Raw genomic sequence first — 81845 nt, 5'->3', positions numbered from 1 at the left:
GACCACGACGGCGGGCGCCGGACCCTACGGGACCGCCCTGCTGCGAAAGCTTGCGGGTGCGTAAGGAGCGCGTACGGAGTGCGTACGAGCCCTACGAATCGCCGCCCGCGTGCGCGTTCCTGCGCCGTACGACGAAGACGGCACCGGCCGCCGCGATCGCCGCCGCCCCGCCGAGGCCGAGCACGATGCCGGCCGCACCGCTGCCCCCCTGCCCCTCCTCCGCTCCGGCCTTGACCGCACCGGACGGGGTGGCCCTGCCCGGGGTGGTCGGCTCGCCAGGGGCGTCCGACTTGCCCGGTACGGACGGGACGACGGGGGCCGCCGACCTGCCCGGCACGGACGGTACGGGCGGCACGACCGGCGTGGCCGTGCCCGGGGAGGCGGACGCAGAGGCGGACGCGTCGCCCGACGCGGACGCCGACGGGCTCTCGCTCGCGGCCGGGGGATCGCTCGCCGCCGGGGAATCGCTCGCCGCCGGCACCGCAGCCGCCGCGCCCAGCACCTTGCCGTCGGGCCCGACCAGGCCCCAGGCCTTGCCGTCGGCGCCCTTGACGCCGTTGCCCTTGGTGTCGCCGGGCTTGGCGTCGCCCTTGAAGTAGTAGAGCGGCTTCTCGTCGAGGACGACCTGCTTCTTGTCGCTGCCCGCGAGGTCGATCTGGTTGGTCTGGCCCGTGACGTCCGCCGACTTGGTCGGGTATCCGGTGGCGGCGGGCCAGTTCTTGGCGCACTCGCCGGTGCAGTTCGACGTGTCCTTCGCGTCTCCCGCCCAGGCGTAGAGCGCGTTGCCGTTCTTGTCGGCCAGCGCCTTGCCCTCCGAGGTGTCGATCACGGTGAGCTCACCGGGGTCGGTCGGGGTGTCGAGCGCGTGGGCGGCGCCGCCGCCCAGGGCGAGCAGCAGGGCGGTGGCCGCGGCGGCGGCGGATATGCGGGATACGGGGACGGATACGGAAACGGGTCCGGATGCGTGCATGGGGTCCTGCCTCTGGTCGGCGGTACCGCTGGTACGAGAACCAGCAGAACGCCGCCGCAGGGGTTCGGCCCGCCGGGAGCGCCGCGATACGGCCGTACGGGTGGGTGTCCGCGCTGCCCGAACCGACCCGAGACTTCCCTATGCCATTTAATCTTTTGCCTAAAGGTACTAGGCAGACTTACCGTCGATCCCATGAGGGAAGCCACCGAAAACGACATCAGGTCGTCGTTCATCAACTGCTCGAAGGGCGAGGCCAAGCGCCTGCCCATGCCCCGCGACCTGGCCGAGCGCCCGTGGTCCGACCTGGACTTCATGGGCTGGCGGGACCTGTCCGCGCCGGACCGCAGCTATCTGGTGACGGAGGACCCGGCGGACGGCCGCCTGTTCGGCGTGACCTTCCGGTTCCCGTCCCGCCAGCGCGGTTTCCTGCACCGCAGCATGTGCGCGATCTGCATGACGACGCACTCCGGCAGCGGGGTGTCCCTGATGACCGCCCCCAAGGCGGGCCCGGCGGGACGCCAGGGGAACTCCGTCGGCATCTACATCTGCACCGACATGGCCTGTTCGCTGTACGTGCGCGGGAAGAAGGCGGCGCAGCCGGGCGGCCGGTTCGAGGAGTCCCTGACCCTCGACGAGCAGATCGACCGCACCCGCACCAACCTCTTCGCCTTCCTGGCGAAGCTGACCGACTGACCGACCGGCCGAAGGCCAGGCCCCGCCTAGAGGACCGTCGCCCCCGGCGCCGGTGACACCGCCGGGCGGGCCGCCGCGCACGTCCCGGACGCCAGCAGCGCGTCCGCGACCCGCTGCGCCGCTTCCGCGTCCTTGACCAGGTAGGCCGTCGTCGGGCCCGAGCCGGAGACCAGCGCGGCCAGGGCGCCCGCGTCCGTGCCCGCCGCCAGGGTGGCCGCGAGCGAGGGGCGCAGGGAGAGGGCGGCGGCCTGGAGGTCGTTGGTCAGGGCTGCCGCGAGGGCGGTGGCGTCGCCGGTGCGGAGCGCGGCGAGGAGGGTCTCGGAGGCTTCGGGCTCCGGGACCTCCGCACCGGCCGTGAGCCGGTCGAACTCGCCGTACACGGCGGGCGTCGAAAGACCGCCGTCCGCGACCGCGAAGACCCAGTGGAACTCCCCGCCGACGGCGAGCGGCGTGAGCTGCTCGCCCCGCCCGACCCCGAGAGCCGCCCCGCCCACCAGACCGAAGGGCACATCGCTCCCCAACTCCGCGCAGATCGCGAGGAGTTGCTCCTTCGATGTCCCGGTCCCCCACAACGCGTCGCACGCCAGCAGTGCGCCTGCCGCGTCCGCGCTGCCGCCCGCCATCCCGCCCGCGACGGGGATGTCCTTGGCGATGTGCAGATGGACGTCCGGGGCCAGGCCGTGGAGTGCGGCGAGGGCGATCGCGGCGCGCGCCGCGAGGTTCGTACGGTCCAGGGGTACGAGGTCCGCGCCAGGTCCCGTGCAGGTGACGCGCAGCGAGGCGGCGGCGGTGGCCGTCACCTCGTCGTACAGGCCGACGGCGAGGAAGACGTTGGCGAGCGGGTGGAAGCCGTCGGGGCGGACCCCGCCCACCGCGAGCTGGACGTTGACCTTGGCGGGGACGCGGACGGTGACGGAGGGCGGGGCGGTCGTCATGATGCCTTGGCCTCCGCGATCCGTGCGAACTCCTCCACCGTCAGGGCCTCGCCACGCGCCTGCGGGGAGATCCCGGCGGCGACGAGCGCGGCCTCCGCGGCCGGTGCGGAGCCCGCCCACCCGGCGAGCGCGGCGCGCAGCGTCTTGCGGCGCTGGGCGAAGGCCGCGTCGACGACCGCGAAGACTTCCTTGCGGGTGGCGGTCGTGTCGACCGGCTGCTCGCGGCGCACGAGGGACACGAGCCCCGAGTCGACGTTCGGCGCGGGCCAGAAGACGTTGCGGCCGATGGAACCGGCCCGCTTCACGTCCGCGTACCAGTTGGCCTTCACCGAAGGCACTCCGTACACCTTGTTGCCCGGCTTCGCGGCGAGCCGGTCGGCGACCTCCGCCTGGACCATGACGAGGGTGCGCTCGATGGTCGGGAAGTGCTCCAGCATGTGCAGGAGCACGGGGACGGCGACGTTGTACGGAAGGTTGGCGACCAGGGCGGTCGGGGCCGCCGGGAGCTCCTCGACCAGCATGGCGTCCGAGTGGACGAGGTCGAAGCGGTCGGCCTTGAGCGGCATCCTGGCCCGGATGGTGGCCGGCAGGGCCCCCGCGAGCACGTCGTCGATCTCGACGGCGACGACCCGGTCCGCGGTGTCGAGCAGCGCGAGCGTCAGCGAACCGAGGCCGGGACCGACCTCCACCACGACGTCGTCCGGGCGCACCCCGGCCGTGCGCACGATGCGGCGGACGGTGTTGGCGTCGATGACGAAGTTCTGGCCGCGCTGCTTGGTGGGGCGTACGCCGAGGACGGCGGCCAGCTCCCGGATGTCGGCGGGGCCGAGGAGGGAGTCGGAGGTGGCGGAGGGTTCAGTGGTACTCACCGCCCCAGCGTAAGGGGCGGGGCCGGGCAGCGGTTCACGGCCGGTGGGGGCGGGCGTCCCGGGCTGCGCCCGGTGCACGGCTGCGCCGCGCGTCCTCACACGCCGGACGGGCTGAAGTCAGATCCACGTGTCCAGCCACATCCGGTGCCGCCACTCCGAGATCGGCATCGTCGTCCCCGTGTAGATCGGCCAGAAGTAGATGAAGTTCCAGACGATCAGCAGCACCAGCACTCCCGCCCCGATCGCCCCCACCGCCCGGCGCCTCTCGTCCGAGCCCGGTGGGCCGAGGATCGCCCCGATCATCATCGCCACCGCGAGACACAGGAACGGCACGAAGACGACCGCGTAGAAGAAGAAGATCGTCCGCTCCTGGTAGAGGAACCAGGGCAGCCAGCCCGCCACCACGCCCGCCAGGATCGCGCCCGCCCGCCAGTCGCGGCGGAGGAACCAGCGCCACAGGACGTACAGCAGCGCGAACACCGCCGCCCACCACAGCAGCGGCGTGCCCAGCGCCAGCACCTCGCTCGCGCACTTCTCCTTCTCGGTGACCGGGCAGCCGCCCTGCCCCGGCTTCGGGGACTCGTAGTAGTACGAGACGGGCCGGCCCAGCACGATCCACGACCACGGGTTCGACTGGTACGTGTGCCCGGAGGTCAGCCCGATGTGGAAGGAGTAGACCTCGCTCTCGTAGTGCCACAGGCTGCGCAGCCACTCCGGCACCCACGTCATGTCGAACCGGGGCAGCGAGATGCCCCCCACGTGGTCGGGCGAGAGCCCGGCCCGGCCCTTCGCCCAGTCGCGGAAGTACCCCTTGTCGGTGAGCAGCCAGCCGGTCCAGGAGACGACGTACGTGCCGATCGCGACCGGGACGGTGGACACGAAGGCGGGCAGCACGTCGCGCTTCAGCACCGCCAGGTACGGCCGCTTCGCCCCTGCCGTGCGCCTGGCCGCCACGTCCCAGAAGACGGTCAGCAGGCCGAAAACGACCAGCGTGTAGAGGCCGCTCCACTTGGTGGCGAAGGCCAGCCCGAGGCAGAGTCCGGCCGCCAGCCGCCAGGGCCGCCACCCCAGCCGCAGCCCTTCCGCGACCTTCGCGTCCGGGCGCAGCACCCCGTCCCCGTCCACCGGCAGGCCGTCGGCGAGTCTGCGCCGTGACCGGTCCCGGTCGACGACCAGACACCCGAAGGCCGCCAGCACGAAGAACATCAGCACCTGGTCGAGCAGCGCCGTCCTGCTCATCACGAAGTGCAGGCCGTCCACGGCGAGCAGCAGCCCGGCCAGGCAGCCGAGGAAGGTGGAGCGGAACATCCGCCGCCCGATGCGGCACAGCAGCAGGACCGAGAGCGTGCCGAGCACGGCCACCGTGAAGCGCCAGCCGAACGGCGAGAAGTCGAAGAGCTGCTCTCCCCAGCCGATGAGCCACTTCCCGGCCGGCGGGTGCACGACGTAGCCGGGGTCGGTGGGGATCGGGACGGCGCCCGGGTCCGCCAGGATGCGTTTGTCGATGTCCTTGGGCCAGCTGCCCTCGTAGCCCTGGTTGACCAGCGCCCACGCGTCCTTCGCGTAGTACGTCTCGTCGAATATCACCGCGTCGGGCTTGCCGAGGTTCCAGAACCGCATGAGTCCCGCGACGAGCGTGACGAGGAGCGGCCCGCCCCAGGGGGCGAGCCGCATCAGGCGGTCGGCACCGGCCGGGGAGATCCGGAGCAGGGACCACAGATGGGGGCCCGGCGGGCGTACGTACGGGGGCACGAGGCGTTCCCGCAGCCCCGCCGTCCGGCGGGGCGCGTAGCCGAATCTGCGCAGCCGTCGCTGCCAGGTGGGCGGTTCCTCTTCGGGGGCCCGTCCGTGCTGGGCGTGGGGCGCGGTACTCGTCACCGCGCCATCGTAGGTAACGCGGCTGTGCGCGTCACCGCGCCATCGCGGGCAACGCGGCTGTGCGCGTCGGCCGTCCACCCTGGGAGGATGGGGTGTGTGACTGGATCGACTGCACCCGCATCTGCCCCTGCCCCTGCCACCGGCGGTGTCCTCGTCCTCGCCGGGACGCCCATCGGGGACGTCTCCGACGCCCCGCCCCGGCTGGCGAAGGAGCTGGAGACGGCGGACGTGATCGCCGCCGAGGACACCCGCAGGCTGCGGCGGCTGACGCAGGCGCTCGGGGTGCACACCACGGGGCGTGTCGTGTCGTACTTCGAGGGCAACGAGACCGCGCGCACGCCCGAGCTGGTCGAGGCGCTGGAGGGCGGGGCGCGGGTGCTGCTGGTGACGGACGCCGGAATGCCGTCCGTCTCCGACCCCGGTTACCGGCTGGTCGCCGCCGCCGTCGAGAAGGACCTCAAGGTGACGGCCGTACCGGGCCCGTCCGCCGTGCTCACCGCGCTCGCGCTGTCCGGGCTGCCCGTGGACCGGTTCTGCTTCGAGGGCTTCCTGCCGCGCAAGGCGGGCGAGCGCCTGAGCAAGCTGCGCGAGTCGGCCGACGAACGCCGCACCCTCGTCTACTTCGAGGCCCCGCACCGCCTCGACGACACCCTGGCCGCGATGGCCGAGGTGTTCGGCGGGACGCGGCGGGCCGCCGTGTGCCGCGAGCTGACGAAGACGTACGAGGAGGTCAAGCGCGGTCCGCTGAAGGCACTCGCGGAGTGGGCCGCCGAGGGCGTTCGGGGCGAGATCACGGTCGTCGTCGAGGGCGCGCCACAGGCCGGGCCCGCCGAGCTGGACGCCGACGAGCTGGTGCGCAGGGTGCAGGTGCGCGAGGAGGCGGGCGAGCGCCGCAAGGAGGCCATCGCCGCCGTCGCGCTCGACGCGGGGCTGCCCAAGCGGGAGGTGTTCGATGCCGTCGTGGCGGCAAAGAACGCGGCTCGGACGGGGGCCGCAGGGGGCACCGAAGGTAAAGGAGTGTCTTGAAAAGCAAAGCGAATCCCGTGCATGAGCCAACTTTCCTGGGCGCTCGTCAAATGCTCCCCACGTTTTGACAGTTCTGTCGCATTTCGGCTGGATCAGGCGTCCACTGGAAGGTGAGTGGAAAGGAGCTGGCATGAGCGAGATCGCGCAGAGCGCAGCCGGCAGCATCACCGCACGGGGCACGGCACAGGCCACCGCACAGGCCACGGCGCAGGGCACGGCGACGGCACAGGAGGCGTACGCCTTCGCGTGCATGAAGTGCGGCCACGGCTGGGAGCAGGCGTACGAGATAGAGCACCACACCGACGGCTCCGGTCACCCCTTCGTCGTGTACCGCGCGAACGGTCAGCGCGTTCCCTCCCCGCTGTCGCGCCCCTCCTGCCTCAATTGCGGCGGCACCGTCGTCCGCATCATGCGTTCGGGTCAGGTGTCGTCCATCCAGGAGCTCCAGCAGCGCATCGCGGCGACGGCCCCGGTGGCCGGTCCCCCCGCCGCCGGGCCGGACGTCGACGTGCCGCAGCAGCGTGAGCCGCACCACTGGCACCTGTCCGACCTGCTGCACCCCTTCCACCGGAAGTAAGCCGGCACCGGGCTCGGCGTGCGGCTTTCGTAGGATCGGCCGCATGAGCCCGAGCCCCGACAAGAACGCCGCGCCGCCCGCACCCGAACCCCTCCGGGTGCCGGTGGCCGACTCGCACACCCACCTGGACATGCAGGACACCACCGTCGAGCAGGCCCTCGCCACGGCCGCCTCGGTCGGGGTCACGACCCTGGTGCAGGTGGGCTGCGACGTGAAGGGCTCCCGGTGGGCGGCCGAGACGGCCGCCTCGTACGAGAACGTCCACGCGGCCGTCGCCCTGCACCCCAACGAGGCCCCGCGGATCGTCCTCGGCGACCCTGACGGCTGGTCCCGTCAGGGCGAGCGCCCCGGCGGCGGGGACGGAGCCCTCGACGACGCCCTCGGCGAGATCGACCGGCTGGCGGCCCTCCCGCACGTCCACGGCGTCGGCGAGACCGGACTCGACTTCTTCCGTACGGGCCCCGACGGCATGGCCGCGCAGGAGCGGTCGTTCCGCGCGCACATCGAGATCGCCAAGCGGCACGGCAAGGCGCTGGTCATCCACGACCGCGACGCGCACGCCGACGTGCTGCGGGTGCTGAAGGAGGAGGGCGCGCCCGAGCGGACCGTCTTCCACTGCTACTCGGGCGACGCCGAGATGGCCCGGGTGTGCGCGGCCGAGGGCTACTTCATGTCCTTCGCCGGGACGGTCACCTTCAAGAACGCCCAGCCGCTGCGCGACGCGCTCGCGGTGGCCCCTCTCGAACTGGTGCTGGTCGAGACCGACGCCCCCTTCCTCACCCCCGCCCCGTACCGCGGACGGCCCAACGCCCCGTATCTGATTCCGCTCACGGTGCGGGCGATGGCGGCGGTGAAGGGCCTCGACGAGGACGCCATGGCGACGGCGATCTCGGCGAACACGGCCCGCGCCTTCGCCTACTAGGCGCGGCTACCGGTCACGGCCGCTGGGCACGGCTCGGCGCTCGCACGCAGGTTCGTCGCGCAACCCTGCGTAGCCGTGCCGCTTTGGAGAGTGACGATCGCTCCGCTATTGTCCCGGCCCGCAGTACGTGGCGGCCCGGGATCCGGTCCGCCTGTCGGGCCGACCGGGAGCGACGTGAGCAATACGCAGGGTGGTGCGCTGTCCTACGACGCGCAGTACGGGTCGTCGTACGACCCGCAGCAGCCGTACGGCGGTGCGGGGGCGTACGAGGAGACGGGTACCCCGTTCGGGGGCGGAGCGCCGTACGAGGTGCCGACACCGGCCCCTTCGTACGACACCTACCAGCCCGCCTACGGGGCGCAGGCCCCCTATGAGCCGTACGAGTCGTATTCGTACGGAAGTTACGGCCAGGACCCCTCGGCCCCGCACGGCCACGGGGCCGGGGTGTCGACCGCCTACCCCCTGCCGGACACGGAGGCGGACCCGGCGGCAGGCCGGGACCCGGCCGCCGGCCCCGCCCCCGGGCCGGACCTCTACGACCTCACGCCCCCTCCGGGCGACCCCTTCCTCCCCCGCCAGCACCCGGCCTCGGATCCGACGGCCGCCGGGGAGGGCGCGGGCCCCGACACCCGGCGCGCCGCCCGCCGCCGCAGGGGCGGCGCGGGCCCGGGGGCGCCGTCCGGCGGCGACCACAAGCCGGACACGTTCCGCAAGCTGGTGCCGCAGGCCCTCGTGGTCGCGTTCCTGGCGGGCGGCACCTCCGCGTTCATCGCCAACGACAAGTCGATCGAGCTGAGCGTCGACGGCGCCCCCCGCACCCTGCACACCTTCGCGGACGACGTCGGCGAACTCCTGGAGAAGGAGGGCGTCACCGTCGGCGAGCACGACCTGGTGGCGCCGGGCGGGGACCAGACGCTGGCCAGCGGCGACGAGGTCGTCGTCCGGTACGGCCGCCCGGTGGTGCTCACCCTCGACGGGCAGCGCCGCCAGGTGTGGACCACGGCGCAGACCGTCGAGGGCGCGCTGCGCCAGTTCGGGGTGCGGGCGGAGGGTGCGTACCTGTCGGCGTCCCGCTCCTCGGCGATCTCGCGCAAGGGCCTCTCCCTGGACGTACGCACGGAACGCACGCTGACCCTGATGGCCGACGGCCGCGAGCGCACCATCCGGACGAACGCGGCGACGGTGGAGGAGGCGGTCCAGGAGGCCGGCCTCTCCCTCGGCAACCAGGACACCACCTCCGTACCGCTGGACAGCTTCCCGCGCGACGGCCAGACGGTGACGATCATGCGGATCACGGGGTCGCGGGAGGTCAGGGAGGAGCCGATCCCCTTCAAGGTGATCCGCAAGGAGGACCCGTCGGTCTTCAAGGGCACGGAGGAGGTCGTCCAGGCCGGAGAACAGGGCTCGCGGAGGGTCACGTACGTCCTGCGGACCGTCAACGGCGTGAAGCAGAAACCGAAGAGGTTCTCGGAGGAGATCGCCCGGGAGCCGGTGGACCGGGTGGTCAAGGTCGGCACGAAGCCGATGCCGACGGCGGTGGCCGGGGCGGACGGCCTGAACTGGGACGGTCTGGCCCAGTGCGAGTCCGGCGGCCGGGCGAACGCGACGGACCCGTCCGGGACGTACGGCGGCCTGTATCAGTTCGACCGGCAGACCTGGCAGTCGCTGGGCGGCTCGGGCGCCGCCCACGAGGCTCCGGCGTCGGAACAGACCTTCCGGGCGAAGAAGTTGTACGTGCAGCGGGGGGCGAGCCCCTGGCCGCACTGCGGACGGAAGCTGTAGGGCTCCGCCTCTCGTACGTGCCCACTGCACGTACCAGTCGCATAACGCCGGTCGCTCCTGTCACCACCACCCCGTAGAGTCACTCCCCGATAACTCCCCGGCACCGATGCCGGGGAGCTCCTGGGGAGGGGACTGCGGCATGCGCAGTGGGGTCAAGTTCGCCATGGTGGGCGGCGCGTTCGTCATCGTCGCAGGTGGCGTGGGGGTCGGGGGCTACAACCTCTACACCGGTATGACCGGCGGCGGCAGCTCCGCCTCCGACGCATCGGGCAAGGGCGGGGCCGGCAGCGGGGACGGGACGAGGTCCGTGAAGACGGGGCCGCCCGCCGCGGACGAGGTCGCCACGACCTCGAAGGCGTTCTTCGCCGCCTGGTCCCAGGCCAACACCAATGATGCCGCCCAGCTCACCAACAACGCCGCCGTCGCCTCCGAAGTCTTCGCCACGTACTTCGAGGAGGCCCACATATCGGGCCTGAAGATCGTCCCGGGGGCGGCGCAGGGCACGAAGGTGCCGTTCACGCTCACCGGCAAGGTCGCGTCCGACGGACAGCAGAAGCCGATCAGTTACGCCTCGTCCCTCACGGTCGTACGGGGCAAGAACAGCGGCAACGCCCTCGTCGACTGGCAGCCGGCGGTCGTCCACCCGGACCTCAAGCGCGGCGAGAAGCTCAGGACGGGCACGGCGACCGCGCCGCCCATCAAGGCCGTCGACCGCAACGGCAAGGAGCTGACGAAGGAGAAGTACCCCTCGCTCGGCCCTGTCCTGAACCAGCTCCGCGAGAAGTACGGCGAGAAGGCGGACGGCAAGCCGGGCGTGGAGCTCTACATCGAGCCGGCCGAGGGCACGAAGGCCCCCGCCCGCACGCTCCTCACTCTCGCGAAGGGTGTCCCGGGGAAGCTGGAGACGACCATCGACGCGGGGGTGCAGGCGGCTGCCGAGAAGGCGGTGAAGCAGCGGGGCGGATCGGTCGTCGCGCTCAACCGCACCACCGGCGCGATCCGGGCCATCGCCAACGGCAGCGGCAATCAGGCCATCGGCGGCGTCACCGCCCCCGGCTCCACCCTCAAGATCGTCACGGCGGCGATGCTGATGGAGAAGGGCCTGGTCAGCCCCAACAAGCCGACCGAGTGCCCGAAGGAAGCCCTCTACCAGGGCCGCACCTTCCACAACCTGAAGAACTTCGAGCTGGGCATGGTGCCCTTCTCGCTCAGCTTCGCCCAGTCCTGCAACACCGCCTTCATCAAGCTGATCGACGACGTCGGCGACGACGCCGCACTGCCGAAGTTCGCCCGTGACGTCTTCGGCGTCGATCTGAACTGGAAGACGGGCATCGGCACCTTCGACGGCAAGATCCCCGAGGGCACCGGCGGCGAGGCAGCCGCCCAGTACATCGGTCAGGGCCAGGTCCAGATGAACCCGCTGAACATGGCGTCGATCATCGCCACCGCCACCACGGGCAGCTTCCGCCAGCCCTACCTGGTGGCCAAGAGCCTCGACGACCGCGAGTTCGCGACCACGGGCCGCTCGCTCTCCCCCGCGGTCGCCGCGAACATGCGGGCCCTGCTCTCCCGCACCGCCACCGACGGCACGGCAAGCAAGGCCATGTCGTCGGTCAGCGGCCCCAAGGGCGGCAAGACCGGTTCCGCCGAGATGGGCGGTCAGGCGAAATCCGACAGCTGGTTCACCGGATACGCGGGCGACCTCGCCGCAGCGGCGACCGTCCCGGCGGGCGGGCACGGGGGCGACTCCGCCGGACCGATCGTCGCGGAAGTCCTCAACGCGCGCTGAGGCACCGGCTTCCTGAGAACTCAGCCGTCGGAACACGCTCGCATGGCCCGTACAGCTACCAGTAGCGTGCGGGCCATGAGCACATCCGAACCCACTGCTGTCCACCCGCTGTTCGCCGGGGCCCTGCGCGAGATGGGGCTGACGGCCCTCGCAGCGGACGTACGCCGCTTCCCGGACGCCACCCGCACCGCCGCCGAGGCCGCCGCCGCGCTCGGCTGCGACGTCAGCGAGATCGTGAAGTCGCTGATCTTCGAGGCGGTCTACGAGAAGCAGTCCAACGCGCCGGTCCTGGTCCTCATGGACGGCTCCTCGCGCGTCGACGTCGAGCGGGTGCGCCAGGTGCTGGGCGCGCAGCAGGTCAGGCGGGCCGACGCGGATCTCGTACGGAAGACCACCGGTTACGCGATCGGCGGCGTGCCGCCCTTCGGCCACGTCACCAGGACCCGGGTGCTCGCCGACCGGGGCCTGCTCACCCACCCGGTCGTCTGGGCCGCCGCCGGCACCCCGCACACGGTCTTCCCGATGGCCCCGGACGCGCTCATCGGGCACGCGGGCGCCACGCTCGCCGATGTGCGCGAGGGCACCACGGGTGGTTCTGTGTGACCCCGCTCGTCATGGCCGCCGTCCTCGTCGCCGCCTTCACGCACGCGTCCTGGAACGCGATCGCCCACCACATCAAGGACCAGCTGGTCTCCTTCACCCTGATCTCGGGCGGCGGACTCCTCATCGGCCTGGTGGGCGCGCTCTTCGTACCGTTCCCGGCGGCGGAGGCGTGGCCGTACCTGGTCCTCTCGGCCGCCCTCCACGTCGCGTACATGATGCTGCTCATGCGGTCGTTCACGCTCGGCGACTTCGGCCAGATGTATCCGATCGCCCGTGGCTCCGCCCCGCTCGCCGTGACCGTGCTCGCGGCGCTCTTCGCCGACGAGATCCCGACGGGCTGGCAGTTGGCGGGTGTGGCGGTCGCCTGTACGGGCCTGGTCGGCGTGGCCCTGTGGGGCATCAGGGGCTCCGGGAAGAAGCCCCGGTGGGCGGCGATCGGGGCGGCACTCGCGACCGGTCTCGCCATCGCGCTCTACACGACCGTCGACGGTCTCGGCGTCCGCGCGTCCGGTACCCCACTCGGTTACATCGCGTGGCTGATGGTCCTGGAGGGCATCGCCATCCCGGCGTACGCGCTGTACCGGCGCAGGTCCCAACTCCTCGCACAGATACGACCGTTCGCGGTACGCGGCTCCATCGGCGCGGCCCTCTCCGTCGTCGCGTACGGCCTCGTCCTGTGGGCCCAGACCCGCGCGCCCCTCGCGCCCATCGCCGCCCTGCGCGAGTCGAGCATCATCGTGGGCGCGGCGATCGGCGCGATCTTCCTGAAGGAGCGCTTCGGGGGTCCGCGCATCGCCGCCGCGGGCCTGATGGTGGTGGGCATCGGCCTGATGCTGCACACGGGTTGAGCGGATCACGGGCCCGGTCGAGAGTCGAGAGGGGCAGAGGTCCGGGCGAGAGGCGCAGGGGTCCGGGCGCACCGCCGCACGCCCCGCCGCACGCCCCTCACGGCGTCACACGCCCACGCTCTTGCCGCCCCTCGCGCCGAGCATCCTGATCACCACGACCACCCCGCGGTACAGCGGTCGCACCACCCGGCCGGGCAGTCGGCGGTGCCGTTCTTCCTTCCAGACCCGGGCCCGCGAGTGCGCCGCGAGGGGCGACCACCGGTCGGTGACCGGGGGCGCGGAGGTGTGGAGCTCGATCCGGCAGAGATGCTTGATGTTGACGTACCCGTACTGCCAGGGGCTGACCAGCCTCACCGGAGCCCCGTGCGCCCCGGTGAGCGGCTCCCCGCCGAGCCGCTCGGCGATGAGCACGTCCTCGCCGAGCGCGTCCTCCAGCAGCACCATCGCCCGCACCCCGTCCGACCCCACGAACACGAGGTGGCTCACCGCCGCCCCCGGCCGCAGGACCGGCTCCACCAGGACGCGGTAGAAGTCCTTGAACGCGACGCCCTCCCACACGAGGCCGGTCGCCGACCACCCGGCCACACAGTGGAAGTCGGCCCGCACCTCCCGCCGAGGCAGCTTCGCCAGCTCCGCCACGGACAGCGTGACGTCCTCCGCGAGGGCGCCGCCCAGTTTGATCACCGGGTCGGCGGGAACGGGCGGCGGCGGGTTCTTCAGATCCTTGCCGAACCGCGGAAATCCGTCGACGGCACGTTGTCCTGGCGGAAGCGTCATGTCAGTCCTCCGGTCTGCGCCCAACTCGGCTGCTCACCAAGCTACTTCAGCTCGCACACCGCGCACCCCCCGGGGTGTCTCACCCCTGACGGGTGTCCCGGACGCACCGGCGGCACTCGCACAGCGGGAAGCGGCTGCCCGCTTCGAGCGGGGCGGACTTCCGGTCGGGTGCGTAGGTCGTACGGGGGCCCCAGGTGCGGCCGCTGTCACGCGAGACGCGGAGGGTGAGGAAGGTGCCGGTGGGCAGCGGTTCGGGGGCGGGCCCGGAATGGGGTCCGGGATCGGGTCCGGGATCGGGCTTCACCACGTACCCCCGTACTGGCGTCGGCGGGCGTCGAGCCACTCGGTGATCTCGGCACGCTCGTCCGCGTTTGCCGTCCGCAAATTGCGTGCGTCGACGCTCGCCACGAACCGGGTGAACCGGACCCGTCGCCAGGCACCTTCGATGCCGATCACCTTGCCGGGGCCGTACACGTCCGTCTCGGTGTGGGCCACGAACTCGCCCTCTTCGTACAGGACTTCCATTTCGCTTCCTCTCGCTGTGCGTGCCGAACACCTCACACAGTGGAGTCGCCCTCGCTACCCTCGGTAGGGGTTTGCGCGTGACAACGCAAATGACACGAGGGAGTTGAGCAGCGTGGCCATCGAGGACAACCCGATCTCCCGGAAGAAGTACGGCGAGGAGCTGAAACGCCGCCGCGAGGAACTGGGGCTCACCCAGGAGGAGTTGAGCGAGCTCACCATCATCTCGCGCACGCACATCGCCCACATGGAGGCCGGGCGCCGCAGGCCGAGCGTGGCGGACGCACGCAGACTGGATCAGGCGCTGGGCGGGGGCCACTTCTTCGAGGAGTTCCTGCCGACACTGGACGGCAGGACGGTGGCGGAGCACTTCAAGGAAGCGCTGGAGTTCGAGGAGCAGGCGACTGTCATCCGCGAGTACGCGCCGAAGCTGGTGCCGGGGCTGCTCCAGACGGAGGAGTACGCGCGCGAGGTGCTCAACTCGGGTGCGTCGCCGAAGAGGAACGAGGAGCGTGACAAACTCCTCGTCACACGGCTCAATCGTGCACGCATCTTCGACAACTTCGACTCACCGCTGTTCTGGGCGATGCTGGACGAGGCCGTACTGCGCCGCCCGATCGGTGGGCCCGCCGTCATGTGCCGCCAGCTCCGTCACATCGCGGACCTGGGCGACAGCCGCCGCATCCGCGTCCACGTAATCCCCTTCTCCGTGGGCTTCCACTCCCTGGTGGAAGGCGAGGTCAAGCTCATGTGGTTCGACGAACTCCCGCCCATCGCCTACACAGAAGGTCTCAAGTCGGGACGCGTATGGGAACTTCCGTCCGTGGTACAGGAAATCCAGCTGGCCTACGATCATGCTCTGGGCGACGCCCTGTCGCACCGGAAGTCCCTGGCCATGCTCAGGTCTGTCGCGGAGGATTACGAACATGAAGCGCTCCAAGCAGACCATCCCTGACGCCTCGCTCCTCACCGACTGGCGCAAGTCCTCCTACAGCGGCGGCAACAGCGGCGACTGCCTCGAAGTCAGCGACTCCTGGCGCAAGTCCTCGTACAGCGGCGGCTCAAGCGGCGACTGCCTCGAAGTGAACGACTCCGCCTGCCCCTCCCACCTCCCCGTCCGCGACAGCAAGAACCCCACCGGCCCCGCCATCCTCTTCCCGACCACCGCATGGACCTCCTTCATCGACTCCCTCAAGTAGACGCAAGGAACTCTCCCGGCGATGAGTTTCCGCGCCCGCCCCGGTCTTACTGGTGAACATCGAGGAGCGGAGGCACACAATGAGCAGGACCACGCGCATCACGCAGGTGGCCACGGTCGGGATTCACGTCGCCGACCAGCAGAAGGCGATCGAGTTCTACGTCGGCGAGCTCGGTTTCGAAGTACGCAGGGACGTCCCGTTCGGCGACGGGCGCTGGATCGAGGTGGCGCCGCCCGGGGCGGCGACGACCATCGCGCTCGTTCCCGAAGGGATCCCGGCCGGCATCCGTCTGACGACCCAGGACGCCGACGCCGATCACGCGGACCTGCTCGCGCGCGGCGTCGACGCGGATGCGGAGGTCCTGCGGATGGGGCCCGCGGCGCCGCCGATGTTCACCGTGCGTGACCCGGACGGCAACAGCCTCATTCTCGTCGGCGGCTCCTGAACAGGCGGGTGTCGCCCTCCGGTTGCCGCGCCCCGCCCCTCAGTGCGCGGCACTCCCCAGCACCCGGCCGACCGCGACGCGGATCGTCACCCGCACCTGCTCGACCGGCAGTTGGAGGTACTCCTCGCCCGCGCCCGGGCCTTCGTACTTCTCGGCCAGGGCGACGGCGACCCGGCGGCCCTCGTCCTCGGTGACCGTGGCCAGGCCGCGTACCTCGACGTAGCTGTCGGTGTCCGCCAGGTCGTACATGGTCAGGCTGACGCGCGGGTCACGGATCACGTTCGTCACCTTGCGGCGGCCGGCCTGTGAGGAGATGAGCAGGTCGTCGCCGTCGCGGGCCACCCAGACGGGGGAAGTCTGCGGGCTGCCGTCGGGGTTGAGCGTGGCGAGGATCGCGGGGCTGCGGCCGTCGAGGAGCTTGCGGGCGGTGTCGCTCAGTGAGGTGGGCATGATCGGGATCCTAGGTCCAGGCCCGCCGGCTCCACCCGAAGGGGCGACCTGCACGCCGATCCCGGCACAGGCGCCCCGTACCGCCGCTACTCTCCGGACCGTGAACCTCACCATGCCGCGCGGTCGCGGAAACGTCCCGCTGCTCGCCCTGCTCCTCGCCGCCGTCCTGCTGACCGGCGGCTGCACCTCGCGGGGCGAGCCGGCGGGGCCCGGAGCGCCGGGGCCCGAGCGGCACTCCGCGCCGCCGTACTACGCGGACACCACGACCATCGGCCCCGTACCGCTGAAGGCTGCCCAGCGCGCCGAGCGGTTCCGGAAGAACGGCGGCGACAAGGCCGTGCAGGGGGTGGACAGCGAGGCGGTCGCGGAGAAGCTGCCTCGGGTGATCGTGTGGTCGACGGGCACGAAGAGCGACGCGGCCCGCTTCGACGAGCTCCGGGCCTCGCTGCTGGGCCATCTGAAGAAGCACGAGGATTTCGAGGCCCCCCAGGGCTACTTCCTCGATGTGTACGGGTCGGACGGCAAGCTCCGGCACCGGTTCGACGCCCGCCCGTAAGTGGCCCCACAAGCGGCCCCGTAGGCGGCCGAGGTAGCGAATGGGTAAAGACTGTGTCCGCAGCGCATCCATTCCTCCTTCACAGGTGTCACATGAGCAGGCGGCCCCCTCATGTGGCCCCCTTTTCATGGCATTTGGAGCATCCACGTTGAAAACTGGACTTAAGGCGACCTGTCGCACCGCAGCGACTCTCGTCGCGGCCGGATCCCTGCTCGCCGCCGGAGCGGTCGTCGCGCCCGCCGTGCAGGCCGCGCCCGCCGCCAAGCCCAAGGTGCCGTCGATCGTCGCCAAGGGCGGCTTCCTGCTGGACGGGGCGTCGGGGCGTACGTACTACGGCAAGGCCGGTGACACCCGGCTCTCCACCGGTTCGACGACCAAGATCATGACGGCTCTGGTGGTGCTCCGCACCAAGGGGCTGAACCTGGACACCAAGGTCACGATCAACAAGGCGTACAGCGACTACATCGTGCGCAGGGGCGCTTCGTCGGCGCGGCTGATCGTCGGCGACAAGGTGCCGGTGCGGGCGCTGCTGTACGGGCTGATGCTGCCGTCCGGCTGCGACGCCGCATACGCACTGGCCGACAAGTTCGGTACGGGCAAGACGCGGGACGCGCGCGTGAAGTCGTTCGTCGGGAAGATGAACGCGACGGCGAAGACCCTCGGGATGAAGAACACGAGGTTCGACTCCTTCGACGGGATCGGCAACGGCGCCAACTACTCGACGCCGCGCGACCTTTCGAAGCTGGCCGCGCAGGCGATCAAGAACAACCACTTCCGCGCGGTCGTGAAGACGAAGTCGATCACACAGCGGGTCACCACCAAGAAGGGTGGCTACCGCGACATGAAGTGGACCAACACCAACAGGCTGCTCGGCAGCTACTCGGGTGCCATCGGCGTGAAGACGGGCTCGGGCCCGCAGGCCAAGTACTGCCTGGTGTTCGCCGCGACCCGCGGCAAGCGCACGGTGGTCGGCGCCGTCCTGGCCTCGTCGAACGAGGCCAACCGGACCTCCGACGCGAAGAAGATCATGGACTACGGCTTCAAGCTCTGATCTCCGGCCCCGCCGTACCCCCTCACGAATAATGTCTCACTTACAGGTGTAAGTGAGACATTATTTTTGCCCCCCTACGCCAAGGCCGCCCGTACGCCCGCGACGAGGGCGAGTGCGCGCGGGTCGGCGGTGACGCCCTTGCGCAGGCCGTTGGTCACGTACCCCAGCGCGACACCGGACTCCGGGTCGGCGAACCCGAGCGACCCGCCCCGCCCCGGGTGCCCGAAGGACCCCGGCCCGAGCAGCGGCGAAGCCGACCCGTGCAGCATGAAGCCCAGACCGAAACGGGTGTTGACGACCAGGACCCGGTCGGGCCCCGAGGACTCCTCGGTACGGGCCAGGGTGAGCGTGGCAGGCGCGAACAGCCGTGCCCCGTCGTCGACCTGGCCGATCATCGCGGCATAGCAGCGGGCGAGCGCCCGGGCGGTGGAGATGGCACCGGACGCGGGCAGCTCGGCGGCCCGGTAGGCGGGGTCGTTCTCGTCGGGCAGCGGATCGATGGCGCCGAAGGCACGGCGGGTGAGCGACGCCGGGTCCGCGTACGCCTCGCTCACGGCCCGCTTGGGCCTGAGCTTCAGCCCGCCCTCCGACGGGGGTTCGTCGATCGGTGCGATCCGCCCCACCCGGTGCGCCTCCTCCTTCGGCAGCCCGATCCAGAAGTCGAGGCCCAAGGGCCGCGCGATCTCCTCGGCGACCCACCGCCCGATGGTCCGCCCGGTCACCCGGCGCACCAGTTCCGCCGTGAGGAAGCTGTACGTCTGCGCGTGATAGCCGTGGTCCTTCCCCGGCTCCCACTCGGGCTCCTGGGCGGCGACGGCCCGCGCCCCCGACTCACCGTCACACGCCTCGACGGGCGTCAACGGCCGGTCGAGCGCCGGAACTCCGGCCCGGTGCGACAGCAGATGCCGCACCAGCACCCGCCCCTTGCCCGCCGCCTTGAACTCCGGCCAGTAGGTCCCCACCGGTGCGTCGAGGTCGATCTGCCCGCGCTGGTGCAGCAGCAGCGGCACGGCGGCGGCTATCCCCTTCCCGGCGGACCGCACGACCTGGGCGGTGTCGAGGGCCCACGGCACGGTGCCGTCGACGTCACGGGTGCCGCCCCAGAGATCGACGACCTTGTGCCCGTGCCGGTAGACGGCGACGGCGGCACCACGCTCGCCGCGCTGCCGGAAGTTCCGTACGAAGGCGTCCCTGACCGGCTCGAACCCGGCCGCCACCGTGCCTTGGACGTCCACGCGCACACCACTTCCACTCGATCGGCGTTCTCCCCACCCCATGGTGCCGGGACCACCTGAATGCCCCGGGAGCGGGGCAGGCTTTTAGGGGCGCGGGGAACTGCGCGACCAGCCACGACGCACCCGCACGGTGTGCAACGGCGAGGGCGTGCGGTCGCGCGGGGCCGGGCGCCTCAGCCCACCCGGACCGAGCCCGGATCGAAGCCGAACGGCAGCTCCAGCCGATGCGCCCGCATCAACCCCTCGTCCAACAGGATGTCCCGCGTCCGCCCGTCCCCCACCACACACCCCTCACTCAGCACCACCGCCCGCCCGCACAGCTCCAACGCGTAGGGCAGGTCGTGCGTGACCATCAGCACCGTCACGTCCAGCCCCCGCAGGATGTCCGCGAGTTCGCGCCGCGACGCCGGGTCGAGGTTCGACGACGGTTCGTCCAGCACCAGGATCTCCGGCCGCATCGCCAGCACCGTCGCCACCGCCACCCTCCTCCGCTGCCCGAAGGACAGATGGTGCGGTGCCCGGTCCGCGAACTCCCCCATCCCGACCTGCTCCAACGCCCCCCGTACGCACGCCTCCAGCTCCGCCCCCCGCATCCCGCCCGCCGCGGGACCGAAAGCGACGTCCTCCCGGACCGTCGGCATGAAGAGCTGGTCGTCCGGGTCCTGGAACACGATCCCGACCCGGCGCCGGATCTCCGCCAGGTTCCGCCTGGCGACCGGCAGCCCCGCCACCTCCACCGACCCGGCCCCCGCCGTGAGGATCCCGTTCAGGTGCAGGACGAGAGTCGTCTTCCCGGCCCCGTTCGGCCCGAGAAGCGCGACCCGCTCTCCCTTCCCGATCCTCAGGTCCACCCCGAACAGCGCCTGGTGCCCGTCCGGATAGGCATACGCGAGCCCCTTCACCTCAAGCGACGCAGCAGCACTCACAGCAACACCCATCCCGTCAGACACACCGTCAGCGCCGCCCCCGGCAACGCCCCCGCCACCACCCACTGCTCCCGCGACGCACGCACCTCGTCGATCACCGGCATCACTCCCGTGTACCCCCGGCTCATCATCGCCAGATGCACCCGCTCGCCCCTCTCGTACGAGCGGATGAAGAGAGCCCCCGCCGTTTTCGCCAGTACGCCCCAGTGCCGTACGCCCCGCGCCTCGAACCCGCGCGAGCGCCGCGCGATCGACATCCGGCGCAGCTCGCCGGCGATCACGTCCCCGTACCGGATCATGAACGTCGCGATCTGCACGAGCAACGGTGGCAGCCTCAACTTCGCCATCCCGTGCAGGAGTTCGCGCAACTCCGTCGTCGAGGCGAGCAGTACGGAGGCCGCGACGCCCAGCGTCCCCTTCGCCAGGACGTTGAACGCCCCCCACAGCCCGGACACGCTCAGCGAGAGCCCCGCGACCTCCACCCGCTCCCCCTCCGCCACGAACGGCATCAGGACGGCGAACGCCACGAACGGCACCTCGACGAGCATCCGGCCCAGCAGGTGCCGCGCCGGGACGCGCGCGGCGTACGCGACGCCCGCGAGCAGCCCCGCGTACGCGGCGAACGCCCACACCGCCTCCCGGGGCGTCGACACGACGACGACCACGAAGGCGAGGACGGCGGCGAGCTTGCAGTGCGGCGGCAGGGCGTGCACGGGGCTGTGGCCGTGCCGGTAGAGCGCGTGGGCGTGACCGGCGCCCATGTCAGACCACAGCCCTGTCCGAGGAGCCCGAGGAGTCCGACGCGCCCTCGTCGCGCCGCCTGCGGACCACCCAGAAGATGCCGCTGCCGACCGCGACGGTCACGCCGACGCCGATGACTCCGGCGAGGCCTCCGGAGAGGCGCGCGTTGCCGATGTCCTTGACGCCGTAGTCGGCGAGCGGGGAGTCCGCGGCGGCGTGCTCGCGCACGTTCTTGTCGATGCCCTGGTCGGCGGCGACCTTCTCCAGTCCGTCGGGGCTCGCCGACGCGTAGAACGACACGACACCGGCGAGGACGAGCGCGGACAGCAGCCCCACGCCCCAGACCTTCCGGGAGGAGCGTGCGGCGACCGGGACGGCCGCGCTGTCCCGCGGAGGGGCCGGCGCGTCCACCAGCTCCCCGCCCACCCGCAGCTTCAGCGGCGCCGCGAGCCCGCGCGCCCCGTGCACCAGGTCGGGCCGCACCGCGAGCACGGCACCGACCGTGAGCGCGGTGATCGCCGCCTCGCCGATGCCGATCAGCACGTGCACGCCGACCATCGCGGTCAGCACCTTGCCGACGGAGACGTCCGTGGTGCCGCCGATCGCATAGATCAGGGTGAAGAAGGCGGCGGCAGCGGGGACCGAGACGAGCGCCGCGACGAAGGCGGACACCGTCAACGAGCGGCGCCGCCCGCGCGGCAGCACCTTCACGAGGCCGCGGAAGATCCCGTACGAGACGAGGACGGTGACGACGCCCATCACCGTGATGTTCACGCCGAGCGCGGTCAGGCCGCCGTCGGCGAACAGGACGCCCTGCATGAGCAGGACGACGGATATGCAGAGCACCCCCGTGTACGGGCCGACGAGTATCGCGGCGAGCGCGCCGCCCAGGAGGTGTCCGCTGGTCCCGGCGCCGACCGGGAAGTTCAGCATCTGCACCGCGAAGACGAACGCGGCGACCAGGCCCGCGAGCGGCGCCGCCCGCTCGTCCGCCAGCTCGCGCCGGGCCCCGCGGAGGCTGACGCCGACGGCGGCGGCGGCCACCACTCCGGCCGCCAGGGACACGGGGGCGTTGATGAATCCGTCGGGCACATGCATGGCGGAGCTCCCTGCCACTCAGTTGCAAAAACTCACGCCGGACAACTACCCACGTCAGAGCCGCAGCAAAATATGGGACATTAGATGGCAAATGCTGCGAATGTGAGTGTTGCGTACGTCCGAGGTGAGGAGGCGGGCCGATGTCCCGCACCGTGGAGAGCCCGCAGAGCGCCGCCGACGCCGCTTCCGGGGGCCCGCCCGCCCTGGAGATGGAACTGCGCGCGGGCCTGATCACCGACGCACCGGCCCCGCTCTGCCTCCCGGTGACCCTGCGCCACGACCCCGCCCGCGACGCACGGGCGGTGAGCGTCGTGCTCCCCGCGCCGGGCCCGAGCCCGGACCGCCGGGTGTGGACCTTCCCCCGCGCCCTGCTGGAAGCGGGGCTGCGGGCACCCGCCGAACAGGGCGACGTACGCATCTGGCCGTGCGGGCGGGTGCAGGCGGTGCTGGAGCTGCACGCCGCACGCGGCGTGGTGCTGCTCCAGCTCGACTGCGCACCCCTGGTCCGCTTCCTGCGACGCACGTACGCATAAAGAGATCGGACCGTACGAGTTGCCGGGCCCCCCTGGCGCGGAAAGCATGAGGGCATGCGAGTGCCCACGAACAACGATGCCCCCGGCTACCTCCGCTTCCCGCACCTGCACGGCGACACCCTCGCCTTCGTCGCGGAGGACGATCTGTGGGTGGCGCCGATCGCCCCGGCCGGACAGGCCCCGGGGCGGGCCTGGCGGCTCACGGTGGACCGGACCCGGGTCGGACACCCGCGCTTCTCGCCGGACGGCAGCCACCTCGCGTACACGACGTGGCGCAGCCTCGACCCCGAGGTGCACCTCGCCCCGGTCGACGGCGGTCCTTCCCGGCGGCTGTCGCACTGGGGCGCGGTCGACGCCCGGGTCTGCGGCTGGACCCCGGAGGGGCACGTCCTCGCCGTGTCCTCCCACAACCAGCCCTTCTCGTACTTCTCGTGGGCGTACTCGCTGCCCACCGACGGCAGCCCGGGCGGCAGGCTGCCGTGGGGCCCGGTCTCCGACATCGCCGTCTCGGACTCGCTCCCCGGCTGCGAGGGCGAGCGCCGCACGCTCCTCCTGACCGGAAAGCCGCCGCACGAACCGGCCGCCTGGAAGCGCTACCGGGGCGGCGCGACGGGCCGCCTGTGGCTGCACGGCGAACGGCTGCTCCCCGACCTGAACGGGCACCTGGACTGCCCGATGTTCGTGGGCGACGACCGGATCGCCTTCCTCTCCGACCACGAGGGCATCGGCAACCTCTACTCCTGCGCGGTCGACGGCTCCGACCTGCGCCGCCACACCGACCACGACGCCTTCTACGCCCGGCACGCGTCCTCGGACGGGTCGCGGGTGGTGTACCAGTGCGCGGGCGACCTGTGGCTGGTCGACGACTTCTCGCCCACCGGGGTCCCGCGCAAGCTGGACGTGCGCCTCGGCGGCCCGCGCACCGGCCGGCGCGGCTACCAGGTCCCGGCGGCCAGCCAGGTCGGCGGACTCGCGGTCGACACGACGGGCCGCGCGAGCGCCGTCTCGGTGCGCGGCAGCCTCTACTGGCTGACCCACCGCGACGGCCCGGCCCGCACGATCGCCGACACTCCGGGGGTACGGGTACGACTGCCCGAGATGCTGGGCTCCAGCGGGCAGGTCGCCTTCGTGACGGACGCGGAGGGCGAGGACGCCGTCGAGATCGCCTACCTGCCGAGAGCGGCGGGCGCACGGGCACCCCGCCGGCTCGCCTCCGGCCAACTGGGCCGCGTACACGAACTGTTGTCGGACCCCGAGGGCGGCCGGGTCGCCGTCGCCTCCCACGACGGCCGCCTCCTCCTGCTCACCGTGACGGAGGGCGAGGAGAACCTGACCGAGCTCATCCGCTCCATCAACGGCCCCGTCCGCGACCTCGCCTTCTCCCCGGACGGGGCCTGGCTGACCTGGTCCCACCCCGGCATCGGCCGCTCCCTGCGCCAGATCAAGATGGCCCGCATCAACGACCCGGCCCACCCCCTCGTCATCGACGTCACCAACGGCCGCTTCGAGGACGAGAACCCGGCCTTCACGAGCGACGGCCGCTACCTCGCCTTCCTCTCCTGGCGCGGCTTCGACCCGGTGTACGACGTCCACACCGGAGACCTCTCCTTCCCCCTGGGCTGCCGCCCCTACCTCGTGCCGCTGTCCTCGGCCACGCCCTCCCCCTTCGCCCTCTCCCCCGACGGGCGCCCGGCGGCGGGCGGTCTCGACCCGGACGAGGCGGCGGAGGGCGACGGCACGGTGACGGTGGAGGTCGAGGGCCTGTCCAACCGGGTCACCCCGTTCCCCGTCGCAGCCTCCAAGTACTCGTCCCTCTCGGCGGTCAGCGGCGGCGGACTGGTCTGGCTGCGCTGGCCGATCTCCGGCGCGCTGGGCGAGACCTTCGCCAACCCCGCCGACACCTCGGGCCGCCCCACCCTCGAACACTTCGACCTGGCGAAGGCCCGCAAGACCGAACTCGCCGACGATCTGGAGTGGTTCGCGATCAGCGGCGACGGCAGCCGGCTCGTCGTCATGGAGGACGGCGAACTGCGCGCCGTACCGTCGGCGGAACGCGGCGACAACGACTCGACCGTCCACCTGGACCTGCGCCGCATCCTGCACGACGTGGACCCGGGCGCGGAGTGGCGGCAGGCGTACGCGGAGGCGGGCCGCATCATCAAGGCGTACTTCTGGGAACCGAACATGGGCGGCATCGACTGGCCGGCCGTGCTCGACCAGTACCGCCCCCTGGTCGAACGGGTCGCCTCCCCCGACGAGTTCGCCGACCTCCTGCGCGAGGTCCTGGGCGAGCTGGGCACCTCCCACGCCTACGTCGCCCCCGCCCGACGCAACGAAGGCCCCCCGCACTACCAGCGCGCGATGGGCCTCCTCGGCGCCAACTTCTACGTCAAGAACGGCAATTGGACCGTCTCCCGCATCCTCCCCGGCGACTCGTCCGACTCCAAGGCGAGGTCCCCTCTGGCGGGCACCGGAATCCGCGTCGGAGCGGTCCTGACCCATGTGGACGGCCGCCCGGTGGACCCGGTCGCGGGCCCCTTCCCCCTCCTCGCGGCGGCAGGAGGAACCACGGTCGAGCTGACCTTCCTCCCGGAGGCGCCGGAGGGTACGGAAACCCGCCCGCGCCGGGTGGCCGTCGTCCCCCTCGTCGACGAACGCCCGCTCCGCTACCAGGACTGGGTGGCCAAACGCCGCGAGGTCGTGCGCGACCTCAGCGGCGGCAAGTGCGGTTACCTCCACATCCCCGACATGGGCGGCTCGGGCTGGGCCCAGTTCAACCGCGACCTGCGCCTGGAGGTATCCCGCCCGGCCCTCATCGTCGACGTACGGGGCAACGCGGGCGGCAACATCAGCGAGCTCGTCATCGAGAAGCTGACCCGCCGCATCCTGGGCTGGGACCTGACGCGAGACGCCCAACCCATCTCCTACGCCTCGAACGCCCCACGCGGCCCGGTGGTCGCCCTGGCCGACGAGGCGACGTCCTCCGACGGCGACATGATCACCGCCGCCTTCCGGCTCCTCTCCCTCGGCCCGGTGGTCGGCCAGCGGACCTGGGGCGGCGTGGTCGGCATGACGGGCCGCCACCCACTGGGCGACGGCACCGTCATCACGGTGCCGATGAACGCGGCGTGGTTCGACGAGTACGGCTGGGCGGTCGAGAACCACGGCGTCAGCCCCGACATCGAAGCCCTCCGCACCCCACTGGACTGGGCGGAAGGCCGCTACGCGGTCCTGGACGACGCGGTCCAGGTGGCCCTGGACCTCCTCTCCCAAACCCCGGCAGCAACCCCCCCTGACCTCTCAGCAGTCCCGGACAAGCGCCGCCCGAACCTGCCACCGAGGTGACCCTCCAGGGGCGCGGGGAACTGCGCGACCAGCCACCACGCACCCGCACGAAGCCCACCGGCCGCACCCGCACCCGCCCCTCCCTCAGCTTCGCGCCGTCTCGTCCGCCGCACCCCCCGCCCCCACCAGCCCCCGGCTCACCCCGGCCAGCCTCGGTTCGAACCGCCTCATCTCCCGCTGCCCCACCGTCCCGATGACCCCCGGCAGATACCCCCGCACCGACTGCATCCCCCGCAGCCACCACTGCGCGTACACATGGTGCGAGCGCCGCTCGATCCCCGCGACGATCCGGTCCACGGCCGGACCCAGCGGATACGTCCGGTTCGAGGGCCACGGCAGCCGCTGCCGCAGCTCCCGCATCACGTCGTCCTGGTCCGCGCCCCGCACCATGTCGGTGTCGGTCCACGACAGATAGCCGACCCCGACCCGTACGCCCTTGTAGCCGACCTCCGCCCGCAGGCAGTGCGCGAACGCCTCGACGCCCGACTTCGACGCGCAGTAGGCGCTCATCATCGGCGCCGGCGTGATCGCCGCCAGCGACGCGATCTGCAGGAAGTACCCCCGGCTCTCCATCAGCACCGGCAGGAAGGCACGCGCGGTCACCGCACCCCCCACCAGATTCACCTCGATGACCCGCCGCCAGGCCTCCGGGTCGGAGTCCACGAACGGCCCCCCGGACGCCACCCCGGCGTTCGCGACGACGACATCGACCTTCCCGAACCGCTCCTTGACCTCCTGCGCGACGCGCGCCATCGCCTCGTGGTCGGTGACGTCCGCGTACCACCAGTCGCTCTCGGTGTGCAGCCGTCCCGTGACGTCCTTCAGCAGCTCGGGTTCGAGCCCGATGAGCGCCACGTTCGCACCCCGCGCCGACAGCTTCCGCGCCAGCAGCTCGCCGACGCCCCGCGCCGCTCCCGTGACGACCGCGACCTGACCCTCAAGGCTGTAGCTCACGCGACTTCCTCCCCGCATTCCGTTCCCACTCCCGCACCAGCGGCGACGTACGTACCCACGAGCTCACGGATCTTCCCGGTGACGAGCTCCGGCGCCTCCACCGGCGACATGTGCCCGACCCCGGTGAGCAGCGTCAGCCCCAGCGAGTGCGGCAGCGCGGCCTCGATCTCGCGGGCGTGCACGGGCGGCGTCAGCCGGTCGTCGGCGCCCGCGACCACGGCGGCCGGAACGGCCAACGCACTTACCCCTGCGGCCAGTTCGAGCCCGGCCAGCACGTGCGACCAGCCCACCCGCGCCCTCCTCGGGCACGCGTGCACGATCCGTGCGCACTCCGCGACCCGCTCCGGGGCCGTCCCGCGCCCCATCGTCGCGTACTTCAGGACCGCCTTCGAGACCGGCGTGACGGGACCCAGCGGCGCCTTCGCCCCCAGCACCGACTGCGTCAGCCTGGTCCGCAGGCCGCCCGCCCGCATCGGCAGCACCAGCGACTCGGCGACCAGCCGGGCGCTCCCGGTGCTGCACAGCAGCACCGCTGCCGCGTGCTCCGCGAAACCGGCCCGTCCGGCCGCCGCCATGAGGGTCATGCCGCCCATGGAGTGCCCGGCCAGCACGGCCTTCTCGCCGGGGGCGAGCGTCGCGGCGAGTACCGCTTCGAGGTCGTCGGCGAGCACGTCCGTCGAGTACGCGGCGGATTCGGGCGAGCGCCCGTGCCCCCGCTGGTCGTACGCGACGACCCTGAACTCCCGTGCCAGCTCCCGTATCTGGGCCGCCCAGAACGCGATCGAGCACGTCCAGCCGTGCGCCAGGACCACCGTCGGCGCGCCGTCCTGCCCGTACACCTCGACGTGCAGCCGCGCCCCGTCGGCGGAGGTGACGGTCAACTCCCGTACGTCAAGCCCGAGTCCACCCGCGACACGCCTCATGCGACAGCCTCCTCGGCCACTGCCCGTTCCTCCGACGCCGCCTGCGCACGCACCACTTCGTACTCCGCGAGGTTGACCTCCCGGGTCGCCCGCCGGAACTCCGACGTCGTGCCCGGCCAGACCGTCGTGTTGCGGCCGTTCGCGTCCAGGTACCAGCTGTCGCAGCCGCCCGTGTTCCAGACGGTGCGCTTCATGCGCTCCTGCACACGGCGGTTCCACGCCCCGACGGCGGACGGCCGCACGGAAAGGGCCACCCGCCCGCCCAGGACGTCCAACTGCCGCATGTAGTCGGCCAGATAGCTGAGCTGTGCCTCGATCATCAGGATCATCGACGAATTGCCGAGCCCCGTGTTCGGGCCGATGACCGTCATCCAGTTGGGGAAGCCGACCGCGCTCGCACCGCGCAGCGCCTCCATGCCGCCCTTCCACGCCTCGGCGAGGGTGATGCCGTCGGCGCCCACCACCCGGTCGGCGATCGGCATGTCCGTGACGTGGAAGCCCGTACCGAAGATGATCGCGTCGACCTCGGTCTCCGTACCGTCGGAGGCGACGACCGTCGAGCCGCGCACCTCGCTCAGTCCGGAGGCGACGACGTCGACGTTCTGCTGCGCGAGCGCCGGGTAGTACGTGCTCGACAGCAGGATCCGCTTGCAGCCGATGCGGTACGAGGGGGTCAGCTTGGCCCGCAGCGCCGGGTCCTTGATCGCCTTCGCCATGTTCGCCCTGGCGATGTTCTCGATGAAGCCCAGTTCGTTGGGCCGCTTGGTGAACGCCTGGACCTGAAGCTCCCTGATCCCCCACAGCATCCTGCGCCGCACGGCGCCGGTGACGGGCACCTGCCGGTGCAGCCAGCGCTCGGCCCCGCTGATCTGGCGGTCCATGCGCGGCATCACCCACGGCGGCGTCCGCTGGAAGAGCGTCAGCTTCTCGACGTCGGGCTGGATCGCGGGCACGATCTGGATGGCGGAGGCGCCGGTGCCGACCATCGCGACGCGCTTGCCGGTGAGGTCGTAGTCGTGGTCCCACTTCGCGGAGTGGAAGACCTTCCCGGGGAAGGTGCCGAGACCGGGGATGTCCGGCGTCTTGGGATCGGACAGCGGTCCTGTCGCCGACACGACGACATCGGCCACGAGCGTCTTCCCGTTCGCCGTCTCGATCCTCCACCACAGTTTCTCGGCGTCCCAGGTCATCATCGTCACCTCGTGGTGGAGGCGGATGTGCGGGCGCAGCCCGAAGGTGTCGGTGACGTGCTCCAGGTACGCCCGGATGTGCTCCTGGCCCGAGAAGGTGCGCGGCCACTCCGGGTTGGGCGCGAAGGAGAAGGAGTAGAGGTGCGACGGCACGTCGCACGCGCACCCCGGGTAACTGTTGTCCCGCCAGGTCCCGCCGACGGAACCGGCCCGCTCCAGGACGACGAAATCGGTGATCCCCTCGCGGCGCAGCCGGACGGCGGCCCCCAGGCCACCGAACCCGGACCCGATCACCGCCACTCGTACATGCTCGTGCTCGAACTCGGCCATGCCCGACGCCTCCCGCACTCGACGCTCCACAACTCTGCCAGCAATCACTGGCATGGTTGGGAGCGTAAGGCAGTGACGTACTGATCGGTAGGGGGCAGGCGTGGGAAAGTTACTGACGGTACGGAATAAGGTTCGCCGCGTGGAAGAAGCACCCGAGTCCCCCGAACAGGGCGACGAACGCAGGCAGGACGGTCGACGGGACAGCGGCCCCGGCGACGGCAGCGCGCCCGGCGCACCCCGCGAGTACCGCATGGAGGAGCTGGCCGACGCGGCCGGCATCCCCGTACGCACCCTGCGCTTCTACCGCGAGCGCAAGCTGATCCCGCCGCCGCGCCGCGAAGGCCGCATCGCCTGGTACAACGACCACCACCTGGCCCGCCTGCGCACCATCGGCGCCCTCTTGGAACGCGGCCACACCCTCACCGGCATCGCCGACCTCGCCTCCACCTTCGACAGTGGCCGCGACATGGGCGAACTCCTCGCCCTGGGCACCCCGGGCGAACCCACCGAGGAAACCCCGGTCCGCCTCACCCCCGAGCAGCTCGCCGACTACTTCGAGGGCGAGGTCACCCCCGAGAACCTCGCCTCCGCGATGGCGCTGGGCTACCTCGCCGTCGACGGCGACGAGGTCGTCCACATCAGCCGCCGCCTGCTCGACGTCTCGGCGGCCCTGGTCCGCGAGGGCGTCCCGCTCTCCGAAGTCATGGCCGCCGGCCTCCAGGTCCGCGAGCACGCGGACGTACTCGCCCAGATCTTCATCCGCCTGGTCACCACCCACCACGCCGACCCACAACGCCTGCGCCCGCTCGCCAAGAGCGTCGTGGAGGCCGAACTCTCCATGGCCCTGGACCGCCACCTGCCCAAGAACTGACCCGGCCCGAACCCTCACCCGGGTCGGACCCTCGCCCGGCCCGAACCACCCTCACCCGGGTCGGACCCTCGCCCGGGTCGGACCCTCGCCCGCCCGGACCCTCCCCCGGGTCGGAGGCCGTCTCACCGCGGGCCGGGACCGCACACCGCGTCCGACACCCGCACGGGCATGCCGTCGGGCAGCTCTTTCGCTGCGCAACACTCCGGCCACGCTCGACCCGGAGCATCCGGGGCCCAGCAGAGGCCCCCACCGGCCCACCGTGTGGCTCACACCCCGTACGCCACCGTGACCGGTGCATGGTCGCTCCACCGCTCCCCGTGGCTGGCCGCCCGCTCCACCCACGCCTTCGTCGCGCGCCCCGCGAGCCCGCCCGTCGTGATCTGGTAGTCGATCCTCCAGCCTGAATCGTTGTCGAAAGCCCGCCCCCGGTAGGACCACCACGAGTAGGGCCCCTCCACCTCCGGGTGCAGCTTCCGTACGACGTCCACGTACCCGGCCTCCTCGAAGACCCGCCCGAGCCACTCCCGCTCCTCCGGCAGGAACCCGGACGCCTTCCGGTTGGCCTTCCAGTTCTTCAGGTCGGCCTCCTGGTGCGCGATGTTCCAGTCCCCGCACACCACGACCTCCCGTCCGTCCGCCGCGGCCCGCGCCTTCAGGTCCACCAGGTAGAACATGAACTCGTCCATGAACCTGTACTTCTCGTCCTGCCGCTCGGTCCCGACCTCCCCCGACGGCAGATACAGACTGGCGACGGTCACCCCGGCGACGTCCGCCTCCAGATACCGGCCGCTGCCGTCGAACTCCGCGCTCCCGAACCCGACCTGTACCCGCTCCGGCTTCTCCCGCGTGTAGAGCGCGACCCCGGCCCGTCCCTTCGCCGCGGCCGGCGCGATCGTCACGTGCCACCCCTCGGGTGCCCGCACCTCCTCCGGCAGCTGATCCGCCTCGGCCCGTACCTCCTGAAGGCACACGACGTCGGCGGCGGTCTCCGCCAGCCACGGCACGAAGCCCTTCTTGGCGGCGGCACGGAGGCCATTCACATTCACGCTGGTCACAGTGAGCATCCGGAAACCCTACCGACCCACGCATCCCTCTCTCCGCGCCCACATCACGCTCGTACTCTCGTACGCATGGAAATAAGACCCGTGGCCTACGACCACCCCGACGCCGTCAAGCTCAACGACCAGGTGCAGCTCGAATACGCCGAGCGCTACGGCGACGGCGACCTGACCCCGCTCGACCCCGCCATGTTCGCCCCGCCCCACGGCCGTTACCTGATCGCGTACGACGACGAGGGCTTCCCCGTCGCCACCGGCGGCTGGCGCACCCGGGAGGCGGACGGGGAGAGCCGCGCGGACGGCGACGCCGAACTCAAGCGCATGTACGTGGTCCCGGCGGCCCGCGGCAAGGCCCTCGCCCGCCGCATCCTCAGCCTCCTGGAGGCCGACGCCCGTGCGGCGGGCCGCACCCGCATGGTTCTGGTGACCGGCACCGAACAGCCCGAGGCCATCGCCCTCTACCGGTCGAGCGGCTACCTCCCCACGGAACCGTTCGGCCTCTACCGCGACGCCGCCGAATGCCGCTGCTTCGCCAAACCCCTCGTCTGACCCTCGCGCCGGGGGCGCGTACGGGCTAGCGGAGATCCTCAGGATGCGGTCCCGTCGCGAACGGGTTCGTCTCGCCCTCCGCGAGCACCCCCACGAAGGGTTCGCCCTCACCGGCGAAGGTGTAGGCGCCGCCCTCGATCCGCCCGATCAGACTGCGCGTCCAGTCCGCGCCGCTGTCGGCCAGATGCACCCACATGTTCATGATCTCGCCGATGTGCCCGAGCTGTGCGGGGCCTTCCTCCGGCGTGTAGTACTCGGTGACCCCCTCGCGCCACTGCTCGAACCCCTTGACCCGCTCCTTGAGGAGCGTGACCGCCTCCTCGCGCGGCAGGTCGACGATGAGTCCGATGGCGGCCGAGAGCACGTCGATCTTCTGGTCGTGCGAGATCAGGGCCTCGCGCAGCAGCGTGAAGTACTCCTCGGTGCCCTTGTCGGTGACCTCGTACTCGACCCGGGGCGGACCGCCCGCGGTGCTCGGCGCGATCTCGTGCGCGACCAGGAGTCCCTGCTTGGCCATCTGTTTGAGTGCGTGGTAGATCGAGCCCGGCTTGGCGTTGGACCACTCGTGAGCGCCCCAGAACTCCAGGTCGTTGCGCACCTGGTAGCCGTGCGCCCGCCCGTGCTGGCGGACCGCTCCCAGGACCAGCAACCGGATCGCAGACATGAGCACCCTCTCTGATCAATATTGGCTAGACCGTATCAGTAATCAAGTTTGACTAATCGAGGAACTGGGGATACCTTCTCAGGGTAGTCAAGTTTGATCAATGGCTGAGGAGAGCGTTTTGACTGACCACGATCTGGCGATCGTCGTCGAAGGACTGCGGAAGAAGTACGGGGACAAGCAGGCTCTCGACGGCCTCGACCTCACTGTCCGAAGCGGCACCGTCCAGGCCGTTCTCGGCCCGAACGGCGCCGGCAAGACCACAGCCGTCCGCATCATGTCCACACTGCTGCGCCCCGAGGAGGGCCGCGTCGAAGTGGCAGGACTCGACGTGCGCACCCGAGCCGACGAGGTGCGCTCGCGGATCGGCCTGCTCGGCCAGAACGCCGCCGTCGACGAGGACCTCAGCGGCCGTCAGAACCTGGAGATGTTCGGGCGGCTCTACCACCTCGGCGCACGCCGCGCGGGCGCCAAGGCCGACGAGCTCCTCACCCGGTTCGGGCTCGCGGACACCGGCAAGAAGGCGGTCAAGCAGTACAGCGGCGGCATGCGGCGCAGGCTCGACCTCGCCGCCTCCCTCATCTCCGAACCGCAGGTGCTCTTCCTGGACGAGCCCACGACCGGCCTCGACCCGCGAGGCCGCACGGAGGTGTGGAACGCGGTCCGTTCACTGGTCGGCGGCGGCACGACCGTGCTGCTGACCACGCAGTACCTGGAAGAGGCCGACCAGCTCGCCGACCAGATCTCGGTGATCAACCACGGCAAGGTCATCGCGGAGGGCACGGCGGACGAGCTGAAGTCCAAGACGGGCGGCGACCGCATCGACGTGGTCCTGCACGACGTGGCCCAACTGTCGCTCGCGGCCTCGCTCCTGCCCGGTGACGCGGTCGTGGACGAGGACCGCCGGCTGATCAGCGCCTCGGTCAGTGACCGGATGTCGGCGCTGACCGAAACCGTCCGGTCGCTGAAGGCGGCCGGCATCGAGGCGGAGGACATCGCGGTACGGCGGCCGACGCTCGACGAAGTCTTCCTGCACCTCACGAAGGAGGACGCGGCATGAGTACGACACAGGGTGTGAGTTCGCCTCGCAGTGCGAGTACCCGCAGCACGGCGCACGGCTCGGGTTCGAAGCTGAGCTGGGCCGCCGCCGACTCCTGGACGATGACCAGGCGCGAGCTGGCGCACTGGGCACGGCAGCCCGTACAGGTGGTCGTCGGGTTGATCTTCCCGGTGATGATGCTGCTGATGTTCAGCTACCTGATCGGTGGCGGACGGGGCATCGAAGGGAACTTCAAGGACTACCTGGTCCCCGGCATGCTCACCATGACGATGGCCTTCGGCCTTGAGGCGACGATGCTCTCGGTCACCCAGGACCTGGGCAAGGGGGTCATCGACCGGTTCCGCTCGATGCCGATGACCTCCGGCGCGGTCCTGGTCGGGCGCAGCGTCGCCGACATGCTGCAGTCGGTGGTCGGCCTGGCCGTGATGATCGCGGTCGGATATGCCATCGGCTGGCGCTGGCACGGCGGTTTCGCCTCCTTCATGGGGGCGGTGGGACTGCTGCTGCTGCTGCGGTTCGCGATGCTGTGGATCGGCATCCATCTGGCGATGGTCGCGGGCAAGCCGGAGCTGGTGCAGGCGGTGCAGATCCTGGTGTGGCCGGTCGCCTTCCTCTCGAACGCCATCGCCTCGCCGGAGTCGATGCCGGCCTGGCTGGGCGCGGTGGTCGAGTGGAATCCGATGTCCGCGACGGCCACTGCGGTACGCGGCCTGTTCGGCAACCCGGGCGGGGCCGGCGACTCCTGGGCCGCGATGAACGCCGAACTGCTCGCGGTGGCCTGGCCGGTGGTCCTGGTGGCGGTGTTCTTCCCGCTGGCCGTAAAGCGGTTCAGGGACCTGAGCCGCTGACAGACCCGGCCGGCCCAGCGCCGGTCAACCCTCTTCGGGCTCGGCAGTCCCCCCGCTGCCGAGCCCGAGGGGCGCCGCTCCTGCGGACGCCAAAGAGCCCCTACCGGGTTTCCCCGGTAGGGGCTCTCAGCTGCGGTGGACCTGTGGGGATTTGAACCCCAGACCCCCTCGATGCGAACGAGGTGCGCTACCAGACTGCGCCACAGGCCCTTGCAACGAGTAGAACTCTAGCACCTCTTCCGGGGTGCTCGGTAATCCGTTCCGGCCGCCTGCCGAGGCCCCCCACCTGCGGCGGGGCTTGCGGCGGGCTCGCCCCGCCGGGTCACTCGTTGGCGGCGCGGGGCCGCTCGTCCTCGTCGTACTGGTCGAAGAGCGGGGTACGTCCGTGGTCGCGCGAGCGGCGCCCCTGCTGCGGGCGCTGACGGCGCAGAGCCGGGTCGTCGGCCGCGGAGGCCGCGGAGCCGGCCGAGGCCGCGGGGCCCACCGGGTCGGCGGTGCTGGAGCGGGCGGAGCTCCAGGTTCCGGGGGCGCCGAGGTCGAGGTCGCCGGTCGCGCGCGGGGCGACGGGAGCGGTGACGTACGTCGGGAGCGGGACCGGGACGGGCTCCCAGCTCTCGCCGCGAGCTCCGCCGCGCTCGCGCTCGCGCTGCTGGTCGACCCACTCGGCGTGGTCGGTCTGCTCGACCAGGGCGCGGCGGCCGGCCTCCTGCGGAGAGACGGCGGGAGCGGGCTCCGGCTCCGGCCGCTCGTCGGCATCGGCGCGCTGATGCGAGTGGTGCGGGTGCTGGCCCTGGCCCTGGTGCTGGCCCTGGTTCTGGTGCTGGTCGGGCGACTGGGACTGCGGTACGGGGCGGCGGACGTACTGGGTCCGCTGCTCACGCAGCCGCTGGGCGGCGAACTCGGCCCGCCGGCGGTCCATGGTGAAGGCGAACCGGCGCTTCTCCTGGCCGCGCAGATGCACGATGTACGCGCTCAGGAGGATGGCCGGGATGCCGGGTGCCCAGAGGTAACGGAGCCCGCTGACGGCGGCGACGATCGCACCGAGGGTGAAGGCGGCGAAGAGCAGCACGGTGGTACGGCGGCGCCGGGCCAGGACCTTGGAGCGGCGGGCCCGCTCGGCGGACCCCGGGGAGGGCTGCGCGGGCGCGGCGGCACGGGGGCGGCGGGACTGGTCGCGGGCAGGCTCGTCGCGTACGGGCTGCTCGCGGGGTGCCTGGTCGCGCGGCGTTTGGTCGCGCGGCGCCTGGTCACGGGGCTGCTCGCGGGACGCCTGGTCGCGGGCCGACTGCTCGCGCACCGGCTCCCGGGGCTGCTCCCGGACTTGTTCCCGCACCTGTTCCCGCGACTGCTCGCGCGCTGCCGGACGTTCGGTCCTGGACGGGGGTGCCGCGAAGGCGCGGACGTCGACCGAATCGGTCACCGGGTCCGCGCTGTCGGGGGCTTCGGGGCTGCCGTCCGCCGTGCCGTCCTGGCCGTCGGCCGGGCGCAGCTGGAGTTCCTTGGCGTACCGGCGCTCCATCGCCGCCCGTCCGGACAGGAGCCGGATGGCGGTGCTGAAGCGTTCCGTCGGACGGGCCTCGTTGAGTTCGTCCTGCCTGCGGAGCCACATCGGCACCAAGTAGGCGGCCCAGGCCCCGACAATGACTGCGTAGATCAGGCCGCTGCTGCTCACACCTCACACCGTAGAGGGGCCTGGAGGGAGCCATCGGCCAATTGGGCCGGTGTGTCGGGCGTATCTGTCTGATATTCCGAACTTTTTTGAGGCTCGGGATGGCGACCGCGATCAAATTCGAACATTTATTTCATTCTTTAGATGCCACTGTCGGGGTGTCACTGGCCGAGCGTTACTGCTGGGTGTCACTGCTGCGTGTCACTGCTGGGAGTCACTGCTGCGACGCCGAACGTCGGCGCCATCGTCCGAGTACGCCTTCCGGGACGACCTCCTCCGAGGTCAGGGCGAAGACGAGGTGGTCGCGCCAGGCGCCGTCGATGTGCAGATAGCGCGGGCGCAGACCCTCCTCGCGGAACCCGAGCTTTTCGACGACGCGGCGACTGGGGCCGTTCTCCGGGCGAATGCAGACCTCTATGCGGTGCAGTCCGACCGTGCGGAAACAGTGGTCGACGGCGAGTGCGACGGACGTCGGCATGACGCCGCGGCCGGCCACCTCGCGGTCCACCCAGTAGCCCACATGGCCCGAACACATCGAGCCCCAGGTGATTCCGGCGACCGTCAGCTGTCCGACCAGCCTGCCCCGGTACTCGATGACGAACGGCAGCATCCGGCCGGCGTTGGCCTCCGCGCGCAGGTGACGGACCATCTGGCGGTACGTCGGCCGGTGGGCGACCGGGCCGGTGGGCAGCGGGGGCGGAATGGTCGCTTCCCAGGGGCGCAGCCACTCGCGGTTGCGGCGGTTGACCTCGCGCCAGGCCCGCTGGTCGCGCAGTTTTATCGGGCGGAGCGTGACGTCGCCGTCCACCAGGTCCACGGGCCAGGCGGAGCCGTTCAGTTGATGCTCCCGGACAGACCGGTGGGATCGGCGGGACCGGTGGGATCGGCAGGGCCGGCGGGACCGGTGGGATCGGCAGGGCCGGTGGGATCGGCAGGGTCCGCGGCTCTCGGGTGGTCGCCGCCGCGCAGCTGGTCGACGGCGTGCAGCAGGATCCGGCCGAGGACGGCCAGACCGTCGCGGACGCCGCCGGTGGAACCGGGGAGGTTGACGATCAGTGTCGTACCCCCGGCGACTCCTGCCAGCCCGCGGGAGAGCGCGGCCGTCGGGACGTGCGGGCGGCCCTCGGCCCGGATGGCCTCCGGGATGCCGGGGATCTCGTAGTCGATGACGCGACGGGTGGCGTCGGGGGTGCGGTCGGTGGGCGAGACGCCGGTGCCGCCCGTCGTGACGATGACGTCGTACGCGAGGAGGACGCCGTCGCGCAGGGCCGCCTCCACGGGGTCGCCGTCGGGCACCACGCGGGGGCCGTCGACGATGAAGCCCATCCGGGTCAGGCCCTCGGCGACGAGCGGGCCGCCCTTGTCGGCGTAGACGCCCGCGGAGGCCCGGTTGGACGCGGTGACGACGAGCGCGCGGTACGGGCGGATGTCCGGCCCCGCGTGCATCGGCTGCCCCGGCCCCTGCGGTTGGTAGCCGGGCTCGGAGACCGGTCCCGACACGACGCCCGGGTGCAGGTGCGCCTCGGAGGTGCGGCCCTCCTCGGCGTCGGGAGCAAGGACGGTGACCGGGTCGGTGGAGCGGGCCACCGGGAGCGGACCGGCGGCCGGGGGCGAGGTGCCCGCCGGCCGGTCGACGGTCGGGGGCGAGGTGCCCGCGAGGGGGTTCGTGAGGGGGCCTGCGAGGGGGTTCGTCATGAGCGGTTCCAGTCGCCGGACTTGCCGCCGGTCTTCTCCTCGACGCGTACGTCCGTGATGACCGCGCCCTTGTCGACGGCCTTCACCATGTCGATGACGGTGAGGGCGGCGACGGCGACAGCGGTGAGGGCTTCCATCTCGACGCCCGTACGGTCCGTGGTCCTGACCGTGGCGAGGATCTCGACCGCGTCGTCCGCGACCGAGAGGTCGACCTTGACGCCGGAGACGGCCAGCGGGTGGCAGAGCGGGATCAGGTCGGGGGTGCGCTTGGCGCCCATGATGCCCGCGATGCGCGCAGTGGCGAGGGCGTCGCCCTTGGGGACTCCCTCGCCCCGGAGGAGCTCGATCACGCGCGGCGCGACGAGGACGCGTCCGCTCGCGCGGGCGGTGCGGGTGGTGACGTCCTTCTCGGAGACGTCGACCATCCGGGCCGCACCCGCCTCGTCGAGGTGCGTCAGCCCCGTGGGGCTCGGAGGGCTCGTCGGGCTGCCCTGGCTGCCTTGCGTACTCATTAACTCCGCCTCGCGTTCCGGCGCCGGTCGTTGCCTCGGCAGTCGTTGCCACGGCGCAGCGGCAGACACCGTACCGCCACCGGCCCGTTACCGGGTGAGCAGGACCACCTCGACTTCCGTGCCGGGGACGACCTCGGTGGTGTCCTCGGGGACGACCAGCAGCGAATCGGCGTGCGCGAGGGCGGCGATCAGGTGGGAGCCGGAGCCGCCCACCGGGGTGACCGTGCCCGAGGCGGCGTCGTACGTCCCGCGCAGGAACTGGCGCTTGCCTGCGGGCGAGCCGATCGGCTCGTCCGCGCTGAGGGTGGCCCGGACGGTCGTGCGGTGGACGTCCGCCAGGCCCATCAGAGCGCGGATCACCGGGCGGACGAACAGCTCGAAGGAGACGTAGCAGGAGACCGGGTTGCCCGGCAGGGCGAGCAGCGGGGTGTGGTCGGGGCCGATGGAGCCGAAGCCCTGCGGCTTGCCGGGCTGCATGGCCAGCTTGCGGAAGTCGACGCCGCTGCCCGGCTCGTCCTCGTCGGCGGCCGAGGAGAGCGCCTCTTTGACGACGTCGTACGCGCCGACGCTGACGCCGCCCGTGGTGACCAGGAGGTCGGCGCGGACGAGCTGGTCCTCGATGGTGGCGCGCAGCTCTTCGGCGTCGTCGGTGACGGCGCCCACCCGGTAGGCGATGGCTCCGGCGTCGCGGGCGGCGGCGGTCAGGGCGAAGCTGTTGGAGTCGTAGATCTGGCCCGCGGCCAACTTCTCGCCGGGCTGGACCAGTTCGGAGCCGGTCGACATGACGACCACCCGGGGCCGCGGGTGGACCAGCACCGTGGCCCGGCCGATCGCGGCCAGCAGGCCGATCTGGGGCGGGCCGAGCACCGTACCGGCTTCGAGGGCGGTGTCGCCGGCCTTGACGTCGCTGCCCACCGCGCGGACGTGTGCGCGGTCCTTCGCGGGGCGGTGCACCCGGACCTCGCCGGTGGAGTCCTCCGGGTTGGCTCCTGCGGACCGGAAGGTGGTGGCGGGGCCGCCGCCGCTGCCGCCGTCGGTCCACTCGACCGGAACGACGGCTTCCGCGCCGGGGGGCAGCGGGGCTCCGGTCATGATGCGGGCGGCCTCCCCCGGGCCGACCGTGAGGGTGTCGGCGCCACCGGAGCCCGCCGCCACGTCGCCGATGACGGTGAGCACGGCGGGGAACTCCGCGCTCGCGTCGGCGACGTCGGCCACCCGGACCGCGTATCCGTCCATCGAGCTGTTGTCGAAGGGCGGGAGGGCCACGGGGACGGTGACGTCCTCGACGAGTACGCAGCCCTGGGCGTCCGGGAGTTGGAGCTCGATGGGCTCCAACGGACGGACCGCGCCGAGGATGTCGTCGAGGTGCTCGTCCACCGACCAGACGCGGTCGGGGCCGTGGCCGTCGTCGTGGGTGGCGGCGGGCGGTGCTTCGGTGGTGCTCACCTTGGTTCCTTCCAAAAGGCCCCGCCCTCCGGAAAAGCCCTTCGGCCGGGGAGAAACGAATGGCATCCGGCGCCACGACGTCTCGGCTCACCGGTGACGAGACAGAGAAGGACCGAGCGTACAGAACCGCTCATCTCACGCCCCGATCTCGCCGTCGGACACGGAGCGCACCAGCGGCGTACGAAACGCAAGGCCGGTGCGGAGCGACTGTCTGCCCTGCCCTTGCGCAGCAGGGCAGGGATGCAAATGATGATATTTCACCTGATCGGGCGAACAGGGAACGGAAGCCCGTCCGCGTACAGAACTCCTGCCTACGCTCCGGTGTCATGCAGTTGCGGTATTCCTTCCGGCTTGAGCCGACGTCTTTCCAGCAGAGGATGCTGGCGCGGACGTTCGGCTGCGCGCGGGTGGTCTTCAACGACGCCCTCACGCTTCGCCGCGTTGCATACGCGGCGAAGGAGCCGTGGATCGGCACCGGGGAATTGTCCAAGGCCGTGCTCACCCAGGGCAAGAAGCGCGAGGAGCGCACCTGGCTGGGCGAGGTGTCCTCGGTGGTGCTCCAACAATCGTTGCGGGATCTGGAGTCCGCCTATCGTGCGTTCTTCGACTCCCGCTCCGGCAAGCGGAAGGGCCCGCCCGTTGGAGCACCCGTCTTCAAGTCCCGTAAGGACCGGCGGCAGTCGGTGCGGTTTACGGCGAATGCCCGCTGGAAGATCACCGAGACGGGACGTCTGACCCTGCCGAAGATCGGCGCGGTGAAGGTCCGATGGTCGCGCACTCTGCCCACCGTCCCGTCCTCGGTCACCGTCATCAAGGACACCGCCGGAAGGTACTTCGCGTCGTTCGTGATCGAAACCGACCCGGACACCGACACCACACGCTGGCCGGTAGAGGACGCGGCCGGGTACGAGGTCGGCCTCGATATGGGCCTCACCCACTTCGTCGTCCTGGACAGCGGGGAGAAGATCGCCTCCCCAAGGTTCCTGCGCCGCGCGGAGAAGAAACTCAAGTGCCTCCAACGCAGGCACGCCCGCAAGCAGAAAGGGTCGAAGAACAAGGAGAAGGCCCGTAAGGCTCTGGCCCGTCAGCACACCAAAGTCGCCGACGCCCGTCACCACTTCCACCACGAGTTGTCCACCCGGCTGATCCGCGACAACCAAGCGGTCTACGCCGAGACACTCAATGTGAAGGGCATGGCCCGCGGCCGTCTCGCCAAAGCTATTCACGATGCGGGCTGGTCGAGCTTCCTGACCATGCTCGAATACAAAGCAGCCCGGTACGGCAGGGTTTTCCAGCGCGTCGGACGGAGTTTCCCCTCCTCCCAGCGCTGTTCGGTCTGCCACCGCATCGACGGTCCCAAACCGTTGAACGTCCGCACCTGGACCTGCCCAGGTTGTGGAACCGTCCACGACAGAGACACCAACGCCGCCGACAACACCCTCCAAGAGGGCCGACGGCTGCACACACGGAACCTCAAGGTCGCCGAGGGACATCGCGGAGACCCAAAACGCCTGCGGAGCGACGGTAAGACCAGGGATGTCAAGTCCCGGCACGACGCAGTGAAACAGGAAGCCTCGGATTCCCCCACCCACCACCGTGCCGCGAAGCGGCACAGCAATAAGTGAGGGAAGGCCAGAATCCCCGGGCATCAGCCCGGGGAGCATCTCAAATCTCCTCGGTGACGTAACTGCGGAGCCAGGTACGGAAGTCCGGGCCCAGGTCTTCACGTTCGCATGCGAGTCTGACAATCGCCCGAAGGTAGTCCCCGCGGTCCCCGGTGTCGTAGCGCCGGCCCTTGAAGACCACGCCGTGGACGGGGCCGCCGGTCTTCTCGTCGACGGCGAGCTTCTGGAGCGCGTCGGTGAGCTGGATCTCGCCGCCGCGGCCGGGCTCGGTCTCCCGCAGTATCGCGAAGACGGCCGGGTCCAGGACGTACCGGCCGATGATCGCCAGGTTGCTGGGCGCCTCGGCGGGCTCCGGCTTCTCGACGAGTCCCGTGACCCGCACGACGTCGCTCTCGGAGGTGGTTTCGACTGCCGCGCAGCCGTAGAGGTGGATCTGCTCCGGGTCGACCTCCATGAGGGCCACGACGCTGCCGCCGAACTGCTCCTGGATCTCCACCATGCGGGACAGCAGGGGGTCGCGCGGGTCGATCAGGTCGTCGCCGAGGAGGACCGCGAAGGGCTCCTCGCCGACGTGCGGGGCGGCGCACAGGACGGCGTGGCCCAGGCCCCGCGGGTCGCCCTGGCGGACGTAGTGCATGGTCGCCAGGTCGCTGGACTCCTGGACCTTCGCCAGGCGGCCCGCGTCGCCCTTCTTGGTGAGGGCGGACTCCAGCTCGTAGTTGCGGTCGAAGTGATCCTCAAGAGGGCGCTTGTTGCGGCCGGTGACCATCAGCACGTCGGAGAGTCCCGCCGCGGCGGCCTCCTCGACGACGTACTGGATGGCGGGCTTGTCGACGACCGGCAGCATTTCCTTGGGCGTCGCCTTGGTGGCGGGCAGGAAGCGCGTGCCGAGTCCCGCTGCCGGGATGACAGCCTTACTGATCCTGGGGTGGGCCTGAGTCATGCCGGAACGATATCGGCTGGCCCCTGATGGAAGGTCGGCTTCCGGCCTTTTTGTTGACGTACGAGCGAATTGTGAAGGTGAAGTGACCGTGAGCGACGCCGAGATGACGGACCGGGTGGCCGAGAAGACCGCACTGCGGCGTGAACTCCTGGACCGGCGGCGCCTGTTGTCCGAGGAGGACGCACGGGAGGCCGCCGCGGTTCTCGCCCGGCGCGCACTGGAGCTGCCCGAGCTGACCGGGGCGGGCACCGTCGCCGCGTACGTCTCGATCGGCCGCGAGCCCGGCACGCGCGCGCTGCTCGACGCGCTGCACGCGCGCGGGGTGCGGGTGCTGCTTCCGGTACTGCTGCCCGACAACGACCTGGACTGGGCGGCGTACGAGGGCGGGGAGGGGCTCGTACGGGCCGGACGGGGGCTGCTGGAGCCGGCCGGGCCCCGGCTGGGCGTGGACGCCGTGTGCGAGGCCGGGGCGGTGCTGCTGCCGGGGCTCGCGGTGGACGGGCACGGGATGCGGCTGGGGCGCGGCGGCGGGTCGTACGACAGGGTGCTGGCCCGGCTGGAACGCTCCGCCCGGGAGACGCCGCCACGCGCGCGCGTGGCGGCGGCGCGGCTCGTGGTGCTGCTGTACGAGAACGAGGTGGTCGCGGAGGTTCCGGCGGAACCCCACGACCACCCCGTGCACGCGGTGGTGACGCCCGGCGGCGTCCGGCGCTTCGGCTGAAGCGCGCCCTGCGACTACTGGGCCGCCACTACTGGGCTGCCGTTCCCGGGCCGGCTGCTACTGGGCCGGCTGCTACTGGGCCGGCTGCTCGCCCGGTGTGACCTCCTGGCCCGGCTTGAGGACCAGGGTGTCGACGGTGCTCCTGTCGACGGCCGCCTTGGTGAAGGACCAGTCGAGCAGCTCGCCCTTGGCCCACTTGTCCGTCTGGTCGGTGTAGTTCGGGCTGTACGCGTGGCCCGATGCGCCCGTCAGGTTGATCCAGCGGGACTTGTCGAGGGCGCCCAGGTTGACCACCATGCGCATCGACGGGACCCAGACGACCTCGTAGCCGCCCGCCGCGTTCCAGCCGGTGGCGTTGACGGCCGCCTCGCCGCCGCCCAGGTTCCACGGGCCGCGGTTGAGCAGGTACTGGATGAAGCCGGGGCCCTCGGTGCCGAGGGTCTGGTTCTTCAGCGTGAGCTGGTGCAGACGGCCCCAGTTCCACGTCTTGATGTTCTTGCCGAGCTTGGCGGTGAGCTCCCAGCGGGCGTCCTCCATGGCCCGCGCGAACAGCTCGTCGCGGGTCGTGGTGGCCTTGTCCGTACGGGAGGCGGGCGAGGACCACCACTCGTTCTTCTCGTCCTTGACCAGCTTGCGGACGACCTCGAACCAGCGGTCGCCGCCGTCGGGCTGCGCCGAGTCGCCGTCCCGCTCGCCGCACTCGCGGGTGGGCTTGGCGAGGTCGTCGACCGGTCCGGAACCATCGGCTCCGCGGACGTACAGGCACTGGCCCTTGACCCGGAGTTCCTTCGGCATCTTGTTGCCGAAGGCCAGCTTCAGGATGTTGCGCCAGACGCCGTTGAAGTAGGCGGCGGCGGCCGAGTCGGACTCCTGGGTGTAGTCCCAGCCTTCGAGGAGCTTCTGCGCCTCGCGGACGTACGGGTCGGAGACGTCGAGCTTCAGCAGGTAGGGCGTCAGCAGCTTGGCGATCTCGCTGCTGTTGTCCATCTGCATGGTCCGCATGTCGTCCGAGCTGATCTTGCCGCCGTCCTTGGTCTTGGACTCGATCAGGTCGTTGATGCGCTGGGAGCGGGCGCCGTAGCCCCAGTCCTCGGTGAGCAGGTACGGGTACTTCTTGGTGTCGACCACGGCCTGGTTGGCGGTGACGATGTAGCCGCGCTTGGGGTTGTACTCGTACGGCAGCTCGGCCTGCGGGACGAAGCCCTTCCAGCCGTTCTTCGACTCCCAGCCCGCGGCCGGCAGGCGGCCGTCACGGCCGCCCTTGCGGATCGGGACGGTGCCCGGAGCCTGGTAGCCGATGTTGCCCGCGGTGTCGGCGTAGATCAGGTTCTGCGACGGCACCTCGAAGTGGGCGGCGGCGGCCCGGAACTCCTTGAAGTTCTTGGCGCGGTTGAGCTCGAAGACGGCGTCCATGGACTTGCCCGGATCCAGCGCGGTCCACCTGAGGGAGACGGCGTAGCCGTTGCCCCGGTCGGGCGCCGCGTTGGTGACGGGGGCCTTCTGGCCGACCGACTCCAGCTCGGTGTTGCGGTCGGAGACCAGCGGGCCGTTCCCGGTGGAGCGGACGGTGATCTTCTTGGCCTCGCCGCCGGCGACCTTGATGGTCTCCTCGCGGGTCTTGAAGGGCGTCTCACGGCCGTCGTAGAGGTACGTGTTGTGGGCGCCGACCTTCTCCAGGTAAAGGTCGCTGACGTCGGCGCCGAGGTTGGTCATGCCCCAGGCGATGTCCTGGTTGTGGCCGATGACCACGCCGGGCATGCCCGAGAAGGTGTAGCCCGCGGTGTCGTACTGGCACTGCGCGGAGACCTGGCGGCAGTGCAGGCCCATCTGGTACCAGAGGGACGGCATCTGCGGGGCGAGGTGCGGGTCGTTGGCCAGCAGCGGCTTGCCGGTGGTGGTCTTCGATCCGGAGACGACCCAGGAGTTCGAGCCGATGCCGTTGCCGTTGGGGCCGAGCAGGGCGGGGATCTTGTCGAGGGCGTCGGAGACGCGGGAGAGCTGGGTCTGGAGGCCCTGGGTGGCGGTACCGGCATTGCCTGCGGTACCGGCATTGCCCGCATTGCCGGCGTTGCCCGAAGTACCGGCGTTGCCCGCATTGCCGGCGTTGCCCGAAGTACCGGCGTTGCCCGCATTGCCGGCGGAATTGCTGCTTCCGCCGCCGCTGTGCGTACCTGCGCCGCCGGAGCCGTTGCTCGCAGCGTTGCTGCCGTTCGTGGCGTTGCCGCCGCTGCTGCCCTTCGCCCTGGCCAGGTTCTCCTCGACGATCGGCTTGTGCCGGTCGAAGGGGTACTCCGGGTACAGGTCGGCGATCTGCTTCTGGTCGAGGCGGCTCGTCATCAGCGAGCGGTCGATCTCGTCCTGCATGTTGCCGCGCAGGTCCCAGGCCATCGCCTTGAGCCACGCCACCGAGTCGACCGGGGTCCACTCCTCGGGCGTGTAGTCGTTGGTGAAGCCGAGGGCCGCGTACTCGACGGAGATGTCCTTGTTCGGACGCCCCTTGAGGTACTGGTTGACGCCCGCCGCGTACGCCTGGAGGTACTTCTTCGTCTCCGGCGTCAGCTTCTTGTCGTACTCCTGCTGCGCGACCTGGCGCCAGCCGAGCGTACGGAGGAAGGCGTCGGTCTCGACCTGGCCGGAGCCGAACATCTCGGAGAGGCGGCCCGACGTCATGTGACGGCGGACGTCCATCTCCCAGAAGCGGTCCTGCGCCTGGACGAAGCCCTGGGCGCGGAAGAGGTCGGTGTCCGACGAGGCGTAGATCTGCGGGATTCCGTTGGCGTCGCGCTTGACGTCGACCGGTCCCGCCAGGCCGTCGAGCGTGAGCTCGCCGGTGGTCTGCGGGAACGAGGCTCGCACGGTGCTGACGCTCCAGTACGTGCCGTAACCGACCCCCGCGACGATCGCCAGCACCAGCACGATGACGAGCAGGCGGGCGCGACGTCCCTTCTTTTTCTTCCCTTGCGGGGCAGCGGAAGGGGCGGGTGTGGTGGCGGGCATCGCTGTCCTTCGAGGGGCAGGGTGGTCCTGGAGTGCTGGAGCAACCATAGGCGCAGCCCCGTGCCGCTCCTGACTCGGTCTCCGGATGCCCTCTATGAGGCAGTTGAGGAAAGGCGTTAAGGAGGCGTCAAAGATTAGGTAAGGTAATGAAACTACCTCGCCCGCAGGCACGCCGCTGGAGGAACGTTCCGGCAGGCCCCATGGAAGGACCGGCCCCTGACTGTCCACCAGCTCAACGAACTCCTGCTCATCTGCGCGGTAGTGCTCCTCGTCGCTGTCGCCGCGGTGCGCATCTCGTCGCGCAGCGGGCTCCCCAGCCTGCTGATCTACCTCGGGATCGGCATCGCGCTGGGCCAGGACGGCATCGGCAACGTCGCCTTCGACAACGCCGAGCTGACCCAGGTGATCGGCTATGCCGCACTCGTCGTGATCCTGGCCGAGGGCGGCCTGGGGACGAAGTGGAAGGAGGTCAAGCCCGCGCTGCCTTCTGCGGTCGTCATGTCGACCCTCGGCGTCGCGGTGAGCGTGGGCATCACTGCAACGGGCGCGCACTACCTGGTGGGTCTCGACTGGCGGCAGGCGCTGATCATCGGCGCGGTGGTGTCCTCGACGGACGCCGCGGCCGTCTTCTCCGTACTGCGCAAGGTGCCGCTCCCCTCGCGCCTGACGGGCGTCCTGGAGGCCGAGTCGGGGTTCAACGACGCCCCGGTGGTCATCCTGGTCGTCGCGTTCTCCGCGGCGGGCCCGGTGGACTCCTGGTACGCCCTGGTCGGCGAGATCGCCCTCGAACTCGCGATCGGCGCGGCAATAGGCCTCGCGGTGGGCTGGCTCGGTTCACTCGGTCTGCGCAGCGTGGCCCTGCCGGCCTCCGGCCTCTACCCGATCGCCGTGATGGCCATCGCGGTGACGGCGTACGCCGCGGGCGCCATGGCGCACGGCAGCGGCTTCCTCGCGGTCTACCTGGCCGCGATGATCATGGGCAATTCCAAGCTGCCGCACTGGCCCGCCACCCGCGGCTTCGCCGACGGGCTCGGCTGGATCGCCCAGATCGGCATGTTCGTCCTGCTCGGCCTGCTGGTCACGCCGCACGAGCTGCTCGACGACATCTGGCCCGCGATCATCGTGGGCCTCGTCCTGACGATGGTGGCGCGCCCCGCGTCCGTACTGCTGAGCCTGCTGCCCTTCCGTACGTCGATGCGCGAACAGGTACTTCTGTCGTGGGCGGGGCTGCGCGGGGCCGTGCCCATCGTGCTGGCCACCATTCCGATGGTGGGCGGCGTCGAGGGCAGCGACCAGATCTTCAACATCGTCTTCGTACTGGTCGTGGTCTACACGCTGGTCCAGGGACCGACGCTGCCCTGGGTGGCGCGGCGGCTGAAGCTGGGCGACGGCGGCGAGACCGCCGACCTGGGGATCGAGTCGGCGCCGCTGGAGCGGCTGCGCGGGCACCTGCTGTCGGTGGCAATCCCGGAGAAGTCCCTGATGCACGGCGTGGAGGTGGGCGAGCTGCGGCTGCCGCCGGGCGCCGCCGTCACCCTCGTCGTACGGGACGGGACCAGCTTCGTACCGCAGCCGATGACCGTGCTGCGGCGCGGGGACGAGCTGCTGGTGGTGGCGACCGATCCGGTACGGGACGCGGCCGAGCGGCGGCTGCGGGCGGTCGGCCAGGGCGGCAAGCTGGCGGACTGGCTGGGCACGGGCGGGGAACCGGCACCACGACCCGTACCAGCGAAAGCAAGGACAAGAACCCAAAAGCCCCTGTAGCATGAAGGTGAATTGATCGACCAACTCTGCCTGATGCAGAGCTGGCGCGACCGCACGGCGGCCTGCCCCGGTATCGACCGGGCCCTGGTATCTACCGCCGGTCCTGCGCAAGAGGACAGCTCTCGGCGGCTTCCGCACGCGATGCGTGCCCACGTACGACGTACGTGCAAAGGGATGCGCTACCAGGCGGCAGAAAGGCAAGGGCCGTGACGAACACGGTCACGACCGACGCCACCACCGACACGTCCCCCGACGGGGCCAAGCGCCCCGGCTACGGGCAGCTGCTGCGCACCCCCGGGGTCTGGTCCTACCTGATCCCCGGCTTCCTGGCCCGGCAGCCCTTCGCGATGCTGACCATCGGCATCGTGCTGCTCGTGCAGCACACGACCGGGTCGTACGGCACCGCGGGCATCGTCGCCGCCGTCACCGGTGTCTCGATGGCGCTGTTCGCACCGCAGAGCGGCAAGCTCGCGGACCGGTTCGGGCAGCGCGCGGTGCTGCTGCCCGGCGTACTGGTGCACACGGCGTCCGTCGCCGCCCTGACCGCCCTCGCCCTCTATGAGGCGCCGCTGTGGGCACTGTTCGTGGCGGCCGTTCCCGCGGGTGCCTCGGTGCCGCAGATCGGGCCGATGGTGCGGGCGCGCTGGGCGGCCAAGCTGGACGGTTCGCCGCTGATGTCGACGGCCGCGGCCTTCGAGTCCGTGACGGACGAGTTCACCTTCGTGGTGGGCCCGGTGCTGGCGACCGCATTGTGCACGGGTGTGCACCCGGCGGCGGGCCTGATCGCCGAGGCGACCCTGACGCTGGCGGGCGGCCTGTTCTTCGCCGCGCAGAAGCGCACCCAGCCGGCCCCGAGCCGCACGGCGGGCGGCGAGCGCGTCAAGCCCGTCTCCGCACTGTCCGTGCCGGGCGTACGGGTGCTCGCGGTGGCGTTCCTGGGCATCGGCGCCGTCTTCGGCGGCATGCAGGTCTCGCTGACCGCGTTCGCCTCCGAGGCGGGCAACCCGGGCATCAACGGGCTGCTGTACGGAATCTTCGCGGGCGGCAACATGCTGGCGGGCATCGCCTGCGGCACCATCGCCTGGAAGATCGGGCCGCGCCGCCGCCTGATGACCGGCTACGTCGCTCTGACGCTCTTCGCGTCGGGCCTGTGGGCCGTGCACTCGGTGCCGCTGCTCGCGGGCCTGGGGCTGCTGGTGGGCCTGTGCATCGCACCCGCACTGATCACCGGCTACACGATGGTCGAGACGCTCGTCCCGGCCACCGCTCGCACCGAGGCCTTCACCTGGCTGACCGGCGCGGTCGCGTTCGGCCAGGCCATGGCCGTGACGGTGGCCGGAAGGCTGACGGACGCACACGGCTCCAGCGCGGGATTCCTGGTGCCGCTGGGTGGTACGGCGCTGGCGCTGATCGTGCTGATCCTGCTGCGCTCGCGCCTCGTACCGCAGTCGTCCGGGCGGGTCGCGGCACGTGGTGTGGGTCACCGCGTGCCGGTCACGGTGGACTGATCCAGCGGAATACGTCACTATGGACCGTCGTTAGCACTCATCGAGTGAGAGTGCCAGGAGGAGCAAGTGCCGACCTACCAGTACCAGTGCACCGCGTGTAACGAAGGCCTTGAGGCCGTGCAGAAGTTCACCGACGACGCACTGACCGAATGCCCGAGCTGTGAGGGACGCCTGAAGAAGGTCTTCTCCGCGGTCGGCATTGTCTTCAAGGGCTCCGGTTTCTACCGGAACGACAGCCGCGGCTCCTCGTCGAGCAGCACGGCGGCTTCGTCCTCGGCCTCGAAGGCCGCTGCGTCCGCGTCGAGCGGCGGATCGGACTCGAAGCCCGCGGCTTCGTCTTCGTCCACGTCCTCGACTGCGTCGTCGGCCTCGTCGACGTCTTCTTCGAGCTCGTCGAGCTCCTCCTCGGGGTCGTCCTCGGCCGCCTGAGAACCGTTTCCTTCCGAAGTCCCCGCTGTCGTCGACGGCGGGGACTTCGGCGTTTCCGGGCCGAGGCCAGGTCGATCCGGGCCGGGTCGATCCGGGCCGAGACCAGGGAAATCCGGTCCGGAGCTAGGGAAATCCGGTCCGGAGCTAGGGTGACCGCCATGGTGAACGCAGCGCAGAAAGAGATCCAGGCGGAGATCGGTGTCATCGGCGGCTCGGGCTTCTACTCCTTCCTGGAGGACGTGACCGAGATACAGGTGGAGACGCCCTACGGCAGCCCCAGCGACTCGCTGTTCCTGGGCGAGATCGCGGGGCGGAAGGTGGCGTTCCTCCCCCGGCACGGCCGCGGCCACCACCTGCCGCCGCACCGCATCAACTACCGCGCCAACCTGTGGGCACTGCGCTCGGTGGGCGCCCGACAGGTGCTCGGACCGTGCGCGGTGGGCGGGCTGCGGGCCGATTACGGTCCCGGCACCCTGCTGGTGCCCGACCAGCTCGTCGACCGTACGAAGTCCAGGGCGCAGACGTTCTACGACGGCGAGACGGCGGTCGACGGGAAGCTGCCCGAGGTCGTGCACATGTCCTTCGCCGACCCGTACTGCCCCGAGGGCCGCAGGGCGGCGCTTGCCGCGGCGCGCGGCCGGGAGTGGGAGCCGGTGGACGGCGGGACGCTGGTGGTCGTCGAGGGGCCGCGCTTCTCCACGCGGGCCGAGTCGCTGTGGCATGCGTCGATGGGCTGGTCGGTGGTCGGCATGACGGGGCACCCGGAGGCGGTGCTCGCGCGGGAACTGGGGCTCTGCTACACGTCGATGACGCTGGTCACGGACCTGGACGCGGGCGCGGAGACCGGTGAGGGCGTCAGCCACGAGGAAGTGCTGAAGGTCTTCGGCGCGAACGTGGACCGGCTGCGCGGGGTGCTGTTCGACGCGGTGGCGGGGCTGCCTGCGCAGGCTTCGCGGGACTGCTTGTGCGCGCATGCGCTGGACGGGGTGAAGACGGGGATCGTGCTGCCCTGACACCCTCAGGGGTGAGCAGGTTGTGCACAGGCCGGGTGCCGTCCACAGACTTCAGCGGGATCCGGGCGGAGCGGGGATCGTGAGGGGTGTTCAGAGCGAACACCCTTCGTGACCTGGTGGTGATTTTCCGTGTCGTCGATTGCTGCTTCTCTTCCTCTGCCCCTTCCTCCTCTGCCCCTTCCCCCGCCACCCCTTCCTCCGCTGCCCCTTCCTCCGCTGCCCCTTCCGCCGCCGTCTGCGCCCGAGCCGTGCGGAGTGCCGGAATTCGCCCCGTTGCGGGTGCGAGGCGGCGGGGTCAGGCACAGATTGCGGCGTGCCGTGCGGCGCAGGCGGCGGGCGGTGGCGGCCGGGCTCGCGGTGACCGCCGCGGCGCTGGTGGCCTCGGTGCCGCTCGCCGCGGATCGCACCGGAGCACATGCGGAGACGGCCGGCGCACCCGAGCAGGTGGGTCGGCCGACGGCCCCGCAGGCCGAGGCAGTCTCCGTGCCGGTGCGGATCGCGGACGCGGAGACGGTCCGACTGCTGCGGCGCGGGGACCGGGTCGACGTGATCGCATCTGCCAACTCGCCCACCAGCAGCGTGAGTTCACCGGCGAGGGTGGTGGCGTCCGGTGTCCGCGTGGTCGATGTGCCGAAGTCCGGGCATGAATCTTCGGACGGCGGGGCACTGGTAGTGCTGTCCGTACCCCGGTCCACCGCCGCGCAGTTGGCCGGCGCGGGAGCGACGTCGCGGCTGGCGGTGACTCTGTGCTGCATACCGGAGCGCCTAATCGCGCTGGCGAACAGTGGGGTCACCGATACGAGTTGCCGGATTGGACAGCGGCGGCCGGTGCTGCCGTAAGTTGCGGAGATATTTGCACGGCCCCCTGCACATGCGAAATGAGGCTCATTCGTGAGCGAAGAGAAGACCAGCCTGCTGGAAGGCTTCAAAGCCTTCCTGATGCGCGGCAACGTGATCGATCTCGCGGTCGCCGTCGTCATCGGCGCCGCGTTCACCAACATCGTGAACTCGATCGTCAAGGGCGTGATCAATCCGCTTGTCGGCGCCTTCGGAACGAAGGACCTGGAGCACTACAGCTCCTGTCTGAAGAACCCTTGCAAGGTCGTCGACGGCACCATGCAGGGCATCCCGATCATGTGGGGCTCGGTCCTCAGCGCGGTGCTCAGCTTCCTGATCACCGCCGCCGTCGTCTACTTCCTGATGGTGCTCCCGATGGCGAAGTACCTCGCCAAGCGTGCCGCCAAGCTGAAGTCGAAGGAGGCGGTCGCGGAGGTCATGGAGGCCACCGAGATCGAGGTGCTGAAGGAGATCAGGGACGCGCTGATCGCTCAGCGCGGATCGGGACACAGCAACCCGTAACCGCCGCGGCGCACGTACTGCGGTTGGTTCAGACGTGGTGGGGCGGCTTCTCGTCGAGGAAGCGGGCGAGGTCCGCCGCGCCGCCGCCCCCGCCGGGCCGCTCGCCCCAGCCCCGGTCGGTGTCGTCCGACGACTGCTGGTCCAGCGGGTCGTCGAAGACCAGCTTGGGCCTGGGGCGCTTGGCCGGCCCCGGGGCGGGGTCCACATCGGGGACGGGGTCCGCTTCCGCGTCGGGGCCGGGGCCGGAAGTGCCTGGAGTGCTCATCCCTCCAGGGTACGGCGGGGCTGCGGTGCGGGGACGCCGGTCAGCCGGGGGCCTCGGCACCCTTGCGGGCGTGGCGTACGGCGACGGCGCGGTCCTCGTCGCCCGGGTAGCGGAAGGAGAGCGACCCGCCGCGCGGCAGACCGTCGGCGATCTTCTTCGCCCTGGGCGGGCCGTCGCCCTCGGGTTCGCCGTGCCGGTGCAGCACTCCCCCGGCGACCGCCCCCTTCTTCCGGACCCCTCCGCGCGCGCCCCGCCGCCGCCTCTGGTCTCTTGGTACGCATGAGCCACTCGAACGCGCCCTCCGGACTGCTGCGCCGCATGACGTCGCGCAGCCCCGACGAGGGACACCGCGCCGCGACCCCGCTGGAACTGTTCTTCGACCTGTGTTTCGTGGTCGCCGTCGCCCAGGCCGGCGTGCGCCTCGTGCATGCCGTCGCGGAGGGCCACTTCGGGGCCGGGGTCCTCGGCTACTTCCTCGTCTTCTTCGCCATCTGGTGGGCGTGGGTGAACTTCACCTGGTTCGCCTCGGCGTACGACAACGACGACACGTTCTACCGCATCGCCGTACTCGTGCAGATCGCGGGCGTGCTGGTACTGGCGGCCGGGGTGCCGCGCGCCTTCGACAACGGCAACTGGGCCGTCGCCATTACCGGATACATCGTGATGCGTCTCGCCATGACCTGCCAGTGGCTGCGGGTCGCCCGGCACAACACGGGCGCCGAGCGGACCACCGCACTGAAGTACGCCGTGGGTCTGGTGCTCGTCCAACTGGGCTGGCTCGTCGTGCTGTTCGTCCCCGAGGGTGCGCGCCTGTACGTCTTCGCCCTGCTCGCCGTCGCCGAACTGAGCGTGCCGGTGATCGCCGAGAAGGGCTTCCAGACCTCCTGGCACCCGCACCACATCGCCGAGCGGTACGGCCTGTTCACCATCATCGTGCTGGGTGAGTCCATCACCGCCGCCACCATCGCCGTGCAGGAGGGTCTCGACGAGCACGAGGAGCTGGGCGAGCTGCTGTCCATCGCGGGCGGCGGCCTGCTGATCGTCTTCGCCGCCTGGTGGATCTACTTCTCCTCCCCCGCACAGGAACGGCTCACCTCTTTGAGGCGGGCCATTTCATGGGGATACGGGCACCTCTTCATCCTCGGGTCCGCAGCGGCGATCGGAGCGGGCATCGAAGTGGCGGTCGAGCAGGTCGTCGGCAAGGCGCACATCTCCCCCGTCGCGGCGACGGCGGCGGTGACGATCCCGACGGCGCTGTTCCTGCTCACCGGCTGGTTCCTCCAGGCGCGGCACTTCAAGCGGGACACCGCGGAGAAGGCGCTGATGCCGGTGACCGTCGTCGTGGTGCTCGCGTGCACCTTCCTCGGCGTCTGGGGAGTGCTCGCGGCGGGCCTGGTCATGATGCTGGCCGTGGCCGTCGGCGTCCTGCTGGCCAACCGGCCGGACACGGACACCCTGCGCAAGCCCCAACTGACGTGATACGCAAGGCCCCATGGGAGAACTCACCGGGAAGCCCGGGCCGAACGACGCACTGACCGACGTGACCGGCCTCAGGGTCGGCCACGCGCGGGCGACGGGAGCGCACGCACTGTCGGGGAGCACCGTGGTGCTCGCACCCGAGGGCGGCTTCGTCGCCGCCGTGGACGTACGGGGCGGAGGTCCCGGCACCCGTGAGACGGACGCCCTGGACCCGCGCAACCTGGTGCAGCGCACCGACGCGATCGTGCTGACAGGCGGCAGTGCGTACGGCCTCGACTCCGCGTCCGGGGTGGTGGCCTGGCTGGAGGAGCAGCAGCGCGGCTTCCGGATCGGCCTCGACCCGGCGCAGGTGGTGCCGGTGGTGCCCGCGGCCTGCCTCTTCGACCTGGGACGCGGCGGCGACTGGCGGACGAGGCCGGACGCGGCGACGGGGCGGGCAGCCGTGGAGGCAGCCGCCCGTACGCGAGTCGGCGCCCCGGTGGAACAGGGTGCGGTCGGCGCCGGTACGGGCGCGGTGGTCGGCGGCCTCAAGGGCGGCGTCGGCACCGCGAGCGTACGGCTCGCGTCGGGGGCGACAGTGGCGGCGCTCGTGGTGGTCAACGCGGTGGGTTCGGCAGTGGACCCGCTGACCGGTGTGCTCTACGGGGAGTACTTCCAGGGCCGCGTCACGTACCCCGGCGAGGAGGTCCACCGGGAGGCGGCGCGGCGCACTCAAGAGGCGCGCGAGGAGTCGGTGCGACGCAGTGCCCAGTCCGTGCACCCCCCGCTGAACACCACCCTCGCGGTCGTCGCCACCGACGCCGCACTCACCCGCGCGCAGGCGCAGAAGCTCGCCGGGACGGCGCACGACGGCTTCGCGCGCGCCCTGCGGCCCGTGCACCAGCTGACGGACGGGGACACGGTCTTCGCGCTGTCCACGGGAGCGCAGCCGCTGCTCGCCGGGGAACAGGACCCGGCGTTCGCCGCCCAGTTGGCGGCCGGCGCCCTCAACGAGGTGCTCGCGGCGGGTGCGGACACCGTGTCCCAGGCGATCGTCAAGGCGGTACGGGCGGCGGAGGGCGTCGACGGGCCGGGCGGGGTGTTCCCCGCATATCGGGACCTCTACCCCGGATCCGTGTGAATCGGTGAACTGCCGCATTTCGAGGGAGGTTTGCGGGAACCTCTCGCACCCCTTCCCTCGTTCACAGGCAAAGCTGTCTCTCTTCCCGGGGAAAAGGGCCAACCCGGGGCACGATGTCAGACCCAGCGGCTACTTTGAGTATTGAGAGAGTCACACGCGGCGACGGCCTGGAGAAGTCTTGAACGATCCGTACGAGAACGAGAGCGACGGCCTCGAACCGACCGAGGATCACCTCGGGCTGCTCCTGGGCCGTGCACTGAACTCCTTCGACCTGCCCGACGAGACCGTGGAGCGGCTCGCGTCGGCGCTGGCGCACAGCTCGTCGCTGCGCTCCTCGCACCACAGCGCCGGACTGCGCCGCTCCCTGCACCTGCACACGTTCCTGCTCGCCGACGGGTCCTGCCTCACCCTGTGGGAGCTGGTGCACAACGCGGGCCGCGACCACCGCACCGAGCACGAGCTGTACACCGACATCGGCGAGGCCAGACTGGCCGCCAACCGGCTGCCGCGGGGCGCGCATTCGGCCGCCGACGACCTGTCGCTGTTCCCCGAGTACATCGACGGGCACGACGCCATCGCCGTCCCGGACGACCTGTCGGACCACGTGGAGAGCGACCTTGAGGTCCTCTCCGGTCTGCTGGCCCACCCCCGCAGGTCCACCAGGCGCTCCTTCGTCCCGGACAACTCCCCCGACCACGCGCGCCGGGTCCTGCGCCGCGCGGAGAACGCGGACCGGCCGGGCGAAGAGACGGCGCGGCTGCTCGCCGACGCCCTCGCGCACGAGATCACGCAGGTGTACGGGCGGCAGTGCCGCATCAAGGGAAGGGAGGTGGGATTCACGCTGTACGAGCACGCGTTCCTGCTGCTGGACGGCAGCGAGGCCAGCCTGTGGGAGGTCGAGCACACGGCGACCCCCGACGGTCGCCACATGTGCGAGGTGTACCCGGACAAGCACACCGCCCGCGAAGCGATGGAGCTCCGCAGGCGGGTGCGCTGATCGGGCCGGATCGGCCGACCGTGCTGGATCAGGCGGCTACGGTCACCTGCTGCTCCGGCTGCCCCGGCTGCTGCGTCCTGTGTCCGGACGGAGTTTCCGGCTGCTTGCGCATCCCCTTGAGCAGGACGACCAGTCCCGTGCTGACGCAGACACCGGCGACGATCGCCACCAGGTAGAGCAGCGGGTTGCCGATCAGGGGCACCACGAACACTCCGCCGTGCGGGGCGCGCAGGGTGCTCTCGAATGCCATCGACAGGGCTCCGGTGACCGCGCCGCCCGCCATCGAGGCGGGGATGACACGCAGCGGGTCGGCCGCAGCGAACGGGATCGCGCCTTCGGTGATGAAGGAGGCTCCCAGTACCCAGGCCGCCTTGCCGTTCTCCCGCTCGGTCTTGGTGAAGAGCTTCCCGCGCACGGTGGTGGCGAGCGCCATCGCGAGCGGCGGGACCATTCCGGCGGCCATCACGGCGGCCATGACCTTCAGGCTGCCGTCGTTCGGGTGGGCAAGACCGCCGACCGCGAAGGCGTACGCGACCTTGTTGAGCGGCCCGCCGAGGTCGAAGCACATCATCAGGCCGAGGATGACGCCCAGGATGATCGCGTTGGCGCCGGAGAGGCTGGAGAGCCAGTCGGTGAGGGCCGTCTGGAGCTTCGCGATCGGCTCGCCGATCACCAGGAACATCAGGAAGCCGACGACGATCGACGAGATCAGCGGGATGACGACCACGGGCATGATCCCGCGCAGCGCGCCCGGTATCCGGACCCGCTGGATCGCCATCACCGTGCCGCCCGCGAGCAGACCGGCGACGAGGCCGCCGAGGAAGCCCGCGTTGATCGCCACCGCGATCGAGCCGCCGACGAAGCCGGGTACGAGTCCCGGCCGGTCCGCCATGCCGTACGCGATGTAGCCGGCCAGCACCGGCACCAGGAAGCCGAAGGCCAGCCCGCCGATCTGGAACATCAGGGCGGCCCAGCTGGTGTGGTCCCCCCAGGCGAAGTGCTCGATGACGGAGGGGGCCTTGTTGATCTCGTAGCCGCCGAGCGCGAACCCGAGCGCGATGAGCAGACCGCCCGCGGCCACGAACGGAACCATGTAGCTGACACCGCTCATCAGCCAGGTGCGGAGCTTGGCCCCGTAGCTCTCCTGCGCCTCGCCGCTCTCCTCGACCGGGCTCCTCTTCGAGGGCGCTGCCGAGACGTCGCCCCTGGCCGCCTTGCCCTTGGCCTCGGCGATCAGTTCGTGCGGCCGGTTGACGCCCGCCTTCACGCCGACGTCGACCGTCGGCTTCCCGGCGAACCGCTCGCGGTCCCGTACGGGCACGTCGTGGGCGAAGATCACCGCGTCGGCGGCGGCGATGACGGCAGGGTCGAGGCGGGTGAAGCCCGAGGAGCCCTGCGGCTCGACGGTGAGCTGCACGCCTTCGCCGTTGCCCGCCTGTTCGAGGGCTTCGGCTGCCATGTAGGTGTGGGCGATGCCGGTGGGGCAGGAGGTGACGGCGACGATACGGAAGGGGGTGTCGGCGCTTCCTCCGCCCTCCGCCGCAGCCTCAGGAGGAGCTTCCTGGGCGGGAGTTGTGACCCCAGGAGCTTCCTGGGCGGGGGTTGCGGCCACGGTCGGATCCGGGGCCTCCGGGGCCTCGTCGCCCCGGATCAGTACCGCCGCCGAGGACGCGTCCCCGACCGCCCGCAGCGCTTCCGTGAACTCCGCGTTCATCAGCTGGCGCGCCAGGCCGGAGAGGATCGTCAGGTGGGCGTCGTCCGCGCCCGCCGGGGCGGCGATCAGGAAGATCAGGTCCGCGGGGCCGTCCGTGGCGCCGAAGTCGACGCCGGCGGCGCTGCGCCCGAAGGCCAGCGTCGGCTCGGTGACGTGCGCGCTGCGGCAGTGCGGGATGCCGATGCCGCCTTCCAGCCCGGTCGGCATCTGCGCCTCGCGGGCCGCGACGTCCGCGAGGAAGCCGTCGAGGTCGGTGACCCGGCCCAGCGCCACCATCCGGGTCGCCAGCGAACGGGTCGCCTCTTGAGGGGTGTCGGCGGCCAGGTCGAGGTCGACCAGGTCCGCGGTGATCATCTGGCTCATCGCGGGCTCCTTCGCACGGATGCATCAACAGGCGGGGCGGGCACAGCAGTGATGTGGTGGCGGCCGGCCTCGCGGCAGCGGCCCGTGCCGCTCATGCCGCTCATGCCGCTCATGCCGCGGGCTCCGTCAGCACGCGGTCCAGCGGGACGTCGGCGGTCACGGTCACCGCAGCCGGGTCCAGGTCGGCGGGCGTCGGCATCACGCTGCCCGGCAGCTGCACCGCCGCCGCACCGTGTGCGACCGCCGCGGCCAGGGCCTCGGGGCCCTCGCCGCCTGCCGTCAGGAACCCGGCCAGGGACGCGTCGCCCGCGCCGACATTGCTCCGTACGACATCGACTCGTGCGGTCGCGAACCACGTGCCGGAGTCGGCGACCAGGAGCTGTCCGTCGGCGCCCAGGCTGGCGAGCACGGCCCGCGCACCCAGTGCGCGCAACTGCTCGGCCGCCTCGACCGCGTCACCCACCGTCTTGAGCGGTCGCTCCACCGCTCCGGCGAGCTCCTCGGCGTTGGGCTTGACCACGTCGGGCCGCTCCCGCAGCGCCGCGAGGAGCGAGGGGCCCGAGGTGTCCAGGGCGATACGGGCCCCCGCCTCGTGCGCGCGGGCGACCAGGGCGGCGTACCACTCGGGCGTCAGACCGCGCGGCAGGCTGCCGCAGCAGGCGATCCAGTCGGCGTCGCCCGAGTGGGCCCGTACCGTCGAAAGCAGTGCCTCGGACTCGGCCGCGGACAGTTCGGGACCGGCAGCGTTGATCTTGGTGAGGGCGCCGTCGGGTTCGGCGACGGAGATGTTGGACCGGGTCTGTCCGGCCACCGGCACCGGTGCCACCTCGATGCCCTCGGCATCCAGGAGTTCCGCGACGAGCGCGCCGGGGGCGCCGCCCAGCGGGAGGACGGCGAGGGTGCGGTGCCCGGCGGCGGCGACCGCGCGCGAGACGTTGACGCCCTTGCCGCCCGGGTCGATGCGGTCGGCGGTGGCCCGCAGGACTTCCCCGCGCATCAAAGAGGGGACTTCGTAGGTGCGGTCCAGGCTCGGGTTGGGGGTGACGGTCAGGATCATCGGGTCACACTCGCTGTACTTCTGTTCCGGCAGCCTCGATGGCGGCGGCGTCCGCCGGGCTCAGCCCGGTGTCCGTGATGAGCAGGTCGATGTCGGCGAGGTCCCCGAACCGCGCGAAGTGTTCCTGGCCGTGCTTGGCCGAGTCGGCGAGCAGGACGACCCGGCGGCCCGCCGCGATCACCGCCCGCTTCACCGCGGCCTCGGCCAGGTCGGGGGTGGTCAGGCCGTGCGCGGCGGAGAAGCCGTTGGCGCCGAGGAAGACGACGTCGGCGCGGATCTCGCCGTACGCCCGCAGCGCCCAGGCGTCGACGGCCGCCCGGGTACGGTGCCGGACCCGGCCGCCGACCAGGTGGAGGTCTGTCCCGGGGTGGTCGGCGAGCCGCGCCGCGACCGGCAGCGAGTGCGTGACGACGGTCAGGCCGCGCTCCAGCGGGAAGGCCGCCGCGAGCCGGGCCGCCGTCGAACCCGCGTCGAGGACGACGCTGCCCTCGGACGGCAGTTCGGCGGTGGCGGCCTGCGCGATGCGGTCCTTCTCGTCGGCGGCGGTGGACTCCCGCTCGGCCAGATCGGGTTCGAAGTCGAGCCGCCCGGCCGGGATCGCCCCGCCGTGCACGCGGCGCAGCAGCCCGGCCCGGTCGAGGGCCTTGAGGTCGCGCCGTACGGTCTCGGCGGTGACCTGGAAGGTGTCGGCGAGGGAGAGCACGTCGACGCGCCCGCCCTCGCGGGCGAGACGGAGGATCTCCTGCTGGCGCTCCGGTGCGTACATGTGGGTTTACGTCCGTTCAATGCCCGAACCTGTGGTTTCCCTGGCAGCGTACGTCCACGAGCGGCCCAAGTAAACACATCTGGGCTCCATTCGGGCATGAACGGACTTTGGTCTCGGCAATCGTCCGCGCACAGTCCGGGCAATCGCCCACGCACGGTCCTGGCAATCGCCCACGCACGGTCCTGGCAGCCCAGTCGCCCGCACATCGGCCCGGCAGTCGCTTGCACACACGCGAGAAGCCCGCAGGGTCCACCGGACCCCACGGGCTTCTCGCCGCACTCCCTGCCGCAGTCGATCAGGCCGCAGCCGATCAGGCCGTCAGCGCGGGCTCCTTCTGTACGTCGTCGGCCTTCTCGGGCGCCTCGTGCTCCGGCGCCCCGTGTCCCGCAGCCCGCTTCGGCAGCGCGAACATCAGCAGGAAGATCACCACCAGGACGCCGACGACCCAGCCCAGCGCGCTCTGGAAGGCGTCCACGTAGGCGGCCCCGACCGCGCTCTGCGCGCCGTGTGCCAGCTCCATCTCGTGGTCGACGATCCCGAAGAAGACCACCGACACCAGGCCGATGCCGAACGCGTTGCCGGTCTGGCCGGTCGTGTTGATCAGGCCGGACGCGGAACCCGCGTGCTCCTTGGGCACCTCGGACAGCACCGCGTCCGTCAGCGGCGCCACGATCAGCCCCATGCCGAGGCCCATCACGATCAGCGGCAGCGCCATCTGCCAGGACGAGATCTCCCTGCCGAAGTGATCGGCCTCCCAGATGTAGAGCAGCAGTCCGGCCGCCATCGTCAGGGCGCCCGTCTGCAGGACCTTGCGGCCGAACCGCGGCACCAGCTTCTGCACCGAGATGCCCGCCGCCACCGAAACGGCGATGGAGAACGGAATTCCGGTGACGCCCGCGCGCAGCGCGCTCCAGCCGAGCCCGATCTGCATGTACAGCGTCCACACCATGAAGAAGATGCCGCTGAAGACACCGAAGGTGAGCTGCACGGCGATGCCCGCCGCGAAGCTCTTCACCCTGAACAGCGACAGCTCCACCAGCGGCGACCCGTCCCGCCGCGTCTTCCACCGCTCGTACGCGACGAACACGGCGAGCACGACCAGGCTGCCCGCCATGGACACGTACCCCCACAGCGGCCAGTCCAGCTCGCGGCCCCGGGTCAGCGGGTAGATCAGCGCGAGCAGCGCGAGGGTCACCAGGACGACGCCCGGCAGGTCCAGGCGCAGTGCGCGCGGGGCCTTGGACTCGGTGATGAACTTGCGGCCCAGGATCAGCCCGGCGATGCCGACGGGCAGGTTGATCAGGAAGATCGGGCGCCATTCGAGGCCGAAGAGGTTCCACTCGGTGAGCAGCGCGCCGAGCAGCGGTCCCGTCACCGCGCCGAGGCCGACGATCGCACCGAACAGACCGAAGACCTTGCCGCGCTCGTGGGCGGGGAAGGTGGCGTGCACGATCGACAGCACCTGCGGGACCATCAGCGCCGCCGTCGCGCCCTGGAGGATGCGGGAGGCGACCAGGACATCCGGGTTGGCGGCGAAGCCACAGAGCGCCGAAGCGATCGTGAAACCACCCATGCCGATCAGGAACAGCCTCTTGCGGCCGTAGATGTCACCGAGTCGGCCGCCCGTGATCAACCCGGCGGCGAAGGCGAGCGCGTAACCGGCGGTGATCCACTGGATCGCGCTGAAGGTCGCGCCGAGGCTGCCCTGGATGCTGGGGATCGCGATGTTGACGATCGTGACGTCGACCAGGTCCATGAAGGCGGCCGTCATCACGATGGCGAGCGCGAACCAGCGGCGGCGGTCGGTGGGAGGAGCGGCGGATGCGCCGGGGACGGCGGGTGCGCCGGAGGCGGCTGGTGTGCCGGGAGTAGCGGGTATTGCGGCTGCGGCGGGTGCCGGGGACTCGGCCCGAGTCCCCGACGGGGGTGCTGATGTCATGGGGAAGACGTTAGTTGTCATATAGGACACGCTGTGTCCCACATCCCCCGCATCCTGGGTGTTATGACGGACACACCGGCACGGCTGCTGCAACTGCTCTCGCTGCTCCAGACGCCCCGCGAATGGCCGGGCAGCGAACTCGCGACCCGGCTCGACGTTTCGCGCCGGACCGTACGGAGGGACATCGACCGGCTCCGTGACCTGGGCTATCCGGTACAGGCCTCGATGGGTGCCGAGGGCGGCTACCGGCTGGTCGCGGGCAAGGCACTGCCGCCGCTCGTGCTGGACGACGAGGAGGCGGTGGCGATCGCGGTCGGCCTGCGGGCCGGCGCCGGGCACGCGGTCGAGGGCATCGAGGAGGCGTCGGTGCGCGCCCTGGCCAAGCTGGAGCAGGTGCTGCCGTCCAGGCTGCGCCACCAGGTCTCGGTCCTCCAGGCCGCGACGATCCCGCTGACCAGCGGAGACGGCGCGAGCATCGATCCGCAGACACTGACCGTGATGGCGGGGGCGGCGACCGGCCACGAGCGGCTGCGGTTCGGCTACCGCTCCGGCGACGGTACGGAGACCAAGCGCCTGGTCGAGCCGCACCGGCTGGTCAGCACGGGGCGCCGGTGGTACCTCGTCGCGTACGACATCGACCGCGAGGACTGGCGTACGTTCCGGGTGGACCGGGTCAGCGAACCCTTCGCCACGGGGGCGCGGTTCGTGCCGCGCGGGGTGCCGACGGGGAATGCGGCGGAGTTCATCCGGCAGTCGCTGACCGCGCTGGGCGGGGGCCGCCGCGAGGAGCCGTACCGGCTGGTGGTGACGTTCGAGGCGCCTGCGGAATTCGTGGCGGCGCGGCTGCACGGCACGCTGGGAACGCCGGTCTCGACGGGTGACGACAGCTGTCGGCTGGAGGCGGACCTGGGGTCGTCGGTGGAGTGGACGGCCTTCCGACTGGCCATGGTGGACTGCGAGTTCGGGGTGCAGGAACCCCGGGAGCTGGTGGACTACATGGAGTCGCTGGGGGCACGGATCGGGCGGGCGGTCGCCGCACCCGGGCCTGCTTGACGGTGGGGAGCCCCGGCGCTCGGGGGGAGATGCGCCGGGGCTTCGTCCCGGGAAGGACGCGGCGGCCGGGTGGTGGGATGCCGCCGCATCATGGACTGTTACGCACTGTCTCGCAGTGGCTCGTACCGGCCGGCCCGGCCCTGCGCCGGCCCGTACCTCGCCCGGCACCGGCCCGTACCGGCTCCTCCTTGGCGCGGCGCCGACCTGCACCGGCCCACAGGCTCGCGCCTGGCCCGCTGCCGGTCTGCACGGGCCCGTACCGGTTCTTCCGGCCCGCACGGGCCCGTACCGGCTCGCACCTGGCCCGGTGCCGACCCGCACCGGCCCACCGGCTCGCACCCGGCCCGCTGCCGGCCTGCACTGGCCCACCGGCTCGCGCCTGGCCCGCACGAGCCCGTACCTGCGCGGCGCGGGCCTGCACGGCCCGTACCGGCTCCCACGGCCCGCACTCGCCCGGTGCCGACCCGCACTGACCCATCGGCTCGCGCCTGGACCGCTGCCGGTCTGCACGAGCCCGTACCGGCTCCTACCGGCTCGCGACTTCCCCGGTGCTGGCCCGTACGGCCGCACCGGCCTGTGCTACCGCGCAATACCGCGCGCTGCCTCGTGCCGGCCCGCACTACCTCGTGCCCGGCCCGCGCTACCGCGACTACCTCGTGCCCGGCCTGCGCTACCGCGACTGCCTCGTGCCCGCCCGGGCCTGGCGCGGCTCGTCTGCTTACGCTGCCGCGTCGAAGCCCGTGTCGTGGGCCATCTTCTTCAGCTCCAGCAGTGCGTGCTTCTCTATCTGGCGGATCCGCTCGCGGGTCAGCCCGTGCTGCTTGCCGACCTCGGTGAGGGTGCGCTCCCGGCCGTCCTCGATGCCGTACCGCATGCGGATGATCGAGGCCGTGCGCTGGTCGAGCTTGCCGATGAGGTCTTCGAGCTCCTCGCTGCGGAGCATCGACAGGACCGACTGCTCGGGCGACACTGCCGAGGTGTCCTCAAGAAGATCACCGAACTGGGTCTCGCCGCCGTCGTCCACCGGCATGTTCAGCGAGACCGGATCGCGGGCCCAGTCCAGCACGTCGCTGACGCGCTGGGTCTTGGTGTCGAGCTCCTTGGCGATCTCCTCGTGCTCGGGATCGCGGCCGTTCTCCCGGTTGAACTCGCGCTGCACCCGCCGGATCCGGCCCAGCTCCTCCACCAGGTGGACGGGCAGGCGGATGGTGCGCGACTGGTCGGCGATGGAGCGGGTGATGGCCTGGCGGATCCACCAGGTCGCGTACGTGGAGAACTTGAAGCCCTTCGCGTAGTCGAACTTCTCGACCGCGCGCACCAGGCCGGCGTTCCCCTCCTGGATCAGGTCCAGCAGCGGCAGACCGCTGCGGGGGTAGCGGCGCGCCACGGCGACGACGAGGCGCAGGTTGGACCTGATGAACAGGTCCTTGGCCCGCTCACCGGCTTCGTAGAGCGCTTCGAGCTCTTCGCGGGAAGCACCGGCGGCCTCGGTGTCGGCTGTCTCACCGTCGAGTATCTGGCGTGCGTACACACCGGCCTCGATGATCTGGGACAGCTCGACCTCCTTGGCGGCGTCGAGCAGTGGCGTCCGTGCGATCTCGTCGAGGTACATGCCGACCAGGTCGCGGTCGGCGATCTCCCCGCCTACGGCGCGAACGCTGCTTGCCCGGGTCGATCCGGTCGAGGACCGACGGGCGACGGCACGGGTTGCCATGCTTGGTGCTCCCTTGCGTGAGTAGGTCGCGTGTGGTGTGGCTGTGGCTGCCGGGACTCCTCTCGGGTTCCCCGCTTCCAAAAGATCCAACGGATGGAATCGGGCCAGAATTCCCCGCACCCGCACTCAATTTCGTGATCTTGCAGTACCCTGTCGGGCCGCCGGGGCGAAATCTAACCCCAAATCACCACAGAAGTGCAGGTCAGGCCGGTATCGAGGCCGATTCGCGGGGTCTCGCCGGTCCTTACCACCGCTTCACCGGTGAGACCTCGATCACCTTCGGCACAGCCCCTTTTCCGCCCGGGGAGCGTCGCCCGTGACCGCTCTCCCGTCCCGGCTGCTCTCCCACCTCTGAAGACGGCCCCCGCCGCCCCATGGTTGCTCGCGATGCCCGAACTGCCCGGGTTCCTGGAGGCACAACCGAGGCGCAACCGAGGCGCGGCCGATGAGTGACCGGGGTGCGACCGACGCACGACCGGGGTGCGCGACCCGGATGGGCGACGAGTCGGCCGCCACGGCCGAGGGCCACCGGACCCGCAGGTCCGAGGGCTGCTCCGCCCCGCGGCCTAGGTCCCGGGCCCGTTACGCATCGCGGGCCCCGCGCCTACTGTCCGGCGCATGGACATCACCGGGACGTACGACGAAGCGCTGACGCGCCTGCACGCCACCGGCCCCGAGCGGCTGGGGCGGCTCTCCAACCACGCACCGATGGCCGTCGAGGCCATGGCCGCCCACGGACAGGGCCGGGCCGTGCACCGCTGGCTGGACCTGTACGCGGACAAGCTGGAGGAATTCCCCGCCGCCCACGCGCGCGTGACGGACGCCAACTGGCGCGAGGCACTGGGCGATCCGCGCCGGGCCGCCGACTGGATCGCGTACTTCGAGCGGCTCCTCGACGGGCGCCCCTGGCGGGACGTGCTCGCCCAGTGGTGGCCCCGGCTGCTGCCCGGCATGTACGGCGGCTCCACCCACCCGGTGATCCGGGTCGGCCACGCGGTGCGCGCGCTGCTGGCGGACGGCGGGGAGAGCGCGCCCCGGGTGACGGAACTGGCCCACGGCCTCGGCTACTGGGCGGCCCGCCACCACCCCGCCCCGGACGCCGCACCGCTGCCTGGCGCGGCCACCGCAGCCTCGTCCCTGGACTCCGTACCGCCTCTGGACGTACGGAACGGCAGCTTCCCCGACCGGCTCTCGCGGGTGACCCACCTGCCCGTGTGGGCGGCGGCCCCGGCGTCGCCTCAAGAGGCGCGGGCGAAGCTGACGGAGCTGGTGCGGGCGGCCGTCCACCGGTACGCCACGCACGGGCACGGCGAGGAAACGATGCTGGTGCACGCGTCGACGGCGCCCAACGCCGTACTGCGCACCCTGCCCGCGCTGCCGCAGGCACTGTGGGTGCCGAGCCTGCACGCGGCCTGGACGGCGTCCGCCGCCGTCACCGCGATGTACGCACCGGACGAGGCCGTGGCGTACCGCTCGCGGGCGGCCGGCCTCACCCCCGACGAGGTCTTCGAGAGGGCCGTCGCGCACGGCGACGAGCACGTGGTCAAATTCGCCGACACCGCACTCGACGTGGGCGACGAGCAGGCGCTCTCCGCCGCGCTGTACGCCGTCGGGATCAGCGAGCCGATGACCGCCGCCTCATAGAGGCGGCGGCACGTGAACCGAAGGTGCGGTCAGCCGAATTGCAGCGAGCGCTTCGCCAGCCCCCTCCAGAATCCGTCGATGACGCTGCGCCCGGCCGCCAGTTCGTCCTCGGCCGCTCCGAGCGTCACGAACAGCGGGGCGAAGTGCTCGGTGCGCGGGTGGGCGAGGCGGCCCGCCGGGGCCTTGTGCTCGAAGTCGAGCAGCGCGTCCACGTCGGCGGCGGCCAGCGCCCGCCGCCCCCAGTCGTCGAACTCCGCCGACCAGTGCGGCACACCGGGCCCCGTGTGCCGCAGGGCGGCCAGGTTGTGGGTGAAGAATCCGCTGCCGATGATCAGCACGCCCTCGTCGCGCAGCGGCGCCAGCCTGCGTCCGATGTCCATCAGCTTCTGCGGGTCGAGGGTCGGCATCGAGATCTGGAGGACGGGGATGTCCGCGTCGGGAAACATCTCCACCAGGGGTACGTACGCCCCGTGGTCGAGCCCGCGATCGGGTACGTCCTGGACGGGCATTCCGGCGCCGCGCAGCAGCTTCCGGACGGAATCGCCCAGTTCAGGGGCGCCGGGAGCGGCGTACCGCACCGCGTAATAGTGCTCGGGGAAGCCCCAGAAGTCGTGGACGAGGGGCACGGTCGCGGTCGCCCCGAGGGCCAGCGGCGCCTCCTCCCAGTGGGCGGAGACGACCAGGATCGCGGTGGGCCGGGGCAGTCCTGCGGAGACGGCCGCGAGTTCACCCGGCCAGACCGGATCATCTGCGAGCGGCGGCGCTCCGTGGCTGAGATAGAGGGCGGGCATACGCGCTGCGGTGTTCGTCATGCACGTTAGTTTAACTTTCAATGAGGGGCTTTACAGTGGAACGCATGAGCACAGAGAAGAACGCGGTCCACCCGGACGTCCACGAAGCGGCGGCGGGGCCGCGCTGGCTCAGCAAGGAGGAGCAGCGCGTCTGGCGTGCGTACATCCACGCCACGACCCTCCTCGACGACACCCTGGACCGCCAGCTCCAGCGTGACGCGGGGATGCCGCACATGTACTACGGGCTGCTCGTGAAGCTCGCCCAGGCGCCGGACCGCAGGATGCGGATGACGGAGCTGGCGAAGCACGCGAAGATCACCCGCTCACGGCTCTCGCACGCCGTCTCCCGGCTGGAGCGGAACGGCTGGGTGCGCCGCCAGGACTGCCCTTCCGACAAGCGCGGCCAGAACGCGATCCTCACGGAGGAGGGCTACGCCGTCCTCAAAGAGGCTGCGCCGGAACACGTGTCACTCGTACGAAAAGCCATGTTCGACCGGCTCAGCGAGGAGCAGGTGCGCCAGCTCGGCGAAATCATGGGCGTCATCGCCGACGGCCTTGAGCCGACCGGTACGGGCGCGGATCTGCCCTGGCTCCGCTGAGCGGCGGAACCAGGGCAGATCCGGGGGGGCTGGCAGTGCCGGAGGATCAGTGCGCGACGACGGGGATGCGCACCTCGGCCTCGGCGCCCTCACCGTCACCGGCGCCCACCGTGGTGGTGTCCGGCCGTCCGGTGGTGATCAGGGTCAGCGCGATGGCCGCCGAGACGACCAGGATGCCGACCGCCCACCAGATGGCGCTGGCGTAGCCGTGCACCATGGCCTGCGCCTGGAGCAGTTGCTTGTCGGTCGCACCGGCCGCGTTCGCCGCGACGTACGCGGTGGTGGCGCTCGCCGCGATGGTGTTCAGCAGGGCGGTGCCGATCGCACCGCCCACCTGCTGCGAGGTGTTGACCATGGCGGACGCGACTCCGGCGTCCCGCGCCTCGACGCCGTGCGTGGCGAGCGACATGGCCGGCATGAACGCCGTACCCATGCCGAGGCCGAGCAGCAGCTGCGCGGGCAGGATCAGACCGGCGTACGAGGACCCGATCTCCAGCTGGGTGAGCAGCAGCATGCCGAGCGCGGCGGCCAGGAAGCCGGGGCCCATCAGGAGGCGGGGCGGCACCCGGGTCATCAGCCGGGCGCCGATCTGGGTGGAGCCCGTGATCATTCCCGCGATCATCGGCAGGAAGGCGAAGCCGGTCATGACGGGCGAGTAGCCCTTCACGATCTGCAGGTAGTACGTCAGGAACAGGAACAGCCCGAACATCGAGATGACGGCGAGGCCGAGCGAGAGGTAGACCCCGCCCCGGTTGCGCTCCAGCAGGACGCGCAGCGGCAGCAGCGGGTGCTTCACCCGTGCCTCGACGGCCACGAAGGCCGCCAGCAGGACCACCGCGGCGGCGAACAGGCCCAGTGTCGACCCGGCCAGCCAGCCGTCGCCCTCGGCGCGCGTGAAGGCGTACACGAGGGACACCAGACCGAGGGTGGAGAGGACCACGCCGGGGATGTCGAGCGGCGAGCGGTTGCGTCCGCCGGCCGGCTCACGGATGAAGAGGTACGCGCCCAGGGCGGCGACCACGGCGAAGGGGATGTTGACGAAGAACGTCCAGCGCCAGTTCAGGTACTCGGTGAGGAAGCCGCCCAGGATCAGGCCGACCGCGCCGCCGCCGCCCGCGATGGCACCGAAGATGCCGAACGCCTTGGCGCGCTCCTTGACGTCGGTGAAGGTCACCGCGAGGAGGGAGAGCGCGGCGGGCGCGAGCAGGGCGCCGAAGAGGCCCTGGAGGGCGCGCGAGCCGAGCATCATGGCCTCGCTCGTCGCGGCGCCGCCGAGTGCGGAGGCGGCGGCGAAGCCGACCAGACCGACGACGAAGGTGCGCTTGCGGCCCCACAGGTCGGCGAGGCGTCCGCCGAAGAGGAGCAGTCCGCCGAAGGCGAGGGCGTAGGCGGTGATGACCCACTGCCGGTTGGCGTCGGAGATGCCGAGGTCCAGCTGGGCGGAGGGGAGCGCGATGTTCACGATCGTCGCGTCCAGGACCACCATCAGCTGGGCGAGCGCGATGAAGACGAGCGCCTTCCAGCGGTTGGGGTCGGGTATGGACTCACGGGACAGGGACGGGAGGAGATCTGTTTTTGGCATGGGTGGAGCCACCTAGGGGTGCGGAAGGTGCAAAAAGGACGTAAGTCGCGCTACTTCTGGTGTGTGGCCGCGCGGGTTTCCTGGTGTGTGGCCGCGCGGGTTACCGAGGCCTGGGGCGCAGCCGGGCCGTCACCGGGGCCGGCGGAGGTCCTCCAGGGTTGCCGCGCTGCCCGGCAGTACGGAGCGTGCGGGCGCTTCGAGCCCGTCGAGGAAAAGCTGCAGATGACGGTGGACGAACTGGTCGAAGTTCACACAGCCGCTGCCCGGCAGCGGGCGGGTGAGCTGGGACAGCGCCACCATGAGGTCTCCGACGGCGACGTCGGCGCGCAGGCGCCCGGCCTTCCTGGCCCGGTCCATGAGGTCCCCGACAGCCGCTTCCAGGCGGTTGCGCCCGGCGAGCAGGTCCTCGTGGTTCTGGTCGAACCCCTCGGAAAGCATGGGACAGAGCGCCCCGATCCGCTCGTCGGCCGCCTCGTGGACGAAGTTCCGCATGGCATCGAAGGGGTCGCCGCCCTCCTCGGCAGCCGCCAGGAGCGCGGCCTCGGCGCGCTCGGCGGTGCGGGACAGCACCGACAGCACGACCTCGTGGATCAGGTCCTTGCGGTCCGGGAAGTGACGGTAGAGCGTGGCGTTCCCGACGACCGCGCGTCGCGCGATCTCGTCGAGCGGCACCTCGGGCCCGTGCTCGACGAACATCTCGCGCGCCGCAGCGACGATCCGCTCCCGGTTGCGCAGGGCGTCGGCGCGCGGACGCGGGACGCGGCGCTGTGCGACGGGGGTGCCGGTTTCACTGACCACCACGACTCTCCTTCTGCTCTCTGTTCCTGCTGACTGCTGACCGCCGGCCGCTACCTGCCGCCTGCCGTTCACCGTTGAAACGGGGACAGCTTCCCCACTTCGTGCGGACACAAGTGCAAACGGGGAGCAGGTCCCCGGTTATTTCCCCACCCCATGTGACCTGGCTCACAAGCCGCTCCACCATCGGCCCACCCAGCGGGCGGCCCCGCGCGCCCCACCGGAGGGTGGGCAAACAGGAGCAGTCGGGACTGTCCGGGACAGAACGGGCAGGGCTGCATGGAGCGGAAGGCGATTCCCATGCAGCAGCCGCGCCCCCGCCCCGGCATAACCGGCGCCCGTCACGCCGGCGCCGGCGGCCTTCACCGCACCGGTGCCCACGGCCGCCGCCGCGCCCCTCGCCGCACCCTCACCTTCGCTGCCGTGGCGGCCCTCACCCTCACCGCCGTGACCTCGGCCAGCACCCCCCTCGGGGACTCCGGCCACGTCTCCCCCGGGCCCGCCGGAGCCCTCCGCGCCAGAGCCGCCGCCGACACCCCGGGCCTCGTCCGCACACAGCCGGAACCGGCCGGTCCGCCCGGCTCGGCCGAAGCCGCCGAAGCGGCGGTCAGGCCCTGCCGCATAGCGGGCGCCAGGGGCGTACAGATGTCGGAGGGCATGCCCACCCCGCCCGGTTACACGCGCTCGACCGGCGAGGTCCGCGCCCTCAACCTGATGATCGACTTCTCGGACGCCCCAGGCCGGGGCCGTGCCCTCGACCGCTTCCAGGAGTTCGCCCCGCAGACCGCCGCCTGGTTCGAGACCAGCAGTTACGGGCGGCTGCGCTACGTCCCCGAGGCGCCGGTCACCGGCTGGCTGCGGATGCCGCTCCCCTTCGCCGAGTACGGGATAGAGCGCGGCGCCCCCTTCGAACCGGGATACGAACAGCTCGTGCAGGACATCGTCGCCACCGCCGACCCCCAGGTGGACTTCTCCGCGTACGACTTGGTGAACATCCTGGTCACCCCGAACGCGGGCCCCTCCGCCCTGGACACGGTCCTGTCCGTGACGTTCTCCGGCAACCACGACGCCCCGGTCGCCGACGGCGTCCCGCTGGCCAACACCTCGTTCGTCTACAGCCGCCAGGACGACGGCTCCGGCAGCTACGCCGAGACCGGTTTCCGCGTACTCCCCCACGAGAACGGCCACGTCTTCGGCCTGCCCGACCTGTACACCACGGACGGCGGCGCGTCCGTCGGCCACTGGGACATCATGTCGGAGGACTGGGGGGCCAACAACGACCTGCTCGGCTGGCACAAGTGGAAGCTCGGCTGGCTCGACAGCCGCCAGATCGCCTGCGCCTCCGCCCCCGGCAGCACCGAACTCACCCTCGCCCCGCTGTCCTCCCCGACCGGCAACCGGAAGCTCGCCTTCGTGCCGCTGTCGGACAAGACGGGGTACGCGGTCGAGGTCCGCACCCGGGGCGGCAACGACGACGCGGTCTGCAAGCCCGGCGTCCTCGTCTACCGGGTCGACGCGGACGTGGACACCGGCAACGGCCCCATCACCGTCGCCGACAGCGAACGCGACAGCGGCGGCTGCACCCGCCGCCCCAACGTCCACCTGGAGCTATCCGACGCACCGTTCGCACCCGGCACGTCCTTCACGGACACGGCACGCCGGGTACGCATCGACGTACTGGACCAGGACGACGCGGGGAACCACCGGGTCCGCATCACCCGCGAATAAGGGTCTGCATCACCCGCGAACAACAAGCGCCTTCGCGACGCCCGTCACCCGTGTCCCACGGCCCTCACCGTCACCCGGCGCCGACGACCGCCGTCCGCAGCGTCGCGTCGGGGCCCAGCCGGGCGAGCACGACGCGGCCGGTGGCGTCGGCCGCCAGGGACACCGCGGCGACCGCCGTTCCTGCCGCCGTGCTCCAGCGCGGGGTGGCCCGGGTGAGGAGGGTGGCGAGGCTGGTGCTGCCGTCGTTGTTGCGGGCGGCGAGGAGCACCCCGCCGCCGCGCAGGGGGTGCAGGGCGAGCGCGCCGTACCCGCGGGCGACCAGGCCCGTGTGCTCGGTCCGCCACGGCCCCCCGTCGGCCGGCAGGGTGTGCACGAGCGGCGTCGCCGTCTTCGCCTCGCGGTACGCCAGCAGAACCGATCCGTCCGGGCGCGCCAGTGCGGTCGGCGGGTCTCCCGGTGTCGGAAGGTTTGTCAGGACAAAGGTGAAGGGCCCGCCGGGTTTGTCCTGACGCCAGTGGTGCACGCTGTCGTGCCCGCTGCCGAAGACGTGGACGCACCCCTTGCTGTCGGTGACAGTGCTCAGACCTTCCTGCACGTCGGCGCCACCGAGGTCCTGCCAGGGCGTCCAGCGTCCGTCGGCGCGCCGCTGCCGGCAGGCGACACCCTTGGCCCAGTCCCGTACGAACAGCCAGGTGGTGCCGTCCCCCGCGCGGGCCACGACGGGGCCGCCCACCCGGCGCCCCCGGTCGGGCGCGCGGTCGGGTGCGCCGAGCGACACCCATGCGCCGAACGGGCCGTCCCTGCGCGTCTGTTCGGCCGTGACGATCTCGCGCCGGTTGTCCCGGGCCTTCGCGCCCAGGGCGGCGATCCGCTCGGCGTACAGCTGCCAGCGGCCGTCCTTGGTGAGCGTGGCGGTCAGCCCGGGCAGCAGTCCGTCGCCGCCGAGCAGCCGTGCCTGCGACCAGTCGCCGCTGCCCCGCGCGGACTCCCGCCACATGGCCGCCTGGCCGCCGAGCACGGCGAAGGCGGTCAGCCGCCCTGCCGCGTCCTGGCGCAGCTGCGGGGCCGCGGTCGGGTACCGCAGCGTCGTGGTGCGCAGCCAGCGGGTCTTGTACGAACGGTTGCTGCCGACGTCGTAGTCGCCGCAGCCCGCCGCGAAGTCGCAGGTGTCCGGGGCGCCGCCGTAGGCGTTGAGGGCGTCGCCCTTGGCACGGAACAGCCGCCGGGGCAGGTTGGAGGGCCAGCGCTCGCTGTAGTAGCCGCGGTAGGCGGTGACCAGGTACGGGGCGCCGTTGCCCGGCCCCCGGTAGCGGGCGAGCGCGGCGTGGGCGAACAGGGCCGCGGCCGTGTGGTCGGGGTGGTCGGAGTACCCGCGCTGGTCGTGCCTGAGGCGGTGCGTGGCGTCGTGGACCTGCATGTCCGGGTCGGGGTCCAGGGTGCGTACGAGCGTGGGACGGAACTGGTCGAGCAGGTGGACCAGGACGTCGGTCAGGCTCGCCCGGGTCACCCGGTGGGAGGTGGTGACCGGGGAGCCCGTGCTGGGCAGCGTGCTGGTGACCATGGCGGGGTCGGTCCACAGGTCGAGCAGCCCGCGCTTGACGGCGTGCGCCGCACCGAGGTGCTGCCGCACTCCGAGGAACACCAGCCGGACACCGGGGTGGCCGTCGAGGACGTTCACCTCTATGAGGCTGCCGTCGGGGAGTTCCTCGGCCCGTGTGGTCCAGGGCGCGCGCACGTCGCCGGTCGCCATGAGTCCGTACGCCTGGCGCAGCCCCTGGCGGCGGGCGCCCGCGTAGCCGGGGACGTCGGGCACGGGCTTCGGTCCGCCGGGGACCTTGTTGCGGCCGAAGCTCTCGCCGCTGTTCAGATAGACGCTGACGAGCTGGTCGTTGGCGTCGATCGTCTGGTTCACCTCGGGGTTCATGAAGTACAGGTCGTCGTCCGGGTGGGCGAGGATCTGCATGACCCGGCTGCCGCCCGAGCCGTCCTCGGCCTCGCTCACGGTCCCGCGCTTGGCGGCCTGGACGGGGACGGTCCCCGCGCCCATGGTGGTGCTGCTGCACCCCGCCGCGGTCAGCACGACGAGACCGGTGACGACGGCGCGCCGGGAGGGCGGGGTACGCAAGGCGGGATTCCTCCGGGGAAGGGCGGTGCCGGAAGGGCAGCGCCGAACAGGGGCGGCGCCGGGAGACCGGCGCCGTGGGGACAGCGTCAGGACGGCAGTTCGTACCGGCTGGGCACCGGGAAGTACGTCTGCAGGAACGGGCGCAACAGTGCCGCGCTCCGGTCGAAGTCGTCCTCGGTGGAGAGCGTGTCGTTGAGGCAGAACACGCTCTTGTCACGGCTGAGGAGCAGCCGGTCGAGCCGGTTGGCGGCGTTCGGCAGCGAGACGTCGATGTAGGCGTACTCGATGTCGTCGGGCAGCGCGCGCCGGGTGTGGAAGGCGTAGTAGTGGGCGAGGGAGGACGGGATGGCGATGTCCTCGCTGCTGCGGAAGCGCTGTGCGGCGGTCGCCCGGTGCTGCTCGGGGAACTCCTCCTCGATCTCCGCCAGCACGGACCGGCTGAGGGCGTGCGGGACGTGCCGCATCTTGCCGACGGGGGTGGTGCCGAAGCGCTCCTCTATGAGGGCGCGGTTGTTCTTGCCCGCCACGGACACGGGGACGTCGTCCGCGCTGGGCGGGCCGAGCGGGACCAGTGCGGGCGAGGGGAAGAACTTGGTGAGCCCGTTGGCGAAGAAGAAGTCCCTCGGGGACGCCTCGGCGCCCAGGAAGACGTCGTCGTTGAAGTACAGGAAGTGCTCGGAGAGCCCCTCGATGCGGTGCAGCTGGCTCTCGATGGCGTGCGAGTTGAACGTCGGCAGCACCGAGGGGTCGGAGAACATCTCGCGGTGGGAGACGACCTCGATGCCCGGCTGCGAGGTGTCCAGCCAGGCCGGGGTCTGGTCGTCGGTCACCAGGTACACGGTGCGCACCCAGGGTGCGTACATCTCCAGCGACCGCAGCGAGTAGCGCAGCTCGTCGTGGTTGGCGTAGCGCGCGGCGTTCGCCGCCTCCTCGTGGTAAGCGCTGCCGGTGACGCCCGCCCGCCGCTCGATCCACGCCGGGTCGGAGCCGTCCACCCACGTGTAGACGACGTCGACGGGGAAGGTGATGTCGTGCGGGGTGAGCGCACCGAACTCCGGCCGCGTCCGCACCGTCACCGGTGAGGCGTCGCGCGTCCCGAAGGGCGCCGCGAACGTGGCGACGGGCACCTCTACGGAGTCCCCGTCCACGGGTACGGACTCGGTGATGGCATTGCGGCGCGGAGCGGTCAGCCGGTCGCCGTCCTGCTTCCAGAACTCGATGTCGCAGCCGAACTCCGGTCCCAGCACGAGGCGCTGCGACGCCTCGGTGCGGTACCAGAACAGGTGCAGCGACTTCGCGCCCGCGTACCGCTTCCAGCCGGCGGGCCGGTAGGCGGGAACGGTGCGCCGCCCGTCCTCACCGTGCGCCCCGAAGTAGCCGGGCAGCGTGCGGCACAGTTCCTGGAGGGCGTCGAGCGTCCGCGCCCGGTCCCGTGCGGCCACGGCGACGGTGGTTCCGCGGTTCTCGGGCACCCCGCTCTTCTCCTGGCCGCGCTCCTGGCCCCGTACGCAGAAGTAGTCGATCCCGGCGCCCTCCAGGGCGGCGGTGACGGTGGCCAGATTGGCGCGGCGGGCGGTCTGCGGCGAGAGCCGCTCCTCGACGAACGCGATGCGGGGCCGGCCGTCGAAGGCGAGCACCACGCCGCCGGAACCGTCGATCAGCGGGCGGCGCTGGGCACTGAGCCGTGCGTTGCGCACCTGGTGGACGCCCTGCACGACGGCAGCCGCACTGACCGCCTTCTTGATGCCGCGGCGCATCTCGGGCGAGTACCGCCCGGCTATCGCGCGGCGCAGCCGCTTGGGGGCGACCTTGCGGTAGACGGCCACGAGCGGGGACGCCTCGGTGTTGACGCCGCCGGTGCTGCCGGGGACCACCCCGGGAGCGACCGGCGGGGCCACGGCGGGGGCGGTCGCCGCAGGCGCGGGCGCGGCGGGAACGGTGCCGGAGCCGGCAGCAGGAACGGAAGCCGGAGCAGCCGCGGAAGCGGGAACATCCCCCGCGCCCTGCCCGGCCGGTTCCGCCGGCTTCGTGTCCTCGATCTGCTTCATGCCCCTCGCCCCACTCGGTCACCGAGGGCAGTCAGCCGCCCCCTTCACCTAAACTCTACAAATGAAACGCACCAGTCATATTTGGGTATTAGGCGTTCACCCGAAGATGAGAGCGAGTTCACGGCGTGCCCGCTCCATGACAGGCAGGTGATCTGAATCACTCTTCCGGTCGGGCGCCCGACCGGGGAAGTTGGACAGAACCTCAGATTTGCCGGGCCCACGGGGCCTTGACACGATGCCCTGGCCCCGCAGGTCGTGAAGGGGCCAGGAGGAGAGATGACCGAACATCATGAGTGATGCCCTGCTGTCCCATGCCGTGGCCGCCGCCAAGCGCGCCCGCCGCACCGCCGGCCGCGTCCGCCGCCGCGTCGAGCGGATCAACACAGTTCCGGCGATCGGCGCCCGCGTGGTGCCCCGCCCCGTGCTGCGCCCGGTCCACCTCTCGGTCCTCTCCGGCCGCACCCTCAACCTCGCACTGCCGTGCCCGCACCCGGCCACTCCGCCGGCCAGGGCCCGCCTCCTGCTGGAGCACCGGGGCCGCAGCCAGAGCGTCCCGCTCGACCTGGAGCTCCACCCCGAGGGCCTCCTCCTCACCGGCACCGCGTCGCTGCGGCACGCCCGGCACGACGACCCGGCCGCGCCCGGCGCCCAACTCACCGACGGTGTATGGCGGTTGACGGTGGTCACGACCGATGCCGCGGGCCACGAGAGCCGCTACTCGGTGGCCGATCCGGCCTCCCGCGGTGCCGAAGGACCCACCCTCCCGCACCCGCAGAGCGCCACCAGCGGCGCCGGTTTCCGCCCCGTCCGCTCCGTCGACGGCCACGCCATGATCAAGGTGACCGGGCCGCGCGAACAGGCCGAGCTACTGAGCTTCGACCTGCGCTGGGACCGCATCACGGTGCACGGCAGGCTGCTGGCCGCCTCGGCCCCGTACCCGGAGTTCACGGCCGAGGCGGTGCGCCGCGGCGGGTCGGGCCGGGCCGTGTCCGTCGTCCCGCTCTGGGAGGGCGACCGCTTCACCTTCGACGTACCGCTGGACGCGATGACACGCGGCACGAAGAGCCAGCGGATGTGGGACCTCCAGCTGCGCCGCGGCCGGACCCGCGTCCGGATCGCCCGTCGGCTGACCGACGTACGCCACCCCAAGAAGGTGTTCCGTACGCCTTTCCGGACGATAGCCACCGAGGAAGGCGCGCTGCTGCGCGTGCACGCGCATCTCAACGCCACCGGAAACCTCGCGGTCAGTTGCGCGCCGATCGCCCCGCAGGGCACGGGCGCCGTCGGCACCGCCGCCCCGCAGAGCCCGGGCACAGCCGGCACCGCCGCCCCGCAGAGCACCACCCCCCGGGCCGCCACGGCCACGACCGCCGCCACGGCCATCACCACCGAGGAAACCGCCTGATGAAGATCACGTTCCTGCTCACCTGGGGCGACGAGATGGGTGGCACGGAGATGGCCACCTACACCCAGGCGGCACACCTCGCGCCGCGCCACGAGGTCGAGGTCATCAGCGTCCTCAAGACCCGGCCGGAGCCCTTCTTCACGGCCGGCCGTGCCATACCCCGGCGCTACCTCGTCGACCGTACGGGCCCCTACGGCCGCCCGGTCCGCGAGAGCGGTCTGGACGAGAAGGCCTGCCGCACCCTGGCCTCCCTCCCCAGCGAGATCATCAAGCCCTCCTGGGAGTCGACCTTCGACCGGCTCACGGACATCGAGATGTCGACGGCGCTCGGCTCCCTCGACACCGACGTCCTGGTCACCACCACGCCCGCGCTGATGGCCGCCGCCGCCGAGCTGGTGCCGTCCCGGGTGATCACCGTCCACCAGGAGCACCGCGCCTCCCAGCTGCGCGACGTCAGCGGCGAGCCGCTGCTGGTCTGCGCACCGCGCTTCGACGCGCTGGTCTCGCTGACCGAGCGCACCAACGACTGGTTCGCCGACTCCCTCGGCGCCTCGGCCCCCGAGCTGGTCGCCATCCCGAACGCGGTTCCGGACGGCTTCCGTCCGCGCTCCGACCTCGGCAACAAGTCGATCGTCATGGCCGCCCGGATGACCCCGGAGAAGCAGCTCGACCACGCCATCGAAGCGTTCGCCTCGATCGCCCACGAGCACCCCGACTGGACGATGCGGATCTTCGGCGACGGCCCGCAGGAGGTCAGGCTGCGCCGTCTGATCGACGGCCTCGCCCTGCACGACCGGGTCCAGCTCCTGGGCCGCAGCGCCGACATGGAGCAGGAGTGGGCCAAGGCCGGCCTCGCCATGCTGCCCTCGCGCAACGAGGCGTTCCCCCTCGTACTCCTCGAAGTCTTCGCCGCGGGCGTCCCCGTCATCGCGTACGACATCGTGACGGGACCCGCCGAGATCGTCCGCCACGGCGTCGACGGCCTCCTGGTACCGGCCGGCGACAAGGACTCCCTGGCAGTCGCCATGGCGAAGCTGATGGCCGACGACGACACGCGCCTGGCGTACGGAAAGGCCGCCCGCGAGGGCGTCCACGAGCGCTTCGGCGCGGAGCAGATCACCGCCCGCTGGGAGGAGCTCTTCAGCCGCCTCGTGGCCCGCCGCGACGACCCGGCCCGCCTCGCGGAGCGCGCCGACCGCACCGCCCGCCGCATCGCCGCCGGGGGCAGCCGCAGCTTCAACGTGGCGGCGCCCATCAGCGTCCTCGCGGGTTCCGCCGACGAGCAGAAGGCCCGCGAGGTCCTCCTCCAGGCGCAGGACCGCTCCGGTACCCTGGTCCGCTCGGCGGGCCGCCTCGCCGAGGTGCGCGACGACATCCTCGCCCCGCGCATGGCCGACTGGAACCTGGAGCTCGCCGCCGACGCGCTGACCGCGCACGGCGTCCCGTTCGTCGTCCTGCGCGACAACGGCACCTCGCACCGCGTCGCCGTCGAGGTCGAGCGCCGCACGGAGGCGCTCGCCGCCCTCGCCGCCGACCTGCACGGCAAGCCCGTCTACGCCGAGCTGGTCACCCCGCGCGGCGCGGCCCCCGGCGCGGTACTCGCGGAGCGGCTGCGCGGGGTCGGCGACGTCGCGGGCGTACGCGTCTTCAAGCCGGTGGTGACCGAGAGCCGCACCCTGCGCTACGGTCCCGCCTTCGGCTGCACCATCGAGTTCTGGACCCTGAACGCCGAGGACGAAGAGCTCCCCGGCTGGCGCAGCGCCCCCCGCGGCAGCACCCTGGTCGGCCCCCGGCTGCCGGACCTGGAGCCGACGGCGACGCTGCGCGTGGGCGAGCGCGACCACCCGACGGTGCCCGCCTTCACCGAGCACCTGATGTGGGACGTCGACTTCCCCGTCGACGTGGTCTACACCTGGGTCGACGACAGCGACCCGAAGTGGCGCGAACGCCGCGACGAGGCCCGCCACGCCGCACGCCCCGCCACGGCCGACACCGGCATCGCGGACACCGACAGCACGGACGCCGACAACGCCGACGCCGACAGCGGCGACGTCCGCTTCCGCAACCGCGACGAGCTCCGCTACTCCCTGCGCTCCCTCGCCATGTACGCCCCCTGGGTCCGCAACGTCTACCTGGTCACCGACGACCAGACCCCGGCCTGGCTCGACACCGCCCACCCGAACGTGAAGGTCGTCCCGCACCGCGAGATCTTCGCGGACCCCTCGGTCCTCCCCACCTTCAACTCCCACGCCATCGAGAGCCAGCTGCACCGCATCGAGGGCCTCTCGGAGCACTTCCTCTACTTCAACGACGACGTGTTCCTGGGCCGCCCGGTCACCCCCCGCTCGTTCTTCGACAGCAACGGCCAGGCCCACTTCTTCCGCTCCCCCACCGCCGTACCCCCCTCCCCCCTCTCCCCGGACGACGAGGGCTACTTCGCCGCCGCGAAGAACAACCGCACCCTCCTCCAGGAAGCCTTCGGCCGCACCGCCACCCACGGCTTCCTGCACGCCCCGCACCCCCTGCGCCGCAGCGTGCTGGCCGAACTCGCCGAGAAGTTCCCCACCGAGATCGCCACCACCGCCGCCAACCGCTTCCGCGCCCACACCGACCTCTCGGTCGCCTCCTCCCTCCACCACCACTACGGCTACCTCACCGGCCGCTCCGCCCCCGCCTCCCTCTCCTGCTCCTTCATCAACGCGGGCGACTACGCCCACCACACCCGCCTCAGCCGCCTGCTCGCCGCCCGCAGCCACACCGTGTTCTGCATCGGCGAATCCGCAGCGGCCGAGGTCCCCGCCGACGAACAGGACCGCGTCCTGCGCGCCTTCCTCGGCGCCTACTTCCCGGTCCCCTCCCCCTTCGAGCGAACCGCCTCCTCCATCGGCTAACCTGTCCTGAGCTGCCCCCAGGGGCAGTGTCGCCTCCGTAGCTCAGGGGATAGAGCACAGCTCTCCTAAAGCTGGTGTCGCAGGTTCGAATCCTGCCGGGGGCACAGAACGCAACAGGCCCCACCCCCTCGCCGGGGTGGGGCCTGTTCTGCGTGTGGGGGTGGGGGCCGGGTGGGGATGTGGGCCCGGGCGGTGACGGGGGCTCAGGAGGCCCGGCGCACCGCTGCCGCCTTTCGGGCGGCGGCCATTTCCGCGGACTCGCGGCGTCCGCGTGACGGCACCGGGGAGCGGCGTGAGCGGGCCGGGCGGCCTCGGTCCTGGTCGGTGGAGGCCGTGGCGGCGCCGGAGCGGGCCCGCTCGACGGCCGGGCGGACCGGTACGCCGGACGGGGCCTGGGCGCCGGTGATGCGGCTCAGCTCGGCGTCGCCGGAACGCACGGCCGCCGTCTGCGGCTGGATGCCCGCCTCGCGCATCAGCCGGTGCATGTCGCGCCGCTGGCCGGGTGTGACCAGGGTGACGACCCGGCCGGACTCTCCCGCCCTGGCGGTACGGCCGCCGCGGTGCAGGTAGTCCTTGGGGTCGGTGGGCGGGTCGACGTTCACGACGAGGTCGAGGTTGTCGATGTGGATGCCGCGGGCGGCGACGTTCGTGGCGACGAGGACGTTGATCTCGCCGTTCTTGAAGCGGTCGAGCGTGCGCGTACGCAGGGGCTGCGACTTGCCGCCGTGCAGGGCCGCCGCGCGGACGCCCGCCTCCTGGAGGTCCTTGGTGAGCCGGTCCACGGCGTGCTTGGTGTCCAGGAACATCAGGACGCGGCCGTCGCGGGCCGCGATCTCGATCGTCGTGGCGTGCTTGTCCGCGCCGTGCACCTCCAGGACGTGGTGCTCCATCGTCGTGACGGCACCCGCCGAGGGGTCGACGGAGTGGACGACCGGGTCGGAAAGGAAGCCCCGCACCAGCTTGTCGACATTGCGGTCGAGGGTCGCGGAGAACAGCATCGTCTGGCCGTCCTCCCTGACCTGCTGGAGCAGTTCGGTGACGTCGGGCATGAAGCCCATGTCGCCCATCTGGTCGGCCTCGTCGAGGACCGTGATCCTGACCTGGTCGAGTCGGCAGTCGCGGCGCTCGATCAGGTCCTTGAGGCGGCCGGGGGTGGCGACGACGACATCGGACCCGCGCCGCAGCGCGGAGGACTGCCGGCCGATCGACATGCCGCCGACGACGGTGGCGATGCTGAGGTTCAGGACCTTGGCGTACGGGGTGAGTGCGTCCGTGACCTGCTGCGCGAGTTCACGCGTCGGTACGAGGACGAGCGCGAGCGGCAGCTTGGGCTGCGCCCGCCGGCCGTAGGCGGCTGTGCGGGTGAGCAGTGCCAGGCCGAAGGCGAGGGTCTTGCCGGAGCCCGTACGGCCCCGGCCGAGGACGTCGCGCCCGGCGAGCGCGTTGGGGAGGGTCGCGGCCTGGATCGGGAAGGGCTCGGTGACGCCCTCCGCGACCAGTGCACCCTGCACGCTGTCCGGCATGTCCAGCTCTGCGAAGGACGTGACCGGGGGAAGGGCCTCGGTGACCGTGACCGGGAGGGCGAACTCGCCCTTCAGCGACACGGGGCGGCGGGAGCGGCCACCGCTGTTGTTGCTGCCGCCGGCGCGGTTGCCGCTGCTGTTGCCGGTCCGGTTGCCGCTGCCGGCATTGGTGCGGCTGCCGCTGCGGCTGCCGTTCCCGGATCCGCCGCCGGATTTCTTTCCGGCACTGGTGTCACGATTTCCGCCGAAGCGGGCATAGTTCGTACTCACGGGGAGTCCTCTCGATACCGGCGCGTATCGAGGAAATCCCGGCACCCGCAATGGGGCCGCATTTCAAGAACGAGCCGAATAT

At 71.4% G+C, this 81845-nt stretch carries 73 protein-coding genes and 2 tRNA genes; 37 read left to right on the top strand and 38 right to left on the bottom strand.

What is annotated here, in order from left to right; translation table 11 throughout:
- Window positions 1-91 precede the first annotated feature (91 nt).
- A complete protein-coding gene (locus tag ACWGIG_RS03180) occupies window positions 92-970 on the bottom strand; it encodes a COG4315 family predicted lipoprotein (RefSeq protein ID WP_453319753.1) in 879 nt (292 codons plus the stop codon).
- A gap of 192 nt (window positions 971-1162) precedes the next feature.
- On the opposite strand from ACWGIG_RS03180, the gene ACWGIG_RS03175 reads away from it, so the two are divergent.
- On the top strand, window positions 1163-1663 hold the full coding sequence (locus tag ACWGIG_RS03175; protein ID WP_453319752.1) for an FBP domain-containing protein: 501 nt from the start codon (window positions 1163-1165) through the stop codon (window positions 1661-1663).
- 26 nt (window positions 1664-1689) lie between these two features.
- Here ACWGIG_RS03175 and ACWGIG_RS03170 read toward each other — a convergent pair whose 3' ends face one another.
- The 3 genes from ACWGIG_RS03170 to ACWGIG_RS03160 form a co-directional block, all read right to left on the bottom strand.
- Window positions 1690-2598: a 4-(cytidine 5'-diphospho)-2-C-methyl-D-erythritol kinase gene (locus tag ACWGIG_RS03170; RefSeq protein WP_453319751.1), complete on the bottom strand. Its 909-nt coding sequence runs from the start codon at window positions 2596-2598 to the stop codon at window positions 1690-1692.
- Window positions 2595-3467 (bottom strand): 16S rRNA (adenine(1518)-N(6)/adenine(1519)-N(6))-dimethyltransferase RsmA, encoded by an 873-nt coding sequence (gene rsmA / locus ACWGIG_RS03165; protein WP_453319750.1) that lies wholly within the window; start codon window positions 3465-3467, stop codon window positions 2595-2597. Before rsmA ends, ACWGIG_RS03170 begins: the two co-directional genes overlap by 4 nt.
- A 117-nt stretch (window positions 3468-3584) precedes the next feature.
- Window positions 3585-5345: a dolichyl-phosphate-mannose--protein mannosyltransferase gene (locus ACWGIG_RS03160; RefSeq protein ID WP_453319749.1), complete on the bottom strand. Its 1761-nt coding sequence runs from the start codon at window positions 5343-5345 to the stop codon at window positions 3585-3587.
- A 96-nt stretch (window positions 5346-5441) separates the two neighbouring features.
- Here ACWGIG_RS03160 and rsmI point away from each other — a divergent pair, with 96 nt between their 5' ends.
- From rsmI to ACWGIG_RS03125, 7 genes are all read left to right on the top strand, one after another.
- Window positions 5442-6371, top strand: coding sequence for a 16S rRNA (cytidine(1402)-2'-O)-methyltransferase (gene rsmI, locus ACWGIG_RS03155; RefSeq protein WP_453319748.1), 930 nt, complete (start codon window positions 5442-5444; stop codon window positions 6369-6371).
- Between the two features lie 130 nt (window positions 6372-6501).
- A complete protein-coding gene (locus ACWGIG_RS03150) occupies window positions 6502-6948 on the top strand; it encodes a hypothetical protein (RefSeq protein WP_453319747.1) in 447 nt (148 codons plus the stop codon).
- Window positions 6949-6991: 43 nt separating this feature from the next.
- Window positions 6992-7870, top strand: a complete 879-nt coding sequence (locus ACWGIG_RS03145) for a TatD family hydrolase (protein WP_453319746.1) — start codon at window positions 6992-6994, stop codon at window positions 7868-7870.
- Between the two features lie 174 nt (window positions 7871-8044).
- A complete protein-coding gene (locus ACWGIG_RS03140) occupies window positions 8045-9652 on the top strand; it encodes a ubiquitin-like domain-containing protein (protein WP_453319745.1) in 1608 nt (535 codons plus the stop codon).
- Window positions 9653-9791: 139 nt separating this feature from the next.
- On the top strand, window positions 9792-11441 hold the full coding sequence (locus ACWGIG_RS03135) for a penicillin-binding transpeptidase domain-containing protein (RefSeq protein WP_453319744.1): 1650 nt from the start codon (window positions 9792-9794) through the stop codon (window positions 11439-11441).
- Between the two features lie 75 nt (window positions 11442-11516).
- Window positions 11517-12044, top strand: coding sequence for a YbaK/EbsC family protein (locus ACWGIG_RS03130; RefSeq protein WP_453319743.1), 528 nt, complete (start codon window positions 11517-11519; stop codon window positions 12042-12044).
- A complete protein-coding gene (locus ACWGIG_RS03125) occupies window positions 12041-12892 on the top strand; it encodes an EamA family transporter (protein ID WP_453319742.1) in 852 nt (283 codons plus the stop codon). Before ACWGIG_RS03130 ends, ACWGIG_RS03125 begins: the two co-directional genes overlap by 4 nt.
- A gap of 105 nt (window positions 12893-12997) precedes the next feature.
- Here ACWGIG_RS03125 and ACWGIG_RS03120 read toward each other — a convergent pair whose 3' ends face one another.
- From ACWGIG_RS03120 to ACWGIG_RS03110, 3 genes are all read right to left on the bottom strand, one after another.
- Window positions 12998-13669, bottom strand: coding sequence for a molybdopterin-dependent oxidoreductase (locus ACWGIG_RS03120; protein ID WP_453319741.1), 672 nt, complete (start codon window positions 13667-13669; stop codon window positions 12998-13000).
- A 79-nt stretch (window positions 13670-13748) separates the two neighbouring features.
- Complete coding sequence (locus ACWGIG_RS03115; RefSeq protein WP_453319740.1) at window positions 13749-13973, bottom strand: hypothetical protein; 225 nt, start codon at window positions 13971-13973, stop codon at window positions 13749-13751.
- The gene (locus tag ACWGIG_RS03110; RefSeq protein ID WP_453319739.1) at window positions 13970-14194 is read right to left on the bottom strand and encodes a hypothetical protein; all 225 of its coding nucleotides are present in this window, start codon (window positions 14192-14194) and stop codon (window positions 13970-13972) included. Before ACWGIG_RS03110 ends, ACWGIG_RS03115 begins: the two co-directional genes overlap by 4 nt.
- A gap of 112 nt (window positions 14195-14306) precedes the next feature.
- Between ACWGIG_RS03110 and ACWGIG_RS03105 the strand changes: the two genes are divergently transcribed.
- The 3 genes from ACWGIG_RS03105 to ACWGIG_RS03095 all read left to right on the top strand — a co-directional run bounded on the left by ACWGIG_RS03105 (window position 14307) and on the right by ACWGIG_RS03095 (window position 15835).
- Complete coding sequence (locus tag ACWGIG_RS03105) at window positions 14307-15146, top strand: helix-turn-helix domain-containing protein (RefSeq protein ID WP_453319738.1); 840 nt, start codon at window positions 14307-14309, stop codon at window positions 15144-15146.
- Entirely contained in the window at window positions 15118-15390 is a 273-nt protein-coding gene (locus tag ACWGIG_RS03100) for a DUF397 domain-containing protein (RefSeq protein WP_453319737.1), read from the top strand. Before ACWGIG_RS03105 ends, ACWGIG_RS03100 begins: the two co-directional genes overlap by 29 nt.
- A gap of 79 nt (window positions 15391-15469) precedes the next feature.
- On the top strand, window positions 15470-15835 hold the full coding sequence (locus tag ACWGIG_RS03095; RefSeq protein ID WP_453319736.1) for a VOC family protein: 366 nt from the start codon (window positions 15470-15472) through the stop codon (window positions 15833-15835).
- 39 nt (window positions 15836-15874) lie between these two features.
- Here ACWGIG_RS03095 and ACWGIG_RS03090 read toward each other — a convergent pair whose 3' ends face one another.
- Window positions 15875-16285 (bottom strand): PPOX class F420-dependent oxidoreductase, encoded by a 411-nt coding sequence (locus ACWGIG_RS03090; RefSeq protein ID WP_453319735.1) that lies wholly within the window; start codon window positions 16283-16285, stop codon window positions 15875-15877.
- Window positions 16286-16385: 100 nt separating this feature from the next.
- Between ACWGIG_RS03090 and ACWGIG_RS03085 the strand changes: the two genes are divergently transcribed.
- Together ACWGIG_RS03085 and ACWGIG_RS03080 are read left to right on the top strand one after the other, a co-directional pair.
- Complete coding sequence (locus tag ACWGIG_RS03085) at window positions 16386-16841, top strand: hypothetical protein (RefSeq protein ID WP_453319734.1); 456 nt, start codon at window positions 16386-16388, stop codon at window positions 16839-16841.
- Between the two features lie 148 nt (window positions 16842-16989).
- The gene (locus tag ACWGIG_RS03080) at window positions 16990-17892 is read left to right on the top strand and encodes a D-alanyl-D-alanine carboxypeptidase family protein (RefSeq protein WP_453319733.1); all 903 of its coding nucleotides are present in this window, start codon (window positions 16990-16992) and stop codon (window positions 17890-17892) included.
- A gap of 74 nt (window positions 17893-17966) precedes the next feature.
- Here ACWGIG_RS03080 and ACWGIG_RS03075 read toward each other — a convergent pair whose 3' ends face one another.
- The 4 genes from ACWGIG_RS03075 to ACWGIG_RS03060 form a co-directional block, all read right to left on the bottom strand.
- Entirely contained in the window at window positions 17967-19127 is a 1161-nt protein-coding gene (locus tag ACWGIG_RS03075; protein ID WP_453319732.1) for a serine hydrolase domain-containing protein, read from the bottom strand.
- A 173-nt stretch (window positions 19128-19300) separates the two neighbouring features.
- Window positions 19301-20065, bottom strand: coding sequence for an energy-coupling factor ABC transporter ATP-binding protein (locus ACWGIG_RS03070; RefSeq protein ID WP_453319731.1), 765 nt, complete (start codon window positions 20063-20065; stop codon window positions 19301-19303).
- Window positions 20050-20814 carry a cobalt ECF transporter T component CbiQ gene (cbiQ, locus tag ACWGIG_RS03065; protein WP_453319730.1) on the bottom strand — a complete coding sequence of 255 codons (765 nt, stop codon included), beginning with the start codon at window positions 20812-20814 and terminating at the stop codon, window positions 20050-20052. Before cbiQ ends, ACWGIG_RS03070 begins: the two co-directional genes overlap by 16 nt.
- A 1-nt stretch (window position 20815) precedes the next feature.
- A complete protein-coding gene (locus ACWGIG_RS03060) occupies window positions 20816-21892 on the bottom strand; it encodes an energy-coupling factor ABC transporter permease (RefSeq protein ID WP_453319729.1) in 1077 nt (358 codons plus the stop codon).
- 140 nt (window positions 21893-22032) lie between these two features.
- Here ACWGIG_RS03060 and ACWGIG_RS03055 point away from each other — a divergent pair, with 140 nt between their 5' ends.
- Both ACWGIG_RS03055 and ACWGIG_RS03050 read left to right on the top strand, forming a co-directional pair.
- Window positions 22033-22425, top strand: a complete 393-nt coding sequence (locus ACWGIG_RS03055; protein WP_453319728.1) for an SsgA family sporulation/cell division regulator — start codon at window positions 22033-22035, stop codon at window positions 22423-22425.
- Between the two features lie 54 nt (window positions 22426-22479).
- The gene (locus tag ACWGIG_RS03050) at window positions 22480-25770 is read left to right on the top strand and encodes a S41 family peptidase (protein WP_453319727.1); all 3291 of its coding nucleotides are present in this window, start codon (window positions 22480-22482) and stop codon (window positions 25768-25770) included.
- 84 nt (window positions 25771-25854) lie between these two features.
- Here the strand turns inward: ACWGIG_RS03050 and ACWGIG_RS03045 are convergent, their stop codons facing one another.
- From ACWGIG_RS03045 to ACWGIG_RS03035, 3 genes are read right to left on the bottom strand one after another with little or no spacing between them, the layout of a single operon-like run.
- Window positions 25855-26724 (bottom strand): SDR family oxidoreductase, encoded by an 870-nt coding sequence (locus ACWGIG_RS03045; protein WP_453319726.1) that lies wholly within the window; start codon window positions 26722-26724, stop codon window positions 25855-25857.
- The gene (locus ACWGIG_RS03040; protein WP_453319725.1) at window positions 26721-27647 is read right to left on the bottom strand and encodes an alpha/beta fold hydrolase; all 927 of its coding nucleotides are present in this window, start codon (window positions 27645-27647) and stop codon (window positions 26721-26723) included. The genes ACWGIG_RS03045 and ACWGIG_RS03040 overlap by 4 nt, the downstream gene beginning before the upstream one ends.
- On the bottom strand, window positions 27644-29167 hold the full coding sequence (locus tag ACWGIG_RS03035) for a flavin-containing monooxygenase (RefSeq protein ID WP_453319724.1): 1524 nt from the start codon (window positions 29165-29167) through the stop codon (window positions 27644-27646). The genes ACWGIG_RS03040 and ACWGIG_RS03035 overlap by 4 nt, the downstream gene beginning before the upstream one ends.
- Window positions 29168-29417: 250 nt before the next feature.
- On the opposite strand from ACWGIG_RS03035, the gene ACWGIG_RS03030 reads away from it, so the two are divergent.
- Window positions 29418-30038 carry a MerR family transcriptional regulator gene (locus ACWGIG_RS03030; protein ID WP_453319758.1) on the top strand — a complete coding sequence of 207 codons (621 nt, stop codon included), beginning with the start codon at window positions 29418-29420 and terminating at the stop codon, window positions 30036-30038.
- 266 nt (window positions 30039-30304) lie between these two features.
- Here ACWGIG_RS03030 and ACWGIG_RS03025 read toward each other — a convergent pair whose 3' ends face one another.
- Window positions 30305-31102, bottom strand: a complete 798-nt coding sequence (locus ACWGIG_RS03025) for an exodeoxyribonuclease III (protein WP_453319723.1) — start codon at window positions 31100-31102, stop codon at window positions 30305-30307.
- A gap of 66 nt (window positions 31103-31168) precedes the next feature.
- Here ACWGIG_RS03025 and ACWGIG_RS03020 point away from each other — a divergent pair, with 66 nt between their 5' ends.
- The gene (locus ACWGIG_RS03020) at window positions 31169-31645 is read left to right on the top strand and encodes a GNAT family N-acetyltransferase (RefSeq protein WP_453319722.1); all 477 of its coding nucleotides are present in this window, start codon (window positions 31169-31171) and stop codon (window positions 31643-31645) included.
- Between the two features lie 25 nt (window positions 31646-31670).
- Here the strand turns inward: ACWGIG_RS03020 and ACWGIG_RS03015 are convergent, their stop codons facing one another.
- Window positions 31671-32309: a PadR family transcriptional regulator gene (locus tag ACWGIG_RS03015; protein WP_453319721.1), complete on the bottom strand. Its 639-nt coding sequence runs from the start codon at window positions 32307-32309 to the stop codon at window positions 31671-31673.
- 118 nt (window positions 32310-32427) lie between these two features.
- On the opposite strand from ACWGIG_RS03015, the gene ACWGIG_RS03010 reads away from it, so the two are divergent.
- Both ACWGIG_RS03010 and ACWGIG_RS03005 read left to right on the top strand, forming a co-directional pair.
- Window positions 32428-33366 carry an ATP-binding cassette domain-containing protein gene (locus tag ACWGIG_RS03010; RefSeq protein ID WP_453319720.1) on the top strand — a complete coding sequence of 313 codons (939 nt, stop codon included), beginning with the start codon at window positions 32428-32430 and terminating at the stop codon, window positions 33364-33366.
- Window positions 33367-33467: 101 nt separating this feature from the next.
- Window positions 33468-34214: an ABC transporter permease gene (locus tag ACWGIG_RS03005; RefSeq protein ID WP_453319757.1), complete on the top strand. Its 747-nt coding sequence runs from the start codon at window positions 33468-33470 to the stop codon at window positions 34212-34214.
- Window positions 34215-34350: 136 nt separating this feature from the next.
- On the opposite strand, the gene ACWGIG_RS03000 is transcribed toward ACWGIG_RS03005, so the two are convergent.
- The 6 genes from ACWGIG_RS03000 to glp form a co-directional block, all read right to left on the bottom strand.
- A tRNA-Ala gene (locus tag ACWGIG_RS03000) sits at window positions 34351-34424 on the bottom strand.
- A 112-nt stretch (window positions 34425-34536) separates the two neighbouring features.
- Window positions 34537-35886: a hypothetical protein gene (locus ACWGIG_RS02995; protein ID WP_453319719.1), complete on the bottom strand. Its 1350-nt coding sequence runs from the start codon at window positions 35884-35886 to the stop codon at window positions 34537-34539.
- Between the two features lie 211 nt (window positions 35887-36097).
- Window positions 36098-36700, bottom strand: coding sequence for a GNAT family N-acetyltransferase (locus ACWGIG_RS02990; protein WP_453319718.1), 603 nt, complete (start codon window positions 36698-36700; stop codon window positions 36098-36100).
- Window positions 36701-36717: 17 nt separating this feature from the next.
- The gene (locus tag ACWGIG_RS02985; protein WP_453319756.1) at window positions 36718-37329 is read right to left on the bottom strand and encodes a MogA/MoaB family molybdenum cofactor biosynthesis protein; all 612 of its coding nucleotides are present in this window, start codon (window positions 37327-37329) and stop codon (window positions 36718-36720) included.
- A 245-nt stretch (window positions 37330-37574) separates the two neighbouring features.
- On the bottom strand, window positions 37575-38090 hold the full coding sequence (gene moaC, locus ACWGIG_RS02980; RefSeq protein WP_453319717.1) for a cyclic pyranopterin monophosphate synthase MoaC: 516 nt from the start codon (window positions 38088-38090) through the stop codon (window positions 37575-37577).
- An 87-nt stretch (window positions 38091-38177) separates the two neighbouring features.
- Window positions 38178-39536 carry a molybdotransferase-like divisome protein Glp gene (gene glp, locus ACWGIG_RS02975; RefSeq protein WP_453319716.1) on the bottom strand — a complete coding sequence of 453 codons (1359 nt, stop codon included), beginning with the start codon at window positions 39534-39536 and terminating at the stop codon, window positions 38178-38180.
- A gap of 326 nt (window positions 39537-39862) precedes the next feature.
- Between glp and ACWGIG_RS02970 the strand changes: the two genes are divergently transcribed.
- Window positions 39863-41161, top strand: coding sequence for an RNA-guided endonuclease InsQ/TnpB family protein (locus ACWGIG_RS02970; RefSeq protein ID WP_453319715.1), 1299 nt, complete (start codon window positions 39863-39865; stop codon window positions 41159-41161).
- 40 nt (window positions 41162-41201) lie between these two features.
- On the opposite strand, the gene galU is transcribed toward ACWGIG_RS02970, so the two are convergent.
- The gene (galU, locus tag ACWGIG_RS02965) at window positions 41202-42104 is read right to left on the bottom strand and encodes a UTP--glucose-1-phosphate uridylyltransferase GalU (RefSeq protein WP_453319714.1); all 903 of its coding nucleotides are present in this window, start codon (window positions 42102-42104) and stop codon (window positions 41202-41204) included.
- Window positions 42105-42207: 103 nt separating this feature from the next.
- Here galU and ACWGIG_RS02960 point away from each other — a divergent pair, with 103 nt between their 5' ends.
- Window positions 42208-42825: a 5-formyltetrahydrofolate cyclo-ligase gene (locus ACWGIG_RS02960; protein ID WP_453319755.1), complete on the top strand. Its 618-nt coding sequence runs from the start codon at window positions 42208-42210 to the stop codon at window positions 42823-42825.
- 72 nt (window positions 42826-42897) lie between these two features.
- On the opposite strand, the gene ACWGIG_RS02955 is transcribed toward ACWGIG_RS02960, so the two are convergent.
- Window positions 42898-45822: a penicillin acylase family protein gene (locus ACWGIG_RS02955; protein ID WP_453319713.1), complete on the bottom strand. Its 2925-nt coding sequence runs from the start codon at window positions 45820-45822 to the stop codon at window positions 42898-42900.
- A 216-nt stretch (window positions 45823-46038) separates the two neighbouring features.
- Here ACWGIG_RS02955 and ACWGIG_RS02950 point away from each other — a divergent pair, with 216 nt between their 5' ends.
- The 6 genes from ACWGIG_RS02950 to mscL all read left to right on the top strand — a co-directional run bounded on the left by ACWGIG_RS02950 (window position 46039) and on the right by mscL (window position 51895).
- Window positions 46039-47586: a potassium/proton antiporter gene (locus tag ACWGIG_RS02950; RefSeq protein ID WP_453319754.1), complete on the top strand. Its 1548-nt coding sequence runs from the start codon at window positions 46039-46041 to the stop codon at window positions 47584-47586.
- Window positions 47587-47792: 206 nt separating this feature from the next.
- Complete coding sequence (locus ACWGIG_RS02945) at window positions 47793-49094, top strand: MFS transporter (RefSeq protein WP_453319712.1); 1302 nt, start codon at window positions 47793-47795, stop codon at window positions 49092-49094.
- 66 nt (window positions 49095-49160) lie between these two features.
- Window positions 49161-49523, top strand: a complete 363-nt coding sequence (locus ACWGIG_RS02940) for an FmdB family zinc ribbon protein (protein ID WP_453319711.1) — start codon at window positions 49161-49163, stop codon at window positions 49521-49523.
- Window positions 49524-49681: 158 nt separating this feature from the next.
- On the top strand, window positions 49682-50536 hold the full coding sequence (locus ACWGIG_RS02935; RefSeq protein ID WP_453319710.1) for an S-methyl-5'-thioadenosine phosphorylase: 855 nt from the start codon (window positions 49682-49684) through the stop codon (window positions 50534-50536).
- Window positions 50537-50854: 318 nt separating this feature from the next.
- Window positions 50855-51376 carry an RcpC/CpaB family pilus assembly protein gene (locus ACWGIG_RS02930; RefSeq protein WP_453319709.1) on the top strand — a complete coding sequence of 174 codons (522 nt, stop codon included), beginning with the start codon at window positions 50855-50857 and terminating at the stop codon, window positions 51374-51376.
- 51 nt (window positions 51377-51427) lie between these two features.
- The gene (gene mscL / locus ACWGIG_RS02925) at window positions 51428-51895 is read left to right on the top strand and encodes a large conductance mechanosensitive channel protein MscL (protein ID WP_453319708.1); all 468 of its coding nucleotides are present in this window, start codon (window positions 51428-51430) and stop codon (window positions 51893-51895) included.
- Window positions 51896-51923: 28 nt separating this feature from the next.
- On the opposite strand, the gene ACWGIG_RS02920 is transcribed toward mscL, so the two are convergent.
- Together ACWGIG_RS02920 and ACWGIG_RS02915 are read right to left on the bottom strand one after the other, a co-directional pair.
- Window positions 51924-52160: a hypothetical protein gene (locus tag ACWGIG_RS02920; RefSeq protein WP_453319707.1), complete on the bottom strand. Its 237-nt coding sequence runs from the start codon at window positions 52158-52160 to the stop codon at window positions 51924-51926.
- A gap of 40 nt (window positions 52161-52200) precedes the next feature.
- Window positions 52201-52365 carry a hypothetical protein gene (locus ACWGIG_RS02915; RefSeq protein ID WP_453319706.1) on the bottom strand — a complete coding sequence of 55 codons (165 nt, stop codon included), beginning with the start codon at window positions 52363-52365 and terminating at the stop codon, window positions 52201-52203.
- A 74-nt stretch (window positions 52366-52439) separates the two neighbouring features.
- Between ACWGIG_RS02915 and ACWGIG_RS02910 the strand changes: the two genes are divergently transcribed.
- The 3 genes from ACWGIG_RS02910 to ACWGIG_RS02900 all read left to right on the top strand — a co-directional run bounded on the left by ACWGIG_RS02910 (window position 52440) and on the right by ACWGIG_RS02900 (window position 55756).
- Window positions 52440-53639: a low temperature requirement protein A gene (locus tag ACWGIG_RS02910; RefSeq protein WP_453319705.1), complete on the top strand. Its 1200-nt coding sequence runs from the start codon at window positions 52440-52442 to the stop codon at window positions 53637-53639.
- A gap of 13 nt (window positions 53640-53652) precedes the next feature.
- Window positions 53653-54759, top strand: a complete 1107-nt coding sequence (locus ACWGIG_RS02905; protein ID WP_453319704.1) for a P1 family peptidase — start codon at window positions 53653-53655, stop codon at window positions 54757-54759.
- A gap of 178 nt (window positions 54760-54937) precedes the next feature.
- Window positions 54938-55756, top strand: coding sequence for a DUF6227 family protein (locus ACWGIG_RS02900; protein WP_453319703.1), 819 nt, complete (start codon window positions 54938-54940; stop codon window positions 55754-55756).
- 28 nt (window positions 55757-55784) lie between these two features.
- On the opposite strand, the gene ACWGIG_RS02895 is transcribed toward ACWGIG_RS02900, so the two are convergent.
- The 4 genes from ACWGIG_RS02895 to ACWGIG_RS02880 all read right to left on the bottom strand — a co-directional run bounded on the left by ACWGIG_RS02895 (window position 55785) and on the right by ACWGIG_RS02880 (window position 61595).
- On the bottom strand, window positions 55785-57833 hold the full coding sequence (locus tag ACWGIG_RS02895; protein ID WP_453319702.1) for a PTS fructose transporter subunit IIABC: 2049 nt from the start codon (window positions 57831-57833) through the stop codon (window positions 55785-55787).
- Window positions 57834-57942: 109 nt separating this feature from the next.
- Window positions 57943-58890 carry a 1-phosphofructokinase gene (gene pfkB, locus ACWGIG_RS02890; RefSeq protein WP_453319701.1) on the bottom strand — a complete coding sequence of 316 codons (948 nt, stop codon included), beginning with the start codon at window positions 58888-58890 and terminating at the stop codon, window positions 57943-57945.
- 4 nt (window positions 58891-58894) lie between these two features.
- Complete coding sequence (locus ACWGIG_RS02885; protein ID WP_453319700.1) at window positions 58895-59656, bottom strand: DeoR/GlpR family DNA-binding transcription regulator; 762 nt, start codon at window positions 59654-59656, stop codon at window positions 58895-58897.
- 310 nt (window positions 59657-59966) lie between these two features.
- Complete coding sequence (locus tag ACWGIG_RS02880; RefSeq protein ID WP_453319699.1) at window positions 59967-61595, bottom strand: MFS transporter; 1629 nt, start codon at window positions 61593-61595, stop codon at window positions 59967-59969.
- A 63-nt stretch (window positions 61596-61658) separates the two neighbouring features.
- On the opposite strand from ACWGIG_RS02880, the gene ACWGIG_RS02875 reads away from it, so the two are divergent.
- On the top strand, window positions 61659-62648 hold the full coding sequence (locus tag ACWGIG_RS02875; protein ID WP_453319698.1) for a helix-turn-helix transcriptional regulator: 990 nt from the start codon (window positions 61659-61661) through the stop codon (window positions 62646-62648).
- A 718-nt stretch (window positions 62649-63366) separates the two neighbouring features.
- Here the strand turns inward: ACWGIG_RS02875 and ACWGIG_RS02870 are convergent.
- A complete protein-coding gene (locus tag ACWGIG_RS02870) occupies window positions 63367-64362 on the bottom strand; it encodes a sigma-70 family RNA polymerase sigma factor (RefSeq protein WP_453319697.1) in 996 nt (331 codons plus the stop codon).
- Between the two features lie 618 nt (window positions 64363-64980).
- On the opposite strand from ACWGIG_RS02870, the gene ACWGIG_RS02865 reads away from it, so the two are divergent.
- Complete coding sequence (locus ACWGIG_RS02865; protein ID WP_453319696.1) at window positions 64981-66006, top strand: questin oxidase family protein; 1026 nt, start codon at window positions 64981-64983, stop codon at window positions 66004-66006.
- 29 nt (window positions 66007-66035) lie between these two features.
- On the opposite strand, the gene ACWGIG_RS02860 is transcribed toward ACWGIG_RS02865, so the two are convergent.
- Complete coding sequence (locus ACWGIG_RS02860; protein ID WP_453319695.1) at window positions 66036-66818, bottom strand: DODA-type extradiol aromatic ring-opening family dioxygenase; 783 nt, start codon at window positions 66816-66818, stop codon at window positions 66036-66038.
- A gap of 44 nt (window positions 66819-66862) precedes the next feature.
- Between ACWGIG_RS02860 and ACWGIG_RS02855 the strand changes: the two genes are divergently transcribed.
- Window positions 66863-67396 (top strand): MarR family winged helix-turn-helix transcriptional regulator, encoded by a 534-nt coding sequence (locus ACWGIG_RS02855; RefSeq protein WP_453319694.1) that lies wholly within the window; start codon window positions 66863-66865, stop codon window positions 67394-67396.
- A gap of 46 nt (window positions 67397-67442) precedes the next feature.
- Here ACWGIG_RS02855 and ACWGIG_RS02850 read toward each other — a convergent pair whose 3' ends face one another.
- Window positions 67443-68978: an MFS transporter gene (locus ACWGIG_RS02850; protein WP_453319693.1), complete on the bottom strand. Its 1536-nt coding sequence runs from the start codon at window positions 68976-68978 to the stop codon at window positions 67443-67445.
- A 129-nt stretch (window positions 68979-69107) separates the two neighbouring features.
- On the bottom strand, window positions 69108-69779 hold the full coding sequence (locus ACWGIG_RS02845) for a TetR/AcrR family transcriptional regulator (protein ID WP_453319692.1): 672 nt from the start codon (window positions 69777-69779) through the stop codon (window positions 69108-69110).
- Between the two features lie 294 nt (window positions 69780-70073).
- Between ACWGIG_RS02845 and ACWGIG_RS02840 the strand changes: the two genes are divergently transcribed.
- Window positions 70074-71501, top strand: coding sequence for a M6 family metalloprotease domain-containing protein (locus ACWGIG_RS02840; protein ID WP_453319691.1), 1428 nt, complete (start codon window positions 70074-70076; stop codon window positions 71499-71501).
- Between the two features lie 70 nt (window positions 71502-71571).
- On the opposite strand, the gene ACWGIG_RS02835 is transcribed toward ACWGIG_RS02840, so the two are convergent.
- Both ACWGIG_RS02835 and ACWGIG_RS02830 read right to left on the bottom strand, forming a co-directional pair.
- A complete protein-coding gene (locus tag ACWGIG_RS02835; RefSeq protein WP_453319690.1) occupies window positions 71572-73626 on the bottom strand; it encodes a PIG-L family deacetylase in 2055 nt (684 codons plus the stop codon).
- 86 nt (window positions 73627-73712) lie between these two features.
- Window positions 73713-75674, bottom strand: coding sequence for a stealth family protein (locus ACWGIG_RS02830; protein ID WP_453319689.1), 1962 nt, complete (start codon window positions 75672-75674; stop codon window positions 73713-73715).
- 289 nt (window positions 75675-75963) lie between these two features.
- Here ACWGIG_RS02830 and ACWGIG_RS02825 point away from each other — a divergent pair, with 289 nt between their 5' ends.
- The 3 genes from ACWGIG_RS02825 to ACWGIG_RS02815 all read left to right on the top strand — a co-directional run bounded on the left by ACWGIG_RS02825 (window position 75964) and on the right by ACWGIG_RS02815 (window position 80074).
- The gene (locus tag ACWGIG_RS02825; RefSeq protein ID WP_453319688.1) at window positions 75964-77079 is read left to right on the top strand and encodes a hypothetical protein; all 1116 of its coding nucleotides are present in this window, start codon (window positions 75964-75966) and stop codon (window positions 77077-77079) included.
- The gene (locus ACWGIG_RS02820) at window positions 77079-79970 is read left to right on the top strand and encodes a stealth conserved region 3 domain-containing protein (RefSeq protein WP_453319687.1); all 2892 of its coding nucleotides are present in this window, start codon (window positions 77079-77081) and stop codon (window positions 79968-79970) included. The genes ACWGIG_RS02825 and ACWGIG_RS02820 overlap by 1 nt, the downstream gene beginning before the upstream one ends.
- 31 nt (window positions 79971-80001) lie before the next feature.
- Window positions 80002-80074, top strand: a tRNA-Arg gene (locus ACWGIG_RS02815).
- A 99-nt stretch (window positions 80075-80173) separates the two neighbouring features.
- Here ACWGIG_RS02815 and ACWGIG_RS02810 read toward each other — a convergent pair.
- On the bottom strand, window positions 80174-81763 hold the full coding sequence (locus tag ACWGIG_RS02810; RefSeq protein ID WP_453319686.1) for a DEAD/DEAH box helicase: 1590 nt from the start codon (window positions 81761-81763) through the stop codon (window positions 80174-80176).
- Between the last annotated feature and the right edge of the window lie 82 nt (window positions 81764-81845).

Source organism: Streptomyces sp. NPDC054863 (assembly GCF_053610825.1).
This window is presented reverse-complemented; position numbering and strand designations above follow the sequence as displayed.

Coding starts and splice junctions, on each gene's coding strand:
- ACWGIG_RS03035 (WP_453319724.1), bottom strand. CDS start 29,167: ATGGCCGAGTTCGAGCACGAGCATGTACGAGTGGCGGTGATCGGGTCC.
- ACWGIG_RS02830 (WP_453319689.1), bottom strand. CDS start 75,674: ATGAAGCAGATCGAGGACACGAAGCCGGCGGAACCGGCCGGGCAGGGC.
- ACWGIG_RS03110 (WP_453319739.1), bottom strand. CDS start 14,194: ATGGAAGTCCTGTACGAAGAGGGCGAGTTCGTGGCCCACACCGAGACG.
- ACWGIG_RS03030 (WP_453319758.1), top strand. CDS start 29,418: ATGGAGGAGCTGGCCGACGCGGCCGGCATCCCCGTACGCACCCTGCGC.
- ACWGIG_RS02935 (WP_453319710.1), top strand. CDS start 49,682: ATGGTGAACGCAGCGCAGAAAGAGATCCAGGCGGAGATCGGTGTCATC.
- galU (WP_453319714.1), bottom strand. CDS start 42,104: ATGACTCAGGCCCACCCCAGGATCAGTAAGGCTGTCATCCCGGCAGCG.
- ACWGIG_RS02955 (WP_453319713.1), bottom strand. CDS start 45,822: ATGCCCGCCACCACACCCGCCCCTTCCGCTGCCCCGCAAGGGAAGAAA.
- ACWGIG_RS03100 (WP_453319737.1), top strand. CDS start 15,118: ATGAAGCGCTCCAAGCAGACCATCCCTGACGCCTCGCTCCTCACCGAC.
- ACWGIG_RS02865 (WP_453319696.1), top strand. CDS start 64,981: ATGGACATCACCGGGACGTACGACGAAGCGCTGACGCGCCTGCACGCC.
- ACWGIG_RS02960 (WP_453319755.1), top strand. CDS start 42,208: ATGACGGACCGGGTGGCCGAGAAGACCGCACTGCGGCGTGAACTCCTG.
- ACWGIG_RS03120 (WP_453319741.1), bottom strand. CDS start 13,669: ATGACGCTTCCGCCAGGACAACGTGCCGTCGACGGATTTCCGCGGTTC.
- ACWGIG_RS02820 (WP_453319687.1), top strand. CDS start 77,079: ATGAAGATCACGTTCCTGCTCACCTGGGGCGACGAGATGGGTGGCACG.
- pfkB (WP_453319701.1), bottom strand. CDS start 58,890: ATGATCCTGACCGTCACCCCCAACCCGAGCCTGGACCGCACCTACGAA.
- ACWGIG_RS03070 (WP_453319731.1), bottom strand. CDS start 20,065: ATGGGTGTTGCTGTGAGTGCTGCTGCGTCGCTTGAGGTGAAGGGGCTC.
- ACWGIG_RS03135 (WP_453319744.1), top strand. CDS start 9,792: ATGCGCAGTGGGGTCAAGTTCGCCATGGTGGGCGGCGCGTTCGTCATC.
- ACWGIG_RS03090 (WP_453319735.1), bottom strand. CDS start 16,285: ATGCCCACCTCACTGAGCGACACCGCCCGCAAGCTCCTCGACGGCCGC.
- ACWGIG_RS03095 (WP_453319736.1), top strand. CDS start 15,470: ATGAGCAGGACCACGCGCATCACGCAGGTGGCCACGGTCGGGATTCAC.
- ACWGIG_RS02860 (WP_453319695.1), bottom strand. CDS start 66,818: ATGACGAACACCGCAGCGCGTATGCCCGCCCTCTATCTCAGCCACGGA.
- ACWGIG_RS02920 (WP_453319707.1), bottom strand. CDS start 52,160: ATGAGCACTCCAGGCACTTCCGGCCCCGGCCCCGACGCGGAAGCGGAC.
- ACWGIG_RS03025 (WP_453319723.1), bottom strand. CDS start 31,102: ATGCTCACTGTGACCAGCGTGAATGTGAATGGCCTCCGTGCCGCCGCC.
- moaC (WP_453319717.1), bottom strand. CDS start 38,090: ATGAGTACGCAAGGCAGCCAGGGCAGCCCGACGAGCCCTCCGAGCCCC.
- ACWGIG_RS02840 (WP_453319691.1), top strand. CDS start 70,074: ATGCAGCAGCCGCGCCCCCGCCCCGGCATAACCGGCGCCCGTCACGCC.
- ACWGIG_RS02825 (WP_453319688.1), top strand. CDS start 75,964: ATGAGTGATGCCCTGCTGTCCCATGCCGTGGCCGCCGCCAAGCGCGCC.
- cbiQ (WP_453319730.1), bottom strand. CDS start 20,814: ATGGGCGCCGGTCACGCCCACGCGCTCTACCGGCACGGCCACAGCCCC.
- ACWGIG_RS02850 (WP_453319693.1), bottom strand. CDS start 68,978: ATGCCAAAAACAGATCTCCTCCCGTCCCTGTCCCGTGAGTCCATACCC.
- ACWGIG_RS03060 (WP_453319729.1), bottom strand. CDS start 21,892: ATGCATGTGCCCGACGGATTCATCAACGCCCCCGTGTCCCTGGCGGCC.
- ACWGIG_RS02870 (WP_453319697.1), bottom strand. CDS start 64,362: ATGGCAACCCGTGCCGTCGCCCGTCGGTCCTCGACCGGATCGACCCGG.
- ACWGIG_RS02905 (WP_453319704.1), top strand. CDS start 53,653: ATGGGAGAACTCACCGGGAAGCCCGGGCCGAACGACGCACTGACCGAC.
- ACWGIG_RS02985 (WP_453319756.1), bottom strand. CDS start 37,329: ATGCACGCGGGGCCGGACATCCGCCCGTACCGCGCGCTCGTCGTCACC.
- ACWGIG_RS03170 (WP_453319751.1), bottom strand. CDS start 2,598: ATGACGACCGCCCCGCCCTCCGTCACCGTCCGCGTCCCCGCCAAGGTC.
- ACWGIG_RS02885 (WP_453319700.1), bottom strand. CDS start 59,656: ATGTACGCACCGGAGCGCCAGCAGGAGATCCTCCGTCTCGCCCGCGAG.
- ACWGIG_RS03175 (WP_453319752.1), top strand. CDS start 1,163: ATGAGGGAAGCCACCGAAAACGACATCAGGTCGTCGTTCATCAACTGC.
- ACWGIG_RS03050 (WP_453319727.1), top strand. CDS start 22,480: ATGCGAGTGCCCACGAACAACGATGCCCCCGGCTACCTCCGCTTCCCG.
- ACWGIG_RS02910 (WP_453319705.1), top strand. CDS start 52,440: ATGAGCCACTCGAACGCGCCCTCCGGACTGCTGCGCCGCATGACGTCG.
- ACWGIG_RS02880 (WP_453319699.1), bottom strand. CDS start 61,595: ATGACATCAGCACCCCCGTCGGGGACTCGGGCCGAGTCCCCGGCACCC.
- ACWGIG_RS02875 (WP_453319698.1), top strand. CDS start 61,659: ATGACGGACACACCGGCACGGCTGCTGCAACTGCTCTCGCTGCTCCAG.
- ACWGIG_RS03005 (WP_453319757.1), top strand. CDS start 33,468: ATGACCAGGCGCGAGCTGGCGCACTGGGCACGGCAGCCCGTACAGGTG.
- ACWGIG_RS02970 (WP_453319715.1), top strand. CDS start 39,863: ATGCAGTTGCGGTATTCCTTCCGGCTTGAGCCGACGTCTTTCCAGCAG.
- ACWGIG_RS02895 (WP_453319702.1), bottom strand. CDS start 57,833: ATGAGCCAGATGATCACCGCGGACCTGGTCGACCTCGACCTGGCCGCC.
- ACWGIG_RS03015 (WP_453319721.1), bottom strand. CDS start 32,309: ATGTCTGCGATCCGGTTGCTGGTCCTGGGAGCGGTCCGCCAGCACGGG.
- ACWGIG_RS03180 (WP_453319753.1), bottom strand. CDS start 970: ATGCACGCATCCGGACCCGTTTCCGTATCCGTCCCCGTATCCCGCATA.
- ACWGIG_RS03020 (WP_453319722.1), top strand. CDS start 31,169: ATGGAAATAAGACCCGTGGCCTACGACCACCCCGACGCCGTCAAGCTC.
- ACWGIG_RS03150 (WP_453319747.1), top strand. CDS start 6,502: ATGAGCGAGATCGCGCAGAGCGCAGCCGGCAGCATCACCGCACGGGGC.
- ACWGIG_RS03055 (WP_453319728.1), top strand. CDS start 22,033: ATGTCCCGCACCGTGGAGAGCCCGCAGAGCGCCGCCGACGCCGCTTCC.
- ACWGIG_RS03130 (WP_453319743.1), top strand. CDS start 11,517: ATGAGCACATCCGAACCCACTGCTGTCCACCCGCTGTTCGCCGGGGCC.
- ACWGIG_RS03145 (WP_453319746.1), top strand. CDS start 6,992: ATGAGCCCGAGCCCCGACAAGAACGCCGCGCCGCCCGCACCCGAACCC.
- ACWGIG_RS02855 (WP_453319694.1), top strand. CDS start 66,863: ATGAGCACAGAGAAGAACGCGGTCCACCCGGACGTCCACGAAGCGGCG.
- ACWGIG_RS03040 (WP_453319725.1), bottom strand. CDS start 27,647: ATGAGGCGTGTCGCGGGTGGACTCGGGCTTGACGTACGGGAGTTGACC.